Genomic DNA, 114,054 nt, shown 5'->3' with positions numbered 1-114,054 from the left:
AAGCCTCGTGACGTTTGCGACGGATGGAGCCGATGAGTAATCCCGCTGGCGAAGGCGATCTGCTGCGCAGCGGCTGGCAAGCCCGCAGCAAGCAGGAGAAGGTGGGGGCGCGCGACAAAATGCAGCCCTCGCTGCTGGATCGTCTCACCGATAATGAGCCGGAAAAAAAGCGCGAGTCGGCCAACAGCAATCTGATCACCCACGCCGCCCTGCGCCGCAACGTCCTGCGCGATCTGCAGTGGCTGTTTAACACCATCAACCACGATGCCTCCGGCGATTTGAGCGCCTTGCCGCACGTCAAGCGCTCGGTGGTCAACTTCGGCGTCGCGCCGCTGGCCGGGAAAAGAATGTCGGATATCGAATGGCACGACATTCAGCGCAAGCTCACCGAGGCCATCATCAATTTTGAGCCGCGCATTTTACCGCAGGGGCTGCAGGTCCGCTGCGTGTCGGATACCTCCTCGCTGGATCTGCACAACGTGCTCTCCATCGAGATCAAAGGGCGTTTATGGTGTGTGCCGTACCCGCTGGAGTTTCTGTTTCGTACCGATGTCGATCTGGAAAACGGCCATTTTGAACTGAAAGATGCGGGGTAATCATGGAAAGTAAACTGCTCGAATATTACAACCGCGAGCTGGCCTACCTGCGCGAAATGGGGGCCGAGTTTGCCGAACGCTATCCAAAAGTCGCCGGACGGCTGGGCATGCGCGGCATCGAAGTGGCGGACCCGTATACCGAACGTCTGATGGAGGGCTTCGCCTTCCTGACCTCACGCGTGCAGATGAAAATGGACGCGGAGTTTCCGCGCTTCTCCCAGCGTCTGCTGGAGATGATTGCGCCTAACTATCTCGCGCCCACGCCGTCGATGGCGATTGCGGAGATTGAGCCCGACAGCAGCCGGGGCGACCTGAGCAAGGGCTTCATTGTGCCGCGCGGTACCATGATGGACAGCCTGGCGCTGAAAAAAACCGGCGTGACCTGCAGCTATACCACGGCGCACGAGGTCAACCTGCTGCCGCTGAAAATCGATAAGGTCGAGCTGGGCGGCGTGCCCGCCGATCTGCCGCTCGCGCAGCTGGGGCTGAGCCAGCGGGGGATCGGCAGCGCCTTGCGGATCCGCATCGCCTGCGACGGCCCGCAAAACCTCGGGCACCTGGATTTCGACCGTCTGGAATTTTTCCTCGGCGGTCCGGACATTGAAGCGCTGAAGCTGCTGGAGCTGGTGATGGAGCATCACGCCGGGATCGTCTGTCAGACGGTCAGCCCGCAGCCGCAGCGGCAGCTGCTGGCGTCTGACGCGCTGCGCCAGGAAGGCTTTGAGCCTGACCAGGCCCTGCTTCCGGACGATCTGCGCAACTTTGACGGCTATCGCCTGCTGCAGGAGTATTTCGCGTTTCCGGCCCGTTTCCGCTTCATTAGCCTGAGCGGTCTGGGCAAGCTTATCGAGCGCTGTGAAGGCGAAAAAGCCTTCGACATCTTCATTCTGCTGGATAAATCGGATGAACAGCTGGAGCGCGTGGTTGATGCCAGCCATCTGGCGCTGCACTGTACCCCGGTCATCAACCTTTTCCCAAAGGTCGCGGCGCGTCAGAAGCTGAATGAAGGCCAGCATGAATACCATCTGGTGGTGGATAACATTCGTCCGCTGGATTATGAAATTTACGCGGTCAAAAAAATCTATGGCAGCGCGGACGGCCAGCGCGATGACCAGACGTTTCGTCCATTCTGGAGCACCTGGAGCGGCGATGCGGGCAACTACGGGGCCTATTTTTCCCTGCGCCGCGAACAGCGCGTGCTGTCCGAGCACGCCCTGCGCTACGGCACGCGCACCGGCTATATCGGCTCGGAGGTGTTTGTTTCGCTGGTGGATGAACAGCACGCGCCGTGGCAGGACAACCTGCGCTATATCTCTGCCGAGGTGCTCTGCACCAGCCGCGATCTGCCGCTAATGCTGCAGCAGGAGCTCGGGCAGTTCATTATGGCCGACTCCATGCCGGTGAAATTCCTCACCCTGCGTAAAGGCCCGACGCCGCCGCGTCCGGCGCTGGCGGAAGGGTTCAGCACCTGGCGGCTCATCAGCCAGCTGCAGATGAACTACCTCAGCCTGATGGACAGCGAAAACGAAGACGGCGCGGCCGCGCTGCGCCAGCTGTTAGGGCTGTACGCCAACCTGGCAGAAACGCCCGTTGCGCGTCAGGTGGAGGGGGTACGCCACTGCGTGCTGGAGCCGGTTCACCGCCGCGTGCCTGAACCCGGCCCGGTCGTTTTCGCCCGCGGGATCGGCATTACCCTGACGGTCGATGAGCGTGCCTTTTCCGGCGCCAGCCCGTGGCTCTTTGGCAGCGTGATGGAACGTCTCTTTGCCCGCCTGGTGTCCATCAACAGCTTTACGGAGTTCACCCTGAAAAGTCAGCAGCGCGGCGAGATTGGCTACTGGGCGCCGCGCATGGGTAAAAGGGCGCTGATATGAGTGACGCTGCCACTGCACCGCTGCGCGTGCATCGCCTGACCCGGCTGCCGGACGCGTTCTGGCAAGGGGTTCGCGAGACGCCCTGGCGCTACGATCTGTTTCAGCTGTTAAGGCGCATTGATGCCCAGGGCGGCGAGCGCTACCCGCTGGGACGCGCGCCGCTGCCGAAATTTGAGCCGCTGCGCATCGGCCAGCAGCCGTCGATGAGTTTTGCACCATCGACGCTGGCTCAGGTCCGCCAGCGGGAGGAAAGCGGGCTGCACGAGGTGTCTATCCTCAGTTTCGGCCTGTTTGGCCCGAACGGCCCGCTGCCGGTCCATATGACCGAATACGCCCGCGAGCGAATTTATCATCATCAGGACACCAGCCTCAGCGCGTTTGCCGACCTGTTCCATCATCGCCTGGCGCTGCTGTTTTACCGCGCCTGGGCGGATGCGCAACCCACCGTCTCCCTCGATCGCGCTGATAACAGGCGCTTTGAGGGCTACCTGGCGTCGCTGATTGGCATGGGCCAGCCGGGGCAGATGAACAAAGGCAGCCTGAGCTCGCATGCCCGCTTTACCCACGCCGGGCACCTGACCCGTCACGGGCGGGATCCGGAGGGGCTGGAGAAGATCCTGCGCAACTATTTTAAAGCCCCGGTCAAACTGATCAGCAACGTGCCGCAGTGGATGCCGCTTTCCACGCGCGAGCAGGCGCAGCTGGGAGCAGGACGCCGCATGCCGCGCATGGGGGAATCCGCCTTTCTCGGCGTTGCCGTCCGCGACGTGCAGCATAAGTTTCGCATCGAAATTGGCCCGCTGAGCGCGGAGGAGTACAACCGTTTTCTGCCGGGTGAAGCGTGGGTCACCGAGCTGCGCGACTGGGTGCGTCAGTACGCCGGGGTGGAGTTTGAATGGGAAACGCGGGTGATCCTGCGTGAAGACGCGGTGCAGGGCACCACGCTCGGCAGCAATGGGCGATTAGGCTATAACACCTGGCTGGGCCTTCAGCCGCAGCCTGTCCCGCGTGGCGATCTGGTGTATCGCGCAGAGCGGTAATCCTTCCGTATACCGAATCATAGTTAATGGAAACTAACATGTCAGAAATTAGCCGTGCCGTGCTTTTCGGCAAACTGGATACGCTGTTATTTACCTCTCTGGAAAGCGCCACTGCGTTCTGCAAGCTGCGCGGCAACCCGTACGTTGAGCTGGTGCACTGGCTGCATCAGCTGATGCAGCAGCAGGATGGCGATCTGCAGCAGGTCATCCGCCACTTTGCCCTCGATGAACAGCAGCTGACCCGCGATATCGTGGCCGCGCTGGATGTCCTTCCGCGTGGCGCCAGTTCCGTTTCCGATCTCTCCGAGCATATCGACAGCGCCGTGGAGCGCGCCTGGGTGTTCGGATCGCTGAAGTTTGGCGTCAGCCGTATTCGCGGCGGCCATTTGCTGATCGGCATGCTGAAAACCTGGAACCTGGCCAACGTGCTGAAAAGCATCTCGTCGCAGTTCACCCGCCTTAACGTCGAGGTGCTGATTGAGCAGTTCGACGCGATTTGCGCCAACAGCAAGGAGACGCAGCAGGCCGCTGCCGCCGCAGACGCACCGGCGGGTACGGTACCGGCGGCGCAGGGGACGCTGGCCCAGTACGGCCAGGACCTGACTGCCCGCGCCCGCGAAGGGAAGATTGACCCGGTTGTCGGGCGCGACGAGGAGATCCGCCAGATGGTGGATATCCTGATGCGTCGCCGCCAGAACAACCCGCTGCTGACCGGGGAAGCCGGGGTCGGGAAAACGGCGGTGGTGGAAGGGCTGGCGCTGCGTATCGCCGACGGCGACGTCCCGGAGCCGCTGCAAAATATTCAGCTGTGGCTGCTGGATATCGGCATGCTGCAGGCTGGCGCAGGCATGAAAGGCGAGTTTGAAGCCCGGCTGCAGGCGCTCATTAACGAAGTCCAGTCCAGCGCCACGCCAATTATTCTGTTTATCGATGAGATCCACACCCTGATTGGCGCAGGCGGCCAGCAGGGGACCGGCGATGCGGCGAACCTGCTGAAGCCCGCGCTGGCGCGCGGTCAGCTGCGCACCATCGGCGCCACCACCTGGGCGGAATACAAAAAATACATCGAGAAAGACCCGGCGCTGACCCGCCGTTTCCAGACGGTGCAGGTCCACGAGCCGGACGAAGCGAAAGCCATTCTGATGCTGCGCAGCACCGTGTCGCCGCTGGAGACGCACCACCAGGTGCTGCTGCTCGACGAAGCGGTCAGCGCGGCGGTGAAGCTGTCGCATCGTTACATCCCGGCGCGTCAGCTGCCGGATAAAGCCGTTGCGCTGCTCGACACCGCCTGCGCCCGCGTTGCGGTCAGCCAGAGCGCGCCGCCTGCGCAGCTGGAAGACTGCCTGCGCCACCTTGCCGCGCTGGACGTGGAAATTGAGATTGCTGAACGCGAAGCGCGCGTGGGAGCCGGTGACGCCGATCGCGTAACCGCTTTACTCGCCGAACGCGACGCGTATGAGACAAAACGCGAAGCCCTGGCCCAGCGCTGGGAAGAAGAGCGCAGCCTGGTGCAGGAGATTATCCGCCTGCGCGCGGCGCTGTTCGCGGCGGGCGATGACGATAGCGCCGAGCTGCGCGGCCAGCTGGCGGAACAGCAGCAGGCGCTGAACGCCCTGCAGGGCGATGAGCCGCTGCTGTTTGCGGCGGTGGATGAAAACGTGGTTGCCGCGGTGGTCTCTGACTGGACCGGGATCCCGCTGGGCCGGATGGTGAAAAACGAGATCGACGCGGTGCTCAACCTCGCCGACACGCTTAACCAGCGCGTTATCGGCCAGCGTCACGGTCTGGATCTCATTGCCCGCCGCGTGAAAACCTCGCGGGCGAAACTGGACGATCCCAACAAACCGGTGGGCGTCTTTATGCTGTGCGGCCCGTCCGGGGTCGGTAAAACCGAAACCGCGCTGGCGCTCGCGGAATCCCTCTACGGCGGCGAGCAGAACGTTATCACCATCAACATGAGTGAGTTCCAGGAAGCGCACACCGTTTCCACCTTAAAAGGTGCGCCTCCGGGGTACGTAGGGTATGGTGAAGGCGGCGTGTTAACCGAGGCCGTGCGCCGCCGTCCGTACAGCGTGGTGCTGCTGGACGAAATTGAAAAAGCGCACCCGGACGTCCACGAGATCTTCTTCCAGGTCTTTGATAAAGGCTGGATGGAAGACGGCGAGGGGCGCCACATCGATTTCCGTAACACCATCATTATTCTGACCTCCAACGTCGGCACCGACCTGATTAGCGCCATGTGCGCCGATCCGGAGCTGATGCCGGAGCCTGATGCGTTAAGCGGCGCCCTGCGCCAGCCGCTGCTGGAGGTCTTCCCACCGGCGCTGCTGGGCCGCCTGCTGGTGGTGCCGTACTACCCGCTCAGCGACGAGATGCTGGGGCAGATTGTTCGCCTGCAGCTCAAGCGCATTCAGCGTCGTCTGGAAGAGAATCACAGCATTATTTCTGAGTTTGACGACAGCGTAGTGGAACAGATTGTTCAGCGCTGTACCGAGGTGGAGTCCGGTGGCCGCATGGTGGATGCTATTCTGACCAACACCTTGCTGCCTCAGATGAGCCAGATCTTACTTACCGCCAGCCGCAGCGACGAGCAGTACCGACGTCTGCACGTCACCTGCGAGCAGGGCGAGTTTCACTGTCAGTTTGCCGCGTAATAATCATCAAGAGAACTGTAAAAGATGACGGATAATGATAACAATCGGACTGTCCCAAACGCGCTCCCGGTCGGGTACCGCTTCAACGAGTTTGAAATCAAAGAGGTGATCGGCGGCGGCGGTTTTGGCATCGTCTATCGCGCGTGGGATCACCAGCTCGAACGCACTATCGCTATCAAAGAATTTATGCCTTCCTCGCTCGCCGTGCGCGGCGACGACATGACCCTTGTGCTGCGCAGCGAGCGTTTTGGCAAAGCGTTTTCCGCAGGCCTGAACAGCTTTATTCAGGAGGCGCGTCTGCTGGCGCGCTTTAACCACCCGAACCTGCTGCACGTTCTGCGTTTCTGGGTGCAAAACGACACGGCCTACATGGGGACGCTGTTTTACAGCGGCACCACGCTTTCGCGCCTGCGCGAGGAAAAGCCGGAGCTGATCAACGAGGCCTGGATCCGCCGCACGCTGCCGATGCTGTTCGGTGCGATCAAGACCATCCACAACGAAGGCTATCTGCACCGCGACATCTCGCTGGATAACATTCAGATCCAGGATAACGGCCTGCCGGTGCTGCTTGATTTCGGCTCCGCGCGCCGCACCATCGGTAACCTTTCCGATGAAACGGAAACCATGCTGCGCCCGGGCTTTGCGCCGATCGAGCAGTACACCGACGACAACGAAAGCGAGCAGGGCCCGTGGACGGATATTTACGCCCTCGGCGCGGTGCTGCGTACCCTGATTGTGGGTTCTCCGCCGCCGGTCAGCGTGGTGCGCTCGATTCAGGATACCTGCAAACCGCTGGTGGAGATCATGCCGCAGGGCTATTCCATTCCGCTGCTGCAGGCCATCGACCGCGCGCTGGCGCTGCACATGGAGGACCGTCCGCAGTCCATCGACGAGTTCGCCGCGCTGATAGAGATGCCGGTCGCCGGGATCAACGACGTGCTGACGGCGAAAAAGCCCGGCACGATGCTGGTTCCGGTCGAAGACGAAAAACCGGCTTCGCTGCTCGACTGGCGCCGCTACAAGATCCCTGGCATGGTTGCCGCAGGCGTGCTGGTGGGTATTGTCGCCGGGGCGATGCTGTTCAGCGGCGGTAACGATGCTCCCGAGCGGGCTGCACAGGCACCGGCAGAGACGCGTCCGACTGAGACCGCCGCAAACGCGCCGGACGTGAAGCCGGAAACGGCGAAGGTTAACGAGCAGGCGACGGCCCAGCAGACTCCGCCTGTGGAAAGCCCGGTTGCGCTGGTCTATATCCGCATCCTCGACGGCGAAACGCTGAAAGTTAACGGCGAGCCAAAAGCGCTGCGTCCGGCGACCAACGGCTATGCATCGCTCAAGCTGCCGGCCGGTGAGGTGAAGATTGAACTCCAGGGCAACGGAAGAACGCGTGGCCAGACGCTGGATATCACCAAGCCGGGCACCTGGCTGGTGAACCCTTAGAATTACGCTCAGTCACAGATGCGAACCTCTTTTCTGAATCGCATAAGCTAGATGGAATAAAGATTATGCTCAACCGAATTACCGTTCAGCTCCCGGTGGAGGGGCTTCTGTTCTGGAAACTGACGGGCCGCGAGGCGATGTCCGAGTCGTTCGCGCTGACGCTGACCGTGCTCGGCACGGACGCGCGCATTGACCGCAGCAAGCTGCTGGGCCAGCCGGTCACGGTGACCATCCCGACGCAGAACCTGCTGACGTCCCGCTATGTTAACGGCAAGATTACCCGCGTGGCGGTCAGCGCCGTCGAGCTGACGGGCACCCGCTATGCGGTGTACCAGCTGACGGTTGAGCCGGACCTGTGGCCGATGAAGCGCGACCGTAACCTGCGTATCTTCCAGGGGCAGACGGTCCCGCAGATTGTCAAAACCCTGCTTGGCGAGCATCAGGTCAACGTTGAGGATAAGCTCACCGGCAGCTACCGGGTGTGGGACTACTGCGTGCAGTATCAGGAGTCGAGCCTGGACTTCATCAGCCGCCTGATGGAGCTGGAGGGGATTGCGTATCACTTCAGCCATGAGGCGGACAAACACACCCTGGTACTGACCGACGCCGCCACGCAGCATCAGCCGTTCAGCGGCTATGAGGTCATTCCTTACCACCAGACGCCGTCAGGCGGCAGTACGGATGAGGAGGGCATCAGCCAGTGGGCGCTGGAGGACAGCGTGACGCCGGGAATTTACAGCCTTGACGACTATGACTTCCGCAAGCCGAACGCGTGGCTGTTCCAGGCCCAGCAGAACCCGGCGTCGCCGAAGCCGGGCAGCATCGACGTGTACGACTGGCCGGGGCGCTTTGTGGACAAAGGCCACGGGGAGTTTTATGCCCGCATCCGCCAGGAGCGCTGGCAGGTTGAGCATCAGCAGATTCAGGCCACCGCCACGGCGGCGGGGATTGCGCCGGGCCACACCTTCACGTTAACCAACGCGCCGTTCTTCAGCGACAACGGTGAGTATCTGGTGACGGCGGCGGGCTATCATTTCGAAGAGAACCGCTACGCCAGCGGCGAGGGGGAAACCATTCACCGTACCGATTTCACGGTGATTCCGTCGGCGGTGGTGTACCGTCCGGCGCAGACCACGGCGTGGCCGCGCACCTACGGCCCGCAGACCGCGAAGGTTGTGGGGCCGAAGGGCGAGAGTATCTGGACGGACAAATACGGTCGCGTGAAGGTGAAGTTCCACTGGGACCGCCTGGCGAAAGGCGATGACACCAGCTCCTGCTGGGTGCGCGTGTCGAGCGCGTGGGCGGGCCAGGGCTACGGCGGGGTGCAAATCCCGCGCGTCGGCGATGAGGTGGTGGTGGACTTTATCAACGGCGATCCGGACCGTCCGATTATTACCGGGCGCGTGTACAACGACGCGAGCATGCCGCCGTGGGCGCTGCCTGCCGCGGCGACGCAGATGGGCTTTATGAGCCGCACGAAAGACGGTTCAGTCGACAATGCCAACGCCCTGCGGTTTGAGGATAAAGCGGGCGCAGAGCAGGTGTGGATCCAGGCCGAGCGCAACATGGACACCAGCGTTAAGAACGATGAAACGCACAGCGTCGGCGGGGCGCGCAGCCATTACGTGAAGAAAAATGAACTGCATCGCGTGGAAGCGAACCAAACCCAGGCCGTGAAAGGCGGAACCGAGATCCTGACGGGGAAAGGCAAGCTGGATGCGGCGGTGGAGCAGTATGTGATTGCTTCCGGGACGAAGCTGCGGCTGGTCTCCGGTGAGAGCGCCATTGAGCTGAACGCTAACGGCAAGATTAACCTGATCGGCAAAGAGTTTAACTTCTTCGTGGAAGGGGATGGGTATATCACCACGGGCGGTAAGCTGCATCTGAATACTTCTGGTGCAAAACCCGGAACCACCGCGCCGGGTGAAGGACACAAAGGAGACATCGATGCGGCGGTACAGGCGAAATTTACGCCCAAAGGTGAGTAAGGCGGGCGCGGTACTTGTCGCGATATTAACGACAGGAATGGCTGGAGAAGATGCGCAGATAAATGATCTCTGGATGTTCATTTCCAGGATGAGTGCTTCACTCAAAACGCTATCCGTCATGAATCTGAGTAATGCCGCGTTGCCGTTTAAACTTTTGAAAGGAAATGAATATATCAATTTCTACAATGCCGACGATATCAAACTGGCGGATGGAACGAACATTACTGCAATTGATTTACGTTTAAGTAAAGAAAGTGGCGGTATGGCACCCTTACTGAATTTTTCACCGTCAGGCCAGTGCATCACTCTCGATACCGTTAAAAAGCATTATCCGCAACTGACGTTAACTGATTATCCACGAGGCCGCTCTGAGAACGAAGTGACCAGCTATACAGCGCCAAAAGATATGAATGGACAAAAGGTGAGCTTCAGTTTCACCGTGAAAAATCCTGACTGTCTGGGTTCAGTCGTCATAAGCGCCGAATAAGAAACGCTGCTTCCATGTCCTGGCGATGTTTCCAGTGGTGAGAAGCGCAATCAATATTCATTGAATGACAACTAATGTGAAAAAACATACTCCGACATTTCTTTGTTGTGCCCTGATGTTTACCTGTCTGAGCAGCAATGCGGTTTTGGCAGAAGCTATGCCGCCCGTTCTGACAAAACAGGATTTTTCCGTCAAGGTCAAAGGCCAGCCTGTCGCATTAGGCGACAGATGGACTCCTGATATTGCCCGTAAAATTGACGTGCCGCTTGAAGGCCATTTTGTCGGTGAGGTTCCTTTTGACGGAACGAACTATAAATTCTACCAGCATCAAAAGGATGGTTTAGCAATATTCACTTCCAATCTCTGTTGGGATAAAGCTGAACGAAGCGTTGATGATTATATCGTCTCCCAGATTACTCTGACTGCCTCAGATATTTTAACGCCGCGTGGAGTTCATGTGGGTTCAACAATCAGAGCACTGAACAATGCATACGGCGATGGCCAGGTTGAAAATGATTCCGGGGAGCAGTGGATTTCCTATGAATTGGGTAAGAAATTGCTCTCTTTTGAGGTTAAAGACAGTAAGGTTGTGAAAATAACCATGAATTACGAAAATGGTTCTTCAGAGTGATTTATGACCAAAAAATATCTGGCAGCCGTATTGTGCACGGCTTTATTGGCTGGCGTCGTTGAAGCGTCATCGGCGCTTGAATTATCGCAATACAATAAGCTCGAAACGGTTAGCCGCATCGTTAACGACAGCGAAGTAACAGACAGTCTCAGGACGTTGCTGGGAAATCATTACCAGATCTTTATTGATAACTTTGATGTCTTCGGTGAACCGCATACCACCGCAGGTGGCGGATTGTTTGTTGAAGGCTGGCTAAAAGATCTCTATCTGGAGAACGCGTCAGCGCTGGTTATCGATCCTGACGGCAAAATCTTTGCGGCCTGGGTGGTTCCGGAGTCGGACGTTATTCATTACCAGTCTTCAGATAATAGCCCGGTTATTAATGCCGATATTCAGCAGTGGGCTGCCAGATTTGATGCGATGCATTTTGCAACGAACAGCCAGTCAGAACTTGCGTTTGACGGGGAGTGGTCTGGCGAATTCGGGCACGACTCGACGTTAACCCTGCGGTTAGCTGAATCAGGCAACCGTATCACCGGGTCTTATTGCTATATATCCCAGAAAGGAAACCGCATAGATTGCCCGGAAGATGATGAGCGTAATCTTACCGGTACGATCGCTGGCAATCGTGCCAATATTGAATTCAACTCATCGTTTGGCGGCCCAGGCGGACGTGCTGTTCTGGAAATAAGGGGGAGTGAAATGGAATGGCGTTTAGCTACTCCTCCTCAAAATGGAAATTATTATGCTCCGCAGCGTTATACGTTACGTAAAGCCGCTTCGGTTCATAACGCTGAAACCAGAAAACTGGATACCGAAAAGTTCGCTATTTCTCTGATTAACAGGTGCGGCCATTTTGATAGCGAATGTGACCAGATGGTTTATCTCGGCGTGCGCAAAAGTGATAACAGTACGATCTCCTTAAAGGGAAAAACGTTGCACGACTCCGCAGGTAAAATAATCGGCTCAACGTACGAGAATGGCGATATCGCTTACACCGTGACGTATGCACCCGCGAAATTGGTTGTCAGCAAAGGCGGCCATGTTTTAGTCGAACAGTCAGGTCAATGGCGTAAATAATAAAACAGCCAGCCAGAGGGCCAGCATGGATTGGCTTTTTGTTTCTCACAATATTAATCATCCCGAGTTCACTTATGAAATACACCCTCCAGGAAGGTTCGTTTTCCCTTTTTCCTGCTGCCTGGCAGGATAACAGCATGAACATTATTCGCGATGACGAAAGCGGGCTGTCCGTGGTGGTCAGCCGCGGCGTTATCCCCGATGGCAGCGACTATGAACACGAGTTCCACCGCCAGTGGGATGTGCTGCGTCCTCAGATGGGCGAAATTGCCCAGAGCGAATTCCGGAACGTAAAAGCCGGGCCTGACGGAAAAATTAACGGGCTGGAAGTTGAAACCACCTTTGACCGTAACGGGCAGCGCCTGTGGCAAAAACAGCTGGCCGTGCAGACGCCGGGTAAACCGGTATTGATGATTTTTACCCTCTCGGCACTCAGGGCTTTCACCGAAGAGGACGAGGTGCGCTGGAGCGCGCTTAAGCAGAGTCTGACGCTAAACGACAACCGGAATGTGTAAGGCATGAGCGATAACAACGCGGCCCGTAAGGGCGACGAGATTATTCACTCCAGCATTTTTGCTGACATCACCAGCATTGTGGCGGAGGGTGCCGCCTATGCGGTGATCGGCGCGGCGGTAGGCGCAGCTGCAACCGTAGCGGCGCCATTGCTGGGCGCAGGGGCGGCCGCAGCGGGCGTGGCGGCAATTGGATCCAGCTGTCTGTTAAGCGGCATCATTGGCGGCGTGCTGGCGAACGTGGCGGGGATCACCGACGATATCAGCAACGCCGCTGAGGGGTTAGGCAATGCGCTTTTCCCGCCTTCGCCTGCGGGTAAAATCACTACCGGTTCCAGTAACGTTCTCACCAACGCAATCCCCGCCGCGCGCGCGGCAGGCACGCTGACGCCCGCCGATACCCCGTCCCCCGAGCCGCAGTCGCCGGGCAGCTTTGCCGATTACGCGGGCATGCTACTATCCGCTGCCGGTCAGTTTGGCAGCGAAATGTGGCAGCCGAGCGTGGCCTCTGCCGCCGCGGGAACCTCGCCGCTGGAAGAAGATAAGGTGGCGTGCGAAAAGCACTCCGGGCCGCAGTATCTGGCGGAAGGCTCTAAAAGCGTCTTTATCAACGGGCAGCCCGCGGTGCGTGCCAAAGATCGCACCACATGCGAAGGCACCGTTTCCGACGACGTCTCCCCGAACGTAATCATCGGCGGGGACACGCTCACGGTTCGCGATATCAAAAGCGGTAAAACGCCGGGTCTGGCGCTGGGGATGATTGCGCTCTCCCTGCTGCGCGGGCGTCCGGGCAAGATCCTGAAAAACATGCCCTGCGCGCTGGCGGCAGCCGGCGGCGGGATGCTGGCCGATATGGCAGTGAATGCGGTGTTTGGCTCCTCGCACCCGGTTCACGCCGCCACCGGCGTGAAGGTGCTGAATGACGACGACGAGCTCGATTTCTCGCTGCCGGGACGCTTTCCGCTTCGCTGGCAGCGCAGCTATAACAGCCTGACCACCCGGGAAGGGCTGTTCGGTCTGGGCTGGGCAACCACCTTTGACAGCTATCTGGCGCTGGAAGACAACAACGCCACCTGGTTCGACGAAACCGGGCGCGAGCTGAGCTTCGAGCTGCCGCCTGTCGACCGCGCGTTTTACAGCATCAGCGAAGGCTTCATTATCCGCCGCAATGAGAGCGGCGACGTGGCGATTGCCGATGATGACGGCGCGGTGTGGCGTCTGTATAAACCGACCCGGGCGAATCCATCTATCCTGCGTCTGGCCTCCCTCAGCGACGAATACGGCAACGCGCTGCTGACGGAGTGGGACGAGCACGGCAGGCTGGTCGGCCTTCACGACGAGCCGCGGGCGATAGACGTCACCCTGCGCTATGACGATGAACGTTTCCCGCAGCGCGTTACCGCTGCCAGCCATTTTGACGGCAGCCAGGCCTGGCCGCTGATGCAGTGGGGCTACGACGCGCGCGGCCAACTGGCGAGCGCGACGGATGCCTCCGGCGTGGTGACGCGTGAATACCGCTATAACGAGCACGGGCTGATGGTCTGGCACCGGATGCCGGGCGGTCTGGAGAGCGAATACCGCTGGAAAAAATTCGATCACTGGCGCGTGGTGGAAAACCGCACCAGCACCGGCGACGGCTGCCGCTTTAGCTACGATTTAGCCGCCGGGTTGACGACCGTTGAGCACTACGACGGCCAGACGCGCCGCCACTACTGGAACGCGCAGAATCTGATTGTCCGCTACGTTGACGAGCGCGGTGAAAACTGGCGCTACGAGTGGAACGAGAACGAGCTTCTGACGCGACGCATCGATCCGCTCGGCAATGCCGTTACCTTCGTCTACGACGAAATGGGCAACCGGGTTCAGGAGATCGACGCCGACGGCAATACCCGCACCACCGCCTGGCTGGAACACCGCGCGCTTCCCGCGGCCATTATCGAAGCCGACGGCAGCGCCACCCGGTTCTGGTACGACGAACATCACGGGCTGAAGCGCGTGGTGGACCCGATGGGGCAGACCACGCAGCTGCGCCGGGACGAGTTCGGCCAGGTCGTTGAAGAGGTTGATGCCGCCGGAAACAGCCGCTACCAGGAGTACAACGAGGCCGGGCAGATTGTTCGTTCGACGGACTGTTCCGGGCGTATTACCCTCTACCGCTACCATCCGCTGGGCTGGCTGGTGGCCGAGACTGGCGCCGACGGGGAAGAGACGCGATATCGCTACGACGCCGCAGGGCGTCCGGTGCAGCTCGATCGCCCGGAAGGCTGGACGGAATCGCTCAAATGGAACGAACGCGGCCTGCCGGTGAAGCATGCGGGCGCCGACGGTAAGGAAAGTGAGTTCAGATACGATGAGGCAGGGCGATTAACCGCGACGCGTAATACCCAGGGTGAAGAGGTCCGTCGCCGCTGGGACAGCCGCGGGCGTCTGATTGCCCTGGAAAACGAAAACGGCGAAGCGTATCAGTTCCGCTGGGGCGCGGACTCGCTGCTGCTGGAAGAGGTGGGGCTCGATGGCGTAGCCTCGCAGTATCGCTATGACGCCTGCGGACGCACGATAGCACGCACGTTTGCCACCGGTCATCCTGAGGCCATCACCCATGCCTTCGCCTGGAGCGCGAGCGGCCAGCTGGTCGCCCGCACCACGCCGGAGGGGCAGACACGCTATCACTACACGCCGTCCGGGCTGTTAAGCCGGATTGGGCTGCATCCTGCGCTTGCAGCCGACGCGTGGACCACCGCGGCAGAGCAGGAGCTGGCCTTTGAGTATGACGCGCTTGGTCGCGTGACGCGCGAGGCGGGCGAGCACGGCGAGCTGGCGTGGGAGTATGACGCGCTGGGCAACCGGACCTCTATCACGCTTCCCGATGGCCGCGAGCTCAAGCAGTTTTACTACGGCAGCGGGCATCTGCTCAGCATTGCTCTCGATAAGCTGTCGGTCTCCGACTTTACCCGCGACGAACTCCACCGGGAGACCAGCCGCACTCAGGGGCTGCTGACCACCCGCAGCGAATACGATCGTCTTGGCCGACTGCATCGCCGGGACGTCTTTACCGGCAATGCGCAGCGCCCGTCGCCGCGCCGCTGGTCCCGACGCTGGGATTACGACTACCGCAACAACCTGGTGCGTGAAGAGCGGGACGATAACCCGTTCAGCTGGTACCGCTGGCAGTATGACAGCGCCGGGCGCCTGCTCGTTCAGGACGGTACGCTGCCCGGCCAGGAGCAGTGGCGCTGGGACGCTGCCGGTAACCCGCTGGAAGGGGCTGCTGAGAAGGTCACGCACAACCGCCTGACGCAGCTGAACGGCATTCGCTGGCGCTATGACATCCACGGCCGCACCGTGGAAAAAGATAACGGCCAGACCCGCTGGCACTACCGCTACGACGGTGAGCATCGTCTGACGGAAGTCATCAGCCAGCCGCGGGACCGCAACAAGCCGCAGACGCAGGTCAGCTTCCGCTACGATCCGCTCGGGCGACGCATCAGCAAAACGCGACGCCAGATGCTGGGCGGACAGCCAACCGGCAAGCCGGTCACAACCCGGTTTGTCTGGGAAGGGTTCCGTCTGCTGCAGGAGGTGCACGGGGATGTGCCGCTCACCTACGTCTACAGCGATCAGGACAGCTACGATCCGCTGGCGCGTATTGACGGCGTGGAAGCGCCGGAGATCTTCTGGTTCCACTGCCAGACCAACGGCACGCCGGAGCGGATGACGGATATCGAAGGGCAGGTGCGCTGGGAAGGGGTGAACAGCGCCTGGGGCAAGCTGCTGCGGGAAAGCGAGACGCAGGTATCAGGATATTCTCAGAACCTGCGCATGCAGGGGCAATACCTGGACCGTGAGACAGGGCTGCACTACAATCTGTTCCGGTATTACGACCCGGACTGCGGGCGGTTTACGCAGCAGGACCCGATAGGGCTGGCGGGGGGGATAAACCTTTACCAGTATGCGCCGAATGCGCTGGGGTGGGTGGATCCTATAGGTTTAACCGCTTGCAAAAATGGGAGTCCTAAACGGTCAGTGAGAAACATGTCTTTTGCTGACTGGATTAAAAGAAAGGCAAAAGGTGGGAATAACACCCATGTTTATTTAGGATATAGAGACGGTAAACCTGTCTATGTAGGTATCAGTAAGGATGTTGATATCCGTGCTGTGCAGCATGGTGAAAGGTTCGACAAATTAGTTAGAATTACTGAAGAACCGTTAAATCGTGGTCATGCGCGGAGCATAGAACAAGCAGTTATTCACAACAACCCTCATTTTGAGAACTCTATAAATAGCATAAGTCCGACAAGGAAGTTATACTCAGATGCTGTTTCGTGGGGCGAAAATTGGCTTAAAAATAATGGGATTAATGTAAAATGGCCGACAGATTAACAGTAGTGTCAGGAAATGAAAGGCAAAAAAAATGGCCTAAACAAGGTGATTTTTTTTACTTTCAGTTAAATGATGGTCGATTAGGCTATGGTATGGTCTCCTTGGGTAAAATAGATGTCGGTCCATTCAAAAATGCTATAGTTATATATATATATGACTATTTTACATCTTCGCTTCAAGAAGATGCTGTATTGGCAAAAGATAATTTGCTATTGCCGCCAATCATTACTGATAATTCATGCTGGAAAAACGGTTACTTCGTAACATTTAAAACTATCGAAACGAGCGAAGTGGATATCTTACCACAACATTATTTTAAAAACCCTGTCAGAAATAAAATATATGATGAGCATGGCGTAACAATTGACTCACCAACTGAGAATATACCAATCGGTGAAGAGTCGATTCAATTCTATAAAAGCGTTATAAAATCTATAGAAAGCTTTGTTAACTAATAGACTAGGCCGGGGAGATATTTCCGGCCTTTTACTTACGGCATGAGAAAAATCATAAGCATACAAACAGATACTGCCACATTAGTTATTTATGATTTGATGTCATTAAAGCATAGAATTAATGATGATGCAGATTGGTGGAGTCTTCCAGAAGATGAAGTTGAAGAAATAAATAAAGGGAATCTATTATTTCTCAATCTTGGAGATGATGGTGCCTATAAAGTTCATATTAAAAATGATGTTGATGAATATACCGGGTCACTATTTTTAAGCGTACCTTCTGGAAAGGTTTTCATTGGGGCGGGAGAAGATGTCACAGGCGGAGATCTTGAGCCTGATGACTCAGATGCTATTTCAGGTGAGTTCATTTCTTTAGACCCTGGTAGTTACGAAGTTAAATATAAAAAGCAAGGTTCAGATGTTCTAGTTTCCTTTACAAAAGCAACGATTACTGGAAACTCATTAGAAGAGGGAGTTTATCTCTGAATGCAAATCCACGCCCTGGCGTGGATTTTTTCATCCAAAAAAATGTTAAACAATTAATTCAGCACGTAGCCATTTATAACAATAGTCTTTTTTCCTTTTGCAGGTGTCTTGCTTATTTTTTTTTCGCGCCTTGCTTACCGTTACCCTTAATAAGCGGTCGTTATACTCGCAACGAACAACTCCACCCTGAGAATAGTCCCCCGTAGCTGCTTACCACCCGCCGCGAGTACTACCACCTTGGTCGACTGCATCGTCGGGTCTTCTTTACCGGCAATGCCCATCGTCGCCGCGCCGCTGGGATTACGACTACCGCAACCTGGTAAGGGAAGAGCGGGACGGTTGCCTGCTCGAAGGATCTGCAGAGAAGGTCACGTACAACCGCCTGACGGAAGTCATCAGACAGCCGCGGGTTCGCAACAATCAAGTTACTTAAATCCGCATCAGGCAGTCTATATGCTAATATAGGTTCTACTCAACGAACCCGTAGAGCTTAGCCTGGAGATTAGTATGCAACGTTGAAACAATAGTTTCATATCAGTTACAAAGAAATGATTGATGCATGTGTTCTAAAACAGCAGGGAAGAAAATCGCTTAGGGATTCGTATAAATATTTTGACCAATAGAAATAGTTTAATAGTAATAATGTTTATTTTATATATGACTTATTAGCTTAAAGGCAAGTTGGTATGGAAAAACAAAATTTAATTGATCAGCTAAATGAAATTGAAAAGCTTATGCACATTTCTTTACCATCTGAATATAAATGCTTTATAATTGAGAATGTCAAGTACGCTGACTTTTATGAAATTCAACGAGCAAATGGTGACCAGCTTTATGTTTTCAATTGTTTTGATTTGCTTGAAAGAAATAATGCATATGCAATCCAAGAGGTTGAGCCTGACCTTTTATTGATTGGTCAAGATGGTGATCTTGGGTATTTTTTGAATCTGTGCAAGGGTACTGATGATATTTATTCTTTAGATCTTGGAGCATTAGGAAGCCTGGAAATTGATAAAGAAAGTAATAGTATATTTATGTTATAGTTTTGCTTTTATTAAACGCTTAGTTCAGTATTTTGGAAAACCCACGCCAAATCGTGCATTTTTTTAAAAAAATAGTTCAAATATAGATTATTTTTTCAGAACTGCCAGATACAACAAAAATAAAATACGATGTAATATTATGAGTGATAAGAGCATGCAAAAAGTAGATCTACTAATTTCGCATAATCAAATATTGTTACGATCCCGAGACTATGACGAAAAGCTGAGTCAGTGGGGAAAAGGCAATGTTTCTCAAGGGGCTGTTCTACACAAGGATTATGTTATATTCGATCCATTACCAGAGGACGCGTTTGGAGCAAACGTCAATATCAAAATAGAGAATGCTTTCAAATTGGATGAAAATGCTCAGCGCTGTATTGTTGTGCCATTTTTCATTACGGATAAAGATAAGCTGCAAATCGCTTCTGCAACTGAGAAATTCGATTTAAATATAGATGTGAACGATGAAGTTTATTCACTCTTTTATGAGATTTGTGAAGGAGATGAAATTTATTATAATTTCACTCTTGTGCCGGCAAAAGAAGCTATTGCTGCTAAGTTTTTGCTAGATGACCCTTGGGGAGGAATAAAAGATCATCCTCTCAAAGAAGGGATTTTTTAAATTTAGTATTAACCGGGGAATTTATCTCGGAATAAAAATCCACGCCAAAGCGTGGATTTTTTTCATTCAAAACAACTCAAACGTTAAACAAGAAGTTCATCACATCGCCATCTTTAACGATGTAGTCTTTCCCTTCCGCACGCATCTTGCCTGCTTCTTTCGCGCCTTGCTCACCCTTGTAGGTGATGAAGTCTTCAAACGCGATAGTCTGCGCACGAATAAAGCCTTTCTCGAAGTCGGTGTGGATCTTACCGGCCGCCTGAGGAGCTGTCGCACCCACAGGGATCGTCCACGCACGCACTTCTTTCACGCCAGCGGTGAAGTAGGTCTGAAGGTTCAGCAGCTCATAGCCCGCGCGGATCACGCGGTTCAGGCCCGGCTCTTCCAGACCCAGCTCGGCCATGAACTCTTCACGGTCGGCGTCGTCCAGCTCAGCGATGTCGGATTCAACTGCAGCGCAAACCGCCACAACCACAGAACCTTCAGCCGCCGCGATTTCACGCACTTTGTCGAGGTACGGGTTGTTCTCAAAACCGTCTTCGTTAACGTTGGCGATGTACATGGTTGGCTTCAGGGTCAGGAAGCTCAGGTATTTGATCGCCGCCTTGTCTTCTTCAGTCAGGTTTTTCAGCGCGCGCAGCATGCCCGCGTTTTCAAGCTGTGGCAGACATTTTTCCAGCGCAGCCAGTTCTGCTTTCGCGTCCTTGTCGCCGCCTTTGGCTTTCTTCTGCACGCGGTGAATAGCGCGTTCGCAGGTGTCGAGGTCAGAGAGCGCCAGCTCGGTGTTGATGACGTCGATGTCGTCAGCCGGATCCACTTTGTTGTTAACGTGGATGATGTTGTCGTTCTCGAAGCAGCGCACAACGTGGCCGATCGCTTCGGTTTCACGAATGTTGGTCAGGAACTGGTTACCCAGGCCTTCACCTTTGGATGCGCCTTTTACCAGGCCCGCGATGTCCACGAATTCCATGGTGGTTGGCAGAATGCGCTGCGGCTTAACGATTTCCGCGAGCTGGTCCAGACGCGGGTCCGGCATTGGCACAACGCCGGTGTTAGGTTCGATGGTACAGAACGGGAAGTTCGCCGCTTCGATACCCGCTTTGGTAAGCGCGTTAAACAGGGTGGATTTGCCCACGTTTGGCAGACCGACGATACCGCATTTGAATCCCATTTCTAAATCACCTTAATATCTTGATAATCAATCCGTTAACGATAACCGATTGATGAAAAGTAAATAACTACGCCTATTATACACGTAACCCGCATGACGCGCGGTAAAAAAGCCGAATCGGGCGGATTATTGCGCTTTGAAAGCGTGTAAGCGGTTTGTCGCTTTGGTTAACCCATCTTTCAGCCAGATTTCAGTGCAGCGCGCCGCTTCGTCTACCGCCTCGTCAATCAGTTTCTGCTCAGAAACCGGGGGCTTACCGAGTACGAAACCGACAACTTTGTTTTTATCGCCCGGATGGCCGATTCCAACGCGCAAACGGTGGAAATTCGGGTTATTGCCCAGCTTGCTGATGATGTCTTTGAGGCCGTTGTGGCCGCCGTGCCCGCCGCCCAGCTTGAATTTTGCCACGCCGGGCGGGAGATCCAGCTCATCGTGTGCGACCAGAATTTCATCCGGATTGATGCGATAAAACGTTGCCATTGCCGCCACCGCTTTACCACTCAGGTTCATAAAGGTGGTGGGCACCAGTAAACGAACATCCGCGCCAGCAAGGTTGATACGTGAGGTATACCCGAAGAATTTAGGTTCTTCACGCAGGGGAGCACGTAACCGCTCGGCCAGCAGATCGACGTACCATGCCCCGGCGTTGTGGCGGGTGGCCGCATACTCTGCGCCGGGGTTGGCGAGGCCGACAATCAGTTTAATCGTCACGATTCAATTCCTAATGGGTTCCAGATCTGGCGCGTAGTTTACTGTCTGGCGCGCCGCTTGACAAAATTCTGCGATCTTCCCAGCGAAATATGAATAATTTCTGATTTGAACCATTAGAATTTCAAGCTGTTCAAAGTGTTATTTGTAAACTTTTGTTTGGGACTTATCTGTAATTGTGATCATTCACGCAACTCATAAAAGGGGCGTTGTCTATACTTTACACACAAGGATTAGGGGCTTTTCCCCTGACAACCCAAAGTTCCGGAGGTGACACATGAAACGCAAAAACGCTTCGTTACTCGGTAACGTACTGATGGGATTGGGGCTGTTCGTGATGGTAGCCGGCGTGGGTTATTCCATTTTAAACCAGTTACCTCAGATTGACCTCCCGCAATACTTCGCGCACGGCGCGATATTGAGCATCTTCGTTGGTGCGGTATTGTGGCTTGCAGGGGCGCGCGTGAGCGGCCATGAGGAAGTCTGCGATAAATACTGGTGGGTGCGCCACTACGACAAACGCTGTCGTCGCGATCAGCATAAGCACAGCTAGTGCTACGATAAAGAACGCCGAAACGGCTCCCGAGGGAGTCGTTTTTTTTTGCATCAAGGGTTGACCCTCACGTAACGTAAGGCTCCAGAGTGGCGCCACTGGCAAAGAAAAAGGAGCAGTTATGTTGATTCAGGTGGGTGAACTGGCGAAACGCGCCGGGATCACCGTGCGGACATTGCACCACTATGAGCAAACAGGGTTGTTGCTGCCTTCTGCCAGAAGCGCGGCAGGTTACCGGCTTTACAACCTGGCGGATGTCCAACGTCTGCATATGATCCAGGCGCTGGCAAAAGCGGGGCTGGAACTTGCTGAAATCAGGGATTTCCTGGAACAGGAGTCGCTGTCGTTAACCGAGTTACTCGATGCGCAAATCACGCTGCTGGATAAACAGCTGCGCAGCATACATACGCTGCGCGACCGGCTGGTGGAGCTGCGAACCGGGCTTCTCGACGATGCGACGCCGGATCTGGAATCCTGGCTACAGACTCTGGAGTTAATGAATATGTACGATCGCTGGTTTAGCAAAGAAGAGTTACAGCAGCTGCCGTTTGCGGTGCAGAAGGATGCGCTGACGGCTATCTGGTCAGGGCTGGTTGCAGAGGCCAACACGCTGCTGGAGCACCATATACCCGCTACTGACGCCCGGGCGATGGATCTGGCGACGCGCTGGATGGAGCGCCTTGAGCAGGACACGGCGGGCAAGCCGGAGTTTCTCACCCGGCTGAACGAGATGCACAGCGTTGAACCGCAGATGCAGGCGCAGACCGGCATCACGCCGGAGATGACGGATTACATCACGCGCGCGTTTGCTGAGTCTAAGCTCTGCATATGGGAGAAGTATCTCACTGCCGAAGAGATGGCCTTTACCCGGGCACACTACTTTGACCGCATGATGGAGTGGCCGCCGCTGGTGGCAAAACTGCATCAGGCGCAGCGGGAAAATATCGATCCTGCCTGTGAGGAGGCGCAAAAGCTGGCTGAAAACTGGCTGGCATTGTTCCAGTCTTACGCGGGCAAGAACCCGGAAACTCAGCAAAAGTTTCGCGCTGCCATGCAGCAGGAGCCGCACCTGATGAAAGGAACCTGGATGACGCCTGCCGTGCTTGCATGGCTCCAGCAGGCGATCGGGGTGATGATGCAGAGACGTTTCTCTGCATCATGAGACTCACAGATCCGCTAACGCGGCTTCACGGTTAGGGTAGAAGGAGAGTCGGCCAGGGATAGGCTGTACGCCCGCGCGCGCCATGGTGCGCAGCGGCTGAAACTCCAGGTTACTCACCCGCAGCTCGCAGCCTTCCGGCAGACGTTTCACAAAGCGCTGGAAGGCATCCAGGCCGCCTGCATCCAGCACCGGTACGGCATCCCATTTCAGCACCACAACCCGTTTGCCCGCGATGCGGGACTCCAGATCGCTGAACAGACCTTCCGCCGCGGCGAAGAACAGCGGGCCAATCACGCGCAGCACCAGCACATCGTCAGGCACCTCGACGTTAACCGGGGAAAGGCGCGTCATCTGCGCGATACGGCGCATAAACAGCAGGGAAGCCAGCACGATCCCGACGCTGATGGCGATAACCATATCGAACAGCACGGTCAGCGACATGCAGATCAGCATCACGATGATGTCGTCTTTCGGCGCGCGACGAAGCAGGTTCACCACCTTGTGCGCCTCGCTCATGTTCCAGGCCACCATCAGCAGCAGGGCGGCCATGGCGGAAAGCGGTAGCCAGGAGAGCAGCGGGGCGAGGATCAGCAGGGCGAGGATCACCAGCACGGAGTGGATAACCGCCGAAACCGGTGAGGTTGCCCCCGCGCGCACGTTGGCCGCAGAACGGGCGATGGCTGCCGTTGCGGTAATACCGCCGAAGAACGGCGCGACGAGGTTGCCTATTCCCTGACCAACCAGCTCGCTGTTGGCTTTGTGCTTGGTGCCGGTCATCCCGTCCAGAACGACGGCGCAGAGCAGGGATTCAATCGCCCCCAGCATTGCCATAGAGAACGCGGCGGGAAGCAGGGCGCGCAGGGAATCCCAGCTTAGGGTAAAGCTGGAGCCGGGCATGTCCCACGGCAGCACCAGCTGCGGTAGCAGTTGCGGAATACCGCTCCCCTGTGAACCGTCCGCCAGAACATAGTGAAACTGCGAGCCGATAGTCGCGACGTGACCACCGAACATATTGACGATCGCCATCACCGCGCAGCCCAGCAGCAGCGCGGGCAGATGGCCCGGCAGACGAATACCGAGGCGAGGCCAGACGATCAGCGTGCCCAGCGTCACAATCCCGATGGCGGCGTCGCCCAGGTTGGCCGTCGGCAGCGCCATAAACAGCGCCCCCACTTTTTGCAGATAGTGCTCTGGTACGTGGGGCATCTGCAGGCCGAGGAAATCTTTGATCTGCATGGTTCCGATGGTAATACCAATCCCCGATGTGAACCCCAGCGTCACGGAAAGGGGGATGTACTCGATCAGCCGCCCAAAGCGGGCCAGACCAAACAGAATCAAAAAGACGCCGGACATCAGGGTGGCGACCAGCAGGCCTGCCAGACCAAACTGTTGCGAAACCGGGTAGAGGATCACCACGAACGCGGCGGTCGGGCCGGAAACGCTGAAGCGCGAACCGCCCGTCAGGGCAATGACGATCCCGGCAACGGCCGAGGTGTACAGACCGTACTGCGGCGCAACGCCGCTGCCAATCGCCAGCGCCATCGCCAGCGGGATGGCGATAATGCCGACGGTGATCCCGGCAATCAGGTCACGGACAAAGCGTGACGAGGTGTACTTCTCTTTCCAGCAGGCGTCGATGAGGGCGCGAAAGGGCAGAACATGTGAGGAGGTTACGTTTTTCACAATTATCTATCATCCGTATGCGCATCATCTGTCATGTGAATGGCAGGTGAAGGAGGCATTAATCATACAAATAAAACCCGGAGACAAAAAAACCCGCCGCAGCGGGTTTTTCGGCCGTGTTCGATTAGTGTTCGAACATTGCTGAGATGGATTCTTCGTTGCTGATACGACGAATCGCTTCGGCCAGCATCCCGGACAAGGTCAACGTACGCACGTTTGGCAGTGCTTTGATCTCATCGCTCAGTGGGATGGTATCGCATACCACAACTTCGTCAATGACGGAGTTGCGCAGGTTGTTTACCGCGTTACCGGAGAAGATCGGGTGAGTCGCGTAAGCGAACACGCGCTTGGCACCACGCTCTTTCAGCGCTTCAGCTGCTTTACACAGCGTACCGCCGGTATCGATCATGTCGTCAACCAGCACGCAGTCACGGCCAGCAACGTCACCGATGATGTGCATCACCTGAGAAACGTTAGCGCGCGGACGGCGTTTGTCGATGATCGCCATGTCGGTATCGTTCAGCAGCTTAGCGATAGCACGGGCACGTACCACGCCGCCGATGTCCGGAGAAACCACGATTGGGTTATCCAGGTTCAGCTGCAGCATGTCTTCCAGCAGGATTGGGCTGCCGAATACGTTATCAACCGGGACGTCGAAGAAGCCCTGGATCTGCTCTGCGTGCAGGTCAACGGTCAGTACGCGGTCAACGCCGACGCTGGACAGGAAGTCAGCGACAACTTTAGCGGTGATTGGCACACGTGCGGAACGGACGCGACGGTCCTGACGGGCATAGCCGAAGTAAGGGATTACAGCAGTGATACGGCCTGCTGAAGCGCGACGCAGGGCGTCGACCATAACAACCAGTTCCATCAGGTTGTCGTTTGTTGGAGCACAGGTGGACTGGATGATGAAAATATCACCACCGCGTACATTTTCGTTAATTTGTACGCTGACTTCGCCGTCGCTAAAGCGACCTACGGCGGCGTCGCCGAGGGAAGTGTACAGGCGGTTGGCAATACGTTGTGCTAGTTCCGGGGTGGCGTTACCAGCAAAAAGCTTCATATCAGGCACGAGAAGAACCTCAGGCATGCGTCCAGTGGTGGATAGCGTTCGCCGCAAACTGTGCGGGCCAGGCGAAGGCTATCCAGGCGGTGTATTAAAGAGCGCGATGCAACGTCTGGAACAGGGTGACGTTGTCACCGAAACTCAGTCTGCGCCAGAATGGTCTGCTGTAGGGGGGAGGTGTTCATCCCGCGTGCTACAAAACCATGCAGCCAAACCGGCGCTTGCTCAAGCACCTGACGAGCGGCGGATTCGGTGTCAAATTCAGCAAAGACACAGGCTCCTGTACCAGTCAGGCGCGACGGCGCGTATTCTAACAGCCAGGAAAGCACCGCATCAACCTCGCGAAAACGTTTTCTTGCGATATCCTCGCAATCGTTGCTGAATTCACAATTTAATAACGTTTCTATTGACCGAACCGGGGTATTCCTTTTCAGGTCAGGATCTTTAAAGATGACCGGGGTCGGAATGCTCACGCCAGGATGGGCAACCAGATACCACTTCTCCGGCGGTTCAGCCGGGGAGAGGATCTCACCCACGCCTTCAGCAAAGGCCGCATGACCGCGCACAAACACCGGGACATCCGCCCCCAGCGTCAGGCCCAGGGCTGCCAGTTCGTCCTTCGACAGCCCGCAGCCCCAGAGGAGGTTCAGCGCAACCAGCACGGTGGCGGCGTTGGATGAGCCGCCGCCCAGACCGCCGCCCATCGGCAGGCGTTTCTCGATACGGATATCCGCACCGCTTCCCGCGGGCAGACGGCCCGATTCCGCCGCGGCTTTCATCAGCAGACGCGCGGCGCGCACGATCAGGTTGTCCTCATGCGCCACGCCTTCGACAGGCGTTAGCAGGCAAATCTGCCCGTCCTGGCGCAGTTCAATGGAGATCGTGTCGCCATAGTCAATAAACTGAAACAGCGTCTGCAGGGTGTGATAACCGTCAGCACGCTGGCCGGTGATGTATAAAAACAGGTTCAGCTTTGCCGGAGAGGGCCAGTGGGTCATCATTTAACGATCCAGTTGTCCATTTTCAGCTTGATACGCTGGCTGCCCTGGGTCAGTTCCATGTTTGATGGCAGCGACGGTTTACTCTTGCTGTCATAGGCGCTGTACACCACTTTCCAGGTTTTGCCGTTCTGGGTGTAGTTCACCTGGCTCAGACGGTACTGGTCGTCAAGGGTGTAGTCAGTTGCCTCACCCGGCAGGCCAAGGATCCACTGGCGCAGGCTGTTGAGCGGGATAGGCATCCCGGTCAGCTTGCCAATCATCTCTTCGGCATCGGTCGCGGTATAGTGCTGGCCTTTGTTATCGGTGATCTGCGCTTCGCCCGGTTTGGCGATAAGCTCCAGCTCGGTGCTGCCCAGCGGGTTCAGCAGCAGCAGGCGGTAGTTGTCCTGCCCCGTCTGCTGCCAGAAGAAGCGGGCATAAACCTTTTGCTCGTCAGAGAGATAAGCGAAAGCGCCGCGGGTCTGGTACTGGTTCAAATTACGGACGTCCTGCTGGTGCTGACGCCACTGCGGTGAATCAGGGCTTTTGCCCGGGCCTTTTGGTTGGGTGACGGTACACGCGGTCAGAACCAGTGCTGCCAGCGGCAGCAGGCGAATCAGTCGGGTCATAATGAGGACAAATCCTTGAGATACGTTGCAGTTATAACTGTTAATGCTAGCGTCGAAGGGGGCTACCGTCTACGTTCAAATTATCTCAAAGGGTTGTGTAACCTATTACTCCGAAAGGAGGCAGTCCCTTTTATTGATCTCGCGCATCCTGTATGATGCGTTCTGCTAACCTTATTAACGCTGGTACTACTCCCGCTCAACATGACCCTATTAGCACTCGGCATCAACCACAAAACGGCTCCGGTTTCGCTGCGAGAACGCGTGACGTTTTCGCCGGATACGCTTGACCTGGCGCTGGACAGCCTGCTTGCACAGCCTATGGTGCAGGGTGGCGTGGTGCTCTCGACGTGCAACCGTACCGAGCTGTATTTAAGCGTGGAAGAGCAGGACAACCTGCACGAAGCGCTGATCCGCTGGCTATGTGACTACCACAACCTCAATGAAGACGAGCTGCGCAACAGCCTGTACTGGCATCAGGACAACGATGCCGTCAGCCATCTGATGCGCGTCGCCAGCGGGCTGGATTCGCTGGTGCTGGGCGAGCCGCAAATTCTGGGTCAGGTGAAAAAAGCCTTTGCAGATTCGCAAAAAGGGCATCTGAAGGCCAGCGAGCTGGAGCGCATGTTCCAGAAGTCGTTCTCCGTGGCGAAGCGTGTGCGAACCGAAACCGACATTGGTGCCAGTGCGGTTTCTGTTGCTTTCGCGGCCTGCACCCTTGCACGCCAAATCTTTGAATCCCTTTCTACCGTCACCGTGATGCTGGTGGGGGCGGGCGAAACCATCGAACTTGTGGCGCGCCATCTGCGCGAGCATAAAGTGAAAAAGATGATTATCGCTAACCGCACCCGCGAACGCGCGCAGGTGCTGGCGGATGAAGTGGGTGCAGAGGTGGTTGCCCTGAGCGACATCGATGAACGCCTGAAAGAGGCTGACATTATTATCAGCTCAACCGCCAGCCCGCTGCCGATTATCGGAAAAGGGATGGTGGAGCGTGCGCTGAAGTCCCGCCGTAATCAGCCGATGCTGCTGGTGGATATCGCCGTCCCGCGCGATGTTGAGCCGGAAGTGGGAAAGCTGCCTAATGCCTATCTCTACAGCGTGGATGACCTGCAAAGCATCATTTCGCACAACCTTGCCCAGCGTAAAGCGGCGGCGGTTCAGGCGGAAACCATCGTTGAGCAGGAAACCAGTGAGTTTATGGCCTGGCTGCGCGCGCAAAGCGTCAGCGAGACCATCCGCGAGTACCGCGGGCAGGCGGAGCAGGTGCGTGATGACCTGACTGCCAAAGCGTTAGCAGCACTTGAACAGGGCGGCGACGCCAATGCGATTATGCAGGATCTGGCGTGGAAACTGACCAACCGCCTGATCCATGCACCAACCAAATCTCTTCAGCAGGCTGCCCGTGACGGGGATGATGAACGCCTGACTATTCTGCGCAACAGCCTCGGGCTGGAATAGCGCCCTATACCCATTTTCTAAGACAAGGTGCACTTACGCCTATGAAGCCTTCTATCGTCGCTAAACTGGAAGCTCTGCACGAGCGCCATGAAGAAGTACAGGCGCTGCTCGGGGATGCCGGGACCATTGCGGACCAGGAACGTTTTCGCGCGCTCTCGCGTGAATACGCGCAGTTAAGTGATGTTTCTAAATGCTTTACCGACTGGCGACAGGTTCAGGAAGATATCGAAACCGCGCAGATGATGCTCGACGATCCTGAAATGCGCGAGATGGCGCAGGAAGAGTTGCAGGATGCGAAAGCGCGTTCTGAAGAGATGGAGCAGCAGCTTCAGGTGCTTCTGCTGCCGAAAGATCCGGACGACGAGCGTAACGCGTTTGTGGAAGTGCGTGCCGGTACCGGCGGTGACGAAGCGGCGCTGTTTGCCGGGGATCTGTTCCGCATGTACAGCCGCTACGCCGAATCGCGTCGCTGGCGCGTGGAGATCATGAGCGCCAACGAAGGTGAACATGGTGGCTACAAAGAGGTTATCGCCAAGATCAGCGGCGACGGCGTGTACGGTCGTCTCAAGTTTGAATCCGGCGGTCACCGCGTGCAGCGCGTACCGGCCACCGAATCTCAGGGCCGCATTCACACCTCCGCCTGTACGGTTGCGGTGATGCCGGAGCTGCCGGAAGCTGAACTGCCGGACATCAATCCTGCGGACCTGCGTATTGATACGTTCCGCTCCTCTGGCGCTGGCGGTCAGCACGTTAACACCACCGATTCCGCTATCCGTATTACCCACCTGCCGACCGGCATCGTCGTTGAATGTCAGGACGAGCGTTCGCAGCACAAAAACAAAGCCAAAGCGTTGTCCGTGCTGGGCGCGCGTATCCACGCAGCCGAAATGGCGAAACGCCAGCAGGCGGAAGCGTCTACGCGCCGTAACCTGCTGGGCAGCGGCGATCGCAGCGACCGTAACCGCACCTATAACTTCCCTCAGGGGCGCGTAACCGACCACCGCATCAACCTGACGCTGTACCGTCTGGATGAGGTGATGGAAGGGAAGCTGGATATGCTGATCGAGCCTATCGTGCAGGAATACCAGGCCGACCAGCTGGCGGCGCTGTCCGAGCAGGAATAATGGATTTTAAGCGCTGGTTACGTCAGGCGGCCGATGTGCTTTCAGAAAGCGAAAGCCCGAAACGCGACGCCGAAATTTTGCTTGAGCACGTGACGGGTAAAGCCCGCACGTATCTGCTGGCTTTTGGCGAAACCGAACTGACCGCGGAACAGGAAGCGCAGCTCGCCGCGCTGCTTACCCGCCGTAAAACCGGCGAGCCGGTGGCGCACCTTGTCGGTGAGCGTGAGTTCTGGTCGTTACCGCTGTACGTCTCGGCGGCGACGCTGATCCCGCGTCCGGACACCGAGTGTCTGGTGGAGCAGGCGCTGGCGCGTTTACCGGCGGCGGCCTGCTGCATTCTCGATCTCGGTACCGGCACCGGGGCTATCGCGCTGGCGCTGGCCACCGAGCGCCCCGACTGCGCGGTAACGGCGGTGGATGTGATGTCCGACGCGCTGGCGCTGGCGCAGCGTAACGTGGAACGTCTCGGGCTTCGCAACGTGACGGTGCTGCAAAGCAGCTGGTTTGCCGCGCTGGAGAATCGCTCATTTGCGATGATTGTCAGCAATCCTCCCTACATCGACGAACATGACCCGCACCTTTCTCAGGGAGACGTGCGCTTCGAACCGCTGACGGCGCTCGTGGCCGCCAACGCGGGATTAGCCGATCTCGAACACATTGTGACAATGTCACGGAAGCATTTACTTCCCGGCGGCTGGCTGCTGGTGGAGCATGGCTGGACGCAGGGAGAAGCCGTTCGGGCACTGTTTACGCAAGCTGGCTACTCCGCTGTCGAAACCTGCCGCGACTATGGCGGCAACGAACGCCTGACGCTGGGGCAGTGGCTATGAGCCTGTTTACCGTGCTCATTACTGTCCACCTCATTTCCGTTGCGCTGACCATCAGCTTTTTCATCGTCCGTTACTGGTGGCGCTACAGCAACAATCCGCTGATGGATGCCCGCTGGGTGCGTATCGCACCGCACTGCATCGACACGCTATTGCTCCTTTCCGGTGCCGGGCTCATGTGGAAGACCGGCTATCTGCCATTTACTGATAAAGGTGCATGGCTGACTGAAAAGCTGTTTGGCGTTATCATCTACATCGTTTTGGGTTTTATCGCGCTTGGGCGTCGTCGTCCGCGCAGCCAGCAGGTCGGGTTTATCGCCTTTCTGCTGGGTCTGGTGGTGCTGTACATCATCATTAAACTCGCCACCACAAGAATACCGTTACTGGGGTAAGTCATGAGGTCCTTAGCCGATTTCGAATTTAATAAAGTGCCGCTTTGCGATGGCATGATCCTGATTTCCGAGATGATTCGCGACGATTTTACGTCGCAGTTTGTCTACGATGAGCTGGAGAATCTGGTCAGCCTGGCGCGTGAAGAGATTAATCAGGCTCGCCCGCAAGACTGGCAATTAGAGAAGCTGCTGGAGCTTTTCTACGGCGAATGGGGTTTCTGCGACACGCGGGGCGTGTATCGCCTGTCTGACGCGTTATGGCTGGACCAGGTCTTAAAAAATCGTCAGGGCAGCGCCGTGGCGCTGGGCTCTATTTTGCTTTGGGTCGCGCACCGTCTGGATATTCCGCTGGTCCCGGTCATTTTCCCGACGCAGATGATCCTGCGTGCTGAGTGGCTGGACGGCGAAATGTGGCTCATTAATCCCTTCAACGGCGACACGCTGGATGAACATACGCTGGACGTGTGGCTGAAAGGCAATATCAGCCCGGTGGCTGAACTGTTCAACGAAGATCTCGACGAGGCGGATAACGCGGAAGTGATTCGCAAGCTGCTGGATACGCTGAAGTCTGCGTTAATGGAAGAGCGTCAGATGGAGCTGGCGTTGCGCGCCAGCGAAGTGCTGCTGCAGTTCAACCCGGAAGACCCGTACGAAATTCGCGATCGTGGGCTGATCTACGCGCAGCTCGACTGTGAACACGTGGCGCTGAATGATTTGAATTATTTCGTTGAGCAGTGTCCGGAAGATCCCATTAGCGAAATGATTCGTGCGCAGATCAACGCGATCTCGCACAAACAAATTACACTGCATTAATCTTAATTCCGATTCACACCTGAATAAGGCGATCCTATGAAACAAAAAGTGGTTAGCATTGGTGATATCAAGGTAGCAAACGACCTGCCGTTCGTACTGTTTGGCGGCATGAACGTGCTGGAATCCCGCGATCTCGCCATGCGTATCTGCGAACACTACGTGACCGTGACCCAGAAGCTGGGCATCCCGTACGTGTTTAAGGCCTCTTTTGACAAAGCCAACCGCTCCTCTATCAACTCTTACCGTGGCCCGGGCCTGGAAGAGGGAATGAAAATTTTCCAGGAGCTGAAGCAGACCTTTGGCGTGAAAGTGATCACCGACGTGCATGAAGCCTCACAGGCGCAGCCGGTGGCAGACGTGGTGGACGTGATTCAGCTCCCGGCGTTCCTCGCTCGCCAGACTGACCTGGTTGCGGCGATGGCGAAAACCGGTGCCGTTATCAACGTGAAGAAACCACAGTTCGTCAGCCCTGGTCAGATGGGTAACATCGTCGATAAGTTCATCGAGGGCGGCAACGATCAGATCATCCTGTGTGACCGTGGCGCAAACTTCGGTTACGACAACCTGGTTGTCGATATGCTGGGCTTCAGCGTAATGAAAAATGTCTCCGGCCAGTCTCCGGTGATTTTCGACGTGACGCACGCTCTGCAGTGCCGCGACCCGTTCGGCGCCGCGTCCGGCGGCCGTCGTGCCCAGGTGACCGAGCTGGCGCGCGCCGGTATGGCGACCGGCCTGGCCGGCCTGTTCATTGAAGCGCACCCGGATCCGGCTAACGCGAAATGCGACGGCCCATCAGCGCTGCCGCTGGACAAGCTGGAGCCGTTCCTGAAACAGATCAAAGCGATTGACGATCTGGTGAAGAGCTTCGACGAGCTGGATACCAGCAACTAATAAAAAAACCCGCTTCGGCGGGTTTTTTTATGGGGCATATTGCCGGGTGGCGCTGCGCTTACCCGGCCTACAAAACCTGTAGGCCCTGCAAGCGAAGCGTCGCTGGGCAAAAAGGCTACGCAAAAATTGTCATTAAATACGCAATAAACAAGGCCATATGCGCCGCGCCGTTCAGCACGTTGGTGCGCCCGGTTGAGAACGAAATCTGGCACAGCAGCAACGAGGCGACCATCACAATCATCTCCGGCGCACCCAGCGCAAACTGCAGCTCGTTGCCCGTCATAAAGGCAATCAGCGTCACCACCGGTACGGTAAGTGAAATCGTCGCCAGTACGGAGCCGAAGAACAGGTTCATTGCGCGCTGCACCTGATTATTCAACACCGCTTTCAGCGCGCCCAGCCCTTCAGGGGACAGGATCAGCAGCGCCACCAGGAAGCCGGTAAACGCCACCGGCGCGTTCAGCTCGGTTAACAGCGTCTCCAGCGGGTTAGCGTTCATCTTGGTGACGGCAATCACCGCAATCAGATGCACGATCAGCCAAACCGTATGCCACGCGCTGCTGTGGGCCGACGGCTTGCCGTGGTGCGGGTCATCATCGTCACCGTCGTCTTCATGCTCGTACACAAACAGACTCTGGTGCGTTTTGGTCTGAATCAACAGGAACACACCGTACATGGCGGCGGAAATCAGTGCAACCAGCAGCGCCTGCCCGGTGGAAAAGTTTGCACCCGGCAGCGCCATCGGGAAGACCAGCACGATAATCGCCAGCGGGAAGAGGGCGATAAGATACTGTTTAATGCCGAACAGGTTCATATACTGGGTCGCAAATTTGCGCCCGCCCAGCAGCAGAGAGAAGCCTACCAGGCCGCCCGTCACAATCATAATGATCGAATAGAGCGTGTCGCGCATCAGCGTCGGCGCGGCATCGCCGGTCGCCATAAGCGCGGAAATCAGGCTGACTTCGAGAATAACAACGGAAAGGCTGAGAATTAACGATCCGTACGGCTCGCCCAGACGGTGGGCCAGGACGTCCGCATGGCGAACAACGCTAAATGCGCTGGTTAAGATGCCGACCAGGGCAAGAATATTGATACCAACCACCACTGGCAGTGACTGACTGCTTCCCCAGAAGAGCAGCACAGCCAGTGCCAAAACCGGGAAAATGAGTGACGTCTCCTTGTGGCGGGTCTTTACCGCCTCATGTGTTGCTGTCATGTGCTTCTCCATCAATGCAGGTGCTTGTAATTATAGATAGATTTTTGAGGTCATTAAATTAACAGATCTCTGATAAATACCCTTTATTTTTTACTTAATTTTACCCTTTGTCATTATTTTCATTGATGATGGGTATAATGCAGATTCTTTGTTGATTACTTATTAAATAACAATAAATTAAAAATATAATTTACTCATAAATTATGGCCGGGTGGCACCATGGCGTATCGTCGTCCACACTTATCTCTTTAACCAAAAGAGAGGTTAGTGATGCCCTATAAAGCGAAACGCGAATTACCGGATAACGTGCAAAACGTGCTGCCTGCGCACGCGCAGGATATCTACAAAGAGGCGTTCAACAGCGCCTGGGAACAGTACAAAGATAAGGACGATCGCCGGGATGATGCCAGCCGTGAAGAGACGGCCCACAAAGTCGCCTGGGCCGCAGTAAAACATGAATATGAGAAAGGAGATGACGATAAATGGCATAAAAAGAAATAGCCATGAAATGATTCGCTGCCTTCATTTTGACTTTTCAGGCGGTTGAACTTCCGTTGTATTGCAACTGGTCCGCTAATTGCTTATCGTTATTTAACTGCTGGCAAAATGACCAGCATAAAATGCCGGGAAGGCGAATTACAGATGTCGCAAGGAAGCATGCAGTGGCGGAGGTGGAAAGTGTTAACGCGTGATTTCTTAATGAAGGCAGATTGTAAGACGGCATTTGGTGCTATTGAGGAATCGCTTCTCTGGTCAGCTGAACAACGTGCGGCGTCACTCGCTGCCACGCTTGCCTGCCGCCCGGATGATGGCCCGGTATGGATTTTTGGCTACGGCTCCCTGATGTGGAACCCGGCTCTGGAATTTGTCGAATCGGCAACGGGAACGCTGCCTGGCTGGCATCGCGCATTTTGCCTGCGCCTGACGGCCGGACGCGGCAGCGCGTGCCAGCCCGGGCGCATGCTTGCACTGAAAGAGGGCGGACGCACCACGGGCGTGGCGTATCGCCTGCCGGATGCCACGCTGGAAGAGGAGTTCACGCTGCTCTGGAAGCGCGAGATGATCACCGGCTGCTATATGCCGAGCTGGTGCAAGCTGGAACTGGACGACGGACGCACCGTAAATGCGCTGGTGTTTATTATGGATCCGCGCCATCCGCTGTATGAAGCGGATACCCGCACGCAGGTGATTGCCCCGTTGATTGCCGCCGCGAGCGGGCCTCTGGGCACCAACGCGCAGTATCTGTTCTCCCTCGATCAGGAGCTGACCCGCCTCGGCATGAAGGACGATTGTCTGAATGAGCTGGTGGTGAAGGTGAAGGCGCTGCTGGAAGGGAACCCGCTCAACAGCGCGCTGCGACCGGGTTTTGCCTGACAATACGCCCGGCTTGCCGGGCGTTTAAACTTATGCTGCCACGTAGCTGACGGAATGCTCCAGCGACTGGCTGTGGCTATCGATCAGCACATCCCACGTGCCGGTATACGGCACGGTAAGCCAGGCCTTATCGTCCTGTACGGTGAGAATATCCGCCTGGGACTGTTTTTGTGCTTTCGAACTCATCAGATGAATACGACAGCGTTCTGAGCAACGCACCACTACCGTATCCCCGCCAAACAGTTTCAAACTTGTTTTTACCAGTGCCATTTTTTACCCCGTAGTCTTAAACAACGCTCTCCCTGCTGCCATATCCGAGCGTGATGTTGTTCACAATTCACTCATGGCATAACACCAAAGGGGAGGGGGCGAGATGCTGATTTTGATCAAAAAATGGCATAACGATTAAACAAAAATGACAAAATTCCTCAAAATTTACGCTGGCGCGCGTTTTACCCGCTAAACGCGCGCCGGAAGAAGATTAAATGCGGAAATGCCCGGCTGTTTCAGCAAGGTCGCCCGCCTGGCTCTGCAGGGCACCCGCGGCAGCGGCGGATTCCACCACCAGCTCGGCGTTCTGCTGAACCATTCTGTCGAGATGGGTCACCGCGTGGTTGATCTCATGAATCCCTTTCATCTGCTCGCTGGTGGCGATGGAGATTTCGCGCATGATGCCAGAGACGCTGCCGATGCTGGAGCGGATCTCATCCATGCTTTCCCCCGCCAGATGCACGTAGCGGGAGCCGGTTGCCACGCTGTCGGTGGTGGAATCAATCAGCGATTTGATCTCTTTCGCCGCCTGAGCGCTACGGCTTGCCAGGTTACGCACTTCACCTGCTACGACGGCAAACCCGCGTCCCTGCTCACCCGCACGCGCCGCCTCGACGGAGGCGTTCAGCGCCAGAATGTTGGTCTGGAAAGCAATCCCGTCAATCACGCTGGTGATATCGCCAATTTTTGCCGACGCGACTTCAATTGACTGCATGGTGCTGATCGCCTGCGATACCACCTCGCCGCCCCGCGCCGCGGCCGCTGAGGCCTTGCTCGCCTGGTCGTTCGCTTCTGCCGCCGATTCATTCGACTGCGTCACGGAGGCGGTGATCTGCTCCACGGCGCTGGCCGTCTCGCGCAGGCTGGATGCCGCCTGCTCGGTACGTCCGGAAAGATCCTGGTTTCCTGCGGCAATCTCCTGCGCGGCGTTTTTCACCGATTCGCTGGCGTCACGGAGCTGCACCATCACCACCGACAGCTTATCGCTGAAGGCGTTAAAGGCCTGCGCAATCTGCGCGACCTCGTCTTCGCCGTTATCCGGCAGGCGCTGGGACAGATCGTTAGTGCCGTTAGCAATGTTGTGCATCGCGTCGCGAATGTCGGACAAACGCTTGAGCAGGCGGGCAATCAGGAAATGCACAATCGCCGCGCTCAGGAGTGCGAGGATCACCAGCGAAATCGCCGAGGCTTTAAGCAGGGAACGCATGCCGGAGGTGGCGTCACCGCTGTCGAGCGCGACGACTAACAGCCAGTTTGTGCCCGGCACGGCTGTCGCCACGAAGGTTTTTTCCGCGTCGTTCAGCGTTCCGTCGACGGGGTTACCGCTTTTCAGCGCAGCAAAATCAATGCCCTTGATCGTCTCACCAAACGGTTTCAGCGTCAGAGCCGGATCGTTAGCGGCAATCACGCTGCCGTCGCTGTTCAGAAGCAACCCGCTGCTGGCCGGGGTGGGATGGATCCCGCGCACGTTAGCCACCACGCTGTCCATCGCCACATCGCCCGCCACAACCGCTTTGAGCGTGCCATTTTCTTTCACCGGCACCGCAAAGGTTACCACCAGTTTACCGGTCCCCGCGTCAACGTAGGGCGCGGTGACAACCGGACCGTCCGTGCTGACCACCTGCTGATACCACGGGCGAATAGTGGGGTCATAGTCCGCCGGAACGCCCGCCGGTTCAGAGAATTTCGCCGTTTTGCTGGCGTAGCCAACATAGACGTTGGTGAATCCACCCGCCTGCGCAAGCTGTTTAAACACCGGAACCGGGTCGTCATTCAGCGCAACGGTCTGCGCGGAGGCGATCACCGTCATCTTGCTTTTTACCCAGTCGGCAATCGCCATGTTATGGCTGGCGCTGGTGCTGGTCAGGATATCGCGCTGGGACTGCTGGTTATCCTGGCGCGTGACCTGGAAGTTGATAACGGTATTAAGGAGAAGGGCGACGACCAGACAGCCTGCCGTCGCCACGATGATGCGTGCACGAATCGATCTGAACATAAGTGAAATACCTGCTGTGTTGTTTCCATGCCTATCGGCAACCCCGCAGGTAAACTTGATGCTGAAACCGCGTCCATAAGAAAATAATATTTTTACGGGTTTATTATTAAAAAGTTAATACTTTATCGGCGGACAGCGTCCACTCGGCCAGCTCAACCAGCGTACCAATCTCTACGCCATCAATCAGCGGCAGACCGGTAATGCCGCGGCCGTCGGTGCAGGTCTTGCACAGCTTCACCGGCACGTTTTGCGCGGTGAGGATCTCCAGCATCTGCTGAATGTTATAGCCTTCTGCCGGTTTTTGACCCTTCAGCCCCGCGGTGACCGCGTCCGACATTAAAAAGAGTCGTAACGCCAGGTCGCTCTCTTTTTCACGCAGCGCAATCGCCAGGCGCAGGCTGTTAAAAAGGGATTCGCTGCCGTAAGCCGCACCGTTGGCGACGATCACAATCTTCTGCATGTTGACTCCTGTTCTTATAAAGGCACGAATATTGCTTAGCTTTCCCGAGTTTCGCTGTTCTGGAGAGTAAGCATGACATTAATGGCTGGCATTTCGCCAGGCGCTGCTGAATGGCTCGAGCGCGCAAGAATGATGCGCCGGGAGCAGCTCAGCAAGCTGGCACAGCTTGGCGTGCTTGTGCACGGCATTAGCCAACTGGTGCATATGTTACAGTGCGAGCGTGGGGCGTCCAACGTCTGGCTCTGCTCACAGGGTAAGCTCTACGCCCCTGAATGCAAAGCCAGCCGGGCGCTGGTGGATGAAAACCTCGCTGCACTTTATGACATTCTTGAAAAACAGTCGCCGATCCCGGGAAGTACCGTTTGTGAACGTATCGGCGGCGCGCTTCAAAGCCTGGACATGCTTCCCGCGCTGCGCGACGGTGTTATTCAGCAAACGGTAACGGCACCGCAGGCGATGGAACACTACTCCCGCATGCTTCGCCATCTGCTCAGTATCGTGCCGCAGCTCAATGACAGCATTGACGATCCGCAAATCGCCGGGCGTTTTGTTGCCCTTTATAGCCTGATGCAGGGGAAAGAGCTGGCGGGACAGGAGCGGGCCCTGGGGGCGATTGGCTTCACGCAGGGCTTTTTCGATGATGTGACTCGCCAGAGGCTGGTTGACCGCATCGACGGGCAGCAGGCCTGCTTTGAAATTTTTCTCTCACACAGCTCCGCTGACGTCCAGACCACCTTTTCTCTGCACTGCCAGCCCGATCGTGAAACGGAGCAACTCCGGCGCGTAGCCTGTACTCGCCAGCCTGCCGCGGATGATGGCCTTACCGCTCTGGCCTGGTTTGCTCTGCAAACCGCGCGCCTTGAGCATCTGCGCACGCTGGAGGAGACGCTCATCGCCGATCTGATGACGGCGGTGGACGAGCGTATTTACCGTAACGATGAGTACGTGCCTCCCGCCGATGAGCAGGACGACCCGCTGATACAGTATCCGGAAAAACCGTTGCTCACCCTGGTGCGCCAGCAGGCACGCGAAATAGAACAGCTCTCGCGCCAGCTAGCATCGCTGCGCGATACGCTTGAAGAGCGCAAAGTCATTGATAAAGCGAAAAGCGTGCTGATGACCCACCAGAATATGAGTGAGGAACAGGCCTGGACGGCGCTGCGCAAAATGGCGATGGACAAGAACCAAAGGATGGTGGATATCGCCCGCGCGCTGCTGATGGTGAAGAATTTATGGCAGGTAACACCAAAGGAGTAGCTGCACGGTCAGCGGGCATTTTTTGCCTGATTAAGGTGCGTGCAGGCGAGGGGAGTTCGGTTAGCGCCCTGGAAACTGCGGGTTAAAACCTGGCATTCACTTTGCATTATCGGATTAACCATTTTTGACGATGCGCCAACGGCGGCGCATGCGTCTTCGGGATAAAGGCGTCCACTGGTGCTTCGGCATCGTGGGCGCTTTTTTTTGGTTTTTTTTCAGGAGTGGTCATGGCGGATTTGTCGAGACGGCGTTTTTTGCAGGCCAGCGTGCTGGCGAGTGGCGCAATGCTGTTACCGGGTATCATGCAGGCCGCATGGGCGGCAGGCTCGGATAAACCGGAGCAGGAAACGGTGCGCATCGGGTTTATCCCGCTGACCGACTGCGCCCCGGTGGTTATCGCGGCGCTGAAAGGCTTTGATAAAAAATACGGTATTACCATCGTGCCCACCAAAGAGGCGAGCTGGGCGGCGGTGCGCGACAAGCTAGTGGCGGGCGAACTCGATGCCGCGCACATTCTCTACGGCCTGCTGTACGGCCTGGAGCTGGGCATCGCCGGCAAGCCGCAGCAGATGGCGAACCTAATGACGCTCAATCAGAACGGCCAGGCGATTACGCTTTCCAGCGATCTGGCGGAGAAGGGCGTACGAGACCTTGACGGGCTGAAAAAGCTCATTGGGCAGCAGGCGCCCGGCACCTACACCTTCGCGCACACCTTCCCGACCGGGACGCACGCCATGTGGCTCTACTACTGGCTGGCCAGCGCGGGCATTAACCCCTTTGACGACGTGCGCACGGTGGTGGTGCCGCCGCCGCAGATGGTGATGAACATGCGCATTGGCAACATGGTCGGCTTTTGCGTCGGCGAGCCGTGGAACGCCCGGGCCATCAACGACCGCATCGGTTTTACCGCCGCCACGTCGCAGTCTATCTGGGCCGATCATCCGGAAAAAATCCTCGGTACGCGCCGCGACTGGGTGGAGAAAAACCCGCACACCGCGCGGGCGCTGGTGAGCGCGGTACTGGAGGCGGCGCGCTGGATCGAAGCCTCCCCGGAAAACAAACGCGAGACTGCGCAGATCCTCTCCCGCCGGGCGTGGCTCAACTGCAAGGAACAGTATCTCACCGGACGCATGCTCGGCGAGTACGACAACGGCCTGGGCCAGCGCTGGCAGGACGCGCACCCGATCCGCTTCTTCAACGAGGGGGCCGTCAGCTACCCGTATCTCTCCGACGGCATGTGGTTCTTAACCCAGTTCCGCCGCTGGGGCTTGCTCAAATCCGCGCCGGACTACGCGGGCATCGCGCAGCGCATTAACCAGACCGCGGTCTGGCAGGATGCCGCCACGGCGGTGGGGGGCATCAGCACACCGACTTCACCATTACGCAGCAGCACATTGATGGACGGCACAGTCTGGAACGGTACCGATCCGGAAGGATACGCCAGCCGTTTCGCCATTCACCGTAAAGGGGCCTGATTATGCAGCATCTGCAAAAGACGAATTCACACGAGACGCCGGAGAGTGGGGAGGTGATTGTCCTGCCTCCGGTGCAGGTTCGCCGCCGTACGCCGACGTTTGCGCGTCGGATTAACGCGATCCTTCAGCGCATCATCCCGGCGTTTCTCGGTCTGGGACTGCTGGTGGTGCTCTGGCAGCTGGCGGCGATTAACAGCAAAGGTTTCCCGACGCCGCTCAGCACGCTCGATTCCGCCATCACCCTGTTTGCCGATCCGTTTTATCGCGACGGGCCTAACGATATGGGCATCGGCTGGAACGTGCTCGCCTCATTACAGCGCGTGGCGGTGGGCTTTGGCCTGGCCGCGCTCGCCGGGATCCCGCTCGGCTTCCTGATTGGTCGCTTCACCTTTTTCTCTCGCATGTTCGGCCCGCTGATCGCGCTGTTACGCCCGGTTAGCCCGCTGGCCTGGCTGCCCATCGGCCTGCTGCTGTTCCAGAAAGCGGAGCCCGCGTCGAGCTGGACCATTTTCATCTGCTCCATCTGGCCGATGGTGATCAACACCGCCGAAGGCGTACGCCGCATTCCGCAGGACTACCTCAACGTGGCCCGGGTGCTGCAGCTTTCCGAGTGGACCATCATGCGCCGCATTCTCTTCCCGGCGGTGCTGCCCGCGGTACTGACCGGGGTGCGTCTCTCCATCGGCATCGCCTGGCTGGTGATCGTCGCCGCCGAGATGCTCACCGGAGGTTTAGGGATCGGCTTCTGGATCTGGAACGAGTGGAACAACCTCAACGTCGAAAACATTCTCATCGCCATCGTCATCATTGGCGTGGTCGGGCTGCTGCTGGAGCAGGGGCTGATGCTGATCGCCCGTCGCTTTAGCTGGCAGGAAAAATAAGGAGCGAACATGAAACCATTAATTCAGGTCCAGGCCGTGAGCCAGCGTTTTTCCACCGCCAGCGGCGAGTTTCTGGCGCTGCAAAACGTCTCTTTTGATATCCACGAGGGCGAAACCGTCAGCCTGATCGGGCACTCCGGCTGCGGCAAATCGACGCTGCTGAACCTCATCGCCGGTATTACCCTGCCGACGGAAGGCGGGCTGATCTGCGACAACCGTGAAATCGCCGGGCCGGGTCCGGAACGTGCGGTGGTCTTCCAGAACCATTCGCTGCTGCCGTGGCTCACCTGCTTCGACAACGTGGCCCTGGCGGTCGATCACGTGTTTCGCCACAGCATGAGCAAGGCGGAGCGCAGGGAGTGGATCGAGCACAACCTCGACCGCGTGCAGATGGGGCACGCCCTGCACAAGCGCCCGGGGGAGATCTCCGGCGGCATGAAGCAGCGCGTCGGCATTGCCCGCGCGCTGGCGATGAAGCCGAAAGTCCTGCTGATGGATGAACCCTTTGGCGCGCTCGACGCCCTGACGCGCGCGCATCTGCAGGACTCGGTGATGCAGATCCAGCAGGCGCTGAACACCACCATCGTGCTCATTACCCACGACGTGGACGAGGCGGTGCTGCTCTCCGATCGCGTGCTGATGATGACCAACGGCCCGGCGGCCACCGTCGGGGAGATCCTGCGTGTTGACCTGCCGCGCCCGCGCAACCGGGTACAGCTGGCCGACGACAGCCGCTATCACCACATGCGCCAGCAGATCCTCCATTTCCTCTATGAAAAGCAGCCGAAAGCGGCGTAACGAGGGGGCTTTGATGCGACTGGTCATTATCGGAAATGGCATGGCGGCCACGCGGCTGATTGCCGCGCTCACCGGGCGTGCTGCCGGTCGTTTCGCTATCACCGTCATCGGTGACGAGCCGGAGCATGCCTATAACCGCATCCAGCTTTCGCCGGTCCTGGGCGGTGAAAAGCAGGCTGCAGACATCTGTCTGCAGGATGACGACTGGTACCAGTCGCGCGGCGTGACGGTGCTGCGGGGTGAAAAGGCGATCGCCGTGAACGTGGACGCGCGGGAAGTGCAAACCACCGCCCGCACGCTGGGCTGGGACGCGCTGGTGTTTGCCACCGGATCAACGCCCTTTATTCCGCCAATCCCCGGCTGCGATGCGCCGCATGTGTTCACGTTCCGCACCCTGGAGGATACGCGGGCCATTCGGACGATCGCCGGTCCGGCGGTGGTGCTGGGCGGCGGCGTGCTCGGGGTTGAGACGGCGGCAGCGCTGGCGTGCTCAGGTGACAACGTCACGTTGGTTCATCGCGGTCCGTGGCTGATGGAGCAGCAGCTGGATCGGCAGGCGGGAATGCTGCTGGAAGAGACGCTGGCGGCGCGGGGCGTGCGCTGTGAGCTCGCCTCGGGCATCGCAGCGGTGAGCGGGAATAGCGTGACGCTGCTCAACGGGCGCCGCGTCGCCGCCGCGCGCGTGGTGCTGGCGACCGGCGTGCAGCCCAGCGTCGCGCTGGCGCAGGCCAGCGGCATTCGCTGCGCGCGCGGCATCGTGGTGGATCACCAGATGCAAACCTCCGAACCGAACGTCTACGCCATCGGCGAGTGCTGCGAAATTGACGGGAAGACGTTTGGCCTGGTCGCCCCCTGCCTGGCGCAGGCGGAAATCCTGGCCGCGCGGCTGGCCGGGGACGCTACCGCGCCGTTTACCCTGACCGACAGCGGGATGCGTCTCAAGGTGACGGGCGTGGAGCTGTTCAGCCTCGGCCGTGCGGCGGAGCAGGAGGGCGACGTGGTCTGGAGCGCATGGGATCCGCTGACCCGTCACTATCGTCGTTTATTGATCCATCAGGGGGCGCTGGCTGGCGCGCTGCTGATGGGCGACTGCCGCAGCGCGGCAACGTTTACCGATTTACTGGCAACGGCCACGCCCGCCCACGCGGACTGGCTGTTCGATCGTTTCACTACGCAACCGCAGGTTGCAGGACAGAATGCTATGACAAAACCTACTCTGGTGGTGGTTGGGCACGGTATGGTCGGCCATCATTTCCTCGAAGACTGCGTTAAGCGCAATCTGCATCAGCAGTATCAGATCGTCGTTTTTGGCGAGGAGCGCTATGCCGCCTACGACCGCGTGCATTTGTCGGAATATTTTGGCGGCCGCAGCGCGGCGTCGCTCTCGCTGGTGGAGGGGGATTTCTTTGCCGACAGCGGCATTGAGCTGCGCCTGTCGCAGCAGATCGTCGGCATCGACCGCGACGCGCGCGTGGTGCGTACCGCCAGCGGGCATGAGACCCACTGGGACAAGCTGGTGCTGGCGACCGGCTCATACCCGTTCGTTCCGCCCGTGCCGGGCAACGATTTGCCGGGCTGTTTTGTCTACCGCACCCTTGACGACCTGGACAACATTGCTGCACATGCGGCTGGCTCGCGCCGCGGCGTGGTGATTGGCGGCGGCCTGCTCGGACTAGAGGCGGCGAATGCCCTGAAGCAGCTCGGGCTGGAAACCCACGTGGTGGAGTTTGCGCCCAACCTGATGGCGGTCCAGCTCGACAACGACGGCGCGGCGATGCTGCGCAAGAAAATCGAGGCGCTGGGCGTCGGCGTTCACACCAGTAAAGCCACGACGGAGATCGCCACCGCGGACGGCGGGCTGGTGCTGCGCTTTGCCGATGGCGAACAGCTGGAAACGGACATGGTGGTCTTTTCGGCGGGCATTCGTCCCCAGGACGCGCTGGCGCGCAGCAGCGGGCTGGCTGTCGGCGAACGCGGCGGGATCTGCATTGACGACGGCTGCCAGACCTCCGATCCGGACGTGCTGGCCATCGGCGAATGCGCCCTGTGGGAGGGGAAAATCTTCGGACTGGTCGCGCCCGGCTATCAGATGGCGCGGGTGGCCGCCGCCGCGCTGGCGGGAGAGGATAAAACCTTCACCGGCGCGGATATGAGCACTAAGCTCAAGCTGCTCGGCGTGGACGTGGCCTCGTTCGGCGACGCTCACGGGCGCACCCCGGGGGCGCTGAGCTACCAGTGGACGCACGGCCCGCAGCAAATCTACAAGAAAATCGTGGTCAGCCACGATGGCAAAACGCTGCTCGGCGGCGTGCTGGTGGGCGATGCCAGCGAGTACGCCACGCTGGTGCAGATGATGCTTAACGGCATCAGCCTGCCGAAAGAGCCGGAAACGCTCATTTTACCCGCGTCGTCAGGCAGCGCGCCAAAAGCGCTCGGCGTGGCGGCGCTGCCGGAAAGCGCGCAGATCTGTTCGTGTCATAACGTCAGTAAAGGCGATATTTGCCGGGCGGTGAGCGCGGGCGCGGCGGATATCGGCGCCGTTAAGCAGTGCACCAAAGCGGCGACCGGCTGCGGCGGATGTAGCGCACTGGTGAAGCAGGTGATGGAGTTCCAGCTGGCGGAGCAGGGCGTGGAGGTGAAAAAGGACATCTGCGAGCACTTCCCGTACTCGCGCCAGGAGATTTACCACCTCGTGCGCGTCAACCATATCCGCACCTTTGACCAGCTTATCAGCCGCTACGGACAGGGGCACGGATGCGAGATCTGCAAGCCGCTGGTGGGATCGGTGCTCGCCTCCTGCTGGAACGAGTATCTGCTGAAACCGGCGCACCTGCCGCTGCAGGATACCAACGACCGCTACTTCGCCAACATCCAGAAGGACGGCACATACTCCATCGTGCCGCGCATGCCCGCAGGGGAAGTGACTGCCGACGGGCTGATTGCCATCGGGCAGATTGCGAAACGCTACAGCCTGTACAGCAAAATTACCGGCGGTCAGCGTATCGACCTGTTTGGGGCCACCCTCGAACAGCTGCCGGCGATCTGGCAGGCGCTGGTGGAGGCCGGGTTTGAAACCGGACACGCCTACGGGAAATCCCTGCGCACGGTGAAATCCTGCGTCGGCTCGACCTGGTGCCGCTACGGCGTGCAGGACTCCACCGGCCTCGCGGTCCGGCTGGAGCATCGCTACAAGGGCCTGCGCGCGCCGCACAAAATCAAAATGGCGGTCTCAGGCTGCACCCGCGAGTGCGCGGAGGCGCAGAGCAAAGACGTAGGGGTGATTGCCACCGATAAGGGCTGGAACCTCTATCTGTGCGGCAACGGCGGGATGAAGCCGCGCCACGCGGATCTCTTCGCCAGCGATCTGGACGACGAAACGCTGATCCGCACCGTCGACCGTTTCCTGATGTTTTACATCCGCACGGCGGATCGCCTGCAGCGCACCAGCACCTGGATGGACAACCTGGAAGGCGGCCTCGACTATCTGCGGGAGGTGATCATCACCGACAGCCTCGGCATCGCCCACGAGCTGGAGCAGGAGATGGCCCGGGTGGTGGAAGCCTACCAGTGCGAATGGCAAACCACGCTCAGCGATCCCAGCCGCCTGGCGCTGTTCCGCACGACGGTGAACGAGACTGCGCCGGATGAAAGCAAGCGCTGGCAGGAAATTTGCGGCATCGACGATATCCCCGAGCAGGCGGGTATCGGCGCGCGGCTTGGACGTAAGCCGATTGCGCTGTTCCGCTTTGGCAAAACCGTTTACGCCCTCGACGATCGGGAGCCGGGCGGCGATGCGAACGTGCTTTCACGCGGCATTCTTGGCGATGCGGCGGGCGAGCCGGTAGTAATTTCACCGCTCTACAAGCAGCGCATTCGCCTGCGCGACGGCTGTCAGGTGGAGAGCGGCGAACCCGCGGTGCGCGCCTGGCCGGTGAAAATTGAAAACGGCAAGGTGTGGGTTGGCAGCGACGCCCTGGTAATGCGTGCGGAGGCCTCATGACGGAAACCCGGACAACGTGCCCCTACTGCGGGGTGGGCTGCGGGGTGATCGTCCGCGCGGAAGGTGAAGCGGTCAGCGTTCGGGGAGATGAAACCCATCCTGCGAACCTGGGCCGCCTGTGCGTGAAAGGATCGGCTCTGGGGGAGACCACGGGCTTACAGGGGCGGCTTTTGCGCCCGGTCGTTGACGGCCTTGAGGTGGACTGGGCGCAGGCGCTGAGCGCGGCAGGAGAGCGTCTGCGGGACATTATCGATAAATGGGGGCCGCAGGCGGTGGCGTTTTACGCCTCCGGCCAGCTTTTGACCGAGGATTACTATGCCGCCAACAAGCTGATGAAAGGGTTTATCGGCGCGGCAAACATCGATACCAACTCCCGGCTCTGTATGTCCTCGGCGGTGGTGGGCTACAAGCGCGCCTTTGGCGAAGACGTGGTGCCGTGCGGCTACGAGGATATGGAAAACAGCGATCTGGTGGTGCTGGCTGGCTCGAACGCGGCCTGGACGCATCCGGTGCTCTATCAGCGGCTGGTGCAGGCGAAGCACGACAACCCGCGGATCAAGGTGGTGGTAATCGATCCCCGCAGAACCGCCACCTGTGATATTGCTGACCTGCATCTGGCGCTCGCCCCCGGCAGCGACGCCGGGCTGTTTGTCGGTCTGCTTAATGTGATTCAGGGAACGGATGAGTGGCCCGTTGAGCGCGTGGCGGCGTTTTGCGGCCTCTCGCCGCAGGATATAGGCACCTTTTATGACTGGTTTATGACGGCGCCCCGGGCCATCACGCTCTACACCATGGGGATCAACCAGTCCGCCAGCGGCAGCGACAAGTGTAACGCCATCATTAACGTTCATCTTGCCAGCGGGAAGTTCAACCGTCCGGGCTGCGGCCCGTTTTCGCTGACCGGACAGCCAAACGCGATGGGGGGAAGGGAAGTGGGCGGGCTGGCGAACCAGCTGGCGGCGCACATGAACTTTGAGCCGGACGATCTCTCGCGGGTGGCGCGTTTCTGGGGAACGGAACGGCTGGCGCAGACGCCGGGCCTGATGGCGGTGGAGCTGTTTGACGCCATTGCCCGCGGCGAGGTGAAGGCGGTGTGGATCATGGGCACTAACCCTGCCGTGTCGCTGCCCGACAGCCACGCGGTGTGTCAGGCGCTGGCGAGCTGCCCGCTGGTGATGGTTTCTGAGGTGATGAAGGATACCGATACCAGCCGGTTCGCCCATATCCGTTTTCCGGCGCTGGGCTGGGGGGAGAAGGACGGGACGGTGACAAACTCGGAACGCCGCATTTCGCGCCAGCGCGCGTTTCTGCCCGCTCCGGGCGAGGCGAAGCCGGACTGGTGGATCGTCGCGCAGATGGCGAAACGGCTGGGCTACGGCGAGGCCTTTGCCTGGCAACATCCGCACGAGATTTTTTGCGAACATGCGGCGCTGACGGCCTTTGAAAATGACGGCGCGCGGGCATTGAGTCTTCATGAACTGGCTGCGCTAACCCGCGAGGAGTGGGATCAGCTTGAGCCTTATCAGTGGCCGACAGGGAGTTTTCCGCGCCGAAACATCGTTCCCGTTAACCCTCTGTCGCACGGCGCGACGGTCAGCGCGTTATACCCGCTGATTCTCAACTCGGGGCGCATCCGCGATCAGTGGCATACCATGACCCGAACGGGATACGTGGCGAGGCTGATGCAGCATATCGCCGAACCGTTTGTTGAGGTTGGCCCGGCAGACGCCGTTCGGTTTTCCCTGTGCGACGGCCAGCTGGCGCGCATCAGCTCGCCGCGCGGCGTGATGGTGGCAAGAGTGCGAATCAGCGACGGGATACGGGAAGGCGAGGCGTTTGCCCCGATGCACTGGAACGCCGGGTTTGCCCGCCAGGGAAAGGTGAATGCGCTGGTGGAAGGGCGCTGCGATCCGGTTTCGGGCCAGCCAGAGAGTAAACAAACCGCCGTCAGGATCCTGCCCTGGCAGCCCGCCTGGCAGGGGGAACTCTATGCCCGGGAATGGCCGGAAATGCCCTCTTCGGCTTACTGGTGGCGCAAAGCCTCACGCCTGACGGTGGCGGGCGATCAACCGCTGCTGCGGTGGGTAATGGAGTACGCCAGCGCTCGTGGCTGGCAGCTGCAGGTTGCGCAAACCGGTGAACGCAGCAGCGTGCTGGCCTGGCATGAAGGCCAGCTGATGCTGGGCTTCTGGGAGGGCTCCGCGTTACCGGCGCTGGCGCATGCGGTGATTGAAGCCGCTTTTCAATCCCCACCCGTGCTTCTCGCAGAACGCCACGCCTTGTTGAACGGACAGAGCGTCGGGAAGGCGGCGGATCCGGGACGCATCATCTGCAGCTGTTTCAGCGTCGGGGAGAATGCGATACGGGAGGCGATCGTCGGCGGGTGTGATTCCGTCACCGCGCTGGGGGCGACGCTGCGCTGCGGTACGAACTGTGGCTCCTGCGTGCCGGAGCTGAAAGGGCTGTTTCAGGATAATCCTGAAATGTCCGCCAGAACTGCATTTCAAGGCTTATCGCGTTAACATAATAGGAGTTTATTCATAAACACAGGTTCTTATTTACGACGTTGATGGCTGTATCGTCCCGCATTCGTTTGCTGTTTTTACTCTCCCTTGTTACGGCCGGAGCCGTTCACGGTGCGCCGAATTCCTTTATCCAGCAGGCGCAAAATCCCTTCGATAATAACGGGGATAGTTTGCCCGACCTCGGCATGGCGGCGCCAACGGGCGAGGGGGGAAAACACCTGGCCGAAATGGCGAAAGCCTTCGGTGAAGCCAGCATGACCGACAACGGCCTGACAACGGGCGAGCAGGCGCGTCAGTTTGCGTTTGGCCAGGTGCGCGACGCGGTGAGCGGCGAAGTGAACCAGCAGATTGAGTCCTGGCTTTCGCCCTGGGGGAACGCCAGCGTGAACCTACTGGTGGATAACGATGGCAAATTTAACGGCAGCAGCGGGAGCTGGTTTATCCCCTGGAACGATAACAACCGTTACCTGAGCTGGAGCCAGCTTGGCCTGACCCAGCAGACGGATGGCCTGGTCAGTAACGCCGGTATAGGCCAGCGCTGGGTCGCCGGGAAATGGCTGCTGGGTTACAACACATTTTACGATAACCTGCTGGACGAAAACCTGCAGCGTACCGGACTTGGCGCGGAAGCGTGGGGGGAAAATCTGCGCCTGTCAGCCAACTATTATCAGCCCTTTGCCGGCTGGCGCGATCGCTCCGACGTCCAGGAGCAGCGCATGGCGCGCGGCTATGACGTCACCGCTAAAGCCTGGCTGCCGTGGTTCCATCATCTCAATACCAGCGTGAGCTTCGAGCAATACTTCGGCGATAACGTCGACCTCTTCAACAGCGGAACCGGCTATCACAATCCCGTAGCGGTGAATCTGGGGCTTAACTATACCCCCGTTCCGCTGGTCACCCTGACCGCCGCGCACAAGCAGGGCGAAAGTGGCGCGAGCCAGAATAACCTCGGGCTGAAGCTCAACTATCGCTTTGGCGTGCCGCTGGTGAAGCAGCTTTCCGCCGGTGAAGTCGCCGCCACGCGCTCCCTGCGCGGAAGCCGCTACGACTCGCCGGAGCGCAATAGCCTGCCGGTGATGGAGTTCCGCCAGCGTAAAACGCTGTCCGTCTGGCTGGCGACGCCGCCGTGGGATCTGAAAGGGGGCGAGACCGTTATGCTGAAGCTTCAGGTTCGCAGCGCGCACGGCATTCGTGAGATCCACTGGCAGGGGGATACGCAGGCGCTGAGCCTGACGTCGCCGGCCAAAAGCAACAGCAGCGACGGCTGGAGTGTGATTATGCCTGCCAGGGATGACAGTGAAGGGGCGACAAACCGCTGGCACCTGTCGGCAGTGGTGGAAGATGAGAAAGGCCAGCGCGTCTCGTCCAATGAGATCGTGCTGACCGTCGTGCAGCCGCTGGTCGCATTACCGGACAACGACCCGCGCTGGAAGCTTCTGCCGGAGGAGTAATCCTTAAAAAATGCGTTCCTGATGCACCCACACCGCGGCTTCAACGCGGGATTTGAGCTTCATTTTCTTCAGCATATGCTTCACGTGCACTTTGACCGTGCTTTCGGTGATGTCCAGGCGGCGGGCGATCATTTTGTTCGGCAGCCCCTGGGCAATGAGTTTGAGAATATCGCGCTCGCGCGGGGTTAACTGGCTGACGTCGCGGTCAGAGGTGGCGCGATTGGCGCGCAGGCTGGCGGCCAGCACCGGCGTTAAGGCTTCGCTGAGAACCATCTCGCCCGCCGCGGCCTGCTGCAGCGCCTTAAGCAAGTCTTCCGGCTCCATATCCTTGAGCAGATAACCATCCGCCCCGCGCTTCAGCGCCGTGACCACATCCTCTTCATGGTTCGACACGCTAAAGACGACGATGCGCCCGGAAAGCGATTTTTCCCGCAGCTTGTCGAGGGTTTCCAGACCGTTCATGCCGGGCATATTCAGATCCAGCAGGATCAGATCGGGATCGAGGGATTCGGCAAGCTCAATGCCCTGTTCACCGTTGCTGGCTTCGCCAACCACGGTGATATCGGGCGCCATGCTGACCAGCTGTTTCACGCCAGTACGCAGCATCGGATGGTCGTCGATCAACAGGATGGATGCCGGTTCCTGATTAGTCATGGGTTTCTCCTTGAGCAGTTGTAAGCGGTTTCTCGGGAATAAAGGTGACGACAACTTCCGTGCCACCCGTCTCTCTCCGGCGAACCTGGCAATCACCGCGCAGGCTTTGGGCGCGGTCTCGCATAATAATTAAACCATAGTGGTTAGTGCGTTCGGCATTTTCCGGCACGCCGCGGCCGTTGTCGTGAACCGTGAGCTTCACCTGATTGCTGTGCTGGCTGACGGTGACCGTTACCGCCGTCGCGCCGGAATGCTTGAGCACGTTGCTCAGCGCTTCACGGGCGATCTGCAGTACATGTATGGCCTGGTGGGAGGGGACAAACCGCGGCGGCAGCTGGTAGTCCAGCTTCACAGGGAACCCCAGCCGGGCGCTAAATTCGTGGCAGCTGGACTCCAGCGCCGGGCGTAGGCCCGGCTCGGTCAGCTGCAGACGGAAGGTGGTCAGCAGCTCGCGAAGCTGTATCCAGGAGGTGTTCAGCTCGTTGCGGATCTGGCTGAGCAGCTGCTTATTGCTTTCGGGCATCTCCGCATCCTGCATCTGCAGGCAGCTCACCTGCATTTTCATACAGGAGAGCGACTGGGCGATAGAGTCGTGAAGCTCGCGGGCAATAGTCGCGCGCTCTTCCATGACGATCAGCTGCTGCTGCTTTTCCTGATGCCTGTCGAGCGCCAGCGTGGCCGTTAGCTGTTCGACCAGCGTATCAACCAGCTGCTGCTGGTCGTGGCTCAGATGACGCCCGGCTGGCAGCGTTGCCAGCAGAATACCGTACTGGGTGTGGCTGTCGGTCAGGCGCCACTTCAGGGTGGTGCCGCCGGACGTCAGCGGCGGCAGGCCGCGAGGGCAAAGATGGCAGCCTTTGTCATCGCAGGATATATCCGACTGGCAGGTAAATTCCTGATGGTTATCTTCGTCTTCCACGTCGTAGACGCGCAGCTCAAGGTCGTGAAGGAGGGTCAGATTTTGCAGGCCGTTCAGCACCGGAGAGAGGCGTTCGCATAGCGGCACCTGCATGTGCAGACGACGGTTGGCCTGCCACAGGAAGGAGAGGATCTCGTTTTTCTGCTCCAGTCCGGCCGTTTTTTCCTGAACGCGCTGTTCCAGCACCGCGTAGCTCTCGGAGAGTTCTGCCGACATGGTGTTGAGCGCCTGACCGAGCATGGCCATCTCGTTGCGCCCGCTGATGTGCGTGCGCTGGGTAAAATCGCGTGCGGTCACCGCGCGGGCCATTGCCAGCAGCTGTTTCCACGGGTTCAGCAGCCGCGCACGAAGCCAGACGATGGTGAAGATCAGCAGCAGCCCCATAAACAGCGCCATGGCGCGGTGCACCATCACCACCCGATCGATGCGGAGTTCGGTGGTTTGGTCGAAAGAGGAGACCAGCGCATCGATGCGTGAGACGAACCCCGCCACGTCCTGCGCAACGGTTTCGGTGCTGCGCGCCTGTTTCAGCCCGGGCTCCAGCTGGGTGTGCCAGTAGCCCTGAAGGGCTTTAAGCTGATATTGCTGACCGGCGCGGATGGCGGCGTTTTCCAGTTCGGGGCTGAAGACCGTGCGCTCCATTTCATCAATCAGGGGCCGATCGTCCTGCGTCAGGGGAACCGACGCCAGCAGGCGATAACTCTGCATGCGTAGCGAGCCTGCCTCGTTGATGGCATGCGCATTACCCTGTACTCCCTGTACCAGCCAGCCGGAGATCGCCATGCCGGTCACGCCGATGGCGGTGGACAGCAAAACGATAAGGGCTAGCTGATTCACGAGCGTCAGCGGAGATAAACATCTTTTTAACATAGAGGTGGCGTGCTCCTGACGTGGCCTGCTTGCAGGAATGGCGCTATTCTGGTGCATACCCTGGAGTATACCCATACCAATAAAGGATTACCCCTAAATTGCCAACGGAGTAGGGGGAAGGAGGTGGGGGTAGCCAGGAACCGTCAGTGCCGTGAAAAACCACGTCTTTTTTACCGAATTAGCCTACTCACTAAGGGTGAGGCCTTATTTTGCGCCGCAAAACCTCCCACTTTTCCTTTGATTTATATCAACTTACCGCCGCCCTAAAACCCTAATGTTTGCAGCATCATTCGAGAATCAGAGGTGTCTATGAGTCACTCATCCGCTCCCGAAAGGGAAAATGGTGCCGTTATTACAGACTGGCGTCCAGAGGATCCGGCGTTCTGGCAACAGCGCGGCCATCGTGTAGCCAGCCGGAATCTGTGGATTTCCGTGCCGTGTTTGTTATTAGCGTTTTGCGTATGGATGTTGTTTAGCGCGGTGGCGGTCAACCTGCCCAAAGTCGGGTTTACGTTTACGACCGATCAGCTGTTCATGCTGACCGCGCTGCCGTCGCTGTCAGGCGCGCTGCTGCGTGTGCCTTACGCGTTTATGGTGCCGGTGTTTGGCGGTCGTCGCTGGACGGCGTTCAGTACGGGCATCATGATCGTCCCCTGCGTCTGGCTCGGCTTCGCGGTGCAGGATACCTCAACGCCGTTCAGCGTGTTCGTGATTATTTCCCTGCTGTGCGGTTTTGCGGGTGCGAACTTCGCCTCCAGCATGGCGAACATCAGCTTCTTCTTCCCGAAAGCGAAGCAGGGCGGTGCGCTGGGCATTAACGGCGGCCTGGGGAATATGGGCGTCAGCGTGATGCAGCTGATTGCCCCGCTGGCGATCTCTGTTTCTATTTTCGCGGCCTTTGGCGGCGGTGGCGTTGAGCAGGCGGATGGTTCTTCCCTCTATCTGCAAAACGCCGCCTGGATCTGGGTACCTTTCCTGGTGGTCTTCACCCTCGCCGCTTGGTTCTTTATGAACGACCTGTCCGCGTCGAAGGCGTCGCTGAGCGAACAGCTGCCGGTGCTGAAGCGTGGACACCTCTGGGTGATGGCGCTGCTGTATCTGGCCACCTTCGGTTCGTTTATCGGCTTCTCTGCGGGCTTCGCGATGCTGTCGAAAACGCAGTTCCCGGAGATTCAGATCCTGCACTTTGCCTTCTTCGGACCGTTTATCGGTGCCCTGGCGCGTTCGCTGGGCGGCATGGTCTCTGACCGTCTCGGCGGTACCCGCGTGACGCTGGTGAACTTCGTCGTGATGGCGGTCTTCTGCGCGCTGCTGTTCCTCACTCTACCCGTCGACGGGCAGGGCGGTAACTTCATCGCCTTCTTCGGCGTGTTTATGGTGCTGTTCCTGACGGCCGGGCTGGGGAGCGCGTCTACCTTCCAGATGATCTCCGTGATCTTCCGTAAGCTGACGATGGATCGCGTGAAGGCGCAGGGCGGAAGCGAAGAGCAGGCCATGCGCGAAGCGGCGACGGATACGGCCGCGGCGCTGGGCTTTATCTCTGCCATCGGCGCGATTGGCGGCTTCTTTATCCCGAAAGCGTTCGGTATCTCTCTGGACCTGACCGGCTCTCCGGCTGGTGCCATGAAAGTCTTCCTCGTCTTCTATATCGCCTGCGTTGTGATTACGTGGCTGGTATATGGCCGAAATACCAAGAAAAATAAGTAAGTGTGATTATCCGTTTACGCGGCCTTCGGGCCGCGTTTTTTTTGCCAGCATAATAGTTACAACATGCTTACGGCTTTTACGGCAGACGCCTGCGGTGACACTGCGATCGCCATCGCTTTGCAGGTGGCTCTACCCCTTAATACCTGAGATGTTAAATTTTGACTGGCTTTTTGTACGATAAAATAAAAATAACTCTATATTTCATGATGATATGAAATTTTTGAAGATACCGCTTTGGTGGTATTTGGTGTAACCCCTCGCCTGAAAGTCCCTCCTCGTCTTGATCGTTATCAATTCTCCCCCTCTTTCAGGGCGTTACCTTCGCTGCAAATCAGCAATGTCGATTTAGAGAGCCACAGGCTCCACACAGGAGATACCCGATGAGCAAATTTTTGGACCGGTTTCGCTACTTCAAACAGAAGGGTGAAACTTTTGCCGATGGGCACGGCCAGGTTCTGGATACCAACCGGGACTGGGAAGACGGTTACCGCCAGCGCTGGCAGCATGACAAAGTCGTCCGTTCGACCCACGGCGTGAACTGTACCGGCTCATGCAGCTGGAAGATTTTCGTTAAAAACGGTCTGGTGACCTGGGAAATGCAGCAGACCGACTATCCGCGCACCCGCCCGGATATGCCAAACCACGAACCGCGCGGCTGCCCGCGCGGTGCCAGCTACTCCTGGTATCTCTACAGCGCTAACCGTCTGAAATATCCTCTGATGCGCAAGCGCCTGATGAAAATGTGGCGTGAGGCGAAAGTGCAGCACAGCGATCCGGTGGATGCCTGGGCGTCCATCATCGAAGACGCTGACAAAGCAAAAAGCTTCAAGCAGGCTCGCGGTCGCGGCGGTTTCGTTCGCTCCTCGTGGAAAGAGGTAAACGAGCTGATTGCCGCCTCCAACGTCTACACCGTTAAAACCTACGGTCCTGACCGCGTGGCGGGCTTCTCGCCTATCCCGGCGATGTCGATGGTCTCTTACGCTTCCGGGGCGCGCTATCTGTCTCTAATCGGCGGTACCTGCCTGAGCTTCTACGACTGGTACTGCGACCTGCCGCCTGCGTCTCCGCAGACCTGGGGCGAGCAGACCGACGTGCCGGAGTCCGCGGACTGGTACAACTCCAGCTACATCATCGCCTGGGGCTCAAACGTACCTCAGACCCGTACGCCGGACGCGCACTTCTTTACCGAAGTCCGTTACAAAGGCACCAAAACCGTGGCGGTCACCCCTGACTACGCGGAAATCGCCAAGCTTTGCGATCTGTGGCTGGCGCCGAAACAGGGTACCGACGCGGCGATGGCGATGGCGATGGGCCACGTCATGCTGCGTGAATTCCATCTTGATAAGCCAAGCCAGTACTTCACCGACTACGTTCGCCGCTACACCGACATGCCGATGCTGGTCATGCTGGAAGAGCGGGAGGGCTACTATGCCGCTGGCCGCACGCTGCGCGCCGCCGATCTGGTGGATTCGCTGGGCCAGGAAAATAACCCTGAGTGGAAAACCGTTGCGTATAACAGCAACGGCGAGCTGGTGGCGCCAAACGGCTCTATCGGCTTCCGCTGGGGCGAGAAGGGCAAGTGGAACCTTGAGCAACGCAACGGCACCACCGGCGAAGAGACGGAGCTGCGCCTGAGCATGCTGGGTAGCCAGGACGAGATCGCCGAGGTCGGGTTCCCGTACTTCGGCGGTGAAGGTTCAGAGCACTTCAACAAGGTTGAACTGAAAAACGTTCTGATGCACAAACTACCGGTTAAGCGCCTGCAGCTGGCCGACGGTTCTACCGCGCTGGTCACCACCGTTTATGACCTGACCATGGCGAACTACGGTCTGGAACGCGGTCTGGGCGATGAAAACTGCGCAACCGGCTATGACGACGTGAAGGCCTACACCCCGGCCTGGGCGGAACAGATTACCGGCGTGCCACGCGCGCACATTACCCGTATCGCACGTGAGTTCGCTGAAAACGCGGACAAAACGCACGGCCGTTCGATGATCATCGTCGGCGCGGGTCTGAACCACTGGTATCACCTCGATATGAACTATCGCGGTCTGATCAACATGCTGATCTTCTGCGGCTGCGTTGGTCAGAGCGGCGGCGGCTGGGCGCACTACGTGGGCCAGGAAAAACTGCGTCCGCAGACCGGCTGGCAGCCGCTGGCGTTTGCCCTCGACTGGCAGCGTCCGGCACGCCATATGAACAGCACCTCCTACTTCTATAACCACTCCAGCCAGTGGCGCTACGAAACGGTCACCGCGCAGGAGCTGCTGTCGCCGATGGCGGATAAATCCCGCTACAGCGGCCACCTGATTGACTTCAACGTGCGCGCAGAGCGCATGGGCTGGCTGCCGTCGGCGCCGCAGCTGGGCACTAACCCGCTGCGCATTGCGGAAGCGGCGAAGCAGGCGGGCATGTCACCGGTGGATTACACCGTGAAATCCCTGAAGGATGGCTCTATCCGCTTTGCGGCAGAACAGCCGGAGAACGGTAAAAACCATCCGCGTAACCTGTTCATCTGGCGCTCCAACCTGCTGGGCTCGTCCGGTAAAGGCCACGAGTACATGCTGAAATACCTGCTCGGTACCGAAAACGGTATCCAGGGGAAAGATCTCGGCAAGCAGGGCGGCGTGAAGCCGGAAGAGGTGGAGTGGAAAGATAACGGTCTCGACGGCAAGCTGGATCTGGTGGTGACGCTCGACTTCCGTCTGTCCAGCACCTGTCTGTACTCCGACATCGTGCTGCCAACCGCCACCTGGTACGAAAAAGACGACATGAATACCTCGGATATGCATCCGTTTATTCATCCGCTGTCTGCGGCCGTTGACCCGGCGTGGGAATCGAAAAGCGACTGGGATATCTACAAAGACATCGCGAAGAAATTCTCCGAAGTCTGCGTAGGGCACCTCGGCAAAGAGACCGACGTGGTGACGCTGCCAATCCAGCACGACTCGGCCGCCGAACTGGCGCAGCCGCTGGACGTGAAGGACTGGAAAAAAGGCGAATGCGACCTGATCCCGGGCGTGACCGCGCCGCACATTATTCCGGTTGAACGCGACTATCCGGCAACCTACGAGCGCTTTACCTCTATCGGCCCGCTGATGGAGAAAATCGGTAACGGCGGGAAGGGGATCGCCTGGAATACCCAGAGCGAAATGGATCTGCTGCGCAAGCTCAACTACACCAAAGCGGACGGTCCGGCGAAAGGCCAGCCCATGCTGAACACGGCGATTGATGCGGCAGAGATGATCCTGACCCTGGCCCCGGAAACCAACGGCCACGTTGCCGTCAAAGCCTGGGCGGCGCTGAGCGAGTTCACCGGCCGCGACCATACGCACCTGGCGACGAATAAAGAGGAAGAGAAAATCCGCTTCCGCGATATTCAGGCGCAGCCGCGCAAGATTATCTCCAGCCCGACCTGGTCTGGCCTGGAGGATGAGCACGTGTCCTATAACGCGGGCTACACCAACGTTCACGAGCTGATCCCATGGCGCACCCTGTCAGGCCGTCAGTCGCTGTATCAGGATCACCAGTGGATGCGCGACTTCGGTGAAAGCCTGCTGGTTTACCGTCCGCCAATCGACACCCGCTCCGTGAAAGCGGTGATGGGCGCGAAATCGAACGGTAACCCAGAGAAGGCGCTGAACTTCCTGACGCCGCACCAGAAGTGGGGCATTCACTCCACCTACAGCGACAACCTCCTGATGTTGACCCTGTCTCGCGGCGGTCCGATTGTCTGGATGAGCGAAACGGACGCCAAAGATCTGGGTATCGAAGATAACGACTGGATCGAAGTGTTCAACAGCAACGGTGCCCTGACGGCGCGTGCGGTGGTGAGCCAGCGCGTACCGGCCGGGATGACCATGATGTACCACGCGCAGGAACGTATCGTTAACCTGCCGGGGTCAGAAATTACCGAGCAGCGCGGCGGGATCCACAACTCCGTGACCCGCATTACGCCGAAGCCGACCCACATGATCGGTGGCTATGCGCAGCTGGCCTACGGCTTTAACTACTACGGCACCGTAGGATCGAACCGCGATGAGTTCGTGGTGGTACGTAAGATGAAGAATATTAACTGGTTAGACGGCGAAGGTAATGACCAGGTACAGGAGAGCGTAAAATGAAAATTCGTTCACAAGTCGGCATGGTGCTGAATCTGGATAAATGCATCGGCTGTCATACCTGCTCGGTCACCTGTAAAAACGTCTGGACCAGCCGCGAAGGTATGGAGTACGCCTGGTTCAACAACGTGGAAAGCAAGCCGGGCACCGGCTTCCCGACCGACTGGGAAAACCAGGAGAAGTGGAAGGGCGGCTGGATCCGTAAAATCAACGGCAAGCTGCAGCCGCGCATGGGTAACCGCGCGATGCTGCTGGGTAAAATCTTCGCTAACCCGCACCTGCCGGGCATCGACGATTACTACGAGCCGTTTGACTACGACTACCAGAACCTGCACAACGCGCCGGAAAGCAAACACCAGCCGATCGCCCGTCCGCGCTCGCTGATCACCGGTCAGCGCATGGACAAGATCACCAGCGGTCCAAACTGGGAGGAGATTCTGGGCGGCGAGTTCGAGAAGCGCGCCAAAGACCAGAACTTCGAGAACATGCAGAAGGCGATGTACGGCCAGTTCGAAAATACCTTCATGATGTATCTGCCGCGCCTGTGCGAGCACTGCCTCAACCCGGCGTGCGTGGCGACCTGCCCGAGCGGCGCTATCTACAAGCGTGAAGAAGATGGCATCGTGCTGATCGACCAGGACAAGTGCCGCGGCTGGCGTATGTGCATCACCGGCTGCCCGTACAAAAAAATCTACTTCAACTGGAAGAGCGGTAAATCTGAGAAGTGCATCTTCTGCTATCCGCGTATCGAAGCCGGAATGCCGACCGTCTGCTCAGAAAGCTGCGTAGGCCGTATTCGCTACCTCGGCGTGCTGCTGTATGACGCGGACGCGATTGAAAATGCCGCGAGCACCGAGCACGAGAAAGATCTGTATCAGCGTCAGCTGGACGTCTTCCTCGATCCGAACGATCCGAAGGTGATTGAGCAGGCGCTGAAGGACGGCGTGCCGCAGAGCGTGATTGACGCGGCGCAGCAGTCACCGGTGTACAAAATGGCAATGGACTGGAAGCTCGCGCTGCCGCTGCACCCGGAATACCGCACCCTGCCGATGGTCTGGTACGTGCCGCCGCTGTCGCCGATTCAGTCCGCGGCTGACGCGGGCGAACTGGGCAGCAACGGCATCCTGCCGGACGTGGAAAGCCTGCGTATTCCGGTTCAGTACCTGGCGAACCTGTTGACCGCCGGGGACACCCAGCCGGTACTGCTCGCGCTGAAGCGTATGCTGGCGATGCGTCACTTCAAACGTGCGGAAACCGTAGACGGTGTGACCGATACCCGCGCGCTGGAAGAGGTCGGTCTGACCGAAGCGCAGGCGCAGGAGATGTACCGCTATCTGGCGATTGCCAACTACGAAGACCGTTTCGTGGTGCCGAGCAGCCACCGCGAGCTGGCCCGTGAAGCCTTCCCGGAAAAAAATGGCTGTGGCTTTACCTTTGGCGACGGTTGCCACGGGTCAGACAGCAAATTCAACCTGTTCAACAGCCGCCGCATCGATGCCATGGATGTGACCAGCAAAACGGAGCCGCACCAATGATTGAACTCGTCATTGTTTCGCGTCTGCTCGAGTACCCGGATGCTGCGCTTGCGCAGCATCAGCAGGAACTCTTTGATGCACTCGCGTCATCTGAAAACCTGGATAAAGACGATGCCCAGACGCTGGGTGTTTTCCTCCGCGATCTGCTGGCGCGCGACCTTCTGGATGCCCAGTCGGACTACAGCCAGCTGTTTGACCGGGGGCGTGCGACCTCGCTGCTGCTGTTTGAACACGTTCACGGTGAGTCCCGTGACCGCGGTCAGGCGATGGTCGACCTGATGGCCCAGTACGAACAGCACGGCCTGCAGCTCGACAGCCGCGAGCTGCCGGATCATCTCCCGCTGTATCTGGAGTACCTGGCGCAGCTGCCGAAAGAAGAGGCGCTGGGCGGTCTGCAGGATATCGCGCCGATCCTGGCGCTGCTCGGTGCGCGTCTTCAGCAGCGCGAGAGCCGCTATGCTGTTCTGTTCGATCTGCTGGTGAAGCTGGCCAACGCCGCGGTCGACAGTGAAAAAGTGGCGGAGAAAATCGCGGATGAAGCCCGCGACGATACCCCACAGGCGCTGGATGCGGTCTGGGAAGAAGAGCAGGTGAAATTCTTTGCTGACCAGAACTGCGGCGAGTCTGAAATCTCCGCTCACCAGCGTCGCTTTGCCGGCGCGGTTGCCCCGCAATATTTGAATATCTCTAACGGAGGACGGCACTAATGCACTTCCTGAATATGTTCTTCTTCGACATTTACCCGTATATCGCGGGCACCGTGTTCCTGGTGGGAAGCTGGCTGCGTTACGACTACGGCCAGTACACCTGGCGTGCGGCCTCCAGCCAGATGCTGGATCGTAAAGGGATGCATGTGGGCTCTAACCTGTTCCACATCGGTATTCTGGGGATTTTTGCCGGTCACTTCCTCGGGATGCTGACGCCGCACTGGATGTATGAAGCGTGGCTACCGATCGAGGTGAAGCAGAAGATGGCGATGATCGCCGGCGGTGCCTGCGGCGTGATGACTCTGGTGGGGGGCCTGCTGCTGCTGAAACGTCGTCTGTTCAGCCCGCGCGTGCGTGCGACCACGACCGCAGCGGATATTCTGATCCTCTCCCTGCTGATGGTGCAGTGCGCGCTGGGCTTGCTGACCATTCCGTTCTCGGCGCAGCATATGGACGGGAGCGAAATGATGAAGCTGGTCGGCTGGGCGCAGTCCGTGGTGACCTTCCACGGCGGAGCCTCCGCGCACCTGGACGGCGTGGCGTTTATCTTCCGCGTTCACCTGGTGCTGGGTATGACGCTGTTTGTGCTGTTCCCGTTCTCTCGTCTGGTGCATATCTGGAGCGCGCCGGTGGAGTACCTGACGCGCAAATACCAGATTGTGCGTGCCCGTCGCTAATTCGCCGTTTTGATACCAACCCCGCACTCGCGGGGTTTTTTTTCGCCCCAGCCCAGATTATTACCCGCGGCAGCAAACAGGATTAGCGCGCCGCCCGCCAGCTGCGTCAGGTTCAGCGAGTGTCCGAACACCAGATTATCGACAACGATCGCCACCACCGGATAGATAAACGACAGGGAGCCGGTAATGGGCGTAGGCAGCTTCTGGATCGCGCTGTAGAGCAGCTGGTACATAATGCCGGTATGGACGATGCCCAGCGTCAGCAGGATCGCCCAGGGGAAATCACCGGAAAATGACGGCATGCTGGCAAACGGCAAAAGCATCACGACGCCCGTCAGCACCTGGATAAAGGCAATATGCTGCGGCGCAACGGATCTGAGCTTGCGGGCAATAATGGCCGTGACCGCATAGAAGAAAGCCGCGGCCATCGCCAGGCCAATTCCGGCGGGCCATTCACTGCCGTGCGCGCCGGTCAGCTCGCTGGAGAGCAAGATCACCACGCCGCCAAAGGCGAGGAACAGCCAGCCCCATTTCACCAGGCTAACGCGCTCACCTAAAAACATCCCCATCAGGACCAGCATAAACGGCTGGGTGTTATAGACCACGGTCGAAAGACCAATCGAGATCCGTTCATAGGCCGCGAAGAGCAGCAGCCAGTTCACCACGAGCGCTACGCCGCCGAGAATGGCCAGCAGCAGCGTGGTGCGGGTGAGGGGACTGAAGGGCTTTTGACTTGCCCGGATAAAAATAAAAAGCGCTATTGCCCCGATAAGACAGCGCCAGAACACCACCTCTGTCACTGGCAGACCGCTGAGTAAAACAAACGCACCGATAGAGCCGGAAATTAACATCGCCAGGCTCATTTGCCAGACGCCTTTATGGAAATCACGCATCATCCACCTCCTGATTGTATGACGCTATTGTCGAAAATCGCTGTCGGGTTTTACAGGGATGAGATAAGGTGAAATACAATGATGGCTTTTTAAAATTAGGTGAAAACGATGGAATACCTTCTCGATGATATCGACCGTCAAATTTTAGCCTGTCTGGTCGAAGATGCGCGCATGTCTTTGAAGGTGCTCAGCGGACGCATCGGTCTGACTTCCCCCAGCACGGCAGAACGCCTGAAGAGGCTGGAAGAGCGCGGTGTGATTCAGGGGTATGGCGCACGGGTGAATCTGGCGGCGCTGGGGTATACGCTGCAGGCGCTGGTGCGCGTGCGTCCTTTGCCGGGGTTGTTGCATAAGGTGGATAAATACATTCAGGCGATGCCGGAGTGTATAGAGAGCGACAAAGTCACCGGGGAAGATTGCTTTGTGATTAGGCTGGTGGTGCGATCGATAGAGCAGCTGGATGTGCTGCTGGACGGCCTGGCGGAGCATGCCCAGTGCAATACGTCGATTGTGAAGAGTTCGCCGGTGAAGCGTCGTTTACCGCCGATGTAGGCTTCTGGCTTCTGGCTTCTGTCTTCTGTCGCCGGGTGGCGGCTGCGCCTTACCCGGCCTACAAAGGCGGATTCGGTTCAGTTTTATAATGATTTTTTGGATTATTTGAAAGTGATGGTGGTGGGGGAAGGATTCGAACCTTCGAAGTCGATGACGGCAGATTTACAGTCTGCTCCCTTTGGCCGCTCGGGAACCCCACCAGGGGTAATTCAAATTTTGATGTCGTGCTGAGAGATGGTGGTGGGGGAAGGATTCGAACCTTCGAAGTCGATGACGGCAGATTTACAGTCTGCTCCCTTTGGCCGCTCGGGAACCCCACCACGGGGTAATGCTTTTTACTGGCCTGCTTCCTGCTGGAAGCGGGGCGCATCATATCAAATGAGGCGCCCCTGTAAAGCATTCCTTTAGGTAAATGAAGCTGTTTGCCTGCTTTTTATCCGTAAAGGCGCAAAGCTAATCAATTCATTTTCCGAAAGATTAAAGAATGATGGTTCTGTTGCCGTAGACAAAGACACGCTGCGCCAGCACCTGATACAGCGCACGACTGAGCACGTTCTTCTCAACGTCACGCCCTGCACGCATCATGTCCTCTGCCGTGTAGGTGTGATCCACGTGAATCACGTCCTGCATGATGATTGGACCTTCGTCCAGATTGTCATTCACGTAGTGCGCGGTTGCACCGATGATCTTCACGCCGCGCTCGTAGGCCTGGTGGTAGGGACGCGCGCCAATAAAGGCCGGCAGGAACGAGTGGTGAATGTTGATGATCTTGTTCGGGAAACGCGCCACGAAGGATGGCGTTAACACGCGCATGTATTTCGCCAGCACCACGTAGTCCGGGTTATGCGCTTCAATGGCCTGCGCCATCAGATCGTCGTGTTCTTCACGGGTATGGCCTTCGTGGCTCACCAGCTCGAACGGAATATCAAAACGCTCGACCAGCGTGCGCAGCGTCTCATGGTTGCCAATAACGGCAGCTATTTCCACGTCCAGACCGCCGTAGTTTGCTTTCATCAGCAGGTCGCCCAGACAGTGTGCTTCTTTGGTCACCAGGATCACGATGCGGCGTCGACCGGCTGGGGTCAGCTCGCGCACGGAACCTTCCGGAAGCGCGCTGTCGAGATCGGCAAGCAGGGTGGTGTCGTTGAAAATACCTTCGAGTTCGGTACGCATAAAGAAGCGGCCGGTACGGTGGTCAACGAACTCGTTGTTCTGCACGATATTCAGTTCATGTTTGTAGCAAATGTTGGTAATTCGTGCGATCAGTCCTTTTTGATCGGGACAGATGGTGCGCAGAACTTTACGTTGTAATGATTGCATCGCCGGGAAATCCTGTTTGTATTTGCGAAGTCTGGGTTGTCAGGCATTACTGCCCGCAACACTTTTTAAATTTTTTACCTGAACCACACGGGCAGGGATCGTTACGACCAAACTGTGGGCGCGTTCCGTCAATATAATACCACTGCCCGCTTTCCTTTAAGAACCGGGAACGCTCGATAATGGCTCCAGGTTTATTATTCTCGGTAAAGCGGGCGACGAAGCTGACGTAACCTTCATCAACATTGCTGCCCGTTGAGGATTCATAGACGGTAAGGCCGAGCCACTGCGTGTTCGCGAAGCCGGCTTCGATGTCCTGTCTGAATTCGGCAGCGTGGCAGGAGGGATGCCAGGTTTTAATCAGGTAGTCTGCGTCTTTGATCACAAAAGCGGTGTAACGTGAACGCATGAGGTGTGACGGGTCTGGTGCAACCTGATCGCCAGACAGATATCGCTGGCAACATAGGCTATACTCCAGAGCGCTACCACAAGGGCAGAGTTGAGACACGATTCTCTTCCTGGAACAAATAATAAAGGCGTAAAACGCTTCGGGTAGCACTATGTTAACTGAGCTGTTGCGTTGACGCTATGTCAGGAATCCAGGGGAAGTAAAACAGGGCTAATGAGAAAGGTTAAAATTGGACTGGCGCTGGGCTCAGGTGCAGCCCGGGGATGGTCACACATCGGCGTGATTAATGCCTTAAACAAGATGGGCATTAACGTAGATATTGTCGCAGGTTGTTCAATAGGATCGCTTGTCGGCTCCGCCTACGCGTGCGGGAAGCTTCCGGAACTCGAGACCTGGGTGCGTTCCTTCAGTTACTGGGACGTCCTGCGTCTGATGGACCTCTCGTGGCAGCGTGGTGGGCTGTTGCGCGGCGAACGCGTCTTTAACCAGTTCCGCCAGGTTATGCCTCTCGAAGACTTCACTGATTGTCAGATGCCCTTTGGCGCCGTCGCGACGAACCTCAGCACGGGACGCGAACTCTGGTTAACCGAAGGGGATATCCATCTTGCCGTGCGCGCCTCCTGCAGCATGCCGGGGCTTATGGCGCCTGTCCCACACAACGGTTACTGGCTTGTCGACGGTGGCGTTGTAAACCCGGTTCCCATCTCTCTGACCCGTGCAATGGGGGCGGATATCGTGATTGCCGTCGACCTGCAGCACGACGCCCACCTGATGCAACAGGACCTCATGCCGGTCAATCTCCAGAGCGAAGATGCCGAGGGCGAGAAACTGGCCTGGCATGAGCGCCTGCGCGGTAGAATCGGGCGTATGGCCGCGCGACGCTCGGTTGCCGCGCCGACGGCGATAGAAATCATGACCACGTCAATCCAGGTACTGGAGAATCGCCTTAAGCGCAATCGTATGGCAGGCGATCCGCCAGATATTCTTATTCAGCCTTACTGTCCGCAAATCTCTACTCTTGATTTCCATCGGGCTGAGGCCGCCATCGCAGCGGGCTCGTTAGCCGTCGAAAAGAAAATGGACGAATTGTTGCCTTTTGTGCAAACAGCACGTTAAGCACCTTTTTTTGACTACTTCAGCAAAATCTGACAGGCGATAGTGCCGATCGCATGCCACTATTTAGTTACTGTCAGCCAGGGGAGGAACCATGACGCAGCCATTGGCCGGAAAACACATTTTGATTGTTGAAGACGAGCCCGTTTTCCGATCGCTACTGGATTCGTGGTTATCCTCGCTGGGAGCAATCACTTCACTGGCTGAAGATGGTATCGACGCCCTGGAAAAAATGATCAGCATTACGCCCGATTTAATGATTTGCGACATTGAGATGCCGCGCATGAATGGGCTGAAGCTGGTTGAACATCTGCGTAACGAAGGCAACCAGACGCCGATTCTGGTGATCTCTGCCACAGAGAATATGGCGGATATCGCCAAAGCATTGCGACTCGGTGTCCAGGATATTCTGCTTAAACCGGTCAAGGATCTGAACCGGCTGCGAGAAACGGTCTTAGCGTGCCTTTATCCGAATATGTTTAATTCCCGGGTAGAGGAAGAGGAGCGTCTTTTCCAGGACTGGGATGCCCTGGTGAGTGATCCTCCTGCTGCGGCGAAACTGTTGCAAGAACTTCAGCCACCCGTACAGCAAACTATTTCGCACTGCCGCGTAAATTATCGTCAGCTGGTGGCGGCTGATCAGCCGGGACTGGTACTGGATATCGCACCTTTATCTGATTCCGACCTTGCGTTTTATTCTCTGGATGTTACCCGGGCAGGGGATAATGGCGTATTAGCCGCGTTACTTCTTCGCGCGCTTTTTAATGGTTTGCTGCAGGAACAGTTATCGCATCAGGGACAACGGCTGCCGGAGTTAGGCAGTTTGCTCAAACAGGTAAACCAGCTTTTTCGCCAGGCTAATTTGCCCGGACAGTTCCCGCTGCTGGTCGGCTATTACCACAGCGGTTTAAAGAATCTGATCCTCGTTTCAGCAGGTCTCAACGCTTCACTGAATACCGGTGAACATCATATTCAGGTGAGTAACGGTGTTCCGCTTGGGACATTGGGTACGGCGTATCTTAATCAAATTAGCCACCGCTGTTCCTCCTGGCAGTGCCAAATTTGGGGCGCCGGGGGACGGCTACGCTTAATGTTGTCCACGGAATAAGCAATTGGATCTTAATTTTAAGATTGCTTTACCTGTGTTTTACGGGGAGTGCTACTATCGCTGCCCAGATTCATGCGTATTTGTCCTAATTGATCGGCAACGCGTTCTTTTCAGACCCGGACTGCGGGGCGAGGCTGATATACTCAACGCGTTATTTATTGCATAAAAGTTCAAAACTTGAACAGCTCAGGAGAATTTGAATGGCTGCCCTAAATTCGAAAGTCAGAAAGGCCGTCATCCCGGTAGCGGGATTGGGGACCAGGATGTTACCAGCAACTAAGGCAATTCCTAAAGAGATGCTGCCTCTGGTTGATAAGCCATTAATCCAGTATGTCGTTAATGAATGTATCGCAGCCGGCATCACTGAAATTGTGCTGGTTACGCATTCATCAAAAAACTCTATCGAAAACCATTTCGATACAAGCTTTGAACTTGAAGCCATGCTGGAAAAACGTGTTAAGCGTCAGCTGTTAGAAGAAGTTCAGTCTATTTGCCCGCCACACGTTACCATTATGCAGGTTCGTCAGGGCCTGGCTAAAGGTCTGGGCCACGCTGTGATGTGTGCACATCCTGTTGTAGGTGATGAGCCTGTAGCGGTAATTCTGCCTGACGTAATTCTGGACGAATACGAATCCGATCTTTCTCAGGATAACCTGGCAGAGATGATCAAACGTTTCGACGAAACCGGTAGCAGCCAGATTATGGTTGAGCCTGTTGACGACGTGACGGCATACGGTGTGGTTGACTGCAAAGGCGTTAACCTTGAGCCGGGCGAAAGCGTGCCAATGGTTGGCGTGGTAGAGAAGCCTAAAGCCGACGTAGCGCCTTCAAACCTGGCAGTTGTAGGTCGCTATGTCCTGAGTGCTGAAATCTGGCCTCTGCTGGCGAAAACGCCTCCAGGAGCGGGTGATGAGATTCAGCTGACGGATGCCATTGATATGCTGATCGAGAAAGAGACCGTTGAGGCTTACCATATGAAAGGTAAGAGCCATGACTGCGGTAATAAGCTTGGTTATATGCAGGCGTTCGTAGAATATGGTATTCGCCACAATACTCTTGGTGAAGAATTTAAAACCTGGCTCAAAGAGAGCGTAGGTATTAAGAAATAAGCCACGGTTAGATATGTCCGAAACCGGTGAGGCGCTGCCCACCGGTTTTTTTATGCCCTAAACACTTCCAAAACCTGTCTCAAAGTACAGTTATTAAAATTGCCAAATAATGCTTTATGACAGAGTGTAAGGGGATGTTTGCGACAAATTTAGGTTAAAAAAAATCCCGCATTACGCGGGATTTTTCTGAATACGGCTGGATTAATCCTTGATCAGGAAGTCGTCCAGCTGTTTACCTTGTTCGTCCATGGCTTTCTTGATAACAGCAGGAGTGCGGCCCTGGCCAGTCCAGGTTTTAGTTTCGCCGTTCTCGTCAACGTAGCTATATTTAGCAGGACGAGCAGCACGCTTGGCTTTAGTACCAGTTTTAGCTGCAGCCATGCTGTTCAGCAATTCATTTGGATCGATACCATCAGCAATCAGCATTTCACGATATTGCTGCAGTTTACGAGTACGTTCTTCGATTTCAGCAGCAGCTGCGCTTTCTTCTTCACGACGTTCATTAACTACAACTTCTAATTTTTCCAGCATTTCTTCAAGCGTTTCGAGGGTGCATTCTCTTGCCTGCGCACGAAGAGTACGGATGTTGTTCAGAATTTTAAGTGCTTCGCTCATTGTAGTAATCTCAAACTTATAATGGGGGGTGGTTTGTTGACCTAATAATAGAGCCATAAATTCAGTTGTGCAATAGCCAGGAATGTAAGGAATTCAAAAAATACTAAATAATGCCGCTATTATTAATTACGCTAACTTAAATTTCATCACCCAACAGTCTCGTTTGTTATCAGCTAACCCGGCTGGACCCGGTCGATTGCCTCTTTTTTTTGTGACATTTACCGCAGGAATTATAGTTGCGGCGGAGAAATATCAGCCTTTTGTATTAGTTCCCCTCCGTGATGTTAAGACTGAAATAGTTAATAAATAGTGAATTTTAATGAACGGCGATTCCACTATAAAATGCAGTGTTATGTTTGGCTAAACATATAACATATTGGCCAGGCTGAAGGAGTTTACTTCATGTTTTAGCGGGTTATTTTCATGAAAAGAAGGTTGTGAACTCCGTGCTGAAACGCTTCCTCTGTGTGCTACATCGCTGATGACCAGACAAATTATGGTACAATGAATCATCGGGAATATTACACATTGATTAGGGTTTTACGGCCAATGGCACAACTTTATTTCTACTATTCGGCAATGAATGCCGGGAAATCCACCGCGTTGCTGCAATCCTCGTACAATTACCAGGAGCGTGGGATGCGTACCGTTGTTTATACGGCTGAAATTGACGATCGCTTTGGCGCAGGGAAGGTGAGTTCCAGAATAGGGCTCTCGTCGCCTGCCAGACTGTTTAACCCGAAAACCGATCTGTTTGAGGACATTCGTACAGAACATGCTTTGCAGCCCATTCACTGTGTTCTGGTAGATGAGAGCCAGTTTCTGACGCGTGAACAGGTTCATGCCCTTTCAGAGGTGGTCGATGAGCTCGATATTCCCGTGCTGTGTTACGGCCTGCGTACGGATTTCCGCGGTGAGCTCTTTGCCGGTAGCCAGTATTTGCTTGCCTGGTCGGATAAGCTTGTCGAATTGAAAACAATCTGCTTCTGCGGTCGAAAAGCCAGCATGGTGCTTCGTCTTGACCAGGCCGGGAAACCTTATGCAGATGGCGAGCAGGTGGTTATAGGCGGTAATGAACGCTATGTTTCAGTCTGTCGTAAGCATTATAAAGAAGCGTTGTCTGTAGGCTCGCTGACGGCGATTCAACACGACAACAGGAAATAACGCCAGCCTTGTTATACAGACATAAAAAAACCCGCCATAAAGGCGGGTTTTTTCTTCTGCTTTCAATTAAGCGCTTTTCTTCGCTTTCTTGTCAGCTTTGATGACAGGAACTTCTGTTTTCACAGCGGCAACGTCACCTTCTTTGAACTCACGACCGTAGAAGGTATCCAGCAGAATCTGTTTCAGCTCGGAGATCAGTGGGTAGCGCGGGTTAGCACCAGTACACTGGTCATCGAATGCATCTTCAGACAGCTTATCTACGTGAGCGAGGAAGTCAGCTTCCTGAACGCCTGCTTCACGGATAGATTTTGGAATACCCAGCTCAGCTTTCAGGCTTTCCAGCCATGCCAGCAGTTTCTCAATCTTCGCAGCAGTGCGGTCACCCGGTGCGCTCAGACCAAGGTGGTCTGCGATTTCAGCGTAACGACGACGCGCTTGCGGACGGTCGTACTGGCTGAAAGCAGTCTGCTTGGTTGGGTTGTCGTTAGCGTTATAACGGATAACGTTGCTGATCAACAGGGCGTTCGCCAGACCGTGAGGAATGTGGAACTGAGAACCCAGCTTGTGCGCCATAGAGTGGCAAACACCCAGGAAGGCGTTCGCAAACGCGATACCGGCGATGGTAGCTGCACTGTGAACGCGTTCACGTGCTACCGGGTTTTTAGACCCTTCGTTGTAGGACGCTGGCAGGTTTTCCTTCAGCAGTTTCAGCGCCTGCAGAGCCTGACCGTCAGAGAACTCAGATGCCAGCACAGAAACGTAAGCTTCCAGGGCGTGAGTTACCGCATCCAGACCACCGAACGCACACAGTGATTTCGGCATCTCCATGACCAGGTTTGCATCAACGATAGCCATGTCTGGGGTCAGTGCATAGTCAGCCAGTGGATATTTCTGACCTGTTGCATCGTCCGTTACTACTGCGAATGGCGTAACTTCTGAACCGGTACCGGAAGTGGTGGTTACCGCGATCATTTTCGCTTTTACACCCATTTTCGGGAACTTGTAGATACGTTTACGGATGTCCATAAAGCGCAGCGCCAGTTCTTCGAAGTGGGTTTCAGGATGCTCGTACATGACCCACATGATTTTCGCGGCGTCCATTGGGGAACCACCACCCAGTGCGATAATCACATCTGGTTTGAAGGAGTTAGCCAGCTCAGCACCTTTACGCACCACGCTCAGGGTAGGGTCAGCTTCAACTTCAAAGAACACTTCAGTTTCAACGCCAGCCGCTTTCAGTACAGAGGTGATCTGGTCAGCGTAGCCGTTGTTGAACAGGAAACGGTCAGTCACGATGAGCGCACGTTTGTGGCCATCAGTAATCACTTCATCCAGCGCGATTGGCAGAGAGCCACGGCGGAAGTAGATAGATTTCGGAAGTTTGTGCCACAACATGTTTTCAGCTCGCTTAGCAACGGTTTTCTTGTTGATCAGGTGTTTTGGACCAACGTTTTCAGAGATGGAGTTACCACCCCAGGAACCACAACCCAGAGTCAGGGAAGGTGCGAGTTTAAAGTTGTACAGGTCACCGATACCACCCTGAGAAGCAGGGGTGTTAATCAGGATACGTGCAGTTTTCATCATCTGACCGAAGTGGGCAACGCGTTCTGGCTGGTTGTCCTGGTCGGTGTACAGACAAGACGTGTGACCGATACCGCCCATGGCAACCAGTTTCTCGGCTTTCTCTACCGCGTCTTCGAAATCTTTCGCACGGTACATGGCAAGCGTTGGAGACAGTTTTTCATGTGCAAACGGCTCGCTTTCGTCAACAACTTTCACTTCACCGATCAGGATTTTGGTTGTTGCCGGAACGGTAAAGCCTGCGAGTTCAGCAATTTTGTAAGCCGGCTGACCCACGATAGCGGCGTTCAGTGCGCCATTTTTCAGAATAATGTCCTGAACTGCTTTCAGCTCTTTGCCCTGCAGCAGGTAGCCGCCGTGGCTGGCGAAACGTTCACGAACTGCGTCGTACACGGAATCAACAACAACAACAGACTGTTCAGATGCACAGATCACGCCGTTATCGAAGGTTTTAGACATCAGTACAGACGCAACGGCACGTTTGATGTCAGCAGTTTCGTCGATAACAACAGGGGTGTTACCGGCGCCTACACCGATCGCTGGTTTACCTGAGCTGTATGCGGCTTTAACCATGCCAGGACCACCGGTCGCCAGGATCAGGTTAATGTCCGGGTGATGCATCAGCGCATTGGAGAGCTCAACAGAAGGTTGGTCGATCCAGCCGATCAGATCTTTTGGTGCGCCAGCAGCGATCGCCGCCTGCAGGACGATATCCGCAGCTTTGTTGGTCGCGTCTTTCGCACGTGGGTGTGGAGAGAAGATGATTGCGTTACGGGTCTTCAGGCTAATCAGTGATTTGAAGATAGCCGTAGACGTTGGGTTAGTTGTCGGAACAATACCGCAGATGATGCCGATAGGTTCAGCGATGGTGATGGTACCGAAGGTGTCGTCTTCGGACAGCACGCCACAGGTTTTCTCATCTTTATAGGCGTTGTAGATATACTCGGAAGCAAAGTGGTTTTTGATCACTTTATCTTCCACGATACCCATGCCGGATTCGGCAACGGCCATTTTAGCGAGAGGGATTCGAGCATCTGCAGCAGCCAGTGCGGCCGCGCGGAAGATTTTATCAACCTGTTCTTGGGTGAAATTGGCATATTCACGCTGGGCTTTTTTAACGCGCTCGACGAGGGCGTTCAGTTCAGCGATATTAGTAACAGCCATAATGCTCTCCTGATAATGTTTAAACTCTTTTAGTAAACCAGCGCTCGATACGTCACACAGTATAGACAGAGCCGATACGACTTGCGTAACACAAAGTAAAACAAAGAGTTACTTTCTGCGTCAGCACACTAATTTACTAAAAGAGCCTTACCTTAGCATCATCCCTTTTTGTCAGGTGATCTCCCTGGGGGCGTAACCAAGATTACTCACTTCTGAGTACGGAAATCATGATCTGCGTCAATTTCCCCCCAAGCTGATACCTTTCAGCAGGGTTATTTCGTTGAGATTTTTCAAGTGTTAAATAATTACGTAAGTAATGGAAGCGACGCTATCATTGATTATACATATGTTTAACATCCTGAAATGATAACGTTTTGCCACAGATTTCGAGTGAAGTATGGTAATAAAAAGGGTATCTTCAGCGCGATTTCTCATGACAAAGTGTCAGTCCCGGGCATGTGTATAAGCGGAGCAAAACGTGATCCAAACGCTCTTTGATTTTCCAACGTATTTTAAATTTTTTATTGGTTTGTTTGCCCTGGTCAACCCGGTGGGGATCATTCCTGTCTTTATTAGTATGACGAGTTACCAGACGGCGGCGGCGAGGAATAAGACCAACCTCACCGCTAACCTGTCAGTGGCTATCATATTGCTCACCTCCCTTTTTCTTGGGGACGCCATTCTCCAGCTCTTCGGTATTTCAATTGACTCTTTCCGCATAGCGGGTGGGATTCTGGTCGTGACCATCGCCATGTCCATGATCAGCGGTAAGCTGGGCGAGGATAAACAGAATAAGCAGGAGAAGTCAGAAACCGCCATCCGCGAGAGTATTGGCGTGGTGCCGCTGGCCTTACCGCTCATGGCTGGCCCAGGCGCCATCAGTTCAACCATTGTCTGGGGCACGCGTTACCATAGCCTGATGCACCTGATTGGCTTTTCCGTTGCCATTGCGCTTTTCGCACTCTGCTGTTGGGGAGTATTCCGCATGGCGCCCTGGCTGGTGCGCCTGCTGGGGCAGACGGGCATTAACGTCATAACGCGTATTATGGGGCTGCTGTTGATGGCGTTAGGGATAGAATTCATCGTTACAGGAATTAAAAGCATTTTCCCCGGTTTGCTGCACTGATATTTCGTATGAAAGAACGGAGCCACGGCTCCGTTTTTTTACGTCATTATCAGTAAATCCTATAACTAAAGTTGAAATGCTCACATATCATAATAAATTCTACTAATAATGTTCATTGCTTGTATTTCAATGAGTTATTAATTCCCGCCAAACCCGCCTGCGCAGAAAACCTTCGATCGATCTGTTATTTTACTCACATGATACTCTGGGGCTTGCTGAGAGATAACCGAAATGATATTAGTAAATTCAACATTCCCCTAGATGAATGTGCTAAATAATAACCAGTTGTTAAATTTTTGTACAAAATCACTCGATGATAGCGCAGCGACGCGCGTGTAGAGAGAATTTTCTCTATCTTATTGAATATCATAATTTTTAAGTGGTATTCGATGTCCGGCAGGGCTGCCCTCAACGATGCGGTACTCACCGTAAAAGAGAATTGCTTAACAAATTTGCAAAATGTATTGGCGCGCGTTTACGCCATTTGATACTTTCCGGCCTAATATTTTGCAGCATAAAACAAGCAGATGAGAATTATTTTCATATGGTTCTCTTCTCAGATATCCAGTGCAGGTCTCAAACAGGGGAGGCCTGTAAAGAATCGACGCAAGACGGCCATACGAGCGGTCAGTAATAAAAAAGTCGGTGATAGCAAGCAGTAAAAGAAGAACCTGACAGCAGCAAAAAAAACTCCTGCGCTGTACAGGCCCCAAAAGGGGATTACACAGCTGGCGAAGGCCAGTCATTATAATGAGTGGAGTACCAACACAATGTCCATCATCACAAAAAAAAATCTGGTAGCAGCGGGGATTTTAACTGCGCTAATCGCGGGCAACGCTGCAATGGCTGCGGACGTTCCTGCAGGTGTTCAACTGGCGGAGAAACAGACGCTGGTGCGTAACAACGGTGCGGAAGTTCAGTCTCTTGACCCGCACAAAATTGAAGGTGTTCCTGAGTCTAACGTTAACCGCGACCTGTTCGAAGGCCTGCTGGTGACAGACGTAGACGGCCACCCGGCGCCGGGTGTTGCAGAAAAATGGGAAAACAAAGATTTCAAAGTCTGGACCTTCCATCTGCGTAAAGATGCGAAATGGTCCGACGGTACACCGGTCACGGCCGAAGATTTCGTTTATAGCTGGCAGCGTCTGGCGAATCCAACCACCGCCTCTCCGTATGCGAGCTACCTGCAATATGGCCACATCGCCAATATTGATGACATCATCGCGGGCAAAAAACCTGTTACCGACCTGGGCGTAAAAGCGATCGATGCCAATACCTTTGAAGTGACGTTGAGCGAACCTGTTCCGTACTTCTATAAGCTGCTGGTTCACCCGTCCGTCTCCCCGGTACCAAAATCCGCCGTGGAAAAATTTGGTGAAAAATGGACTCAGCCTGCCAATATCGTGACCAACGGTGCCTATAAGCTGAAAGACTGGGTGGTCAACGAACGTATGGTGCTTGACCGTAACCCGCAGTATTGGGATAACGCGAAAACCGTTATTGACCAGGTGACCTACCTGCCAATTTCGTCCGAAGTGACTGACGTTAACCGCTACCGCAGCGGTGAAATCGACATGACCTATAACAACATGCCGATTGAACTGTTCCAGAAACTGAAAAAAGAGATCCCTAAAGAAGTTCACGTCGATCCGTACCTGTGCACCTATTACTATGAAATCAACAACCAGAAAGCACCGTTTACCGACGTACGTGTACGTACTGCGCTGAAGCTGGCACTGGATCGCGATATCATCGTGAACAAAGTGAAAAACCAGGGCGATCTGCCGGCGTACAGCTATACCCCTCCATACACCGATGGCGCAAAACTGACCGAGCCAGAGTGGTTTAAACAGACTCAGGAACAGCGTAACGCAGAAGCGAAGAAACTGCTGGCCGAAGCGGGCTACACCGCAGATAAGCCGCTGACCTTCAGCCTGCTCTACAACACTTCCGATCTGCACAAAAAACTGGCTATCGCCGTTGCCTCAATCTGGAAAAAGAACCTGGGCGCGAACGTGAAGCTGGAGAACCAGGAGTGGAAAACCTTCCTCGACAGCCGTCATCAGGGCACCTTTGATGTGGCTCGTGCTGGCTGGTGTGCGGACTATAACGAACCGACCTCCTTCCTGAACACCATGCTGAGCGACAGCTCGAACAACACCGCTCACTATAAGAGCCCGGCGTTCGACAAGCTGATTGGCGACACGCTGAAAACCACTGACGAAGCGCAGCGTACAGAATTGTACTCTAAAGCCGAGCAGCAGCTGGATAAAGATTCCGCGATCGTTCCGGTTTACTACTACGTTAACGCCCGTCTGGTGAAACCGTGGGTAGGTGGATATACCGGTAAAGACCCGATGGATAATATCTACGTTAAAAACTTGTATATTATCAAGCATTAATGGCAATGAGTGGGGCGGGCATGCTCGCCCCACGGTGTCTAACCAACGTCACATAATATAGGCACACGCCAGAAGGTACGGGCAATGTTGAAATTTATCCTACGTCGCTGTCTTGAAGCGATTCCAACGCTATTTATTCTCATCACGATTTCCTTCTTCATGATGCGTCTTGCGCCGGGCAGTCCATTTACCGGTGAGCGTACGCTGCCGCCTGAAGTCATGGCGAATATCGAAGCGAAATACCACTTGAACGATCCTATTTCCACCCAGTACTTCAATTACCTGAAGCAGCTGGCCCACGGCGATTTTGGACCGTCATTTAAATATAAAGACTATTCCGTTAACGACCTGGTCGCGTCCAGCTTCCCGGTTTCGGCTAAGTTGGGTGCTGCGGCATTTATTCTGGCCATCGTTTTCGGGGTCACCGCAGGCGTCATCGCCGCGCTCAGACAAAATACCAAATGGGATTATGCCGTAATGGGGGTGGCAATGACCGGGGTAGTGATACCCAGCTTCGTTGTCGCGCCATTACTGGTGATGATATTTGCCATCACGCTGAAGTGGCTGCCTGGCGGCGGCTGGAACGGCGGGGCATTGAAGTTCATGATTTTGCCGATGGTGGCATTATCGCTGGCGTACATCGCCAGTATCGCGCGTATCACCCGTGGTTCAATGATCGAAGTGCTGCACTCGAACTTCATTCGTACCGCGCGTGCTAAAGGGCTGCCGATGCGTCGGATTATCTTCCGCCACGCGCTCAAACCGGCGCTGTTGCCCGTGCTTTCCTACATGGGACCGGCATTCGTTGGGATCATCACTGGCTCTATGGTTATCGAAACAATCTACGGTCTGCCTGGCATTGGTCAGCTGTTCGTTAACGGCGCGCTCAACCGCGACTATTCGCTGGTGCTGAGCCTGACCATTCTCGTCGGTGCGCTGACCATTCTCTTTAACGCTATCGTCGATGTGCTGTATGCCGTCATCGACCCGAAAATTCGTTACTAACGCTGGAGCACGCCATGATGTTGAGTAAGAAAAACAGCGAGGCGCTGGAAAACTTCAGTGAAAAACTGGAAGTAGAAGGTCGTAGCCTCTGGCAGGACGCGCGCCGTCGCTTTATGCACAACCGTGCAGCGGTTGCCAGTCTGGTTGTTCTGGTGATCATCGCGCTGTTTGTGACCCTGGCGCCGATGCTGTCGCAATTTACCTATTTCGACACCGACTGGGGCATGATGTCCAGCGCACCGGATATGGAATCAGGCCATTATTTTGGCACGGACTCCTCCGGACGCGATCTGCTGGTGCGTGTCGCTATCGGTGGCCGTATCTCGCTGATGGTAGGTATTGCTGCCGCGCTGGTGGCGGTGATCGTGGGTACGCTCTACGGTTCACTTTCCGGCTACCTCGGCGGCAAAATAGACTCGGTAATGATGCGTCTGCTGGAAATCCTGAACTCCTTCCCGTTCATGTTCTTCGTCATCCTGCTGGTGACCTTCTTCGGCCAAAATATCCTGCTGATCTTCGTGGCTATCGGGATGGTTTCCTGGCTGGATATGGCGCGTATTGTTCGCGGCCAGACGCTGAGCCTCAAACGCAAAGAATTTATCGAAGCCGCGCAGGTAGGCGGTGTGTCCACCGGGAATATCGTGGTTCGCCATATCGTTCCTAACGTGTTGGGCGTGGTGGTGGTTTATGCCTCACTGCTGGTACCAAGCATGATCCTGTTTGAATCTTTCCTGAGCTTCCTGGGTCTGGGTACACAAGAGCCACTGAGCAGCTGGGGCGCGCTGCTAAGCGATGGCGCAAACTCGATGGAAGTTTCACCGTGGCTACTGCTTTATCCGGCGGGTTTCCTGGTCGTTACCCTGTTCTGTTTTAACTTTATCGGCGATGGCCTGCGTGATGCCCTCGACCCGAAAGACCGTTAAGGAGCGCCGTCATGACAATTATTGAAACGGCCACTGCGCCACAGGCGCACCAGCAGAATAACCTTCTGCTGGATGTGAAAGACCTCCGCGTGACCTTTAAAACGCCGGACGGGGATGTTACCGCCGTCAACGATCTCAACTTCAACCTGCGCGCGGGTGAAACGCTGGGGATCGTAGGGGAATCCGGTTCCGGAAAATCCCAGACTGCCTTTGCGCTGATGGGCCTGCTGGCTGCTAACGGCGTGATTGGCGGCTCCGCTAAATTCAACGGTCGCGAAATCCTCAACCTGCCGGAACACGAGCTGAACAAGCTGCGCGCTGAGCAGATCTCGATGATTTTCCAGGATCCCATGACCTCGCTGAACCCGTATATGCGCGTAGGCGAGCAGCTGATGGAAGTCCTGATGCTGCACAAAGGCCTGGGCAAAGCGGAGGCCTTTGAAGAGTCGGTCAAAATGCTGGATGCGGTGAAAATGCCGGAAGCGCGCAAGCGTATGCGCATGTTCCCGCACGAGTTTTCTGGCGGTATGCGTCAGCGCGTGATGATTGCGATGGCGCTGCTGTGCCGGCCAAAGCTGCTGATTGCCGATGAACCTACCACCGCGCTGGACGTTACCGTTCAGGCGCAGATCATGACCCTGTTGAACGAGCTGAAGCGCGAGTTCAACACGGCGATTATCATGATCACCCACGACCTGGGCGTAGTGGCGGGCATCTGTGACAAAGTGCTGGTGATGTACGCCGGTCGTACCATGGAATACGGCAAAGCGCGCGATGTCTTCTATCAGCCAGCCCATCCGTACTCAATTGGTCTGCTGAACGCGGTGCCGCGTCTTGATGCAGAAGGGGAATCTCTGCTCACCATTCCGGGCAACCCGCCAAACCTGCTGCGTCTGCCGAAAGGCTGTCCGTTCCAGCCGCGCTGCCCGCACGCGATGGAAATCTGCAACAGCGCTCCGCCGCTGGAAGAGTTTGCACCAGGCCGTCTGCGCGCCTGCTTTAAGCCGCAGGAGGAGCTGGTATGAACGCATTAGATGAAAAACGCAACGTGCTGCTCGAAATCGCCGATCTTAAAGTGCATTTCGACATCAAAGACGGCAAACAGTGGTTCTGGCAGCCGCCGAAGACCCTGAAAGCGGTGGATGGCGTCACGCTGCGCCTGTACGAAGGGGAAACCCTGGGCGTGGTGGGAGAGTCCGGCTGCGGTAAATCGACCTTTGCGCGAGCCATTATCGGTCTGGTCAAAGCCACCGACGGTAAAGTGGCCTGGCTGGGTAAAGATCTGCTGGGCATGAAGCCCGACGAGTGGCGCGAGGTGCGCAGCGATATCCAGATGATTTTCCAGGATCCGCTGGCATCATTAAACCCGCGTATGACCATCGGCGAGATTATTGCCGAGCCGCTGCGCACCTATCATCCGAAAATGTCTCGTCAGGAAGTGCGCGATCGCGTGAAGGCGATGATGATGAAAGTCGGCCTGTTGCCAAACCTCATCAACCGCTATCCGCATGAGTTCTCCGGCGGTCAGTGCCAGCGTATTGGTATTGCCCGTGCGCTGATCCTCGAACCGAAGCTGATTATCTGCGATGAGCCGGTTTCCGCGCTGGACGTCTCCATTCAGGCGCAGGTGGTTAACCTGCTGCAGAAGCTGCAGCGCGAAATGGGGCTGTCGCTGATCTTCATCGCGCATGACCTGGCCGTGGTGAAACACATTTCTGACCGCGTGCTGGTGATGTATCTGGGGCATGCCGTGGAGCTGGGCACCTATGACGAGGTGTACCATAATCCATTGCATCCATACACCAGAGCGCTGATGTCCGCGGTGCCGATCCCCGATCCCGATCTGGAGAAAAATAAAACCATCCAGCTTCTGGAAGGGGAATTACCCTCGCCGATTAACCCACCGTCAGGCTGCGTCTTCCGCACGCGCTGCCCGATGGCCGGGCCGGAATGTGCTAAAACGCGACCGGTTCTGGAAGGCAGTTTCCGACATGCGGTTTCCTGCCTGAAAGTAGACCCGTTATAATCGCAAGGGCTGACATGATGTCAGCCCTTATTTTTTGCGAGGTAACTGTGTCGCGTATATTCACGTCAGCCCGTCGGCGGCTATATCATTTTTTATTCGACCCTGAAACGGTTTCAGGGCGACGCTTTGAAGGTCTGTGCGGTTTATTTGCGCTCCTCAGCGTGGTAGTCATCTTTATTGAATCGGGTGCCGGGACGCAATACCACCTGACGTTTGACGAATGGCATATCTTTGTCTGGCTTGAGCTGGCGATTACCCTGGTTTTTACCGCTGAATATCTCCTCCGGGTAATAGCCTGGCCCAACCCGGCCAGATATGTTTTCAGCTTCTGGGGATTTATCGATTTAGCCACCATCCTGCCGCTCTATGTCATGTGGCTTTGGCCGGAGATTAGCCTGAGCTATGTCTTTGCCTGGCGCGCGATGCGCGTGATTCGGGTATTACGTATTCTGAAATTGCTGCGTTTTATGCCGTCATTACGCGTGTTCTGGAGTGCGATCGTCAGCGCCCGGCATCAGCTTATTTTGTTCTACTCGTTTATTGCCATCGTCATGATTGTTTTTGGCGCGCTGATGTATTTAATAGAAGGGCCTAAATATGGCTTTACGACGCTCAATGCGTCCGTCTACTGGGCCATTGTGACCGTCACGACCGTGGGGTACGGAGATATTACGCCCCATACGCCACTGGGGCGCATCGTGGCGTCCGTGCTGATTTTGATTGGCTATTCGGTGATTGCGATCCCGACGGGACTTATTACCACACACATGAGCAGCGCGTTTCAGAGCCGCAAGCAGCAGCGTAAGTGTCCTCATTGCCAGCAGGGCGAACATGAACACAGCGCGCGGTTTTGTTACCGCTGCGGCAGTGAATTGCCGGAGTAAATAAAAAAGGCTGCAATCGCAGCCTTTTTATTATTCGCGCCAGAGAATATGGCACAGCTTGTGGTCTTTCTCGCGACAGAGCAGGACGCGGGCGAAAATATCGTTAATTTCGCCGCCGTCTTCATCGGCCAGCCCAATCACCACTTCGGCAAAGAAGTCCGGATTCAGGTCGAAATCCACATGCTCAGCCCAGTCTTCTGAAGGGTCGAACAATTCAGCGCCGCCGCGCTCTTCGAACTGCAGATTGAAGAGGATCACGTCTGCGGGATCGAGGTTATCAACCGCCAGTTCGAGAAAAATGTCATAGGCCTGCTCGAGCGTTTCGTCTTCGGTCAGGCGATTGTTCAGATCCATTTCCATGATAACTACCTGTTTAACATCGTTGGGCACGTTTTACAGCAACGGACTAAAGAAGTAAAACAGTCGTTCGGCAATTCTCTGCCACATCGGACGTTTTACCCACAGTCTGGCATCCAGCAGCCGCGAGCGGGAGATATAATCATCCTGCACCGCTGCGAGGTCGCCGCCAAAGCCGGCATCATCAATGACCAGCGTGATTTCAAAGTTAAGCCACAGGCTACGCATATCCAGGTTGACCGTTCCCACCAGGCTCAGCTCACCGTCGACGAGAACGCTCTTGGTGTGGAGCAATCCGCCTTCAAACTGGTAAATTTTCACCCCTGCTGCCAGCAGTTCGCTGAAGAATGCCCGGCTGGCCCAGCCCACCAGTAGGGAGTCATTTTTGCGTGGCAAAATGATGCTCACATCGACACCGCGCTGCGCGGCGGTACAGATCGCGTGCAGGAGGTCGTCGCTGGGGACAAAGTAGGGCGTCGTCATGATCAGATATTCACGCGCCGAGTAGGTTGCCGTCAGCAGCGCCTGATGGATTAAGTCCTCCGGGAAGCCCGGCCCGGAAGCAATGGTATGAATGGTGTGACCGCTCGCCTCTTCAAACGGCATGATATTGCCGTCCGGCGGTGGCGGCAGGATACGCTTGCCGGTTTCTATTTCCCAGTCGCAGGAATAAACGATGCCCATCGAGGTGGCAATCGGCCCCTCCATTCGCGCCATCAAATCAACCCATTGACCTACGCCCGAGTCCTGTTTGAAGAAGCGCGGGTCAACCATATTCATGCTGCCGGTGTAGGCAATATAGTTATCGATCATGATCATTTTGCGATGCTGACGGAGATCCATCCTGCGCAGAAACACGCGCAGGAGATTCACCTTCAGCGCTTCAACCACTTCGATCCCGGCATTACGCATCATGCCCGCCCAGGGGCTACGGAAAAATGCCACGCTACCCGCGGAGTCAAGCATCAGGCGGCAATGAATGCCGCGCCGCGCGGCGGCCATCAGCGACTCAGCGACCTGGTCAGCCATCCCTCCGGGCTGCCAGATATAAAAAACCATCTCGATATTATGACGAGCCAGCTGAATATCGCGGATTAACGCCTGCATGACGTCGTCGGACGAGGTCAGCAGCTGCAGTTGATTGCCCTTAACGCCGCCAATCCCCTGGCGGCGCTCGCAGAGCTTAAACAGTGAGGAGGCGACGCTGCTGTTCTCCTCGGCAAAAATATGTTTGCAGGCCTTAAGATCGTTCAGCCACTTCGCTGTGGAGGGCCACATGGCACGGGCGCGCTCGGCGCGGCGTTTACCCAGATGAAGTTCACCGAAAGAGAGATAGGCAATAATTCCCACCAGCGGGAGGATATAAATGATCAGAAGCCAGGCCATGGCAGAGGGTACGGCTCTGCGCTTCATCAGGATGCGTAATGTCACACCCGCGATTAACAGCCAGTATCCCAAAATGACCAGCCAACTCACCACGGTGTAGAAGGTTGTCATAGGTAAAAAAATCCTTTTGAAAGCGTATTGTTATGAGTGTACGCATCAGGATTCATCTGGCAAATAAAAACGCCAGGTAAAAGCGCTGGTTTGCTGCCGGGTTGGGTTTATAATGGCGACTCTGTAAGTTAAAGAGTTGTAGACATGAAGCGCAGTAGAACAGAAGTAGGGCGCTGGCGCATGTTGCGACAGGTGAGTCGTCGCAAGGCTCGTTGGCTGGAAGCACAATCCCGCCGCAATATGCGTATTCACGCCATCAGAAAATGTGGATTGACCAGACACCGCAATGCGTTGCTGTTCGCAGTCCAGGATATCTGAACCATGAGGGCACCGTAACGGGTGCCCGCTGATTTTATAGCGTCTTATTTTTTAGGAATAGCGTATTTGCAGCGATATTCCTGTTGTGTTTAGCAAAAGGAGGGAGAAGTGTTTGCGGAGTTTGGCGTACTGAATTTCTGGACGTATGTTGTCGGCGCGTTTTTTATCGTGCTGGTGCCAGGGCCGAATACCCTGTTTGTGCTCAAAACCGGGATCGGTCACGGCGTTAAAAAAGGGTATCTTGCCGCCACGGGCGTATTTATCGGCGATGCGGTGCTGATGTTTCTGGCCTGGGCGGGCGTCGCGGCATTAATCCAGACCACGCCGGTATTGTTTAATATCGTGCGCTATCTCGGGGCCTTCTATCTGCTCTGGCTGGGCGGCAAAATGCTCTGGTCAGTGGTGAACCGCCAGAAAAATGCGAATGAGAGCGGCCCCGAACCGGCCAGTATGATCATGAAACGTTCGCTGGTATTAAGCCTGACCAATCCCAAAGCGATTCTGTTCTACGTATCGTTCTTCGTTCAGTTCATTGACGTGAATGCGCAGAGCACCGGCACTTCTTTCCTGATCCTCGCGACGACGCTGGAGTTGATAAGCTTTATGTACATGAGCTTCCTGATCTTCTCAGGCGCGTTTGTCACGCGTTATCTGAAAACGAAAAAGAAACTGGCAAAGCTGGGAAACGGGCTGATAGGGCTGCTGTTTGTCGGGTTTGCGGCGAGGCTAGCGTCGCTGCATTGATGGTTTGAAAGGCTCCTGAGGGAGCCTTTTTAATGTCTGGCGTAGCTGGAAAGCCGCGCCAGACAAGGCTTCACGTTTTACTACTAGCAGCCAAAAGCCATAAAAAGCGGCTAGGGTGTGGACACATTGTGGACACTCTGACCACCATTAGCACCCTTCAACGGGTTAAGCGAAATCGCGTCCTGCAGGTACTGAGGAGCGAAGTGCGCATAGACCATTGTCTGCGCAATTTTCGTATGACCTAAGATCCTCTGCAGTGTGATGATGTTGCCCCCGTTAATCATAAAGTGCGTCGCGAAAGAGTGTCGTAGCGCATGTGTTGCTTGTCCGGCCGGTAAGTCGGGCTTAACCTCTTTGAGGGTTCGCCTGAAGTCAGCATAACTGGCCTCAGGAAACAGAAAACCTCGTGTTTTGCCGACTACGTAAGCCGCAACGTCATCAGAGATCGGGACCGTGCGCGGTGTGTTGGTTTTCGTCTTAACGAAAGACACCCGGTTATGAATCACATTCTCCGCCTTCAATCGCGCAGCTTCTCCCCATCTTGCTCCGGTACTCAAACACAAAACCGCAATTTTACGATTATCACCTGAGAGCGCAGCAAGTAAGGCGTCAATTTCCTCAAGAGTGAGATAGCCCGTTTCGGCTGTCTGCTCTTTCAGTTTTTTGAACCCCCTGAATGGATGCTCACCGTTATACAGTTCTGACTCAATCAGGGTTGTGAACATCCCACCTAGCGTGATCAGGTCGCGGTTGATGGTAGTTGGCTTAATACCTTCACCCCGACGTTGAGCACAATATTGCGTTATCAGGCTCTTGGTGATCTGGAAAGCGCACGGGTTTCCGGTCATCGTTTCGAAACGCTCAATTTTCCTGAGATACGATTGACCGTGCTCCTCATGTTTACCTTTCAGCTTCCACCATAACTCTTTCAGTTCCGACAATTGGCGTTTGTCCGTTGGTTTTGAAAGCCATTCCTTTGAGTGATGGTTATATTGAGTATGCTTTTCAAAAGCCATCGCCTCGCTTTTCTTGTCGAACTTCCGACGGATGCGTTTTCCGTTACGCCCGGTCGGTCTAATGTCCACTTCATATCGACCATCATCGAGCTTTTTAACAGACATAAAGCCTCCCGATGATGTTACTGCGTACTTCAATTTCCTGATTTAAATAGCAAAAACTCACTGTGCATTTACTGCACAAATAAGCGCCATAAATAGTTAGCCAGTTTTCTGGTCTGAGTGGGATGACGTTGTTGTCTGCTGCCCAAAGTGCGCGAGAGCCGGTGCAATCTGCCCAGCTTCGGGTGTTATTTGATCAGTCATAAACCACATGGTGTATTTCGTGAAGCGTGGGTGCTGGAGGATTTTCATGATTTGTTCGATTCCCGGCTTTTTGTCGCCGGCTTCATAACTACAAAAAGAACCGTAAACGATTCCAGTTAACTCGCTGAATTGTCTCCTATTTAACCTTTCTGACTCTCTTATCAGCTTGATTTTTTCATGGATCTGTATTGACATAAAATCACCTATAGTTGAACATTATCACCTATCGTAGATTTATATAACCGATGGGTGAATCACCTTTTAGAGCAACTAAACCCTATTTAGAGCAATTAATCACACTAAAGGAGAATCGTAACAGATGAGTAACCAGCTTGTAAGCAGAACAGATGCGGTTCCATATCAGGAATTTGCCCGTCTTATTGGAAAAACTCCCGCAGCGGTTAAAGGGATGATTGAGAAGGGCAAGTTGCCTGTTGTTGAGATGACCGATCCGCAGTCAACGAGTGGGCGCGCAGGGGAATATTGGGTTTATCTGCCTGCCTGGAACAAGGGTATGAAGATGGCATATGACAGCCGCCCGAAGGAAATTCGTGATGGCTGGCTGATGTGGCTCGGATTAGGGGAGCCAGTATGAATAGTGAACCTCGCTGTATTGCACAGTTGCTTCGAAGAGAAAGCCCTAATCCTATCAACTTCACCATCACTCACGGTCGCGGCCGCAAGGGCATAATCATCCGAACCCGTAAGCCGGGCGTTATCGAGAAGGTTCGCCGTCTGGTCAAAAAGAGAGGACTGTGGTTATGACGGTAATGACACTGGACGTGATCCAGAAACAGCCAATAGCGCTTCGCGGTCTGGTCTGCAAGTATCTGGCTCAGCCTCGCTGGCAGGACACGTGCGATTTTTACAATCAGATGATGGAGCGGGAGCGTCTTACGGTTTGTTTCCATGCTCAATTAAAACAGCGTCACTCTGTCATGCGCTTAGAGGAAATGACCGAAGCCGATCGTGAGCGTCTTGTTTGCGCGCTTGATGAATTGAGAAATGCATTCGCCCGGCACCGCCAACTTGGCGTGTCGAAAGCAACTTTCATCAGCCGCCTGACCGTTAGCCAAAGGCGATCACTGTTTCTTCATGCGGGACTGACAGAGCAGGAATTTATGATGCCGCACTGGCGTTTGAATGAAGAGGGCTGTTATTGGCGCGACAAACTTTTCCGCGCTCTGCGAGAGCTGTTCAGCCTTTTTGAGTACGCACCAACTATTTTAACCTCGGTAAAACCTGAGCAGTATTTACATTAATTAATCTGGATTCGACTTATTACGCGCCTTACAGCGTGGGGACTCCTTTTGTCCGGAGATAGGCAAATGCAAAAACAAAATACAGCACAGCGGGGGATGTGTTCGGCACATCTGGCGCAGGCAGTAAGCGAGGCTCAGCGCGACACGGCGACCCGTTTCTCTTCTCAGTTTGACGGACTTATCGCGTACATCAGTAAGTCAGAACTTAATCGCACCGAGATTATCGAGTTATTAGGCCAGGAGTCGGAAAAGCTACACAACTCAATTTTCGGTAGAGCTGGCTAACCACTTTTAACAGGAAGCAAAAATGAGCATACGCATCGAGATTAATAACCAATACGTCATCACCAGTGATCGCTACCAATTCATTTTGCAGGAAAAAAAGACCGCTACATCCGGGAAGAATGAAGGTAAGGAATGGCTGGACGTTGTGGGTTACTACCCAACTATCCACAAGCTTATCTCAGGGCTGGTATTGCATGATCTTTTGACCAGCGATCTTACCGGCTTCTCAGTTCTGGAAGCTCGGATTGAACGCTTGGGGAAGCAATGTCTGGACGCTTTTAAATAATATGTCCAACGAACCTCGGGGGCGTGTTGCCCCCTCGCCACCACCACCATTTTTGAAGGGCACCAGTGATTCATTCGTTGGTGCTTATCCCTGGAATAACGTCACCAAAGAGGCTATTGGCCGCGACAGACCCCTTACACGTGCCGAACTCCGTCAGGTGCAAGGTGTTTTAAACCGAATTGACCGTCTGCCGTTTTTCCTGCAAACGCTGTTTACATCGCGTTATAACTTCATCCGCCGTAAAAAGAGCCCTTTAGGTGGGCTGTATTTCCTTAAAAACACGTTTGAGCGCAAGCTGCTGCCGCGTCTTGAGCGTGTTAATGAGCTGTGCGGGATGAATGACTCCGCCTCGATTGGGTTTCTGTCCGAGCGCGACCAGTATGCGCGCTTACCAGATATGAATGACAAAGAGCTCAGGAAGTTTGCGGCCAGAATTGCCTCTCAGCTCTGGAGCAAATACGAGGAGTTAAGCGACGCATGGGCGGAGGCTCACGGCGGGAAAGAGACACTTTTCACCGATGAAGCTCAGTCGCACCTATACGGGCAAGTGGCCGGTATTGCTCGCACATTTAACATCAACCCGATGTACTGGAAAAAATACCGTAAGGGTCAGATGACGATCCGCATGGCATTTTCCGCTATTTCCCGACTGATTAAGGATGAGTGGTGGGTTAACCAGCTCAAGGCGCAGCGTATTCGCTGGTGCGAGGCGCTGCTCATCGCTGCCGGTGAGGTCAATAAAGACCGCTCACCTTACGCCAGCAAAAGGGCGATCCGCGATGTTCACGCGCGCCGCCTGGCTAATCTTGAATACCTCAAATCATGCGAGCTGGAAAACAAAGTCACCGGCGAACGTATCGACCTCATCAGTAAGGTCATGGGGAGTATCTCAAACCCTGAAATACGTCGTATGGAGCTGATGAATACCATCGCCGGGATTGAACGTTACGCGGCCAGCGTTGGTGATGTGGGAATGTTTATCACGCTGACCACGCCGTCGAAGTATCACCCGACTCGTCAGGTCGGCAAAGGTGAAAGCAAAACGGTACAGCTCAATCACGGCTGGAACGAAACCGCATTCACGCCCAAAGACGGCCAGCGCTATCTTTGCCGAATCTGGAGCCTCATGCGCACTGCGTTCAAAGATAACGATTTAGAAGTTTACGGGATGCGTGTTGTCGAGCCGCACCACGACGGCACGCCACACTGGCACATGATGCTTTTTTGCAAACCCGGTCAACGTAAAGCCATTAACGAAATTATGCGTCGTTATGCCCTTAAAGAGGACGGGCACGAAAAGGGCGCGGCAAAACAGCGCTTTGAGTCCCGTCATCTTAATCAGGGCGGTGCGGCGGGTTACATCGCTAAATACATTGCCAAAAATATCGACGGCTACGCGCTCGATGGCCAGCTCGACCACGACACCGGCAAGCCGCTGAAAGACACGGCCGCAGCCGTTACCGCATGGGCGTCTACATGGCGCATCCCTCAGTTTAAACCGATTGGCCTTCCGACAATGGGCGCTTACCGCGAACTGCGCAAGCTGCCGCGCGGCGTGAGTATCGCCAGCGAGTTTGACGACCGTGTCGAGGCTGCGCGAGCGGCTGCAGATAAGGGCGATTTTGACCTGTATATCATCGCGCAGGGCGGGGCAAATATGCCGCGTGATGCTCAGGCCGTCAGGGTCGCCCGAAAGCTGACGGATGAGGTCAACGAATACGAGGAGGATATTGAGAGAGTTATCGGGATTTATGCCCCTCACCTCGGGGCTCACCGTGTCCATGTAACCCGTACAGCCGAATGGCGCATTGTTCCAAAGGTTTTGGCCGTTGAGCCTTTGACCTTAAAAAGCGGCTCTGCCGCGCCTCGGAGTCCTGTCAATAACTGTGGAAAGCTCACCGGCGGTGGCGATCCAGTTATGACCCCCACACCGCCTGAGCAAGCCGCAGCGGTGTTAAATCTGATTGAGCGCGAGGTAATCGGCTGGAATGAGCCCGACGTCGTGAAGGTGCTAAACGGGGCGTTAAAAGCTGGCGATCCGCGCAAAAATCGGCAGCAAAGAAGCAATGCGCCGCTCAAAACCAGCGAGCAAGCGCCATCAGCCCGGATGACAAAGTCCGAAAGGGATCGCGTCGCAAAAATTCGTTTCGACTTAGCTCAGGAGGGCATTACCCTGGAACGGTGGGAGCTCGACGCGTTGGCGCGTGGTGCAACGGTGATTTATGGCGAGAAAAGATTCAAATATCCGGCTGCTGACGAGTGGCCTGGAAATTCAACTCAAATGGAGTGGGCTTTATGAAAGATTATTTATTCAGATGGCTAATTATCGTAAGAGAAAATCACCGCAAATATAGCGAGATCAGCGCTACGAAAATTGAGGGGGCTACACCGGTGATAGGTCCGATAATTCCGCCGCCACGTGGACGATAACAAACGCCGCCGGTGCTGAAACTCGCTTTCAGTGTCGGTGGTGTTGAACAACGAGCCCTGTGAGGCGTTAGCTTCAAAGTCGATAAAATCAGAATCAGGAAAAGTAGATTGAAGTAAAAACGTCCTTTATGATGACTCAAAGGTTAGCCCAAAAGGAAATCATGACAATGAGCGTTGGATTAATTACAGACGAACCAGGACGTTTCTACACCTTCCATTCTACATTGCCAGCCGGTGAATATTTCGAATTTCGCCCCCGCAATCCTCCACTGAACTCAAAACCCATCGTTGATGACGAAAGCGGGATGTGTATTGGTTATTCCGTCGCTCAGGCTCCCGGTTTATGGCAGATTTATGATGCAGACGGTATGTTTGTCAGGCTGGAAGAAGCACCATTAGAAGCCCCCCTGATTGACCCAACAGACCTCGCTTTAATTGCTTTTGGTGCATTTCGTCTTTTGCGGGCAGGCCAGGCGTTACTGGAAAGTGGTGTCAAAGCCGCCGTAACTGTGAGGCTCAGTGAGGCTACCATCAGTCTCTTGCGTGGCCGCCTAAAAATGGGCTTATCAGCTCGCGCCCTCAGGATGAGTGAGTCATCGGCAAAACACATGCTGACCCCAGGTCGTTATGTGCCTTTGCAGATTCAGGAAAAGGCCATTCGTTATGGCATAAGAACGCCGGATCCTCTCAAAAAGCCAGGGCTTTTCCGTTACGAGGCTCGTATGTATAAGCTTGTGGAAGACAGGCAAAATAAAGGCACTTATATTTATAAGTCTTACCGTCTTGAGGTTTTGGTCAGGGAAGCTGACTGGACTATCATGCATTTTCAGTACATGCCGTAAGGGGGGATCATGATAGATATCACAAGCGGTGACAGACACCTTAAATTAACGCCTTATGAAAGGCTGGCTGAGCCCGAAGAGCCTGCCTATAGCCGTATAATGGTTTGGGTTGAATTCTCAATCCCTGCCTTAAAAACAGAGTTTGCTGCAGAGTTTTTTGTCGGTCAGTTGGAGCAGTTCAGGAATGATACACATGATTTCCATCAGGCCTTAAAGACAGGGGCGAAATTTAAGGATATTAATTTAACCTCGGCATTCGAGCAGGTTGTGCTTAAGTTTCATCAGGCACATTTTGCCGGGGCTGTTGGCGTTACTATGGTACTTAAGCCTGAAAACCATGCTGACAGTATTACCCTTGATGATTCCTTCGATATTGATGAAAGTTACTTTCCCGACCTGCTTTCTGGTCTGGACGACATCATTTCATGGCAAAACTGATGCTTGCATCAAGGCACAAGACCGGCACTCAGAATGCCGGTCTTGCTATGCCATTTACTCGCGATTTTCTCGTAATTAAGCTCTGCATGCATCAGGTGCATGAATTTGCATCCGTTTTTTACTCCAGCTTTTGCCAGTCAGCGCCAGCGCTGGCACGGCTTCTGGCCCCTGATGCACCTGCATTATAAGCGCCCCGTTAAGCGCGCAGGCGAGGCGGGGATAGCACTGCGCGCGGTTACTTGTCCTTGTTTTTTGGGCAATTAAGATCAACAATGAACGGGTTAAAAAAATTTTCATAGGACTGAATCATGGCTGAACGTGAGTTCTTCAGTGCTTCCTTAATCACTCAAGGACAGCATAAATTTTATACATTAACTCTCCCAATCGATGTTATTGCAGAATGTTGCTCCACTAATCCACGTGATGAAGATCCGATCTCGGGCTTCCAACGCTCATTGGATGAAAAAAGGGCAGCGGCTATCGCAGAATATATACGAAAAGGTAATGTTATTCCGTCAAGTATTATTATTTCTGCGCAGCCTAAGGCAGGGTTTGAGTATTTAAGTAAGAATAAAACAGTGGGATTTAATGTTGACCCCTCCTCATTTCTGATTATAGATGGTCAACATCGTGTCTATGGTTTTAGAATGTTGAATGAAATGGGTTTTGATGAAATCAAACTGCGAGTACCTGTAGTAATTTTTACCGACCTTTCACCTGTTCAGGAAGCAAAAATATTTATTGATGTTAATACTCAACAGAAGCCAGTTCCAAAAGAGTTATTACTTGATATAAAGAAACTAGCAGCTACGGAAACAAGTGAAGAGGCGCTTCTTGATATTATATTTACTTTGTTTGAACAACAGAACGATAGTTGCTTAAAAAATAAATTATCACGATTTGAAAAGCAGCGCTCAAAATTGTCAAAGGTAACTTTTTACGAGGCATTTAAACCGCTATTAAAAACTTTTAATATTGATAATCCTGATAATTTGTATGGGATTATCAATGCGTACTTATATGCAGTAAAAGATGCATTGCAGCATTACTCTGTTGACTTTAATACCATAATTACTAAGCCAACCTCCTTCAAAATATTGATTGGGCATAGTAAGGCTATTATATCTATTATTTCTGATAATGCACCAGACAAACTTTCTTTGATTAGCGAACACAAACGTTATCTCTCAAGAAGTATTGATAATAATGCCGACGCTTTATTGAATAGCAGAACGACTGCTAAATCTATAGAGGCATTGGACAAAAAACTCCTTAAGCGAAATCTGACAATATGAGTAATGATGATAAATTACTACGTATCTTCTCTCATTTTTCGAGAGAGCTTGTTGCTGGAGCGAGAAAAAAAAGTGTTACTAGGTTTAGTGAAAATTTAGAAAACTTAGACTTTCTTGTGAGAGGCTTTACCCCTGCGACTTCTAAAATCCCTGCTACAGAAGTCGCACCCGCAATTCCAGCTTCACCACAAATTATTGATATGTTAATAATAGATGATGTAAAGTTTGGTAAATTTATAGCAGGTGAGGCACATAAATTTTTTCTTGCAGCAATGGTCTCCTTAGAGAGATCGCGGCAAATACAGCAGCATAATTTATCATGGCAAGTAGTTGAGCACTATTACGCGGCGTATTATTCCGTTCATTATTTAATGCGAATATTTGGCTATAGCTTGACAAATATTGATGATAGAGCCATCAGAAAGATTAAGGAAGGTTCTTTGGTTCCAATGGATGGAATACGCTCTGGTCTTAGTACAATTGAGTTTTCAATAGATTGTAAGGAATTGATAATAACAAAAAACGAAAAAGGAGGAGGATCTCATAAGGATGCATGGGCAATATGGGTGAAAATTATAAATCAGTTAATTGTTGAGTGCAAAAAAGATCATGACGAATATTCATCGTTAGAAATGGAATTGTTGGCTCACAAGAATTTCATAGCGGTAAATGATCAAAAATTTAACCCTTCAGAAATTCGAGGGGAGGTGAACTATCAATTTAAAGGTAACTCCTGGTGTTTCGAGGATGACACAAATTCCCGTGTAAGTTTAGTTACTAAAGAACTAACGAAGGATGATTATAATCTAACTAGTGCTGAAGATAAAATATTAAAACTGATAAATAATAATAAATTCATTATAAACCTAGCTAAACGTTTTTTTGAATACGCATCTGCCGAATATAAAAATGGGATATGTAGGAGCTTACATCATCAATTTAAAAATAAAATCGTTACGATCTTATAAGTAAAAAGGGGTGCACGACATGCACTCCCTTTTTAAGTCACTCTAAATTATAAACCTTAAATTTTATCACTTCAAATCCCAACCAATCGTTAATCTCTTTAAACCGCTCCTGCAGCGGCGTCAGCTCGTTACGCACAAACACCCGCGCCACCTTCTCAATATCCCCCATCGAGCCGATATTTTCAGGCTTGCCGCCCATGAGCTGGAACGGTACGCGGTGCGCATCGAGCAGGTCAGCGGCGCTCACCTTCTTGATGTTAAAAAAATCATCCTTGGTGGCGACCTCACTCAGCGGCACGATCTTAATGCCATCCGGTTTCCCGTTCGGGGCGTAGAAAAACAGGTTTTTGAAATTCCCGAGCCCTTTCGAGTCGCGCATCGCGGAGCGCAGCGCCTCAACGTCGGTGCTGCTTTGCGCCGCGTCGGTCACGTACATGATGTAACCCGCGTGCGCGCCGTTCTGATAATACTTGCGACGAAACAGCGTGGCGGATTCATTCAGCCAGGCGGAATTGAGCGCGCTCAGGTATTCCGGCATCCCGTAGAGCTCCTGATTGATATCGGGCTCAAGCAGATGAAACACCGAACCGGGGGCGAACTGGTGCGGGTGGGTAAAGCTCGACACGTACCAGTAAACCCCATCCTCAACACCACGGCGGGTGTATTTGGCCGGTGAGGTTTCCAGCTTCATGAGCTGGCCGGTCACGCTCATGCGCTTTTCGAGATAGCCGTTTGCAAACACCAGATAATCAAGCACAAGGCGGCTGAAGTCCTGACGAGACAGCAACGGGTGCGGGATAAAGGTACTGGTCAGAATGTTGCGCTTGACGTAAATAGGGGAGCTGTGGTGCACGGCGGCGCGCAGGCTTTTTGCCAGTCCTGAGAAGTTTACCGGCGGCTCGTACCATTTGCCGTTATTGATGCATTCGACATAGTCGAGGATGTCGCGGCGATCCAGAACGGGTGACGGCTCACCAAAGGTGAACGCCTCCATTTTCTGCGGCGCGCTGGCGGTCATGCTGGTCTGTTTTGGCTGTTTCTTTTGGCGTTTTTTCATCTTAGTTAATATCCAGAATGGAACTTGATTGCATACCGCTACCGGCGGAAAGCGGCTCGTTTAGCAGGGCGTGCATGGTCGCCCACGCGATATCCGCGTGGCTGGCTTCCTCGCTGCGGCTGGCTTCATAGGTGGCGCTGCGGCCGCTGCTGGTCATGGTTTTGCGGATAGCCATAAATGACTGCGTAATGTCGGTCGCCCCGGCGTCATATTCCAGACACCCGCGCCTGATGGTGTCTTTCGCTTTCAGCACCATCGCGGTTTTCATTTCCGGCGTGTAGCGGATGGCGCGCGCCGCGGGGAAGAATGAGCGCACGAGCTGGTAAACACCCTGGCCGATGCCGGTCGCATCGATGCCGATATAGTCAACGGTGTATTTCTCGGTCAGCGCCCGGATGGCTTCGGCCTGTGCGGCAAAGTCCATGCCTTTCCACTGATGACGCTCAAGGATGCGGAACTTGCCACCGGCAACCAGCGGCGGAGCCAGTACCGCGCACCCGGCGCTGTCCCCGGTGTGTGACGGGTCATAGCCAATCCAGACAGGACGCCAGTTAAACGGACGGTCGGCGAACGGCTCGAAGTCCTCCCATTCTTCCATCGCATCGACCATGCAGCGCTGCAGCTCCTCGAACGGGAATACCGACGCCTTATCGTCGACGAACTCGCACATAAACAGGTTGCGGAAGTCATCCGCGCTGTTTTCCTGCTTAAGCTGGTCTAGGTTAAACAGGGTACAGCCACCGGCGAGCGCGTCCTCAATGGTGACAATCTGCCGCCACTGGCCGTCCCCGCATAACATGCCACCGGCAAGCGCCTGATGACTGATGTCGATGTCGACACGTTCGTCGCGGTTGCTGCGGCCACGGTTAAACAGCTCGCCTGACCAGAACGGATATGCGCCGTGCGCCAGCGTCGACGGGGTCGAAAAATAGGTGGTGCGCAGGTGTGACTGCGAGGCCATGCCCGAGGCGACTTTGCGCAGCTTCTGGAAATTGGGGATCCAGAAAATTTCATCGACGTACAGGTCGCCGTTGTGGCTCTGCGCGGTGTTGGAATTGGTCCCGAGAAAAATCAGCTCAGCGCCATTGTTGCCGATGACGATCGGGTCGCCTGACAGGTCGACGTCAACCAGACGGGCAAAGGCGATGATGTACTTACGGAACACGTAAGCCTGCGTTTTACTGGCCGACAAAAATATCTGGTTTTGCCCGGTCCTGAGCGCGCGCAGAAGTGACTCGCGCGCAAAGTAGAACGTCGCGCCAATCTGTCGCGATTTCAGGATGTGGCGGATGCGGTGCTCTAACCCCGCTTTATGCCAGCGGAGCTGATAGTCAAACGACTGGTCGAAGAAAATCTCTTCCAGCTTTTCGATTGCCTCCTCGCTGAAATAATTACGTTTCGGCTTTTTGCGATCGCCTTTGTTGCGGCTGGCGATATTGGGGTTTAAATCCACCTCGTTTCCGGTCTGGCCGTAGCGGTTAACGCGCGCGAGCCGCTCCATCTGGCGCGACAGAAAATCAGCGACTTTGAAGTCATGCGCGGTCAGGTCTGGCTTTGCGTAGAGCTGGATAAGCCGCGCCTCTAACGTCGATTCCACGCGGTTAATCGGGGCGGTTTCCTCCCATCCATCGCGCTGTTTCCAGCTCTGCACGGTCGGGCGCTTGAGCTGCAGCATGTCGCAGATTTGCGGGACGGCGAACCCCTGCCAGTACAACAGGCGCGCCTGTCGTCGCGGGTCATTGAGCAGTGAAAGGTCAGTTGAAATGGTCATGCTTGCCTCGTTTTTGGTATTACGTGGCAAGGCTAAGGAAATGGGGTGTTATTCGCGCTAAGTGCCTGTTGTATCAGATCTAACAGGAGCGCAAGCGGTGGCTGATACGGGTCAGAGTCGGGAAACTAAACCCGACCCGAAAACCCAACATCAGGACACCTGAACAATGGCAAAGAAAGTTTCTAAATGGTTTCGCATCGGCGTCGAAGGTGACACCTGCGATGGCCGCGTCATCAGCGGCGATGATATTCAGGATATGGCCGACACGTTCGACCCGCGCGTCTACGGCTGCCGCATTAACCTCGAACATATCCGGGGGCTGATGCCTGACAGTCCGTTTAAACGCTATGGCGATGTGACCGAGCTTAAGGCGGAGATTATCAGCGATGGCTCTGCACTCGATGGCAAAAAAGCGCTGTACGGCAAAATCCAGCCGCTCGACGAGCTGGTCAGCATGGTTAAGGCCGGGCAGAAGGTTTACACCTCCATGGAGATCCGCCCGAACTTTGCCAACAGCGGCAAGTGTTACCTCGTTGGCCTGGCCGTCACCGATGACCCGGCAAGTCTCGGCACGGAATACCTCGAATTCTGCAGCCGCGCCGCGCAGAACCCGCTCGCCGGTAAAAAAGACAAGCCGGGCGATCTCTTCTCTGTTGCGTCACTCGCTGAGCTGGAGTTTGAGGACGTCCCCGACACCATGCTCAACAGCCTGACCGATAAGGTTAAAGCCATTTTTGGCCGTAAGCAGGCCAGCGATGATGCCCGTTTCGCTGATGTGCATGAGGCGGTGACCACCGTCACCGAGCAGGTGCAAACCAATCTCAACGCTACCGACCAGCGCGTCACCGAGCTGGAGACCGCTTTTGCACAGCTTAAGCAGGACGTGACCAGCAAAGTCGATGAAAACGCGCAGGCGTTTACCTCCCTGAAAAGCTCCCTCGATAACACCGAAAGCCAGAGCCAGCCGCGCCGCGAGCTTTCAAAAGGCGGTACGGGCGACGAGCTGCTGACCAACTGCTGATAACGCGCCGGGCGTGCTGCCCGGCCTGAACCCTTTTACCCGAACAGGAAAAACCATGCGTAAAGATACCCGCTTCAAATTTAATGCCTACCTGTCCCGCGTCGCGGAGCTGAACGGCGTTTCCACCGATGATGTGGCGAAGAAATTCACCGTCGAGCCGTCGGTCACGCAAACCCTGATGACCACCCTACAGATGTCATCCGCGTTTCTGACCAAAATCAACATCGTGCCGGTCGACGAGCTGAAAGGCGAAAAAGTCGGCGTCGGCGTTAACGGCACAATTGCGAGCACTACCGACACCACCGGTGATGATGAGCGTAAGACTGCTGACTTTACCGCGCTGGAGTCGAATAAGTACGAGTGCGCCCAGATTAACTTCGACTTCCATATCCGCTACAAACAGCTCGACCTGTGGGCGCGATTCCAGGACTTCCAGACCCGTATCCGTGACGCCATCATCAAACGTCAGTCCCTCGATTTCATCATGGCCGGTTTCAACGGTACTACCCGAGCGGAAACCTCGAACCGCAAAAACAATCCGCTGCTGCAGGATGTGGCCGTCGGCTGGCTGCAGAAGTACCGCAATGAAGCGCCAGCGCGCGTGATGTCGAAAGTCACCGACGAGGACGGCACAGTCATTTCCGACGTGATCCGCGTGGGTAAAAACGGCGACTATGCGAACCTCGACGCGCTGGTCATGGATGCCACCAGTAACCTGATTGACGAGATTTATCAGGATGACCCGGAGCTCGTCGTCATCACCGGGCGTAAGCTGATGGCGGATAAGTATTTCCCTATCGTCAATCAGGAGCAGGCAAACACCGAATCGCTGGCCGCTGACATCATCATCAGCCAGAAGCGAATCGGCAACCTGCCAGCCGTGCGCGTGCCTTACTTCCCGGCTGATGGGCTGATGGTGACGCGTCTCGACAACCTGTCGATTTACTTCATGGATGACGCGCACCGTCGCGCCATCATTGAAGAACCGAAAAAAGACCGCGTAGAAAACTACGAGTCAATGAATATTGACTATGTGGTCGAGGCTTACGCCGCCGGTTGCCTGATTGAAAATATCAAGCTCGGTGACTTTACCCCACCGGCAGCGCCGGAAAGCGCTTCCGCGCCTGCAGCACCGGAAAGCGGAGAGTAAGCCATGACGAGTCCCGCAGCGCGTCACATGATGCGGGTCTCGGCCTCTGAAACAGCGCAGCGGGCTGCCGTCCCGCTGCGCAATGCAACTGCCTATGAGCAGATGCTCGTTAAGCTGGCCGCAGACAACCGCACTCTGAAACAAATCCGATCCAATGAGCGCAAGGCAGACAAAAAGCGCGAGCTGCTGCCGTTCTACCTGCCGTGGGTCGCTGGCGTCCTCGAAAACGGCAAAGGCGCGCAGGATGACATCGTCATGACGGTGATGCTCTGGCGTCTCGATGCTGACGATATCGCCGGGGCGCTGGAAATTGCCCGTTATGCCATGACCTACGGCCTGACCATGCCGACCGGTCGACGTCCGACGCCTTACCTTCTGGCCGAAGAGGTGGCACTGGCCGCGCAACGCCTGCGTGGTGCGAAACAGCCGGTCGAACTGTCGAACCTGCTCGATACCCTCGCGCTGACCGAGCGCGCGGATATGCCCGACATCGTGCGCGCGAAGCTGCACAAAATCACCGGCTACGTGCTGCGTGATGTGGAGCAACTGCCGGAGGCGCTGGCGCACCTGCAGCGTGCGATCCAGTTAGAAAGCACTATCGGCGTTCGAAAAGACATTGAGCAGCTAGAGCGCCAGCTCAGGCCAAAACCGGAACCGGCACCGAAAACCAAAACGACTCAACCACGCACGCGCAAACCTGCCGCTAAAACGGCGGCACGGCGCGGGCGTCCACCAAAGGCGGCAAAAGCCGCTGGTTAACCGAGCGCTCCCCGAGCCGGGCGGCACGCCGGTCAATGCGGGTATCAATTGCCCTGACTGCGACCGGCGTCCACCGCCCACCCATTACCCGAGGTTGTCATGACGACGCTGATTATTGAGCCAAAAAAAGAGCCGCAGGATGTGCCGGGCGTGGTGATACCGCCACCGGGCGTGAGCGAGCCGGTAATCAAAAACACCCCGTTTTTTCCTGACGTTGATCCGAAGCGCGTGCGGGAAGAAATGCGACTGGAGCAGACCGTTTCCCCCGTGCGCCTGCGCCGGGCGATTAAGACCGCGATCGCGGAGACAAACGCGGAGCTGAGCGACTGGCGCGAAATTCAGCTCGATGCCGGTTACGCCACGCTGGCGGATGTCCCGACCGACAAGCTCGACGGCGAGAGCGTGCGCGTTTTCCACTACTTCAACGCCGTGTGCTCTATGACGACTGCAACGCTTTATGAGCGTTTTCGCGGCGTGGATGCGACCGCCAAAGGCGACAAAAAGGCCGACAGCATCGACAGCACTATCGATGAAATGTGGCGGGATATGCGCTGGTCTGTGGCGCGCATCCAGGACAAAGCGCGCTGCATTGTGGGGCAAATCTGATGAAAGCGTATGCGCTGCAGGGCGACACCCTCGACGCGATTTGCGCCCGGTACTACGGGCGCACTGAGGGCGTGGTCGAAACCGTCTTAGAGGCAAATCCCGGCCTGTCTGAGCTCGGCGTCATCCTCCCGCACGGCACGGCAATTGAGCTGCCCGAGACCGAGAGCGCGGCCAGAACCGAAACGTTGAATCTATGGGACTGAGTATGGAAAAAATCACCACGTTTATCGCCTACTGGCTGGCCGTGGGGCTGGCTTATGTCGGGGCAATGTCCCCCGAAAAGATGGCGCTTTACGTGGGCGGCGGATGCGCCATTTTTACCGCGCTGACGAACTACTGGTTTAAGCGCAAGACGTACCTCTATCTGACATCGCTCGGACTCGATAAAGGGGCTATTCGTGAAATCAATCGTTAAAAAATGCAGTGTGGCCGCCGTGCTGGCGCTGGCAGCGCTGATGCCTGACTTTCGTCTGCTTAACACCTCGCCCGGGGGGCTGGCGCTGATTGCCGACCTCGAAGGCTGTCGCCTGACGCCTTACCAGTGCAGCGCGGGAGTGTGGACGTCAGGCATCGGCCACACTGCAGGCGTCGTGCCGAAAGGGGAAATCACCGAGCGACAGGCGGCGGCGAACCTTGTCGCGGATGTGATGAACGTCGAGAAGCGTCTCGCAGTCTGCGTGCCGGTGGAAATGCCGCAGCACATTTACGACGCGCTGGTCAGCTTCTCATTCAACGTGGGAACCGGTGCGGCCTGCCGGTCGACGATGGTCGCCTATATCAAGCGTCATCAATGGTGGCAGGTGTGCGACCAGCTCCCCCGCTGGGTTTACGTGAATGGCGAAATTAACAAAGGACTGGAAAATCGTCGCGCGCGCGAGCGTGCTTACTGCCTGAGGGGGATTCAATGAAAGTGATGTTGTTTTTACTGGCCGCGCTTATTGCGGTTGTGCTCTGGCAGCGTCATGAAAACGGCAACCTGACGCGCTCGTTTGAACGGGCGAACAGGGTCGCCACGGAGCAAAAAACCACGATCGGAATGCTGAAAAATCAGCTTTCCGTTTCGCAGGGAATTGCCAGGCGAAATGAAACCGCACAGGTCAGTTTACGCGGCGAACTGCTTGCCGCCGGTGCAATGGCCGTGCGGCGTGAACAAACCATTACGAGGCTGATAAATGAGAATGAAACGTTACGCCGCTGGTACAGCGCTGAGCTGCCTGATGTTGTGCGTCGGCTGCACACCCGCGCCGCCTGCGCCTCCGCCGGTCATTGTTTACAGCGCCTGCCCGAAGGTGAGCTATTGCCCGATGCCGGGAAGTGACCCGGCCACTAACGGCGACCTGAGCGCCGATATTCGCAGGCTTGAGCACGCGCTCGCCGCCTGCGCGCTGCAGGTTGAAACCGTCAAAGACTGTCAGGACAAACTCGATGAAGAAAGCAAGCAGCCTGCGCGAAGCGCTGATTAAAGCCGTACCGCAGCTTGAAACAAACCCCGAAATGATGCGCATCTTTGTCGATGAGGGGAATATCGATGCGCGTCTCGCGGCCTCGCTGTCGCATGAGAAAATTTACACCCTGAATGTGATCGTGTGTGACTTTGTGGGCGACCCTGACCTGATTTTCGTGCCGGTCGCCGCATGGCTCAGGGAAAACCAGCCGGATATCTGCACGCTCGATGACGGCCGCAAAAAGGGCTACCGTTTCCAGATGGATTTAAACGACGGGGACAGCGTCGATATCAGCATCAGCCTGCAGCTCACCGAGCGCACTATCATCAAAGAGGAAAACGGCGCGCTGCACGTGAGCTATGCCCCTGAGCCGCCGCTGCCGGTGCCCGTAACCCCACCAAAAGAGCTCTATCTTGATGGGGAGCTGGCGAGTAAATGGGATGAGTGAATTTAAGCCTTTTGACGACCGGCTCAATGGTCTGATTGCTTCCCTGTCACCGGCTGCACGCCGTAAGCTGGCCGGAGAGATAGCAAAGGAGCTGCGCAAGTCGCAACAGCAACGTATCAAGCTGCAAAAAGCCCCGAACGGCTCACCGTATCAGGCGCGAAAGCGTCAGCCTTTAAGGGCTAAGAGCGGGAGGATTAAACGGGCAATGTTCCAGAAACTCCGTACAAGCCGCTACATGAAAGCCACTGGACGTGAAAACAGCGCGGTGGTGGAATTTACCGGCAAAGTACAGCGTATAGCGCAGATACACCAGTACGGGCTAAAAGACCGCCCAAACCCGCACAGCCGTAACGTGCAGTACGCAGAGCGCCAGTTGCTTGGAATTAGTCAAACGGAGAAACATCTTATTGAAATGTTAGTTGTTAAACATCTAAAAATTCAGTGACTTACTTGGTGGGGTGCCCCACCAAGTCTTATTGTCTTACTTTGTCTTACTTTGGTTTTACTGCTGCAATTAGTGATGCAATTTGTTCTACTCCATCAAATGTTGACGGTATTTTCTCTTGGCTCGGCATAATGTTAGAGAATATAACATCTTCAAATTTTGCAAGAGAATTCCCATTGGAGTCTTTTATTTTTTTTGAGTAATCCGCATAACTTTGGATAAACTGGCAAAGACTTTTTCTGAGGTCAATCTGTAGTGTCTGTGCTTTCAGTGAGGTGTGATTTGTTAAGGCAACCCTGAAATAATAAATAAAAATGAAGGTGAGAGAGAAAAATGGAATGAAGGAAATAAGTTTGTCGATTAAACTTGTGTCGGCGTTGGTCTTTATTGTTGAAAAAATTTCGATGAGTAATGGGCAGGGGATTGCAACTGCAAGTGCGAGTAGCAATAATCTTGACCAGAAGATCTCTTTACTCTTTTGCTTGCCTAATGAACTAAAACCTTCATATAAACCTACAAAATTGAAAGCGCTCTCATATCCCTCAAGAGTTGATTTAATGTCCTTTATTTGTTTGTTTTTCTCCTCTATATATCCCTCCCAATCCCTTGCGAATTCTTGCGCTGATTTGAAATTTTTAATGAATTGATCATAGGTACTTATATCTGTGTCGCTGAATGCATTTTTAACAATTTTTATTGGCATTTCTCTTAGTGCATAATCGAGTTGCCCTTTGCTTCTGTCATCGAATTCGTTATATCTATAAATGCCAAAGTCTTTAATTTCTTTTATGGTGCTAAATGGGCTTTCACTCATTCCAGTAAATATGCTGGGTTCAACAATAATTCTGAAGCAGGAGGTGAACATAATATTTAGTGTTTGAGGTGAAAGTATTCTGTCTTCTAGTTCGTTAGAAATTACATCACCAATGTTTTTAATATTAAAAGATGCTTCAGAATCCCATCGGTCTGGTTCTTTTAAGAACATATTTAGGGACTCCTTAATTAGAGCATTCCTATCTCTATCGAAGTCACTTGGTGCATCTGTTGAATCAACTGCGAGAATGTATTCACGTATCATTTGCTGAATTCGTGGGGTTTCAAAAAATTTGGTTGTCATTGAAAATTGCCCGTTACGTTGTTTAGAGAATGACAAAACGACAGTAAGTTTAAATCATTGTTAGAGCATTACATTATGCTCGAATGAAAACTGAACTCAATGACATCTTGCGAATTGTGCGTAATCTAATCCGGACAGGGATTATTAGCGAAGTCGACGTAGAAAAGGGGCTTTGTCGTGTCCAGACCGGCGGCATGGAAACCACCTGGCTGAACTGGCTTACCTGTCGCGCCGGTCGCTCGCGCGTATGGTGGGCTCCGTCCGTTGGCGAGCAGGTGCTTTTACTGGCGATCGGCGGCGAGCTCGATACAGCGTTTGTGCTGCCCGGTATTTTCTCGGATGACAATCCCGCGCCGTCTGCCTCCCCTGATGCGCTTCATGTTTCCTTTCCTGACGGGGCGGTTATCGAATACGAACCTGAAAGCGGCGCGCTCACCGTGTCAGGCATCAAAACCGCAGACGTCACCGCGTCGGATTCCATTACGGCCACCGTGCCGCTGGTGCTGGTGAAAGCCTCGACCAGTATCACGCTCGATACGCCGGAGGTGGTTTGCACCAACAAACTGACGACCGGCACGCTCGAAGTGCTGAAAGGCGGGAAGATGACCGGCGACATCGAGCACACCGGCGGGACACTGAAATCAAACGGCGTGCAGGTGGATAACCACGACCACGGCGGCGTCGAACGGGGCGGAAGCTGGACGGAGGGCATCAAATGACGGTGCGTTATCTGGGAATGAACAGCCAGACCGGCCTCAGTATCTCTGAGGTTGAGCATATCCGGCAAAGCGTGCGCGACATTCTGGTCACGCCGGTTGGCTCGCGCGTTATGCGCCGTGAATACGGCTCGCTCCTGTCGCAGATGATTGACCAGCCGCAGACACCGGCGCTGCGCCTGCAGATTATGGCCGCGTGCTATTCCGCGATCCAGAAGTGGGAGCCACGCGTAGACCTCTCGACCATTACCTTTGAACGGTCGGAGACCGACGGCGGGCTGTATGTCGACATCACCGGCAACCGCTCGACCGGCGGCCAGCCATTTTCCATCACCATTCCACTGAGCTAATCACTATGGCAACCGTTGACCTGAATCAGTTACCCGTTCCCGATGTGGTGGAAGAACTGGACTTTGAAACCATTCTTGCCGAACGCATTGCGACGCTAATTTCGCTTTATCCCGAAAATCAGCAGGAGGCTATCGCCCGGACGCTGGCACTTGAGTCAGAGCCGATTGTGAAGCTGCTGCAGGAAAACGCCTACCGTGAAGTTATCTGGCGTCAGCGTGTGAACGAAGCCGCGCAGGCGGTAACGCTGGCCTATTCAACCGGTCACGACCTCGACGTCGTGGCCGGGAACAATAATACCGTACGCCTGACCATTACCCCTGCAGATGACACCACCATACCGCCAACGCCTGCCTTTATGGAATCAGATGCTGACCTGCGACTGCGCACACAACAAGCTTTTGAAGGATTAAGCGTGGCGGGTCCGGTTGGCGCCTATGAGTATCACGGTCGAAGCGCTGACGGACGGGTCGCCGACGTGTCGGTCGAAAGCCCGTCGCCCGCCTGCGTGACGATTTCCGTGTTATCCCGTGAGGGTGACGGCACCGCGAGCCCTGAATTACTGGCAATCGTTGAAAAAGCACTGAACGCCGAAGATGTGCGACCGGTGGCTGACCGGGTGACCGTCCAGTCGGCGGAGATTGTACCGTACCAGATTGACGCGACGATCTACGTTTACCCCGGCCCCGAGTCTGAGCCCATCAGGCAGGCATCGGAGCAGAGGCTTCAGAGCTATATCAGCGCGCAGCACCGCCTCGGGCGTGATATCCGCCTGTCAGCCATTTATGCGGCGATGCACGTTGAGGGGGTGCAGCGTGTCGAGCTGGCATCACCGCAGGCCGACATTGTGCTGAGTAAATCGCAGGCGTCGAACTGTACCGAGTACCAGATAACCATCGGGGGCTCGGATGAGTGACCGGCTGTTACCCGTTGGCTCATCGCCGCTGGAGGTCGCCGCCGGTGCCGCGCTCTCTGAAATTCAGCGCGTGCCGGTACCGCTGCGCACCCTGTGGAACTGGCGCACCTGCCCGGTAAACCTGCTGCCGTATCTGGCGTGGGCGCTGTCGGTCGACCGGTGGGACGAGAAGTGGCCGGAGGCGACAAAGCGCAGCGTCTGTGCGTCCTCGTTTTTCGTCCATCAGCACAAAGGCACCATCAGCGCATTGCGTCGGGTGGTTGAGCCGCTCGGCTTTCTGATTGAGGTGCGCGAGTGGTGGCAGCTCGACGAGGCGCCAGGCACTTTCCGCCTCGTTGTCGGCGTGCTCGACAGCGGCATCACTGACGAAATGTATCAGGAGCTCGAGCGCCTGATTGAAGACGCCAAACCGGCAAGCCGCCACCTGACCGGGCTTGCTATCAGCCTGAGTGCGACCGGTGAGCTGTATGTCGGCGCGGGATGCTACGACGGCGACGCGCTCACCATTTACCCCTACACCCCCGAGGAAATTGTCGTCGGCGGTGAATATTACCCGGCCTCGGCCATCCATTTGATTGATAACCTGAGAGTAAACGCATGACCGCAAAATATCTTGCCATTCTGACCAATCAGGGCGCGGCGCGGCTGGCGAACGCGGCGGCACTCGGTACCAGACTAAACCTGACGCAGATGGCCGTCGGCGATGCGAATGGTACGCTGCCGACCCCTGACCCGGCGCAGACGAAGCTCATTAACCAGAAGCGCATCGCACCGATAAACCTGCTGACCGTTGACCCGGCCAATACCAGCCAGATTATCGCGGAACAGATTATTCCCGAGAATGAGGGCGGTTTCTGGATACGCGAGATTGGTCTCTACGACGATGAGGGGATTCTGATTGCCGTGGCAAACTGCCCGGAGACCTACAAGCCGCAGCTGCAGGAGGGAAGCGGCCGCACGCAGACCATTCGCATGATTCTGATTGTGTCGAGCACGTCGGCCATTACCCTGAAAATCGACCCGTCGGTGGTGCTGGCAACGCGCCAGTATGTCGAGGATAAGGTTATCGAGGTGAAAGCCTATGCCGATAATCTGCTGGCCGCACACCTCGCCGCTGCAGACCCGCACACGCAATACCTCAAAACGGCGGATATTGATAAATATATTCCGGTCGGTTTTCCGCTGCCGTGGCCACAGGCAACTCCGCCGGAGGGCTGGCTTAAATGCAACGGCGCGGTTTTTGACAAGGTGAAATATCCAAAGCTGGCTGTCGCTTATCCATCCGGTAAATTGCCTGACTTGCGCAGTGAGTTTTTGCGAGGGTGGGATGACGGGCGCGGGATAGATAATGGACGAGCGCTATTATCCGCTCAGGTCGGCTCTGGAGTTGGGATGTTCATCGGGGGTCATTCAGATGGGACCGCATATATCCCATTGAGTGATTTCGACAGCGTTGTCGACAACAGCCCGTCATGGTCACACATAAATACCGCAGGGCTGATATCTTCAATTGGTGGTCAACGGTCATCATTCGGCGCTCGCCCACGCAACATTGCATTTAACTACATCGTGAGGGCGGCATAATGGCAAAAGCGACACTTAACAAACAGGGCATTACCACAAAAGCCGGTGATATGACGGTTTATAACTATGACGGTGAAACCCGCGAATATCTGACGTCCTCTGTCGAGTTTCTGGCGCTGGGCGTGGGGATTCCTGCTAATTCCTGCACCGATGCACCGGTCGAAGAAAAAGAAGGTTTCGCGGTGTGTCGCGCGGCCAGTCTTGACGGGTGGGAGTATGTCGCAGACCATCGCGGTGAGACGGTTTATGACACGGAAACCGGTCAGCCGGCCAACATTACCGCGCCCGGTGACTATGCCGTCGGCGTAACTACGATTGCACCGTCGACCCCCTATGACCGCTGGAACGGTGGCGAATGGGTCACGGATAAGGACGCGCAGAAAAACGGTCAGGTTAAGGAGGCTGAACAGAAAAAATCCGCGCTGCTGTCAGAGGCGCAAAGCGCTATCAGCCTGTGGCAGACTGAGCTGCAGCTCGGCATCATCAGAGACGATGACAAGGCCAGCCTGATTGCGTGGATGAAATACATTCAGGCGCTGAACGCGATCGACACATCTACGGCGCCGGATATTGAGTGGCCGGAAAAACCAGAATAAACGAAGCCCTCCACCCGGAGGGCTTTTTTGTATGTTGTGTTATCCCTCCACCAACGGCATTGCATCGCGCCTGCGCGACACACAACAGAAAATAGTCGCACCCCTTAACCACGGAGTTAAACAGATGGGCGACTATCATCACGGCGTCGAGGTCATCGAGATTAATGATGGCACGCGCACCATTTCCACCGTCTCGACGGCCATCATCGGCATGGTCTGCACGGCCAGCGATGCTGACGACAAGACGTTTCCCCTTAACGAGCCGGTGCTGATTACCAGCGTGCAAACGGCTATCGGTAAAGCCGGTAAAAAAGGCACGCTGTCAAAATCCCTGCAGGCCATCGCCGACCAGTGCAAGCCGGTCATTGTGGTGGTGCGCGTTCCCGAAGGTACCGACGACCCGTCAGACCCGGAAGCGGCGCAGAAAGAAACCATTTCCAACATCATCGGCACGACCGACGAAAACGGCAAATACACCGGGCTGAAAGCGCTGTTAACGGCGAAAACCGTCACCGGCGTTAAGCCGCGCATTCTCGGCGTGCCGGGACTGGATACGCAGGAAGTGGCGACCGCGCTCGCGTCGACCTGCCAGAGCTTGCGCGCGTTTGGCTACGTGAGCGCGTGGGGCTGCAAGACCATTTCCGACGCCATCAAATACCGTGAGAATTTCAGCCAGCGCGAGCTGATGGTCATTCACCCTGATTTTCTGGCATGGGACACCACGGCGAACGAAACCGATATTGCATGGGCGACCGCCCGCGCGCTCGGCCTGCGTGCCAGAATCGACCAGACTATCGGCTGGCACAAAACGCTGTCCAACGTCGGCGTGAATGGCGTCACCGGCGTCAGTGCCTCGGTCTCATGGGATTTGCAGGAGCAGGCCACCGACGCCAACCTGCTTAATCAAGCCGGAGTGACAACGCTCATCCGCAACGACGGCTTTAAGTTTTGGGGTAACCGCACCTGCTCGGACGATCCGTTATTCGTTTTTGAAAACTACACCCGCACGGCGCAGGTGCTGGCCGACACGATGGCTGAGGCGCACGCGTGGGCGATGGATAAGCCCGTTTCCGCAACGCTTATCCGCGACATCGTCGCCGGTATCAATGCCAAATTCCGCGAGCTGAAAAATAACGGCTATATCGTTGACGGCTCCTGCTGGTACGACCCGGAGTCAAACAGCGTGGAAACCCTCAAAGCCGGGAAGCTGTATATCGATTACGACTACACCCCCGTCCCGCCGCTGGAAAACCTGACCCTGCGCCAGCGCATCACCGATACCTATCTGGCAGACCTGTCAGACTCGGTCAACAGCTAAGGAGCCCAGAGCATGGCGTTACCTCGCAAACTGAAATACCTGAACATGTTTAACGACGGTCTCAGCTACATGGGCGTCGTTGAATCCGTCACCCTGCCAAAGCTGACCCGCAAGCTGGAGAAATATCGCGGCGGCGGGATGCCGGGCTCGGTGTCGGTTGACCTCGGCCTCGACGACGACGCGCTGTCGCTTGAGTGGACGCTGGGCGGTCTGCCTGACGTCGCGCTGTGGGCGCAGTACGCGTCACCGGGTGCCGACAGCGTGCCGCTACGCTTCACCGGCTCATTCCAGCGCGATGACACTGGCACAATTTCCGCCGTTGAGGTGGTCATGCGTGGCCGTCACAAGGAGTACGACGGCGGCGAGAACAAACAGGGCGAAAGCGGCACGACCAAAATCTCGACCGAGTGCTCGTATTACCAGCTCACGATTGACGGCAAGGAGGTCATCGAGATTGACGTCGTCAACATGGTGATGAAAGTCGACGGCGTCGACCGTCTCGCTGAGCACCGCCGGGCGATTGGCCTGTAACCCGTTAACCGGTCAGCCAGGCTGGCCGGCCACTTACTCACATTCAAAGAGAGCGACATCATGGAAAACATCAACGAAACCGCCACCACCGGAACCGAAAACCCAAACATTGTGATCCTCGATAATCCCATCATGCGCGGTGAGCAAAAAATCGAACAGGTCACCGTGACCAGACCCAACGCCGGTACTCTGCGCGGCGTGAGTCTGGCCTCGCTGGCAAACTCTGACGTCGATGCGCTGATTAAGGTGCTGCCGCGTATGACGTACCCGGCACTCACCGAGCATGAGGTCATGCGTCTGGAAGCGTCAGACCTGATTTTGTTCGCCGGTAAGGTGGTTGGTTTTTTGTCACCATCTTCGGCTCGCTGACATTCCCCGATAACCTTTCAATCGATGACCTGATGGCGGATATCGCGGTGATTTTTCACTGGCCGCCATCAGAGCTTTATTCCCTGAGCGTGACCGAGCTCATCACATGGCGCGATAAGGCGCTGCAGCGAAGCGGAAACCACCATGAGCAATAACGTCAGACTTGAGGTGCTGCTTAACGCAGTAGACCGGGCAAGCCGACCGCTCAAAGCTATCCAGACTGCCAGTAAATCCCTTGCTGGCGATATCCGCACTTCTCAAAACAGCCTGCGCGATCTGAATGCGCAGGCGTCCCGAATTGACGGATTCAGGAAAGCGAGCGCACAGCTTGCCGTGACCGGCCAGTCGCTTAACAAGGCTAAACAGGAAGCCGCAGCGCTGGCCGTCCAGTTTAAAAACACGCAGAACCCCACAACCGCGCAGGCGCGCGCGATGGAGGCGGCAAAGAAATCCGCCGCTGACCTGCAGCTCAAATACAACAGCCTCAGGCAGTCGGTACAGCGACAGCGCACCGAGCTCGCGCAGGCCGGTATTAATACCCGCACCCTGTCGGCAGACGAGCGCCGTCTGAAAACCAGCATCAGCGAGACCACCGCGCAGCTTAACCGGCAACGTGATGCACTGGCGCGCGTCAGTCAGCAACAGGCCAGACTCAGCGCGGTAAAAAGCCGGTATGAATCCGGGCAACAGCTCGCCGCCGGTGCGCGTAATGCCGGGATGGTGGGTGTCGGGGTGGCTACCGCCGGGCTTTATGGTGCGTCACGCTTTATTGCGCCGGGCATCGGTTTTGATAAGCAGATGTCAGGCACACAGGCGATCCTCGGGCTCGATAAGGGCGACGATAAGCTCGCGGCCATTCGTCAACAGGCGCGCGATATCGGCGCGACTACGGCCTTTTCACCGGGTGATGTGGCGCGCACGCAGACCACGCTCGCACGCTCGGGATATAACGCCGATGACGTGCTGGCCGCGACCGGCTCGACCGTAAACCTGAGCCTAGCGGCCGACGTGGATATCGCAGAAGCCGCCGACATTATCACTAATATGCAGTCGGCATTTAACCTGCCAACCACTGAGATTGAGCGCGTCGCTGATGTGATGACGAAAGGTTTCACGTCATCAAATACCGGCCTTGTCGAGCTGGGCGAGGCGATGAAGTATGTCGCGCCCATCGCAGAGGCCGCAGGGGCGAGCATTGAAGACACGACCGCGATGCTCGGCATTCTGGCGGATAACGGGATTAAAGGCTCGATGGCCGGTACGGGTGCGAGTGCCATTTTCAACCGCCTGCAAGCGCCAATGGGGAAAGCCGTAGAGGCAATTTCTGAGCTGGGCGTGAAAACCCGCGACGGCAAAGGGAACATGCTGCCGGTCGAGAAAATCCTCAAAGATATTCATAAGTCCTTTGCGAAAAACAAGCTCGGCACGGCGGAGCAGGGCGAATATCTGAAAGTGATCTTCGGTGAAGAAGCCATGAAAGGCGCGATTAAACTCGTCGCCGCTGCCGGTGATGGCTCGCTCGATAACAAGCGCCAGCAAATCCGCGACTCAAAAGGCACGACCGAGCGCATTGCGAAAATACAAACGGATAACCTCGACGGCGATCTGAAAAACCTGCAGTCAGCATGGGAAGACCTGCAGATTGAGGTTTTCGAAAAAGAAGATTCTGCACTGCGCCGCCTGACGGTTTCCGCGACAGACTGGCTTGGCAAGGTGGCCGCGTGGGCGAAAGCAAACCCTGAACTGACGCAAACCCTGTTTAACCTTGTCGCCGGTGGGCTTGCGCTGATTGGGGTGCTCGGGGGCATTGGTCTTATAGCGTGGCCGGTGGTAACGGGCATCAACACGATTATCGCCGCTGCCGGTTTTCTTGGAACAAATCTGGCTGCAATGGGTACGGCCATTGTTTCTGTGCTTGGGGCTATCACTTGGCCTGTTGTGGCCGTAGTTGCGGCATTTGTGGCCGGTGCGCTGCTTATCCGCAAATACTGGGAGCCCATCAGCGCATTCTTTTCCGGCATGGTGGAGGGACTTAAAGCGGCCTTTGCGCCGGTGGCGGAAATTTTCGCACCGCTCACGCCGGTGTTTGATTCTTTCATGGAGAAATTACGCGGAGTCTGGCAGTGGTTCAAAGACCTGATCGCACCGGTTAAGTCGACGCAGGAGACGCTCGACAGTTGCAAAAATGCGGGTGTGATGTTCGGTAAGTTACTGGCCGAAGCGCTGATGTTACCGCTCAAAAGCTTTAATACATTGCGTACTGGCGTTAACTGGCTGCTGGAAAAGCTCGGGGTTATCAATAAAGAATCGAGCGACCTTGACCAGAAGGCCGCAAAAGCCAACGCCGCCACCGGCTCGCAAAATGGGTCTTATATTCCGGCAACCTCAGCATATGGCGGTTATCAGGCATATCAGCCGGTAACGGCACCCACTGGTAAGACTTACGTAGACCAGAGCAAGCCAGAATATAACATCAACCTGAATGGTGGCATTGCGCCGGGCAGCGACCTCGACCGTCAGCTGCGTGAGGCTGTCGATAAACTCGACCGTGAAAACCGTGCGCGTCAGCGCTCAAGTATGCGTCATGACTGAGGGGGATAAAGCATGTTAATGGTTTTAGGTTTGTTTGTGTTTGAGCGCCGCACGCTGCCCTATCAGTCCATGCAGTATTCGAAGGATTACCGCTGGGCATCAAACGATCGTATCGGCAAGCCACCGGCTTACCAGTATCTCGGGGAAGGGGAAACCACGCGCACGCTGTCGGGCGTGCTCTATCCCGAAATTACCGGCGGACGTCTGTCACTGACCGCCATCGAGCTGATGGCGGACGAGGGGCGCGCGTGGCCGCTGATTGACGGAACGGGCATGATCCACGGCATGTATGTCATTGACAAAGTGACGCACACGCACACCGAGCTATTCAGCGACGGAGCGGCGAGAAAAATCGAGTTTAGCCTTTCGCTTAAGCGGGTCGATAAATCGCTGGCGGCCATTTATGGCGACCTGAAAACGCAGGCCGACAATCTGGTCACGTCTGCCGGTGACTGGCTGGGAGGGCTGGCAGGATGATTACAGGAATGGATATTCAGGCCGGGGCGAAGATTGCCCCGGCGTTTATGCTCAAGCTGGATAACGACGATATCACCCAGGATTTTAGCGACCGCCTTATCAGCCTGACCATGACCGACAATCGCGGATTCGAGGCCGACCAGCTCGATATCGAGCTCGATGACACTGACGGCCAGATAGCTTTGCCACCGCGCGGCGCAACGTTGACGCTGTGGTTAGGCTGGCAGGGATCCGCGCTGATAAAAAAAGGGACGTTCACGGTCGACGAAATCGAGCACAGGGGCGCGCCTGATACGCTGACCATCCGGGGGCGAAGCGCCGATTTTCGCGGTACGCTGAACTCGCGCCGGGAGCAGTCATGGCATGACACCACGCTCGGGCAAATTGTCGAGACGATTGCGGCACGCAATAAACTGACGGCCAGCGTGGCCGACACGCTGAAAGCCGTCGCCGTGCCTCACATTGACCAGTCGCAGGAATCCGACTCGGTGTTTCTGTCCCGCCTGGCTGAACGGAACGGGGCGTCGGTTTCGGTAAAAGCGGGAAAACTGTTATTCCTGAAAGCGGGGAGCGGTAAGACGGCCAGCGGAAAGCCCATTCCGCAGATGACGCTTGAGCGCGGGGGCGGCGATCGTCATCAGTTTGCCATTGCTGACCGGGAAGCCTACACCGGCGTGACGGCAAAATGGCTGCACACCAAAGACCCGAAGCCGCAAAAGCAAAAGGTGAAGCTCAAACGTAAGCCCAAAGAGAAGCACCTCCGCGCGCTGCAGCACCCGAAAGCGACCAATGCCCCGGCAAAGACTAAAGCCAAAAAAGAGCAGGAAGCGCACGAGGGTGAGTATATGGCCGGTGAGTCTGACAACGTGCTGGAGCTTACGACCATCTACGCGACAAAGGCGCAGGCCAAGCGCGCCGCTCAGGCGAAGTGGGACAAGCTACAGCGCGGTGTCGCGGAGTTTTCAATCTCACTGGCTATTGGCCGCGCCGATTTATTTCCTGAAACGCCAGTCGCGGTGAAAGGTTTTAAGCGCGTCATAGACGAGCAGGCGTGGATAATCAGCCGGGTGGTGCATAACCTCAACGGGAGCGGCTACACGACGGGCTTAGAGCTTGAGGTTAAGGTTTCGGATGTGGAGTATGAAAGCGAAGAATTAACGCAGTGATTTGTTTTTAAGTGTTTGTTGTATAAGAATAAATTGCGTAAAATTAGCGCGTCGGAAATTAAATGAGGTGCTCGCCATGTTTCACTGTCCAAAATGCCATTTCGCCGCTCACGCCCGCACAAGTCGCTATTTTACTGACACGACCAAAGAGCGGTATCACCAGTGCACAAACATCAACTGCAGCGCGACATTTGTGACCACTGAGACGGTCGAGCGCTTTATTGTATCGCCGGGGGTAGTAGTACCAGCGGCACCTCACCCGACATCATCCGGCCAGCAACAAATGCACTGGCAGTGACCAAAAGAAAGCCCCGCAAATGCGGGGCTTTATCCTAATCATCACGCTTTTTTAAATTGTGGCATTCAAACTCTATTCCATCAGCCAATTTTTCCAAGCAATACACCAAAAAATCAATATCCTTCGATGATATAACTACTCGTTGCCCTTCTTTATAAGTTTCATCATCGGATTTGTGTATATATTTTGTGTCAACGATCCCTTCGTTATGTGCGAGCAAATGGCGTTTTTGGTAGAGAATGCCAAGACAT

113 protein-coding genes, 2 tRNA genes and 1 pseudogene (2 of these 116 cut by a window edge) are annotated in these 114,054 nt (G+C 55.5%); 88 read left to right on the top strand and 28 right to left on the bottom strand.

All coding sequences use genetic code 11. The features are described 5' to 3' along the window. From HB664_RS15780 to comJ, 18 genes and pseudogenes are all read left to right on the top strand, one after another. Positions 1–40 carry the 3' end of a type VI secretion system accessory protein TagJ gene (locus tag HB664_RS15780; RefSeq protein WP_219939774.1) on the top strand. Its footprint begins 773 nt before the window's first position, so 40 of the gene's 813 nt are visible here — the last part of the coding sequence; its start codon lies beyond the left edge, outside the window; it ends in the stop codon at positions 38–40. Beyond that, positions 33–596: a type VI secretion system baseplate subunit TssE gene (tssE, locus tag HB664_RS15775; protein ID WP_033145789.1), complete on the top strand. Its 564-nt coding sequence runs from the start codon at positions 33–35 to the stop codon at positions 594–596. Before HB664_RS15780 ends, tssE begins: the two co-directional genes overlap by 8 nt. A 2-nt stretch (positions 597–598) precedes the next feature. Further along, positions 599–2,470, top strand: coding sequence for a type VI secretion system baseplate subunit TssF (gene tssF, locus HB664_RS15770; protein WP_219939773.1), 1,872 nt, complete (start codon positions 599–601; stop codon positions 2,468–2,470). Beyond that, the gene (gene tssG, locus HB664_RS15765) at positions 2,467–3,510 is read left to right on the top strand and encodes a type VI secretion system baseplate subunit TssG (RefSeq protein WP_219939772.1); all 1,044 of its coding nucleotides are present in this window, start codon (positions 2,467–2,469) and stop codon (positions 3,508–3,510) included. Before tssF ends, tssG begins: the two co-directional genes overlap by 4 nt. Before the next feature lie 38 nt (positions 3,511–3,548). Further along, positions 3,549–6,164, top strand: coding sequence for a type VI secretion system ATPase TssH (gene tssH, locus HB664_RS15760; protein ID WP_033145786.1), 2,616 nt, complete (start codon positions 3,549–3,551; stop codon positions 6,162–6,164). A gap of 24 nt (positions 6,165–6,188) precedes the next feature. Further along, positions 6,189–7,604, top strand: a complete 1,416-nt coding sequence (locus HB664_RS15755; RefSeq protein WP_219939771.1) for a serine/threonine-protein kinase — start codon at positions 6,189–6,191, stop codon at positions 7,602–7,604. A 65-nt stretch (positions 7,605–7,669) separates the two neighbouring features. Next, positions 7,670–9,592: a type VI secretion system Vgr family protein gene (locus tag HB664_RS15750; protein ID WP_219939770.1), complete on the top strand. Its 1,923-nt coding sequence runs from the start codon at positions 7,670–7,672 to the stop codon at positions 9,590–9,592. 37 nt (positions 9,593–9,629) lie between these two features. After that, positions 9,630–10,079 (top strand): hypothetical protein, encoded by a 450-nt coding sequence (locus HB664_RS15745; protein WP_258235811.1) that lies wholly within the window; start codon positions 9,630–9,632, stop codon positions 10,077–10,079. A gap of 76 nt (positions 10,080–10,155) precedes the next feature. After that, complete coding sequence (locus tag HB664_RS15740; RefSeq protein WP_258235810.1) at positions 10,156–10,710, top strand: hypothetical protein; 555 nt, start codon at positions 10,156–10,158, stop codon at positions 10,708–10,710. A gap of 3 nt (positions 10,711–10,713) precedes the next feature. After that, the gene (locus HB664_RS15735) at positions 10,714–11,790 is read left to right on the top strand and encodes a hypothetical protein (RefSeq protein ID WP_219939769.1); all 1,077 of its coding nucleotides are present in this window, start codon (positions 10,714–10,716) and stop codon (positions 11,788–11,790) included. Between the two features lie 74 nt (positions 11,791–11,864). Continuing rightward, positions 11,865–12,305 (top strand): DcrB-related protein, encoded by a 441-nt coding sequence (locus tag HB664_RS15730; RefSeq protein WP_094934688.1) that lies wholly within the window; start codon positions 11,865–11,867, stop codon positions 12,303–12,305. Positions 12,306–12,308: 3 nt separating this feature from the next. Continuing rightward, positions 12,309–16,682, top strand: coding sequence for an RHS repeat-associated core domain-containing protein (locus HB664_RS15725; RefSeq protein ID WP_258235809.1), 4,374 nt, complete (start codon positions 12,309–12,311; stop codon positions 16,680–16,682). Next, positions 16,667–17,137, top strand: coding sequence for an Imm26 family immunity protein (locus HB664_RS15720; RefSeq protein WP_094934687.1), 471 nt, complete (start codon positions 16,667–16,669; stop codon positions 17,135–17,137). The genes HB664_RS15725 and HB664_RS15720 overlap by 16 nt, the downstream gene beginning before the upstream one ends. A gap of 42 nt (positions 17,138–17,179) precedes the next feature. Next, complete coding sequence (locus HB664_RS15715; protein ID WP_094934686.1) at positions 17,180–17,623, top strand: DUF6386 family protein; 444 nt, start codon at positions 17,180–17,182, stop codon at positions 17,621–17,623. Positions 17,624–17,829: 206 nt separating this feature from the next. Further along, positions 17,830–18,017 (top strand): annotated as a pseudogene (locus HB664_RS23005) (RHS repeat protein); the annotation flags it as partial. 154 nt (positions 18,018–18,171) lie between these two features. Beyond that, positions 18,172–18,246, top strand: coding sequence for a hypothetical protein (locus HB664_RS23000; protein WP_112778127.1), 75 nt, complete (start codon positions 18,172–18,174; stop codon positions 18,244–18,246). Positions 18,247–18,309: 63 nt separating this feature from the next. Then, on the top strand, positions 18,310–18,666 hold the full coding sequence (locus tag HB664_RS15705; RefSeq protein WP_094934685.1) for an SMI1/KNR4 family protein: 357 nt from the start codon (positions 18,310–18,312) through the stop codon (positions 18,664–18,666). A gap of 154 nt (positions 18,667–18,820) precedes the next feature. Further along, on the top strand, positions 18,821–19,288 hold the full coding sequence (gene comJ, locus HB664_RS15700; protein ID WP_258235808.1) for a competence protein ComJ: 468 nt from the start codon (positions 18,821–18,823) through the stop codon (positions 19,286–19,288). Between the two features lie 76 nt (positions 19,289–19,364). On the opposite strand, the gene ychF is transcribed toward comJ, so the two are convergent. Beyond that, positions 19,365–20,459 carry a redox-regulated ATPase YchF gene (ychF, locus tag HB664_RS15695; protein WP_010432886.1) on the bottom strand — a complete coding sequence of 365 codons (1,095 nt, stop codon included), beginning with the start codon at positions 20,457–20,459 and terminating at the stop codon, positions 19,365–19,367. A 126-nt stretch (positions 20,460–20,585) separates the two neighbouring features. After that, the gene (gene pth, locus HB664_RS15690; RefSeq protein ID WP_023336005.1) at positions 20,586–21,170 is read right to left on the bottom strand and encodes an aminoacyl-tRNA hydrolase; all 585 of its coding nucleotides are present in this window, start codon (positions 21,168–21,170) and stop codon (positions 20,586–20,588) included. 274 nt (positions 21,171–21,444) lie between these two features. Here pth and ychH point away from each other — a divergent pair, with 274 nt between their 5' ends. Together ychH and HB664_RS15680 are read left to right on the top strand one after the other, a co-directional pair. Continuing rightward, the gene (gene ychH / locus HB664_RS15685; RefSeq protein WP_023312132.1) at positions 21,445–21,720 is read left to right on the top strand and encodes a stress-induced protein YchH; all 276 of its coding nucleotides are present in this window, start codon (positions 21,445–21,447) and stop codon (positions 21,718–21,720) included. Positions 21,721–21,841: 121 nt separating this feature from the next. After that, a complete protein-coding gene (locus HB664_RS15680) occupies positions 21,842–22,882 on the top strand; it encodes a MerR family transcriptional regulator (protein WP_219939767.1) in 1,041 nt (346 codons plus the stop codon). Positions 22,883–22,885: 3 nt separating this feature from the next. On the opposite strand, the gene dauA is transcribed toward HB664_RS15680, so the two are convergent. The 4 genes from dauA to lolB form a co-directional block, all read right to left on the bottom strand. Further along, on the bottom strand, positions 22,886–24,565 hold the full coding sequence (gene dauA / locus HB664_RS15675) for a C4-dicarboxylic acid transporter DauA (protein ID WP_219939766.1): 1,680 nt from the start codon (positions 24,563–24,565) through the stop codon (positions 22,886–22,888). Between the two features lie 124 nt (positions 24,566–24,689). Then, a complete protein-coding gene (prs, locus tag HB664_RS15670; RefSeq protein ID WP_003856663.1) occupies positions 24,690–25,637 on the bottom strand; it encodes a ribose-phosphate diphosphokinase in 948 nt (315 codons plus the stop codon). 125 nt (positions 25,638–25,762) lie between these two features. Then, the gene (ispE, locus tag HB664_RS15665) at positions 25,763–26,632 is read right to left on the bottom strand and encodes a 4-(cytidine 5'-diphospho)-2-C-methyl-D-erythritol kinase (RefSeq protein ID WP_219939765.1); all 870 of its coding nucleotides are present in this window, start codon (positions 26,630–26,632) and stop codon (positions 25,763–25,765) included. After that, entirely contained in the window at positions 26,629–27,240 is a 612-nt protein-coding gene (lolB, locus tag HB664_RS15660) for a lipoprotein insertase outer membrane protein LolB (RefSeq protein ID WP_023312128.1), read from the bottom strand. Before lolB ends, ispE begins: the two co-directional genes overlap by 4 nt. 201 nt (positions 27,241–27,441) lie before the next feature. Between lolB and hemA the strand changes: the two genes are divergently transcribed. Genes hemA through kdsA form a run of 6 tightly spaced genes read left to right on the top strand, consistent with a single transcriptional unit; the run spans position 27,442 to position 32,745 of the window. Then, positions 27,442–28,698, top strand: coding sequence for a glutamyl-tRNA reductase (gene hemA, locus HB664_RS15655; RefSeq protein ID WP_023335999.1), 1,257 nt, complete (start codon positions 27,442–27,444; stop codon positions 28,696–28,698). Between the two features lie 41 nt (positions 28,699–28,739). Further along, positions 28,740–29,822 carry a peptide chain release factor 1 gene (gene prfA, locus HB664_RS15650; protein ID WP_021240360.1) on the top strand — a complete coding sequence of 361 codons (1,083 nt, stop codon included), beginning with the start codon at positions 28,740–28,742 and terminating at the stop codon, positions 29,820–29,822. Continuing rightward, positions 29,822–30,652 carry a peptide chain release factor N(5)-glutamine methyltransferase gene (gene prmC, locus HB664_RS15645; protein WP_219939764.1) on the top strand — a complete coding sequence of 277 codons (831 nt, stop codon included), beginning with the start codon at positions 29,822–29,824 and terminating at the stop codon, positions 30,650–30,652. Before prfA ends, prmC begins: the two co-directional genes overlap by 1 nt. After that, the gene (sirB2, locus tag HB664_RS15640; RefSeq protein ID WP_032656670.1) at positions 30,649–31,041 is read left to right on the top strand and encodes an invasion regulator SirB2; all 393 of its coding nucleotides are present in this window, start codon (positions 30,649–30,651) and stop codon (positions 31,039–31,041) included. Before prmC ends, sirB2 begins: the two co-directional genes overlap by 4 nt. A 3-nt stretch (positions 31,042–31,044) precedes the next feature. Continuing rightward, positions 31,045–31,854: an invasion regulator SirB1 gene (sirB1, locus tag HB664_RS15635; protein WP_023312124.1), complete on the top strand. Its 810-nt coding sequence runs from the start codon at positions 31,045–31,047 to the stop codon at positions 31,852–31,854. 36 nt (positions 31,855–31,890) lie between these two features. Continuing rightward, complete coding sequence (gene kdsA / locus HB664_RS15630) at positions 31,891–32,745, top strand: 3-deoxy-8-phosphooctulonate synthase (protein ID WP_131632363.1); 855 nt, start codon at positions 31,891–31,893, stop codon at positions 32,743–32,745. Positions 32,746–32,860: 115 nt separating this feature from the next. Here the strand turns inward: kdsA and chaA are convergent, their stop codons facing one another. Beyond that, positions 32,861–33,961 (bottom strand): sodium-potassium/proton antiporter ChaA, encoded by a 1,101-nt coding sequence (gene chaA, locus HB664_RS15625; RefSeq protein WP_023312122.1) that lies wholly within the window; start codon positions 33,959–33,961, stop codon positions 32,861–32,863. 270 nt (positions 33,962–34,231) lie between these two features. On the opposite strand from chaA, the gene chaB reads away from it, so the two are divergent. Both chaB and HB664_RS15615 read left to right on the top strand, forming a co-directional pair. Next, positions 34,232–34,462, top strand: a complete 231-nt coding sequence (chaB, locus tag HB664_RS15620; protein ID WP_045888013.1) for a putative cation transport regulator ChaB — start codon at positions 34,232–34,234, stop codon at positions 34,460–34,462. A gap of 177 nt (positions 34,463–34,639) precedes the next feature. Continuing rightward, positions 34,640–35,335, top strand: a complete 696-nt coding sequence (locus HB664_RS15615; RefSeq protein ID WP_219939763.1) for a gamma-glutamylcyclotransferase — start codon at positions 34,640–34,642, stop codon at positions 35,333–35,335. A 30-nt stretch (positions 35,336–35,365) separates the two neighbouring features. Here the strand turns inward: HB664_RS15615 and HB664_RS15610 are convergent, their stop codons facing one another. The 3 genes from HB664_RS15610 to HB664_RS15600 form a co-directional block, all read right to left on the bottom strand. After that, positions 35,366–35,605: a DUF1883 domain-containing protein gene (locus HB664_RS15610; protein WP_010432930.1), complete on the bottom strand. Its 240-nt coding sequence runs from the start codon at positions 35,603–35,605 to the stop codon at positions 35,366–35,368. A gap of 211 nt (positions 35,606–35,816) precedes the next feature. Continuing rightward, a complete protein-coding gene (locus tag HB664_RS15605; protein ID WP_219939762.1) occupies positions 35,817–37,601 on the bottom strand; it encodes a methyl-accepting chemotaxis protein in 1,785 nt (594 codons plus the stop codon). A gap of 106 nt (positions 37,602–37,707) precedes the next feature. Continuing rightward, a complete protein-coding gene (locus HB664_RS15600) occupies positions 37,708–38,061 on the bottom strand; it encodes a DsrE/DsrF/TusD sulfur relay family protein (protein WP_008499522.1) in 354 nt (117 codons plus the stop codon). A gap of 72 nt (positions 38,062–38,133) precedes the next feature. Between HB664_RS15600 and nasR the strand changes: the two genes are divergently transcribed. The 7 genes from nasR (at position 38,134) to HB664_RS15565 (ending at position 50,448) form a co-directional block, all read left to right on the top strand. Continuing rightward, the gene (nasR, locus tag HB664_RS15595) at positions 38,134–39,318 is read left to right on the top strand and encodes a nitrate regulatory protein NasR (RefSeq protein WP_069302965.1); all 1,185 of its coding nucleotides are present in this window, start codon (positions 38,134–38,136) and stop codon (positions 39,316–39,318) included. A 227-nt stretch (positions 39,319–39,545) separates the two neighbouring features. Beyond that, entirely contained in the window at positions 39,546–40,793 is a 1,248-nt protein-coding gene (locus HB664_RS15590; RefSeq protein ID WP_058841344.1) for a CmpA/NrtA family ABC transporter substrate-binding protein, read from the top strand. Positions 40,794–40,795: 2 nt separating this feature from the next. Further along, positions 40,796–41,674 carry a nitrate ABC transporter permease gene (gene ntrB / locus HB664_RS15585; protein WP_033145770.1) on the top strand — a complete coding sequence of 293 codons (879 nt, stop codon included), beginning with the start codon at positions 40,796–40,798 and terminating at the stop codon, positions 41,672–41,674. A 9-nt stretch (positions 41,675–41,683) separates the two neighbouring features. After that, on the top strand, positions 41,684–42,472 hold the full coding sequence (locus tag HB664_RS15580; protein ID WP_033145769.1) for an ABC transporter ATP-binding protein: 789 nt from the start codon (positions 41,684–41,686) through the stop codon (positions 42,470–42,472). 13 nt (positions 42,473–42,485) lie between these two features. Further along, positions 42,486–46,472, top strand: coding sequence for a nitrite reductase large subunit NirB (gene nirB / locus HB664_RS15575; protein ID WP_219939761.1), 3,987 nt, complete (start codon positions 42,486–42,488; stop codon positions 46,470–46,472). Further along, the gene (locus tag HB664_RS15570; protein WP_219939760.1) at positions 46,469–48,994 is read left to right on the top strand and encodes a nitrate reductase; all 2,526 of its coding nucleotides are present in this window, start codon (positions 46,469–46,471) and stop codon (positions 48,992–48,994) included. The genes nirB and HB664_RS15570 overlap by 4 nt, the downstream gene beginning before the upstream one ends. Before the next feature lie 47 nt (positions 48,995–49,041). Further along, on the top strand, positions 49,042–50,448 hold the full coding sequence (locus HB664_RS15565; protein WP_219939759.1) for a YchO/YchP family invasin: 1,407 nt from the start codon (positions 49,042–49,044) through the stop codon (positions 50,446–50,448). 3 nt (positions 50,449–50,451) lie between these two features. On the opposite strand, the gene narL is transcribed toward HB664_RS15565, so the two are convergent. Together narL and narX are read right to left on the bottom strand one after the other, a co-directional pair. Further along, on the bottom strand, positions 50,452–51,102 hold the full coding sequence (gene narL, locus HB664_RS15560; RefSeq protein WP_008499531.1) for a two-component system response regulator NarL: 651 nt from the start codon (positions 51,100–51,102) through the stop codon (positions 50,452–50,454). After that, entirely contained in the window at positions 51,095–52,891 is a 1,797-nt protein-coding gene (gene narX / locus HB664_RS15555; RefSeq protein ID WP_219939758.1) for a nitrate/nitrite two-component system sensor histidine kinase NarX, read from the bottom strand. The genes narL and narX overlap by 8 nt, the downstream gene beginning before the upstream one ends. Positions 52,892–53,200: 309 nt before the next feature. Between narX and HB664_RS15550 the strand changes: the two genes are divergently transcribed. The 5 genes from HB664_RS15550 (at position 53,201) to narI (ending at position 61,638) form a co-directional block, all read left to right on the top strand. Next, a complete protein-coding gene (locus tag HB664_RS15550; RefSeq protein ID WP_033145765.1) occupies positions 53,201–54,598 on the top strand; it encodes a NarK family nitrate/nitrite MFS transporter in 1,398 nt (465 codons plus the stop codon). Between the two features lie 380 nt (positions 54,599–54,978). Next, positions 54,979–58,722: a nitrate reductase subunit alpha gene (locus tag HB664_RS15545; RefSeq protein WP_039263581.1), complete on the top strand. Its 3,744-nt coding sequence runs from the start codon at positions 54,979–54,981 to the stop codon at positions 58,720–58,722. Further along, complete coding sequence (narH, locus tag HB664_RS15540; protein WP_023312109.1) at positions 58,719–60,254, top strand: nitrate reductase subunit beta; 1,536 nt, start codon at positions 58,719–58,721, stop codon at positions 60,252–60,254. The genes HB664_RS15545 and narH overlap by 4 nt, the downstream gene beginning before the upstream one ends. After that, complete coding sequence (gene narJ / locus HB664_RS15535) at positions 60,251–60,961, top strand: nitrate reductase molybdenum cofactor assembly chaperone (RefSeq protein ID WP_033145763.1); 711 nt, start codon at positions 60,251–60,253, stop codon at positions 60,959–60,961. The genes narH and narJ overlap by 4 nt, the downstream gene beginning before the upstream one ends. Further along, the gene (gene narI / locus HB664_RS15530) at positions 60,961–61,638 is read left to right on the top strand and encodes a respiratory nitrate reductase subunit gamma (RefSeq protein ID WP_023312107.1); all 678 of its coding nucleotides are present in this window, start codon (positions 60,961–60,963) and stop codon (positions 61,636–61,638) included. The genes narJ and narI overlap by 1 nt, the downstream gene beginning before the upstream one ends. Here narI and HB664_RS15525 read toward each other — a convergent pair. Further along, complete coding sequence (locus tag HB664_RS15525; RefSeq protein WP_219940838.1) at positions 61,635–62,531, bottom strand: DMT family transporter; 897 nt, start codon at positions 62,529–62,531, stop codon at positions 61,635–61,637. The genes narI and HB664_RS15525 overlap by 4 nt on opposite strands. 108 nt (positions 62,532–62,639) lie before the next feature. Here HB664_RS15525 and HB664_RS15520 point away from each other — a divergent pair, with 108 nt between their 5' ends. Continuing rightward, a complete protein-coding gene (locus tag HB664_RS15520; RefSeq protein ID WP_029740417.1) occupies positions 62,640–63,083 on the top strand; it encodes an Lrp/AsnC family transcriptional regulator in 444 nt (147 codons plus the stop codon). A gap of 115 nt (positions 63,084–63,198) precedes the next feature. Here HB664_RS15520 and HB664_RS15515 read toward each other — a convergent pair. The 4 genes from HB664_RS15515 to HB664_RS15500 form a co-directional block, all read right to left on the bottom strand. Next, positions 63,199–63,283: transfer RNA gene (locus HB664_RS15515), tRNA-Tyr, on the bottom strand. A 35-nt stretch (positions 63,284–63,318) separates the two neighbouring features. Further along, positions 63,319–63,403, bottom strand: a tRNA-Tyr gene (locus HB664_RS15510). Between the two features lie 157 nt (positions 63,404–63,560). Further along, positions 63,561–64,403, bottom strand: a complete 843-nt coding sequence (purU, locus tag HB664_RS15505; protein ID WP_023312104.1) for a formyltetrahydrofolate deformylase — start codon at positions 64,401–64,403, stop codon at positions 63,561–63,563. A 46-nt stretch (positions 64,404–64,449) separates the two neighbouring features. Continuing rightward, positions 64,450–64,908, bottom strand: a complete 459-nt coding sequence (locus HB664_RS15500) for a YchJ family protein (protein WP_219939757.1) — start codon at positions 64,906–64,908, stop codon at positions 64,450–64,452. Positions 64,909–65,022: 114 nt separating this feature from the next. Between HB664_RS15500 and rssA the strand changes: the two genes are divergently transcribed. The 3 genes from rssA (at position 65,023) to galU (ending at position 68,139) form a co-directional block, all read left to right on the top strand. Further along, positions 65,023–65,925, top strand: coding sequence for a patatin-like phospholipase RssA (gene rssA, locus HB664_RS15495; protein WP_023312102.1), 903 nt, complete (start codon positions 65,023–65,025; stop codon positions 65,923–65,925). Positions 65,926–66,016: 91 nt separating this feature from the next. Beyond that, complete coding sequence (rssB, locus tag HB664_RS15490; RefSeq protein WP_033145760.1) at positions 66,017–67,030, top strand: two-component system response regulator RssB; 1,014 nt, start codon at positions 66,017–66,019, stop codon at positions 67,028–67,030. Positions 67,031–67,230: 200 nt separating this feature from the next. Further along, positions 67,231–68,139: a UTP--glucose-1-phosphate uridylyltransferase GalU gene (gene galU, locus HB664_RS15485; protein ID WP_033145759.1), complete on the top strand. Its 909-nt coding sequence runs from the start codon at positions 67,231–67,233 to the stop codon at positions 68,137–68,139. 201 nt (positions 68,140–68,340) lie between these two features. Here the strand turns inward: galU and hns are convergent, their stop codons facing one another. Beyond that, the gene (gene hns / locus HB664_RS15480) at positions 68,341–68,754 is read right to left on the bottom strand and encodes a histone-like nucleoid-structuring protein H-NS (protein WP_008502781.1); all 414 of its coding nucleotides are present in this window, start codon (positions 68,752–68,754) and stop codon (positions 68,341–68,343) included. Positions 68,755–69,303: 549 nt separating this feature from the next. Between hns and tdk the strand changes: the two genes are divergently transcribed. Then, positions 69,304–69,918 carry a thymidine kinase gene (gene tdk, locus HB664_RS15475; RefSeq protein WP_045355905.1) on the top strand — a complete coding sequence of 205 codons (615 nt, stop codon included), beginning with the start codon at positions 69,304–69,306 and terminating at the stop codon, positions 69,916–69,918. Positions 69,919–69,984: 66 nt separating this feature from the next. On the opposite strand, the gene adhE is transcribed toward tdk, so the two are convergent. Continuing rightward, entirely contained in the window at positions 69,985–72,663 is a 2,679-nt protein-coding gene (gene adhE / locus HB664_RS15470; protein WP_023312099.1) for a bifunctional acetaldehyde-CoA/alcohol dehydrogenase, read from the bottom strand. A gap of 478 nt (positions 72,664–73,141) precedes the next feature. Between adhE and HB664_RS15465 the strand changes: the two genes are divergently transcribed. From HB664_RS15465 to HB664_RS15435, 7 genes are all read left to right on the top strand, one after another. Then, on the top strand, positions 73,142–73,789 hold the full coding sequence (locus tag HB664_RS15465) for a YchE family NAAT transporter (RefSeq protein ID WP_023312098.1): 648 nt from the start codon (positions 73,142–73,144) through the stop codon (positions 73,787–73,789). Positions 73,790–74,559: 770 nt separating this feature from the next. Further along, positions 74,560–76,191, top strand: coding sequence for an oligopeptide ABC transporter substrate-binding protein OppA (gene oppA, locus HB664_RS15460; RefSeq protein WP_033145757.1), 1,632 nt, complete (start codon positions 74,560–74,562; stop codon positions 76,189–76,191). A gap of 84 nt (positions 76,192–76,275) precedes the next feature. Further along, a complete protein-coding gene (gene oppB, locus HB664_RS15455; RefSeq protein ID WP_008502786.1) occupies positions 76,276–77,196 on the top strand; it encodes an oligopeptide ABC transporter permease OppB in 921 nt (306 codons plus the stop codon). A 14-nt stretch (positions 77,197–77,210) separates the two neighbouring features. Next, positions 77,211–78,119 carry an oligopeptide ABC transporter permease OppC gene (gene oppC / locus HB664_RS15450; RefSeq protein WP_023312096.1) on the top strand — a complete coding sequence of 303 codons (909 nt, stop codon included), beginning with the start codon at positions 77,211–77,213 and terminating at the stop codon, positions 78,117–78,119. Positions 78,120–78,130: 11 nt separating this feature from the next. Next, positions 78,131–79,144: an ABC transporter ATP-binding protein gene (locus HB664_RS15445; protein ID WP_219939756.1), complete on the top strand. Its 1,014-nt coding sequence runs from the start codon at positions 78,131–78,133 to the stop codon at positions 79,142–79,144. Beyond that, the gene (oppF, locus tag HB664_RS15440) at positions 79,141–80,145 is read left to right on the top strand and encodes a murein tripeptide/oligopeptide ABC transporter ATP-binding protein OppF (protein WP_023312094.1); all 1,005 of its coding nucleotides are present in this window, start codon (positions 79,141–79,143) and stop codon (positions 80,143–80,145) included. Before HB664_RS15445 ends, oppF begins: the two co-directional genes overlap by 4 nt. A gap of 14 nt (positions 80,146–80,159) precedes the next feature. Then, positions 80,160–81,029 (top strand): ion transporter, encoded by an 870-nt coding sequence (locus tag HB664_RS15435; protein WP_219939755.1) that lies wholly within the window; start codon positions 80,160–80,162, stop codon positions 81,027–81,029. A gap of 30 nt (positions 81,030–81,059) precedes the next feature. Here HB664_RS15435 and HB664_RS15430 read toward each other — a convergent pair whose 3' ends face one another. After that, positions 81,060–81,389, bottom strand: a complete 330-nt coding sequence (locus tag HB664_RS15430) for an HI1450 family dsDNA-mimic protein (RefSeq protein WP_006810881.1) — start codon at positions 81,387–81,389, stop codon at positions 81,060–81,062. 33 nt (positions 81,390–81,422) lie between these two features. Continuing rightward, on the bottom strand, positions 81,423–82,883 hold the full coding sequence (cls, locus tag HB664_RS15425) for a cardiolipin synthase (RefSeq protein ID WP_029741729.1): 1,461 nt from the start codon (positions 82,881–82,883) through the stop codon (positions 81,423–81,425). 144 nt (positions 82,884–83,027) lie between these two features. Here cls and HB664_RS15420 point away from each other — a divergent pair, with 144 nt between their 5' ends. Together HB664_RS15420 and leuE are read left to right on the top strand one after the other, a co-directional pair. Then, positions 83,028–83,201, top strand: a complete 174-nt coding sequence (locus HB664_RS15420; protein ID WP_086379783.1) for a YciY family protein — start codon at positions 83,028–83,030, stop codon at positions 83,199–83,201. 108 nt (positions 83,202–83,309) lie between these two features. Continuing rightward, complete coding sequence (gene leuE / locus HB664_RS15415; RefSeq protein ID WP_033145755.1) at positions 83,310–83,945, top strand: leucine efflux protein LeuE; 636 nt, start codon at positions 83,310–83,312, stop codon at positions 83,943–83,945. A gap of 110 nt (positions 83,946–84,055) precedes the next feature. On the opposite strand, the gene HB664_RS15410 is transcribed toward leuE, so the two are convergent. Both HB664_RS15410 and HB664_RS15405 read right to left on the bottom strand, forming a co-directional pair. Then, positions 84,056–85,066, bottom strand: a complete 1,011-nt coding sequence (locus tag HB664_RS15410) for a tyrosine-type recombinase/integrase (RefSeq protein WP_032666330.1) — start codon at positions 85,064–85,066, stop codon at positions 84,056–84,058. A gap of 96 nt (positions 85,067–85,162) precedes the next feature. Further along, positions 85,163–85,462 (bottom strand): helix-turn-helix transcriptional regulator, encoded by a 300-nt coding sequence (locus HB664_RS15405; protein WP_032674969.1) that lies wholly within the window; start codon positions 85,460–85,462, stop codon positions 85,163–85,165. A gap of 124 nt (positions 85,463–85,586) precedes the next feature. On the opposite strand from HB664_RS15405, the gene HB664_RS15400 reads away from it, so the two are divergent. The 7 genes from HB664_RS15400 (at position 85,587) to HB664_RS15370 (ending at position 90,810) form a co-directional block, all read left to right on the top strand. Continuing rightward, positions 85,587–85,862, top strand: a complete 276-nt coding sequence (locus HB664_RS15400) for a regulatory phage cox family protein (protein ID WP_014884154.1) — start codon at positions 85,587–85,589, stop codon at positions 85,860–85,862. 166 nt (positions 85,863–86,028) lie between these two features. Further along, positions 86,029–86,529, top strand: a complete 501-nt coding sequence (locus tag HB664_RS15395) for a hypothetical protein (RefSeq protein ID WP_045329404.1) — start codon at positions 86,029–86,031, stop codon at positions 86,527–86,529. 66 nt (positions 86,530–86,595) lie between these two features. Beyond that, positions 86,596–86,814 carry a DUF2732 family protein gene (locus tag HB664_RS15390; protein ID WP_047365922.1) on the top strand — a complete coding sequence of 73 codons (219 nt, stop codon included), beginning with the start codon at positions 86,596–86,598 and terminating at the stop codon, positions 86,812–86,814. A 22-nt stretch (positions 86,815–86,836) separates the two neighbouring features. Further along, positions 86,837–87,100: a DUF5405 family protein gene (locus HB664_RS15385; protein WP_032674967.1), complete on the top strand. Its 264-nt coding sequence runs from the start codon at positions 86,837–86,839 to the stop codon at positions 87,098–87,100. Position 87,101: 1 nt separating this feature from the next. Beyond that, positions 87,102–89,399 carry a replication endonuclease gene (locus HB664_RS15380; protein ID WP_219940837.1) on the top strand — a complete coding sequence of 766 codons (2,298 nt, stop codon included), beginning with the start codon at positions 87,102–87,104 and terminating at the stop codon, positions 89,397–89,399. A 292-nt stretch (positions 89,400–89,691) separates the two neighbouring features. Then, positions 89,692–90,372 carry a hypothetical protein gene (locus tag HB664_RS15375; RefSeq protein ID WP_258235805.1) on the top strand — a complete coding sequence of 227 codons (681 nt, stop codon included), beginning with the start codon at positions 89,692–89,694 and terminating at the stop codon, positions 90,370–90,372. 9 nt (positions 90,373–90,381) lie between these two features. Continuing rightward, positions 90,382–90,810: a hypothetical protein gene (locus HB664_RS15370; RefSeq protein WP_258235804.1), complete on the top strand. Its 429-nt coding sequence runs from the start codon at positions 90,382–90,384 to the stop codon at positions 90,808–90,810. A 75-nt stretch (positions 90,811–90,885) separates the two neighbouring features. Here HB664_RS15370 and HB664_RS15365 read toward each other — a convergent pair whose 3' ends face one another. Then, complete coding sequence (locus HB664_RS15365; protein ID WP_219939754.1) at positions 90,886–91,107, bottom strand: hypothetical protein; 222 nt, start codon at positions 91,105–91,107, stop codon at positions 90,886–90,888. A gap of 11 nt (positions 91,108–91,118) precedes the next feature. Here HB664_RS15365 and HB664_RS15360 point away from each other — a divergent pair, with 11 nt between their 5' ends. Then, a complete protein-coding gene (locus HB664_RS15360) occupies positions 91,119–92,105 on the top strand; it encodes a DGQHR domain-containing protein (RefSeq protein ID WP_219939753.1) in 987 nt (328 codons plus the stop codon). After that, the gene (locus tag HB664_RS15355) at positions 92,102–93,073 is read left to right on the top strand and encodes a hypothetical protein (RefSeq protein WP_219939752.1); all 972 of its coding nucleotides are present in this window, start codon (positions 92,102–92,104) and stop codon (positions 93,071–93,073) included. Before HB664_RS15360 ends, HB664_RS15355 begins: the two co-directional genes overlap by 4 nt. Positions 93,074–93,110: 37 nt before the next feature. Here HB664_RS15355 and HB664_RS15350 read toward each other — a convergent pair whose 3' ends face one another. Together HB664_RS15350 and HB664_RS15345 are read right to left on the bottom strand one after the other, a co-directional pair. Beyond that, the gene (locus HB664_RS15350; RefSeq protein ID WP_219939751.1) at positions 93,111–94,130 is read right to left on the bottom strand and encodes a phage portal protein; all 1,020 of its coding nucleotides are present in this window, start codon (positions 94,128–94,130) and stop codon (positions 93,111–93,113) included. Between the two features lies 1 nt (position 94,131). Beyond that, the gene (locus HB664_RS15345; RefSeq protein WP_219939750.1) at positions 94,132–95,901 is read right to left on the bottom strand and encodes a terminase ATPase subunit family protein; all 1,770 of its coding nucleotides are present in this window, start codon (positions 95,899–95,901) and stop codon (positions 94,132–94,134) included. A 166-nt stretch (positions 95,902–96,067) separates the two neighbouring features. On the opposite strand from HB664_RS15345, the gene HB664_RS15340 reads away from it, so the two are divergent. The 11 genes from HB664_RS15340 to HB664_RS15295 all read left to right on the top strand — a co-directional run bounded on the left by HB664_RS15340 (position 96,068) and on the right by HB664_RS15295 (position 101,775). Beyond that, on the top strand, positions 96,068–96,922 hold the full coding sequence (locus HB664_RS15340; RefSeq protein ID WP_219939749.1) for a GPO family capsid scaffolding protein: 855 nt from the start codon (positions 96,068–96,070) through the stop codon (positions 96,920–96,922). Positions 96,923–96,977: 55 nt separating this feature from the next. Continuing rightward, on the top strand, positions 96,978–98,072 hold the full coding sequence (locus HB664_RS15335; RefSeq protein WP_196352986.1) for a phage major capsid protein, P2 family: 1,095 nt from the start codon (positions 96,978–96,980) through the stop codon (positions 98,070–98,072). Between the two features lie 3 nt (positions 98,073–98,075). Continuing rightward, the gene (locus HB664_RS15330; RefSeq protein WP_219939748.1) at positions 98,076–98,831 is read left to right on the top strand and encodes a terminase endonuclease subunit; all 756 of its coding nucleotides are present in this window, start codon (positions 98,076–98,078) and stop codon (positions 98,829–98,831) included. Positions 98,832–98,930: 99 nt separating this feature from the next. Further along, on the top strand, positions 98,931–99,437 hold the full coding sequence (locus HB664_RS15325; RefSeq protein WP_048957951.1) for a head completion/stabilization protein: 507 nt from the start codon (positions 98,931–98,933) through the stop codon (positions 99,435–99,437). After that, positions 99,437–99,640: a tail protein X gene (locus tag HB664_RS15320; protein WP_219939747.1), complete on the top strand. Its 204-nt coding sequence runs from the start codon at positions 99,437–99,439 to the stop codon at positions 99,638–99,640. The genes HB664_RS15325 and HB664_RS15320 overlap by 1 nt, the downstream gene beginning before the upstream one ends. Further along, entirely contained in the window at positions 99,631–99,852 is a 222-nt protein-coding gene (locus HB664_RS15315) for a hypothetical protein (protein WP_001354073.1), read from the top strand. The genes HB664_RS15320 and HB664_RS15315 overlap by 10 nt, the downstream gene beginning before the upstream one ends. Beyond that, positions 99,836–100,345, top strand: coding sequence for a lysozyme (locus tag HB664_RS15310; RefSeq protein WP_116339439.1), 510 nt, complete (start codon positions 99,836–99,838; stop codon positions 100,343–100,345). The genes HB664_RS15315 and HB664_RS15310 overlap by 17 nt, the downstream gene beginning before the upstream one ends. After that, the gene (lysB, locus tag HB664_RS22830) at positions 100,342–100,755 is read left to right on the top strand and encodes an Rz-like lysis system protein LysB (RefSeq protein ID WP_258235803.1); all 414 of its coding nucleotides are present in this window, start codon (positions 100,342–100,344) and stop codon (positions 100,753–100,755) included. The genes HB664_RS15310 and lysB overlap by 4 nt, the downstream gene beginning before the upstream one ends. Then, complete coding sequence (lysC, locus tag HB664_RS15305; protein ID WP_258235802.1) at positions 100,655–100,900, top strand: Rz1-like lysis system protein LysC; 246 nt, start codon at positions 100,655–100,657, stop codon at positions 100,898–100,900. The genes lysB and lysC overlap by 101 nt, the downstream gene beginning before the upstream one ends. Beyond that, positions 100,863–101,330: a phage tail protein gene (locus HB664_RS15300; RefSeq protein ID WP_219939745.1), complete on the top strand. Its 468-nt coding sequence runs from the start codon at positions 100,863–100,865 to the stop codon at positions 101,328–101,330. The genes lysC and HB664_RS15300 overlap by 38 nt, the downstream gene beginning before the upstream one ends. Then, entirely contained in the window at positions 101,323–101,775 is a 453-nt protein-coding gene (locus tag HB664_RS15295) for a phage virion morphogenesis protein (protein ID WP_219939744.1), read from the top strand. Before HB664_RS15300 ends, HB664_RS15295 begins: the two co-directional genes overlap by 8 nt. 46 nt (positions 101,776–101,821) lie before the next feature. Here the strand turns inward: HB664_RS15295 and HB664_RS15290 are convergent, their stop codons facing one another. Continuing rightward, positions 101,822–102,892, bottom strand: a complete 1,071-nt coding sequence (locus HB664_RS15290; protein WP_219939743.1) for a hypothetical protein — start codon at positions 102,890–102,892, stop codon at positions 101,822–101,824. A gap of 83 nt (positions 102,893–102,975) precedes the next feature. On the opposite strand from HB664_RS15290, the gene HB664_RS15285 reads away from it, so the two are divergent. The 14 genes from HB664_RS15285 to HB664_RS15220 all read left to right on the top strand — a co-directional run bounded on the left by HB664_RS15285 (position 102,976) and on the right by HB664_RS15220 (position 113,803). Further along, complete coding sequence (locus HB664_RS15285; RefSeq protein WP_219939742.1) at positions 102,976–103,611, top strand: phage baseplate assembly protein V; 636 nt, start codon at positions 102,976–102,978, stop codon at positions 103,609–103,611. Next, positions 103,608–103,958 carry a GPW/gp25 family protein gene (locus HB664_RS15280; RefSeq protein WP_219939741.1) on the top strand — a complete coding sequence of 117 codons (351 nt, stop codon included), beginning with the start codon at positions 103,608–103,610 and terminating at the stop codon, positions 103,956–103,958. Before HB664_RS15285 ends, HB664_RS15280 begins: the two co-directional genes overlap by 4 nt. Before the next feature lie 5 nt (positions 103,959–103,963). Beyond that, positions 103,964–104,872 (top strand): baseplate assembly protein, encoded by a 909-nt coding sequence (locus tag HB664_RS15275; protein WP_219939740.1) that lies wholly within the window; start codon positions 103,964–103,966, stop codon positions 104,870–104,872. Then, complete coding sequence (locus HB664_RS15270; RefSeq protein ID WP_219939739.1) at positions 104,865–105,473, top strand: phage tail protein I; 609 nt, start codon at positions 104,865–104,867, stop codon at positions 105,471–105,473. The genes HB664_RS15275 and HB664_RS15270 overlap by 8 nt, the downstream gene beginning before the upstream one ends. Then, positions 105,470–106,456 (top strand): phage tail protein, encoded by a 987-nt coding sequence (locus HB664_RS15265; protein WP_032652199.1) that lies wholly within the window; start codon positions 105,470–105,472, stop codon positions 106,454–106,456. The genes HB664_RS15270 and HB664_RS15265 overlap by 4 nt, the downstream gene beginning before the upstream one ends. After that, the gene (locus tag HB664_RS15260; protein WP_032652197.1) at positions 106,456–107,052 is read left to right on the top strand and encodes a tail fiber assembly protein; all 597 of its coding nucleotides are present in this window, start codon (positions 106,456–106,458) and stop codon (positions 107,050–107,052) included. The genes HB664_RS15265 and HB664_RS15260 overlap by 1 nt, the downstream gene beginning before the upstream one ends. Before the next feature lie 124 nt (positions 107,053–107,176). Further along, complete coding sequence (locus HB664_RS15255) at positions 107,177–108,370, top strand: phage tail sheath protein (RefSeq protein ID WP_149367442.1); 1,194 nt, start codon at positions 107,177–107,179, stop codon at positions 108,368–108,370. A 12-nt stretch (positions 108,371–108,382) separates the two neighbouring features. After that, positions 108,383–108,901 (top strand): phage major tail tube protein, encoded by a 519-nt coding sequence (locus tag HB664_RS15250; RefSeq protein WP_219939738.1) that lies wholly within the window; start codon positions 108,383–108,385, stop codon positions 108,899–108,901. A gap of 60 nt (positions 108,902–108,961) precedes the next feature. Then, on the top strand, positions 108,962–109,270 hold the full coding sequence (locus HB664_RS15245) for a phage tail assembly protein (RefSeq protein ID WP_219939737.1): 309 nt from the start codon (positions 108,962–108,964) through the stop codon (positions 109,268–109,270). A 32-nt stretch (positions 109,271–109,302) separates the two neighbouring features. Next, positions 109,303–109,425: a GpE family phage tail protein gene (locus tag HB664_RS15240; protein ID WP_006175769.1), complete on the top strand. Its 123-nt coding sequence runs from the start codon at positions 109,303–109,305 to the stop codon at positions 109,423–109,425. Continuing rightward, on the top strand, positions 109,415–111,862 hold the full coding sequence (locus HB664_RS15235) for a phage tail tape measure protein (RefSeq protein ID WP_219939736.1): 2,448 nt from the start codon (positions 109,415–109,417) through the stop codon (positions 111,860–111,862). Before HB664_RS15240 ends, HB664_RS15235 begins: the two co-directional genes overlap by 11 nt. A gap of 12 nt (positions 111,863–111,874) precedes the next feature. Then, the gene (locus HB664_RS15230) at positions 111,875–112,339 is read left to right on the top strand and encodes a phage tail protein (RefSeq protein WP_023333118.1); all 465 of its coding nucleotides are present in this window, start codon (positions 111,875–111,877) and stop codon (positions 112,337–112,339) included. Further along, entirely contained in the window at positions 112,336–113,505 is a 1,170-nt protein-coding gene (locus HB664_RS15225) for a phage late control D family protein (protein WP_219939735.1), read from the top strand. The genes HB664_RS15230 and HB664_RS15225 overlap by 4 nt, the downstream gene beginning before the upstream one ends. 76 nt (positions 113,506–113,581) lie before the next feature. Then, on the top strand, positions 113,582–113,803 hold the full coding sequence (locus tag HB664_RS15220) for a DNA-binding transcriptional regulator (RefSeq protein WP_032665565.1): 222 nt from the start codon (positions 113,582–113,584) through the stop codon (positions 113,801–113,803). Positions 113,804–113,837: 34 nt separating this feature from the next. Here HB664_RS15220 and HB664_RS15215 read toward each other — a convergent pair whose 3' ends face one another. Continuing rightward, a protein-coding gene (locus tag HB664_RS15215) for an NOB1 family endonuclease (RefSeq protein ID WP_219939734.1) crosses the window boundary here: on the bottom strand, positions 113,838–114,054 show its 3' end. Its footprint extends 803 nt past the window's final position; the window shows 217 of its 1,020 coding nt (coding positions 804–1,020); its start codon lies beyond the right edge, outside the window; its stop codon occupies positions 113,838–113,840.

Origin of the sequence: Enterobacter sp. DNB-S2, assembly GCF_019443845.1 — a bacterium.
Taxonomy (GTDB): Bacteria; Pseudomonadota; Gammaproteobacteria; order Enterobacterales; family Enterobacteriaceae; genus Enterobacter; species Enterobacter asburiae_B.
This window is presented reverse-complemented; position numbering and strand designations above follow the sequence as displayed.

Excerpts from the sequence above, each read along its gene's own strand:
- tssE (WP_033145789.1), top strand. The coding sequence starts at position 33 with ATGAGTAATCCCGCTGGCGAAGGCGATCTGCTGCGCAGCGGCTGGCAA.
- tssF (WP_219939773.1), top strand. The coding sequence starts at position 599 with ATGGAAAGTAAACTGCTCGAATATTACAACCGCGAGCTGGCCTACCTG.
- tssG (WP_219939772.1), top strand. The coding sequence starts at position 2,467 with ATGAGTGACGCTGCCACTGCACCGCTGCGCGTGCATCGCCTGACCCGG.
- tssH (WP_033145786.1), top strand. The coding sequence starts at position 3,549 with ATGTCAGAAATTAGCCGTGCCGTGCTTTTCGGCAAACTGGATACGCTG.
- HB664_RS15755 (WP_219939771.1), top strand. The coding sequence starts at position 6,189 with ATGACGGATAATGATAACAATCGGACTGTCCCAAACGCGCTCCCGGTC.
- HB664_RS15750 (WP_219939770.1), top strand. The coding sequence starts at position 7,670 with ATGCTCAACCGAATTACCGTTCAGCTCCCGGTGGAGGGGCTTCTGTTC.
- HB664_RS15745 (WP_258235811.1), top strand. The coding sequence starts at position 9,630 with ATGGCTGGAGAAGATGCGCAGATAAATGATCTCTGGATGTTCATTTCC.
- HB664_RS15735 (WP_219939769.1), top strand. The coding sequence starts at position 10,714 with ATGACCAAAAAATATCTGGCAGCCGTATTGTGCACGGCTTTATTGGCT.
- HB664_RS15730 (WP_094934688.1), top strand. The coding sequence starts at position 11,865 with ATGAAATACACCCTCCAGGAAGGTTCGTTTTCCCTTTTTCCTGCTGCC.
- HB664_RS15725 (WP_258235809.1), top strand. The coding sequence starts at position 12,309 with ATGAGCGATAACAACGCGGCCCGTAAGGGCGACGAGATTATTCACTCC.
- HB664_RS15720 (WP_094934687.1), top strand. The coding sequence starts at position 16,667 with ATGGCCGACAGATTAACAGTAGTGTCAGGAAATGAAAGGCAAAAAAAA.
- HB664_RS15715 (WP_094934686.1), top strand. The coding sequence starts at position 17,180 with ATGAGAAAAATCATAAGCATACAAACAGATACTGCCACATTAGTTATT.
- HB664_RS15705 (WP_094934685.1), top strand. The coding sequence starts at position 18,310 with ATGGAAAAACAAAATTTAATTGATCAGCTAAATGAAATTGAAAAGCTT.
- comJ (WP_258235808.1), top strand. The coding sequence starts at position 18,821 with ATGCAAAAAGTAGATCTACTAATTTCGCATAATCAAATATTGTTACGA.
- ychF (WP_010432886.1), bottom strand. The coding sequence starts at position 20,459 with ATGGGATTCAAATGCGGTATCGTCGGTCTGCCAAACGTGGGCAAATCC.
- ychH (WP_023312132.1), top strand. The coding sequence starts at position 21,445 with ATGAAACGCAAAAACGCTTCGTTACTCGGTAACGTACTGATGGGATTG.
- HB664_RS15680 (WP_219939767.1), top strand. The coding sequence starts at position 21,842 with ATGTTGATTCAGGTGGGTGAACTGGCGAAACGCGCCGGGATCACCGTG.
- ispE (WP_219939765.1), bottom strand. The coding sequence starts at position 26,632 with ATGATGACCCACTGGCCCTCTCCGGCAAAGCTGAACCTGTTTTTATAC.
- lolB (WP_023312128.1), bottom strand. The coding sequence starts at position 27,240 with ATGACCCGACTGATTCGCCTGCTGCCGCTGGCAGCACTGGTTCTGACC.
- hemA (WP_023335999.1), top strand. The coding sequence starts at position 27,442 with ATGACCCTATTAGCACTCGGCATCAACCACAAAACGGCTCCGGTTTCG.
- prfA (WP_021240360.1), top strand. The coding sequence starts at position 28,740 with ATGAAGCCTTCTATCGTCGCTAAACTGGAAGCTCTGCACGAGCGCCAT.
- prmC (WP_219939764.1), top strand. The coding sequence starts at position 29,822 with ATGGATTTTAAGCGCTGGTTACGTCAGGCGGCCGATGTGCTTTCAGAA.
- sirB2 (WP_032656670.1), top strand. The coding sequence starts at position 30,649 with ATGAGCCTGTTTACCGTGCTCATTACTGTCCACCTCATTTCCGTTGCG.
- sirB1 (WP_023312124.1), top strand. The coding sequence starts at position 31,045 with ATGAGGTCCTTAGCCGATTTCGAATTTAATAAAGTGCCGCTTTGCGAT.
- kdsA (WP_131632363.1), top strand. The coding sequence starts at position 31,891 with ATGAAACAAAAAGTGGTTAGCATTGGTGATATCAAGGTAGCAAACGAC.
- chaA (WP_023312122.1), bottom strand. The coding sequence starts at position 33,961 with ATGACAGCAACACATGAGGCGGTAAAGACCCGCCACAAGGAGACGTCA.
- chaB (WP_045888013.1), top strand. The coding sequence starts at position 34,232 with ATGCCCTATAAAGCGAAACGCGAATTACCGGATAACGTGCAAAACGTG.
- HB664_RS15610 (WP_010432930.1), bottom strand. The coding sequence starts at position 35,605 with ATGGCACTGGTAAAAACAAGTTTGAAACTGTTTGGCGGGGATACGGTA.
- HB664_RS15605 (WP_219939762.1), bottom strand. The coding sequence starts at position 37,601 with ATGTTCAGATCGATTCGTGCACGCATCATCGTGGCGACGGCAGGCTGT.
- HB664_RS15600 (WP_008499522.1), bottom strand. The coding sequence starts at position 38,061 with ATGCAGAAGATTGTGATCGTCGCCAACGGTGCGGCTTACGGCAGCGAA.
- nasR (WP_069302965.1), top strand. The coding sequence starts at position 38,134 with ATGACATTAATGGCTGGCATTTCGCCAGGCGCTGCTGAATGGCTCGAG.
- HB664_RS15590 (WP_058841344.1), top strand. The coding sequence starts at position 39,546 with ATGGCGGATTTGTCGAGACGGCGTTTTTTGCAGGCCAGCGTGCTGGCG.
- ntrB (WP_033145770.1), top strand. The coding sequence starts at position 40,796 with ATGCAGCATCTGCAAAAGACGAATTCACACGAGACGCCGGAGAGTGGG.
- HB664_RS15580 (WP_033145769.1), top strand. The coding sequence starts at position 41,684 with ATGAAACCATTAATTCAGGTCCAGGCCGTGAGCCAGCGTTTTTCCACC.
- nirB (WP_219939761.1), top strand. The coding sequence starts at position 42,486 with ATGCGACTGGTCATTATCGGAAATGGCATGGCGGCCACGCGGCTGATT.
- HB664_RS15570 (WP_219939760.1), top strand. The coding sequence starts at position 46,469 with ATGACGGAAACCCGGACAACGTGCCCCTACTGCGGGGTGGGCTGCGGG.
- HB664_RS15565 (WP_219939759.1), top strand. The coding sequence starts at position 49,042 with ATGGCTGTATCGTCCCGCATTCGTTTGCTGTTTTTACTCTCCCTTGTT.
- narL (WP_008499531.1), bottom strand. The coding sequence starts at position 51,102 with ATGACTAATCAGGAACCGGCATCCATCCTGTTGATCGACGACCATCCG.
- narX (WP_219939758.1), bottom strand. The coding sequence starts at position 52,891 with ATGTTAAAAAGATGTTTATCTCCGCTGACGCTCGTGAATCAGCTAGCC.
- HB664_RS15550 (WP_033145765.1), top strand. The coding sequence starts at position 53,201 with ATGAGTCACTCATCCGCTCCCGAAAGGGAAAATGGTGCCGTTATTACA.
- HB664_RS15545 (WP_039263581.1), top strand. The coding sequence starts at position 54,979 with ATGAGCAAATTTTTGGACCGGTTTCGCTACTTCAAACAGAAGGGTGAA.
- narH (WP_023312109.1), top strand. The coding sequence starts at position 58,719 with ATGAAAATTCGTTCACAAGTCGGCATGGTGCTGAATCTGGATAAATGC.
- narJ (WP_033145763.1), top strand. The coding sequence starts at position 60,251 with ATGATTGAACTCGTCATTGTTTCGCGTCTGCTCGAGTACCCGGATGCT.
- narI (WP_023312107.1), top strand. The coding sequence starts at position 60,961 with ATGCACTTCCTGAATATGTTCTTCTTCGACATTTACCCGTATATCGCG.
- HB664_RS15525 (WP_219940838.1), bottom strand. The coding sequence starts at position 62,531 with ATGCGTGATTTCCATAAAGGCGTCTGGCAAATGAGCCTGGCGATGTTA.
- HB664_RS15520 (WP_029740417.1), top strand. The coding sequence starts at position 62,640 with ATGGAATACCTTCTCGATGATATCGACCGTCAAATTTTAGCCTGTCTG.
- purU (WP_023312104.1), bottom strand. The coding sequence starts at position 64,403 with ATGCAATCATTACAACGTAAAGTTCTGCGCACCATCTGTCCCGATCAA.
- rssA (WP_023312102.1), top strand. The coding sequence starts at position 65,023 with ATGAGAAAGGTTAAAATTGGACTGGCGCTGGGCTCAGGTGCAGCCCGG.
- rssB (WP_033145760.1), top strand. The coding sequence starts at position 66,017 with ATGACGCAGCCATTGGCCGGAAAACACATTTTGATTGTTGAAGACGAG.
- galU (WP_033145759.1), top strand. The coding sequence starts at position 67,231 with ATGGCTGCCCTAAATTCGAAAGTCAGAAAGGCCGTCATCCCGGTAGCG.
- hns (WP_008502781.1), bottom strand. The coding sequence starts at position 68,754 with ATGAGCGAAGCACTTAAAATTCTGAACAACATCCGTACTCTTCGTGCG.
- tdk (WP_045355905.1), top strand. The coding sequence starts at position 69,304 with ATGGCACAACTTTATTTCTACTATTCGGCAATGAATGCCGGGAAATCC.
- adhE (WP_023312099.1), bottom strand. The coding sequence starts at position 72,663 with ATGGCTGTTACTAATATCGCTGAACTGAACGCCCTCGTCGAGCGCGTT.
- oppA (WP_033145757.1), top strand. The coding sequence starts at position 74,560 with ATGTCCATCATCACAAAAAAAAATCTGGTAGCAGCGGGGATTTTAACT.
- oppB (WP_008502786.1), top strand. The coding sequence starts at position 76,276 with ATGTTGAAATTTATCCTACGTCGCTGTCTTGAAGCGATTCCAACGCTA.
- oppC (WP_023312096.1), top strand. The coding sequence starts at position 77,211 with ATGATGTTGAGTAAGAAAAACAGCGAGGCGCTGGAAAACTTCAGTGAA.
- HB664_RS15445 (WP_219939756.1), top strand. The coding sequence starts at position 78,131 with ATGACAATTATTGAAACGGCCACTGCGCCACAGGCGCACCAGCAGAAT.
- oppF (WP_023312094.1), top strand. The coding sequence starts at position 79,141 with ATGAACGCATTAGATGAAAAACGCAACGTGCTGCTCGAAATCGCCGAT.
- HB664_RS15435 (WP_219939755.1), top strand. The coding sequence starts at position 80,160 with ATGATGTCAGCCCTTATTTTTTGCGAGGTAACTGTGTCGCGTATATTC.
- HB664_RS15430 (WP_006810881.1), bottom strand. The coding sequence starts at position 81,389 with ATGGAAATGGATCTGAACAATCGCCTGACCGAAGACGAAACGCTCGAG.
- cls (WP_029741729.1), bottom strand. The coding sequence starts at position 82,883 with ATGACAACCTTCTACACCGTGGTGAGTTGGCTGGTCATTTTGGGATAC.
- HB664_RS15420 (WP_086379783.1), top strand. The coding sequence starts at position 83,028 with ATGAAGCGCAGTAGAACAGAAGTAGGGCGCTGGCGCATGTTGCGACAG.
- HB664_RS15410 (WP_032666330.1), bottom strand. The coding sequence starts at position 85,066 with ATGTCTGTTAAAAAGCTCGATGATGGTCGATATGAAGTGGACATTAGA.
- HB664_RS15405 (WP_032674969.1), bottom strand. The coding sequence starts at position 85,462 with ATGTCAATACAGATCCATGAAAAAATCAAGCTGATAAGAGAGTCAGAA.
- HB664_RS15400 (WP_014884154.1), top strand. The coding sequence starts at position 85,587 with ATGAGTAACCAGCTTGTAAGCAGAACAGATGCGGTTCCATATCAGGAA.
- HB664_RS15395 (WP_045329404.1), top strand. The coding sequence starts at position 86,029 with ATGACGGTAATGACACTGGACGTGATCCAGAAACAGCCAATAGCGCTT.
- HB664_RS15390 (WP_047365922.1), top strand. The coding sequence starts at position 86,596 with ATGCAAAAACAAAATACAGCACAGCGGGGGATGTGTTCGGCACATCTG.
- HB664_RS15385 (WP_032674967.1), top strand. The coding sequence starts at position 86,837 with ATGAGCATACGCATCGAGATTAATAACCAATACGTCATCACCAGTGAT.
- HB664_RS15380 (WP_219940837.1), top strand. The coding sequence starts at position 87,102 with ATGTCCAACGAACCTCGGGGGCGTGTTGCCCCCTCGCCACCACCACCA.
- HB664_RS15375 (WP_258235805.1), top strand. The coding sequence starts at position 89,692 with ATGACAATGAGCGTTGGATTAATTACAGACGAACCAGGACGTTTCTAC.
- HB664_RS15370 (WP_258235804.1), top strand. The coding sequence starts at position 90,382 with ATGATAGATATCACAAGCGGTGACAGACACCTTAAATTAACGCCTTAT.
- HB664_RS15365 (WP_219939754.1), bottom strand. The coding sequence starts at position 91,107 with ATGAAAATTTTTTTAACCCGTTCATTGTTGATCTTAATTGCCCAAAAA.
- HB664_RS15360 (WP_219939753.1), top strand. The coding sequence starts at position 91,119 with ATGGCTGAACGTGAGTTCTTCAGTGCTTCCTTAATCACTCAAGGACAG.
- HB664_RS15355 (WP_219939752.1), top strand. The coding sequence starts at position 92,102 with ATGAGTAATGATGATAAATTACTACGTATCTTCTCTCATTTTTCGAGA.
- HB664_RS15350 (WP_219939751.1), bottom strand. The coding sequence starts at position 94,130 with ATGAAAAAACGCCAAAAGAAACAGCCAAAACAGACCAGCATGACCGCC.
- HB664_RS15345 (WP_219939750.1), bottom strand. The coding sequence starts at position 95,901 with ATGACCATTTCAACTGACCTTTCACTGCTCAATGACCCGCGACGACAG.
- HB664_RS15340 (WP_219939749.1), top strand. The coding sequence starts at position 96,068 with ATGGCAAAGAAAGTTTCTAAATGGTTTCGCATCGGCGTCGAAGGTGAC.
- HB664_RS15335 (WP_196352986.1), top strand. The coding sequence starts at position 96,978 with ATGCGTAAAGATACCCGCTTCAAATTTAATGCCTACCTGTCCCGCGTC.
- HB664_RS15330 (WP_219939748.1), top strand. The coding sequence starts at position 98,076 with ATGACGAGTCCCGCAGCGCGTCACATGATGCGGGTCTCGGCCTCTGAA.
- HB664_RS15325 (WP_048957951.1), top strand. The coding sequence starts at position 98,931 with ATGACGACGCTGATTATTGAGCCAAAAAAAGAGCCGCAGGATGTGCCG.
- HB664_RS15320 (WP_219939747.1), top strand. The coding sequence starts at position 99,437 with ATGAAAGCGTATGCGCTGCAGGGCGACACCCTCGACGCGATTTGCGCC.
- HB664_RS15315 (WP_001354073.1), top strand. The coding sequence starts at position 99,631 with ATGGGACTGAGTATGGAAAAAATCACCACGTTTATCGCCTACTGGCTG.
- lysB (WP_258235803.1), top strand. The coding sequence starts at position 100,342 with ATGAAAGTGATGTTGTTTTTACTGGCCGCGCTTATTGCGGTTGTGCTC.
- lysC (WP_258235802.1), top strand. The coding sequence starts at position 100,655 with ATGTTGTGCGTCGGCTGCACACCCGCGCCGCCTGCGCCTCCGCCGGTC.
- HB664_RS15300 (WP_219939745.1), top strand. The coding sequence starts at position 100,863 with ATGAAGAAAGCAAGCAGCCTGCGCGAAGCGCTGATTAAAGCCGTACCG.
- HB664_RS15295 (WP_219939744.1), top strand. The coding sequence starts at position 101,323 with ATGAGTGAATTTAAGCCTTTTGACGACCGGCTCAATGGTCTGATTGCT.
- HB664_RS15290 (WP_219939743.1), bottom strand. The coding sequence starts at position 102,892 with ATGACAACCAAATTTTTTGAAACCCCACGAATTCAGCAAATGATACGT.
- HB664_RS15285 (WP_219939742.1), top strand. The coding sequence starts at position 102,976 with ATGAAAACTGAACTCAATGACATCTTGCGAATTGTGCGTAATCTAATC.
- HB664_RS15280 (WP_219939741.1), top strand. The coding sequence starts at position 103,608 with ATGACGGTGCGTTATCTGGGAATGAACAGCCAGACCGGCCTCAGTATC.
- HB664_RS15275 (WP_219939740.1), top strand. The coding sequence starts at position 103,964 with ATGGCAACCGTTGACCTGAATCAGTTACCCGTTCCCGATGTGGTGGAA.
- HB664_RS15270 (WP_219939739.1), top strand. The coding sequence starts at position 104,865 with ATGAGTGACCGGCTGTTACCCGTTGGCTCATCGCCGCTGGAGGTCGCC.
- HB664_RS15265 (WP_032652199.1), top strand. The coding sequence starts at position 105,470 with ATGACCGCAAAATATCTTGCCATTCTGACCAATCAGGGCGCGGCGCGG.
- HB664_RS15260 (WP_032652197.1), top strand. The coding sequence starts at position 106,456 with ATGGCAAAAGCGACACTTAACAAACAGGGCATTACCACAAAAGCCGGT.
- HB664_RS15255 (WP_149367442.1), top strand. The coding sequence starts at position 107,177 with ATGGGCGACTATCATCACGGCGTCGAGGTCATCGAGATTAATGATGGC.
- HB664_RS15250 (WP_219939738.1), top strand. The coding sequence starts at position 108,383 with ATGGCGTTACCTCGCAAACTGAAATACCTGAACATGTTTAACGACGGT.
- HB664_RS15245 (WP_219939737.1), top strand. The coding sequence starts at position 108,962 with ATGGAAAACATCAACGAAACCGCCACCACCGGAACCGAAAACCCAAAC.
- HB664_RS15240 (WP_006175769.1), top strand. The coding sequence starts at position 109,303 with ATGGCGGATATCGCGGTGATTTTTCACTGGCCGCCATCAGAGCTTTAT.
- HB664_RS15235 (WP_219939736.1), top strand. The coding sequence starts at position 109,415 with ATGAGCAATAACGTCAGACTTGAGGTGCTGCTTAACGCAGTAGACCGG.
- HB664_RS15230 (WP_023333118.1), top strand. The coding sequence starts at position 111,875 with ATGTTAATGGTTTTAGGTTTGTTTGTGTTTGAGCGCCGCACGCTGCCC.
- HB664_RS15225 (WP_219939735.1), top strand. The coding sequence starts at position 112,336 with ATGATTACAGGAATGGATATTCAGGCCGGGGCGAAGATTGCCCCGGCG.
- HB664_RS15220 (WP_032665565.1), top strand. The coding sequence starts at position 113,582 with ATGTTTCACTGTCCAAAATGCCATTTCGCCGCTCACGCCCGCACAAGT.